Origin of the sequence: Capnocytophaga granulosa ATCC 51502 (assembly GCF_000411115.1) — a bacterium.
In the GTDB taxonomy this organism is placed as follows: Bacteria; Bacteroidota; Bacteroidia; order Flavobacteriales; family Flavobacteriaceae; genus Capnocytophaga; species Capnocytophaga granulosa.
Genome location: NZ_KE150253.1, coordinates 287,682 through 403,024, shown reverse-complemented (window position 1 = coordinate 403,024; position 115,343 = coordinate 287,682). Strand labels below are relative to the sequence as shown.

Sequence of the window (115,343 nt, the reverse complement as noted above, 5' to 3'; positions counted from 1 at the left end):
GCGCCTCGTCTTAAGAGACTTTACTTAGGACGTTCGCTCGATGGACATGATCTCCTACAAGCACTTACTCGTGTGAACCGCCCTTATAAGAGTTTCCGCTATGGCTATGTAGTAGATTTTGTGGATATCAAAGAGAACTTTGAGGCTACCAACGATCGTTATCTTAGAGAACTCAACCGCACCACCTCAGATACAGGACTTTCCGTAGTTGCCCCTATAGGAAATGTGATTATAGAAGACCCTAAGGTCATCCAAGCAAAAATATTGGAAATCAAGCGGGATCTTTTCTCCTTCTCTACCCATAATGCAGAAGAATTCCGAAGGGAAATAGACGAAATAGAAGACAAGGAACAGCTCTACCACCTTCGCAAACTCCTGGAGGAAGCCAGAGCTATTACCAACCAAGTAAGAGCCTTTGGAGGTGATGACCTAAAGGAAAAGATTAATATCATCACAAAAGCGGATAATTTCCCTACCCTTATAGGGGAAGTTACCCGCCGTATAGACCTGCTCAACCTTAAAGAAAATAGAGATCATAAGGCTGATGTGGCTGGAATTATCAACATAGTACTTTCTGAATTAGAATTTGAGTTCAGAAAAGGAGTACCCGAAGAATTACAAATCCTTGTAAATGATGTCAAAGAACGACACGAAAGCGTAAAAGCTGAATTTATGGCCAACTTTGACCAATACGATGACGAAGAATATCTCTCTCTTTCCGCTATCTTTAAAGAATATTTTGATAAAAAAGGATTCGTCTTAAAAGATACGCAGGATTTCAGAGAAAGTATCGCCTTCATGGAAGAGATTATGAAGAAAATAAAAGAAATCAACCGCAGAAACAATATACTTAAAAAGAAATATAACCAGGACGAGCGATTCACTCGCATACACAAGCGTATCAAGGAAGAAAATAAAGAAAGAGAAAAGCAAAAACAAGCCCCTATCATTGGCTTTGAGGATCCAGATATACTCAATAACTTAATCAAAATGAAAGAGGTCATTGATGACGAACTCTTCAGAAACATAAATCTACTTGAGAATAAGCCTATGTTCGAAAAAGATGTCTTATACAAAGTAGCTAATGTGCTAAGGGACAACAATATACAGCTTTCAAGTAATGATAGAAATTATATTAGCGATTTAATATTTAAAGAATATTTAGGACAACGATAACTACCAATAGAAATTATGGCACACGAGGAAATAACAAGACAGACCATTGCCCTGATAGATGCTCTAAAAGGCACTACAAGTGCTTTCGGCTTAGCAGGTACAGGAAGCGAATATAAGATTGTTGTAGAGATTTTCCTTTACAAATTTTTTAACGACAAGTTCGGCTATGAAGCCAAAAAAGACAAAACTTATGGCGAGCGACTAAGAAACGCCCAAAGTTGGGACAAGGAATATGATTCCTTTTCTGAGGAGGATATAGAAGAACTTTTTGTTTTCCTTCCTGCCTCTGTCCCTCGTATGAGACCAGAGCATACACTCTCTCACCTATACAACGCCTCAGGCAGAGGAGATTTATCTACCCTATTGGATAGCACCCTCTTGGATATTGCCCTTTTAAATGCTGATACTTTTTCAGTGGCTACCTCTGGAAGAAGCAAGGTAAATATCTTTAGCTCTGTAACAACCTATATTTATTACAGATATACAGAAGCGCGACGCTTTCGCTAAATCCCTGCTCAGTAATATCGCCTCTTTTAACTTTGAACACGTATTTACTGAAAAATATGATTTCTTTTCAGGTATATTTGAGCACTTACTCAAAGGCTTTAACAATGCCGGAGGGGGCAAATATGCCGAATATTACACCCCTCGTGGAATTGCACAAGTCATGGCCAAGCTATTGGTAGGCCGTCAAGAAGACCTCAGAAGTATAACCTGCTATGACCCCTCTGCAGGAACAGGTACCCTCCTGATGGCCTTAGCCCATGAGATTGGAGAAAGGAATTGTTCTATATATAGCCAAGATATATCCGAAAAATCAAGCGAGATGCTACGGCTAAATCTTATCTTAAACGATTTAGCCCCTTCTCTTCAAAATGTTATCCAAGGAAATACCCTGACCGAACCTTACCACAAAGACCCACATACGGAAGCGCTTCGTCAGTTTGACTTTGTCGTCTCCAATCCTCCCTTTAAGCTGGATTTTCCTGAGTATCGCGACCACTTAGCCGCCGATAGTATTCGCTTTTGGGCAGGTGTCCCCAATGCCGTGAAAAAAGCAGACCCTAACAAACCTAAAATGGCGATCTATACCTGCTTTATCCAACATGTGATCAACTCTTTAAATCCTAAGGGAAAGGGTGCCATTGTCATTCCTACAGGTTTTATTACCGCCAAAAGCGGAGTGGAACGAAAGATTCTACAACGCATCGTAGACGAACATTGGGTATATGGTTGTGTGTCCATGCCCAGCAATGTATTTGCTACCACAGGTACCAACGTATCAGTTCTCTTTTTTGACAAATCCGCTACCACGGACAAGGTTATCCTCATCGATGCCAGTAAGTTAGGCGAAGAATATCAAGAGGGTAACAACAAGAAAAAACGCCTACGCCCCTTTGAAGTAGATAAAATCGTAAATACCTTCCTTGATAAAAAAGCCGAAGACGACTTCTCCGTAGCAGTAACCTATGAAGAAATTAAGGAAAAGGGCTATAGCCTCTCTGCAGGACAGTATTTTGATATCAAAATAGCTTATGAAGATATTACCGAAGAAGAATTCAATACCCGAATGACTCAATACCAAACCGATTTAGAAGCACAATTCAAAGAAAGCCATCGCTTAGAAGAGGAAATACTAAAACAACTAAAGAGTTTAAGGTATAACACCGATAAATAAGCCTCTAAATAGAAATATTTTCCTTTGGAAAAAACACAAAAGTTTACAAAACAAACATAATAGATCTGTACAAAAAGAAATAGAATGAAAAAATATAAATTAGGAGATATAGCTGATATCATTGGGGGTGTTACGTATGACAAAAAAGATATTGTATCTGAAGGAATTCGTATTTTAAGAGGAGGGAATATTCAGAATAATACTATCATCTTAAAAAATGACGATGTTTTTCTTCCTGACAGCTACTATAATATATCAAATGCTTTGAAAGAATTTGATACTGTTATAGTTGCTTCCACAGGAAGTGTTGATGTATTAGGAAAGAGTGCTACAGTATTTTCTCCTTTAAATAATATCCAAATAGGGGCTTTTCTACGTATCATTCGCCCTAAAAAGAAGGAGTATGCTTCTCTGATTGCCTATTATTTAAGAAGCCGTTATTTTAGAAATTATATACAAAAACAAGCAAAAGGGACAAGCATAAATAATATTCGCAATGAATATTTAGAGAACTTTTATCTACATCTTCCTGATGATTCTATGATAGAAAATTTTTCTACTTTATATGAAAATATAGAAAAAAAATTAAACCTTAATAGAGCTATAAATCATAATTTAGCGGTGAGCCACTACTGGCATTTTACCCTACCGTCACCTGACCATTCATTAAAAGAGGGAGTAACTCGTCTCGTTGCTTAGTGAGGATTTTATTTTCACTGTTAGTTATAGATATTTGCAGGAATAAGTTAGTTACAATCTTTTGAAAAGATAATATTTTCTCTAAGTTATATAATATTGGTATTTTCCGCATAGCATCAAGAGACATAAATTTCTGAATGCTTCCTGAGATAACATTGCTTTCATATCTAATATAATCAATACTTGACAAATATAGCCATATATAATATACTATTTCGGTATATTGAGATGTTTTCAGCAAAGCCATATTTTTGATAGCATAATTAATTGTCCTTTCAGTAACTAAATATTTCTGTCCTATTGTTCCTATCATTGAAAATAGGATGTCTCTACTTTCCACTAGACTCCTCCTATTTATTTCCGTATAATCTTCAATACTAATTCTATAAGCAGAATTAAAATCTATACCATTTTCTGAAATGTGTTTAGATGTTATAAGGTAATACCCTTCATTTTGAGGCTTTGGAGATGTATGTGTTCCATCTTTTACTTTAATAATTTCGTTCAATTCTTTCACCTCCCATCCCTCAGGGATCTCTCTTTTTAGTTTCTCATTCCACACCATTTTACCGCCACTGCTTTTATAGGGTTTGCCGTCCCGGTTAGGGAAGTCAAACTGTACAAACCAATAGTCATAAAGTTGCTTGGCCATAGCCACTAAATTATGATTTATAGCTCTGTTAAAAGCTATTTTATGATCATAAGAGGAAAGAGTGGCTACTATTTGATTCTGTACCTCAAGAGAGATTTCCTCTATAGCTATAGCTTCAAGAGCACTATCAAGTTGTAAGTTCTTGATTCCTGAGGTTTTACTCTCAAAATTAAAGAATACACCCAAGTTGTAGATATACTGCCAATAGTAATACACATATAGCGGATTCCAACGAGATTTCACACGAATACCTATGCTAAAATTAGAGCAAACTAACTCTTTCTTAGCTTGTATCAAATCCTCTGAAATATAGGAGATACGCCCTGTAGATTGTATGGGACTACCCCCCGATTTTTCAATAACCAAATCACCTACTTTAAGTAGTTTGGTTTCTTTTGCTCTTTTTGAGATATAGCGCTTAGGAATATCTGTATATTTATGATCTCTTATAGACATAATATCAGCTCCCCTAATACAGAATACTGCATTAGGGGTATCGTTGGATAGACTCTCATTTCCCCAATCCCCTGCTATAAAAACATCTACAATATCAGCTAATTTCATCTTAACAACTTTGAAAATGCAAATGTACGAAATAAGCTGAAAAACGAAAATACTATGCTATGAATTTTCTATGAGCTATTTTGACATTCGTCTGATTGACCATTGCATAGTGGAGCGTAGTATCTATCTTGACATGCCCTAAGAGTTTCTGTACCTGTTCTATAGGCATTCCCTTATCTATAGCCATAGTCGCCAAGGTACGACGAAACTTATGTGGGTGCACCTTGTCTATACCTATCCTCTTGCCTAACTGCTGCAATCGCTTCTCTACACCACTGATAGTAAGCGGAGTATGAGGTGCTGTAAGTGAGACAAACAAGGCTGAAGAATTATCCTTCCGTTGCTCAAGGTATTTCATTAAGTGTATTTTGGTACGTGCATTGAAATAGACCTCCCTCTCTTTATTGCCTTTCCCAAAGACAATACATTGTCGCTCGTGGAAATCTATATGAGATCGGTTTATTTTTACTAATTCCCCTACACGTATTCCTGTGGAAGCCAATAGGTCTATCATGGCCAAGTCGCGCAATTCCGTACAATGATCACGCAGTGCTTCTATATGTTCATCAGTAAGTACTTCCTTGACTAAAGTATCTGTACGTACCTTATGGATACGTCTGACAGGACTTTTGGCTATATAATCTTCGTCCTCTAACCAAGAAAAAAAACTGGAGAAAATACGACGTAAGTTATCTATGGTTACCTTGCTAAGTGTATTTTCAGATTGTTTGCCTGATAAGTAACAGCGAATATCATTTGTAGTGATTTCTATAATATGTTTTTGCACATAAGCCAAGAGTTTCTCTATAGAAGTCTGGTAATAATGTAGTGTCTTATCTGAACAGCCCTCTATCTTCTTAGCTGACAAAAAATTAGAGAGGAGCTGTGCATTCTTCTGGGCACGTTTTTCCTCATCGGTACTTCTTTTGACCAACTCACACTTAGAGAGTTCTACAGTTAGCGAGGTTACTAATAGGTCTATCTGTTCCACCGATAGCATTCCTTGAATAGATACTAATACATTTTGGATAAATTCTTCTTTCATTTTAATCGTTTTAAAATACAAAGAAAACAAAAATACCCAAACCCTACGTCTATAAATCATAATTTAGAGGTGAGCGACTACTGGCATTTTACCCTATCGTCACCTGACCATTCATTAAAAGAGGTAGTAACTCGTCTCGTTGCTTAGTGAGAGAATATATTTCTCTCTGTTTGTTACAGATTAAAGAGAATAATAAGGATATATTATTATTAAAACTTTCTAATGTTTTAGTTGTAGGTATAACTACCACTAACTGTTTTAGAATATCCTGACTTATATTACTCAATATTGAACCATTACTTTGATTTTTAGTAGTAGATTCTAACATTTTGATATCAAAAAACAGTTTGTTTTTATAATAGATATTATTGACAGAGAAACAAATAATAAAACCACTATAGATGATGTTCTTTTCATAATCACGTAAAATCCTTGTTGCGCCAGGTATTCCGCTTCTTGCTATCAGAATATCATTATCTGAAATGATATAATTATCTGCTGCTTCTCCTAATAAAATCTCATCTAATTCATTATTGTCTATAAAAATAGATGAAGAGGATATATTTCTAACATTTACAATCTTGTATTTATTATTACCTATATCTTCTTTTGAATAATTAATACCATTCTTAAAATTTCCAATATTATCAAGATTAGAAATCTCCCATCCCTCAGGGATCTCTCTTTTTAGTTTTTCATTCCACACCATTTTACCGCCACTGCTTTTATAGGGTTTGCCTTCCTCGTTAGGAAAGTCAAACTGTACAAACCAATAGTCATAGAGTTGCTTTGCCATAGCCACTAAATTATGATTTATCGGAGAAATAAGGCCAAAGATCTTATAGTCAAACAGAAATGGTTTGCGAAAAATTAGCATGAGCAGGTGTAGGGGCTAATGGCAATTAGCCCTTGAAAAAGAGCGAATTAGGAATGAACCCCTTGCCTTATTTATTCTCATTTTATTCGCATTCTAAATATGATTGACTATAATACCTATCAATTGTAGATTTAAGTTTCGAAAGTTCTGTAATTTATTGATATTCAACACCTAACCCCCTACCCCCTCCAAAGGCAAAGCTGTTATAAAGTCTCATTATAAGTTGTTCTTCTGAGATTTATCTCTTTCAAAAGAGAAAAGACGCCCACGGATTTTCACGGATTTCATAGATTTTCTATGTTTGTGTAATCGGCTCCTACGATTCTCACGGATGATTATAAGGCCGAAGGCCTTATTTATCAGTGCAAATCTCAACGCAATACTCAAGAATAATAATCTCTTATCTGTGAAAATCCGTGGAATCTGTGGGAGAAAAATGTATTTTTGCTTACGTCGAACTCTCGTTAGTATAAGTCTAATTATCTGCCTTTTATAACATATATTCCAATTTTCACTCTCTTAGCCCCCCCTCTTTCGGAGGGGGGGGGGAGGAATTGAGGTTAGGAGCGAGGAATTGAAGTTAGTTGGGAGATTGCTACAAATAATTGATTATTAGTTATTTATAATTACAATAATAGCCTAAAAACGGCTTGTGAAACTTAAGTTATATAAATCCCCCTTATTTTTCGACACTTTTTTACTTTTGGTTATTTTTATATTATGTTTTAAATATTTTTAATCATATTTATCCGTTTTTTTCGTATCTTTGTCCTCCAAAAAACAAAAACTGGTATATATGCAAATGAGAACCGCTATTTGCTTACTATTTATGCTCTTGGGGTGCCTTCGGGGCTTTGCTCAAGAACGTACTATTCATGGAACTGTCAAAGATACACAAGGACGACCTTTACCCAATGTGGTTGTCTTTGTCAAAGATGTATCCCAGACGACCACACAGACCAATGCTGAGGGGTACTATTCCCTCAAGGTTAAGGAAGGAGCTACTTTGGTTTTCTCCTCTTTAGGATTCCGAGAGGTAGCCTACCCATTAGGGGCTTCCGACACCTTAAATGTAATTATGGAGAGCACACAAGCAAGTGCGCAGTCCTCCTCCCCCACTCAAGAGCGTACCGTGGCTCGTACCAATGTACGCGGGCCTTCGTCCATCTACGGGGAGAGCAAGCCTCTTTGGGTAGTGGATGGTGTAATCCTCGATGACGGAGTAGAACTCTCTCCCGACGCGCTCTCCTCCTCCGATGCCAAGCTACTCATTGCCTCGGCACTCGGCGGCCTCTCCTCCGATGATATCGCCTCCTTCAAGGTGCTCAAGGACGCTTCCGTTACCTCTATCTACGGCCCGCGTGCCGTGGCAGGAGTGGTTGTCGTTACCACTCGCAAGGGAACTAAAGGCACTAACAATATTACCTATACCAACGAATCTACCTTTAGAATGATCCCCTCCTATGACAACTTCAACATCATGAACTCACAGGAGCAAATGGATTTCTATATGGAAATGCTACGCCGTGGCAACTTCTCCTATGAGACTCTCACCAACCGTCGCTACAAAGGGGAAATCGCCCGTATGTACGAATTGCTCAATACCGCTGGCCCCGATGGAAACTTCGGCCTTGACAACACTGAAGCGGCCAAGACCGCTTACCTAAGAGCCGCCGAGTATCGCAATACCAACTGGTTTGCCAAGCTCTTCCAAACAGGGGTGATGCAGAACCATGCGGTGAGCCTCTCCACAGGAAGCGATAAGGCGTCTTACTATGCCTCCATCAGCGTACTCTCCGACCCAGGTTGGATGAAGTATAGCCACAGCGACCGCTATACAGCGAATCTCAACGCCAACTACAAGCTCAGCCAAAAGGTGAGTTTCAATGTGATTGTCAATGGTGCCTACCGCCAAGGACGTACCCCTGGCAGTGTGGATCCTCTCACTGGAAAAGTGTCTTCCGAACTGGAGCTTAACCCTTATTCCTATGCCCTAAACACCTCCCGTACCCTTGACCCTACCGTGGCTTACCGCTATAGGTATGCCCCTATGAACATCTTTGAGGAGCTGGAAAACAATTATACTGATAGCCATATAGGCGATATCAAGATACAGGGACGCCTCTCTTGGCTTATTACCCCAAAGATAGAGGCTACAGCTCTGGGGGCTATCAAGTATCAGAGTATCTCTCACGAGCTAAACCAAACCGAGCAATCCAATATTGCAAGGGCTTATCGTGCAGCTGATAACCTGAACATGATCAAAAACAACGAATACCTATACGAAGATCCTTATGATGACTTTGATGTAAGGCGTACCGTCCTACCCGAAGGGGGTATCCGCGAGAAGAGCGAAAGCCTCCTCTCTGGCAAAGACTTCCGTTCAACTCTTAGCTATAAGGACGCCTTTGACGGAGGCAAACATAAGCTCCAGTTCTTGACAGGTATGGAAACCAATGATACCTACCGCAGCAAGGACTGGGGTAAGAACTTCGGACTGATGTATGAGTTGGGCGAAATCTCTTATTTCTCTTATGAGGCTTTCAAGCAAATACAAGAGAGCAAATCCCCTAACTACTATACAGTAGCTCGTACCACTACGCGCAATGCGGCTTTCTTCTCCAATGCAGCCTATACTTTCCTTGATCGCTATACCTTGGAGGGGATCTTCCGCTACGATGGTACCAACAAGTTTGGCGCTTCCCGCCATATTCGCTGGATGCCTACTTGGAACCTTGCCTTCTCTTGGAATGTAACCAAAGAAACCTTCTTCCCTAAAAATGCTGTCCTCTCCCTGCTATCGTTCAAGACTTCTTTTGGGGTAATTCCTGAAAGTCCTTCCGCGCCTACTTCCTTGGTGAAGATCATGGGGGATATTCCTTGGCGTAGCAATGAGCGTACCCGCGAGACAGCTCTCAAAGTGGCCGATCCTGCCAGCTATGACCTTACCTATGAGAAAAAACAAGAGTTTAACATAGGAGTACAGATAGGCTTTTTTAAGAATCGCATCAGCTTAGCTGTTGATGGCTATACCCGCGAAAACTATGACCTTATAGGTCGTGTACCTACCCAAGGCCTTAGCGGCAGCATCCTCAGAGTGGGCAATGTGGCACAAATGCACTCCTATGGGGTAGATCTGAGCCTACAAACCCAAAATATCAAGCTCAAGGATTTTTCTTGGACAACAACTTTTATCTATGCCAAGAATGAGAACAAAATCACCAAGCTCTATGTGGATGCTTCTATATCCGACATGGTGCGTGGCAGTGGCTTCTCTAAGGAGGGATACCCCGTAAGCTCTATTTTCTCCATTCCTTTCCGTGGCCTTAACAGCGATGGGCTTCCTACCTTTGCCGACCCCAATGGCAATACAACTATTGACGGTATTCGTTTTGACCAGCGAGACAACCTTGATTTCCTCTCCTATTCAGGTACTACCAGACCTACCGATGTGGGGAGCTTGGGCAACCTATTTACTTACAAAGGATTATCGCTCAATGTGTTGCTTACTTATTCCTTTGGTAATGTATTGCGCCTGCCTACCGCCTTCAAGGCCAATTATGACAATGATGCCTTGGCCTTACCTAAGGAATTTACCAATCGCTGGATGCAACCTGGCGATGAACAACGCACCCAAGTACCTGCCATTGCTTCCTCTTATCAGAGAGACAACATGCCTAATTTGGAATATGCCTACACCGCTTACAATTACTCTGATGTCCGCATAGCCAAAGGGGACTTCATTCGCCTCAAAGAAATTTCCTTAGGGTATGAGTTTGACAAAGACCTACTCAAGGACATGAGAATCAAGCGATTGAGCATGAAACTACAAGCCACTAACCTCTTCTTGCTCTATGCTGACAAGAAGCTCAATGGGGCTGACCCTGAGTTCTCCACAGGGGACTCTTTTATTCCAAATCCTAAACAGCTGACTTTCAGCCTACGTGTAGGCCTATAACCCTTTAATACCGAATCCTATGAAAAGAAATCATATACCGCTACTTGCCCTACTGTTATGTTGCCTAGTAGGGTGCAACAAGTTCTTAGACAAGAATCCCGACAGCCGTGTGGAGCTGGATAGTGCTGATAAGATACAGAAATTCTTAGTCAGTGCCTATCCCAACCGTACTACAGCCGTAGTAACCGAGTTTTCCTCTGATAATATAGATGATATAGGTGCCAATAACCGCCGCACAATTCCTTTTATTAGCGAATTGGCCTATTGGGAACGCGATTTCCACGAATATAGCGCCCGCGATGGCTTGCGCAACCTCTGGAGTGATAACTATTCCATGATTTACCATGCCAATGTGGCTTTGGAGGCTATTGACCGCTTAGGCAATACCCCTGACCTACAAGCCGCACGCGCAGAAGCGCTCTTGGTTCGTGCATATGCGCACTTTGTCTTGGTCAATCTCTTTGGCAAACAATACAATAGTGTAACCAGTACCACTGATCTTGGTGTACCTTATATAAGCGAACCTATCAATGAGTTCCAAGCTGAGCGCCCACGCAATACCGTCGCTGAGGTGTATGAGCGTATAGAACAAGACCTTACTCAAGGACTGCCGCTGATCAACGATAGTTACTACAAAGTGCCCAAACTACACTTCAACAAAAAAGCAGCTCAGGCCTTTGCCGCTCGCTTCTTCCTCTATTACCAAAAGTGGGACAAAGCAGAGCAAATGGCCACCGCTGTACTGGGAGAGAGGCCTACCACCCTACGCAACTGGGAGGCTTTCCAAGCGCTCTCCAGCGAAGATGCACACGCTAAGGAATACACCCGTGACGATGTAGAAGCCAACCTCATGCTTGCGGCTGTTCACACCAGTGCCACTGCTTATATTGACGGAACTTCAGTGGCGCGCTTTACCCATGGTGCCGCCCTTTCAGTAAGGGAGACCTTCCGCGACGAACATAATTTGTGGCAAAACAACTATAAGGACAAGGCTTTTGAGCGTTATCGTACCGAAATTAGCAAATATATTTATACCAAATATCCCACTTACGTAAATAACCGTTCGCAAATCGTCCTTTTCTCCACCGATGAGACCCTTTTGGTTCGTGCTGAAGCACGTATCCTCCAAGGAAAATATGCCGAGGCTGTAGCTGACTTAGGCTATTTTACCAAGAACTACCTCACCTCTGGAGCACAATTTACCCAAGAGGAGATCATCTCTGCCTATGAGCGTATGGCCTACGATGCTTATGATACCACTACGCTGCTTAGCCATGCCACTCAAAAGAAAAGGCTCCACCCTGATTTTGCGATAGATAGCACCCAAGAGAACCTACTTCATTTCCTCTTGCAGTGTCGCCGTTTGCTCACCTTGGGCGAAGGCTTGCGCTGGTATGATATCCGTCGCTATGGTATAGAAATCCACCGCCACCAGCTCGACAACGAAGGTACCGCCTACATCAAGAGCGTACTCTCCAAAGATGATAAGCGCCGCACCCTCCCTCTCCCTGTAGATGTGGTAGCGGCTGGTATGCAACAAAATGACCGATAATTCAACTCCTATGAACCGATTAAGATTACTCCCCCTCCTACTTGCCCTCACCTATATAGGTTGTAGCAAGGACACCCCCGATACCTCTCAAAGCGTGGTGCAACTATCCTCCCCTGAGGAGGTTAAGAACCGCACAGAACTCGACCGATATATCATTGAGAAATTCACCCAGCCATACAATGTAAATATCGTATACCGATTCTCTGAAAACAATATCAGCCGTAATATGTTCCGCTATGTGGCACCGCCTTCTGCGGAGAAGGCCTTGCAAATGGCTAATTTCCTAAAGTATATGTACTATGAGCCTTATACAATGCTTACTCCTAAGGGCTTCCTACAAAACTATTCCCCTAAGGAACTGGTTTTCATAGGCTCTCGTGCTTTCTCCGATGTGGGTACCGCTTATAACGGCCTAGCTACCAATGCAGTAAAGATAGAGATGCTAGGGGTGAATGATATAAATCCCAATACCACTGACCCAACCGAGATAAAGAACATTGACAACCGTGTGCTACGCCTTATCTATCACGAGTCCTCTCACCTTTTGGAACAAGTCAAGATCGTTCCTAAGGAATTTGAGAAGCTCTCTATAGCTGATTATAAGGGGGGCGCTTGGACGCGCTCTTGGACAGGCGAGACCTACCTCAAGTCTGGCTTTATTAGCGCCTATGCCAGCGACAACATCCATGAGGATTTCGTGGAGACCATCGCTCGTTATATCATCTACTACCAGAAGAACCAATGTGGCTGCCCTGCCGCCGACACTGCCCATGATACCGATGGTGATGGCTTGGACGATACCGCTTACAATACTTGGAAGCGAAGTATCCTCCGTAAAGGATACATCTGGGAAGAGGAACTCGCCAAAGCTGATGGCAAAAACAACACCTCCGCTACCTATACAGGCAAGGAGATTTTGCTCAAGAAAATCACCATGGTTAAGAACTACCTCCGTGGAGAATGGAACATTGACCTTGATGCCCTCCGCACCGAGATCCATAGGCGACATGCCCTCTTACAAACTAAAGATTTCACCCAATACGAATGGTAACTTATGAAAAAACAATCCTATATACTCCTTTCATCCCTGCTTCTCTTGGCCGCTTGTAGCCAAAAAGAAGAAGCTGTCTACGGAGAAGGTGCCAGCTATGTACAGCGCACCAACCAGACCCTTTCCGACTATGCCGCCACTCTTGAGGGAACACCCCAATGGCTGCTCACCCTCTATGCTGGCGAGGAACAAGCCTATGGGGGGCACAATGTCTTAGTCTCCTTCGCCCATGGCAAGGTAACAGCAGCCTCAGAAGAACTCCCTACTGAAGAGACTTCCGACTACTCGCTCCTCTTCGGGGAGAAGGCGATCCTTTCCTTTGATACTTACAATAAGGTATTGCACTACTTTGTAGAACCCTCTTTCCTCTTTCCTCATGGTAAGGAGGGAGATAACCAGTTTGAAATCCAGTCCTATAAGGACGGGGTGTTTTCCCTACGTGGCAAGCGCTCCAACAACCTTATCACACTCTCTCCTTTCAAGGGAGATAAAACCACCTATCTGGAGAAAATACGCGAGAAAGCCGCCTTGTTAAAGAGCGTAGGTATCGCCCCTATAACCATCAACCAAAAGCAGGTAAGCCTTACCCTACACCCTACCCTACATCAGCTGACTTTCTCTTGGGAGGGTGACTCCCAGCGTGTAGCCTATGCCTATACCGAGAGCGGACTAAAGCTCTATGAGCCTACCTCCATAGAGGGATATACCTTTTCAGAGCTAAACCTTTCAGAGGACAACCAAGAGCTTTCCACTCCCGATGGCAATTATAAGGCGGCTCTAAGCTATACACTCCCCTACGACTTTGCAGCACGCTCGCTTTGGCTGAACCTCTCCGAAGAGGATTGTGCTGCTAATGCTGTCTTTACTCGACTCTATCAGCAGTATAAGAACTTTTCCTATAGTAGTACTCCTTATAGCACCACCCCTCTGGTACGCTTGGGCTTCAATACTGAGGAATCAGGCATTACCTTTAGTTTCTACCAGAATGCCACTACCCGCTATGTGTTAGACTTTCTTCCTGTTGTGGGCAAGCCTAACCAAGTCAATATAGTGGAGGGTGTCCGTAGCCTCAACTGGAACGTCTTTGCCCAACTTTACCCCTTGGTAGAAGCCCTTGTAAAGTACGCCCCCTATGAACTCACCGATGTGAATCAAGATGGTAAGCAATACCTATGGGTAAGTACCAAGAACAGCCAAGTGCGCTTTCTCTCCACCCCTCGCCTACCTCGCTTGCCGTACAACTTTGCCACCAAACGCACTACGATCAACTTTGCTACCAACTACGTTTGTGATGCTATGCTAACGGCCTATAACAGCGTAAAGCGTCGTACTCGTACAGTGAACAATGTTCGGGTAAGGGAAGTACTCAATCCTATGATTTACTTTGGCAAACAAGGCAGTGCCGCTGGTTTCCACTTCTATCTTACCCGCACTCCTACCGCGGGAGGTAGTAGCACCAATGTGAATGCCGTACTCAACATGGATTACCTCGGTGTAGCCTGTGATGCCAACCAATTCAATCTGGTAGAGAAAACAGACCTTAACGAAAACACGAATTGGAAATACTATTCCTACTTAGAACCCTTAGTGAAAATCTTTACCGACAATGCCCCCTACACCATGACCGACTACGGCCGTGGTACCTTAGGCTGGACTAGCGTCAAGAATCCTGATATTTGGTTCTATACACAAGAACAATAATAGTGATGAGTGACAAGTGACGAGTGACAAATACCCTCAATAGGGATAGTCACTCGTCACTTGTCATTTGTCACTCGTCATTTGTCACTCGTCATTTGTCATTTGTCACTCGTCATTTGTCATTTGTCACTAGTCACTCGTCATTAGTCACTCGTCACTATTACCATATTTTTACGCGGTCTTCTACTTTGCGATAGAGCTTATCACCTTCTTTTACATCAAAGGCTTTATACCAAGCATCTATGTTGGTTAGTGGAGCGAAGGCACGGAGATAATCTGGGGAGTGAGGGTCTACCTTTACTTGATTAATCAAGTATGGCTCAGAAGCAAGTGTACGCCATACGGTTGCCCAAGAGAGGAAAAAACGTTGGTTTTGGTTATACCCACTGATATCGGCTACTCTGCCATGATCTTTGAGATACATTTCAAGCGCATCAAAGGCGATATTTACCCCTCCGAGATCAGCAATATTCTCTACATTGGTCATGGTACCATTCACAAAAATACCCTTTACAGGCTCATATTTGTCATATTGTTTAGCCAAAGCGTCTGTTACTTTTTGGAAGCGCTCTTTATCGGCAGGTGCCCACCAATTCTGTAGATTCCCATCAGCATCAAACTCAGCTCCACTAATATCAAATCCATGGGTCATTTCATGGCCAATCACCCCGCCGATGCCTCCAAAGTTCACTGCTGGATCGGCCTCAAAACTAAAGAAAGGCGGTTGAAGAATACCCGCTGGGAAAACAATCTCATTATTAGTAGGGTCATAATAAGCATTCACTGTCTGAGGAGGAAGCACCCATTCGGTTTTATCTACCTCTTTTCCTACTTTTGCTATAGCCTTCTGAAAAGCCCACAGACTGACCTGTGTAATATTCTCAAAAAGAGAGACTTGAGCACTTATAGTAAGCTGAGAATAATCCTTCCACTTGTCAGGATACCCCACCTTTACAGAGAACTTATTGAGTTTTTCCATAGCTTTCTCCTTAGTAGCATCGCTCATCCAAGTTACTTCCTTGATGTGCTTGGCGAAACTTTTCTTTAGATAATCTATTAGGGTAAGCATTTCTTCCTTGGCTTTTTCAGGAAAGTATTTCTCTACATAGAGCTTACCGAAGGCCTCTCCTAAGATTCCATTGATCAGTTCCATAGCACGCTTGTCCATAGAGCGTTGCTCCTGCTGTCCCATAAGGTATTTGTTATAGAAATCAAAAGTAAGGTCATTAAGCTCTTGGGTGAGGTAGTTACTATTGATAGCCACCAGTTTATATCTAAGATAATCCTTAATCAGAGGTAGATTTTTCTCATTAATGAAAGTATCATATTGCCTATAGAGGCCTATTTCAGTGAGAATTACCTTATCGGTATGAACTCCCACTTTTTCAAGTAATTCAGGCAAACGAAGGTTTTTTACCATGTCCCCCAATTCTTCTATTGTTACAGGGTTATAGCTAAGATTTGGATTGTTCTCTTGTTCGTTTGTAAGCATATAGTGGGCTATATTTTTCTCAAAAGCCACAATTTGCTTTGCTTTCTGCTGTGGATTACTATCGTTAAGCATTCTAAAAATGGCCGCAACATAGTCTTGGTACTTTGCTAAGGCTTCCGTATTGCTAGGGTGTTCCTTTTGGTAGTAATCCTTGCCCAACCCCAGGTTAAAATTCCCCAAATATACAGCATTCATCTTAGAGTCCTTCATATCGGTATATACACCTACAGGACAGATATAATTGGCGCGCTTAGGGGTTATCTCTTCCAAATAGTTTTGTAAATCTGCTAAAGACGCTATGGCATCAATTTTTTGGAGATATGCCTCTAAGGGCTTCAACCCATCAGCATTACGCTTATCCCAAGAAATATATTCCCTATAGAGTGTTTGTATCTTCTCCCCTTCACTTCCCTTAGGATATTCTTTTTTAAGAAGGTCATCAAGGATAGAAAGGCACTGCTCATCGGTTTTGTCCATAAGCATATAGAAAGAACCCCAAGCAGGCTTATCGGCAGGGATTTTGGCTGTTTTCATCCAGTTCCCATTGACGTAGTTATAGAAATCATCTCCCGGACGCAGCTGTGTATCCATAGCGGAGAGTTCAAGTCCTTTTTCAGCAAACACTTTAGGGGCTTCTTCTTTGTTGGAATTACCACAAGCCATCACCATGGTGAGACAAGTGAGCCAACCCATTTTGAAGTTGATTTTTTTCATGGTAGAAAAATGATTTTTAATTACCCCGCAAAGTTACGAATTTAAAAGGTACTATGCAAAACAAAGTAGTATTATTTTTTCACTACTTGATAAATCCATTTAGGGATAAGATACACACCTATAAGACAAGTTACCATTACAGGAGAATAAGAATGAGTAAAATAGCTTATCAGAATATGCCATATCAGAAAGAAGCTAAGTTCTATAAGATATACTCCGAGAGCAATTCTCGTGGCTTTTTCGCTCCTTCGGCACAAAAAAGCAACAAGAGCGACTAACGCAAGTTGTCCTATGGAGGCTCCTATGAAATATTCAGGGTGAGCATTCGCCAAATGTGCATTCTCCGAGATTCTCGGAAGTTGTAGCCAAGAAGGTATTTTATCTACAAAGTCAATATACCATTGCCAAAAGGATATACTCTCTTCTACTTGATGCAAGGCATGTAGCCCCATCGTTGGAAACCATAGATGTAAGTGCTTATTTGTTTGCATATACTTTTACTTTTAACGCTGTAATATAGTTCTGTTGTATACGTTTCAAATTCCAAAAAAGAGGAGCCATAAGCCTCAAAAAGAAATTCTTGATATGTATCTTCTCTTGAAAACAGATTTTAGTACCTCCCTTATAAGATTCAAACTTCCCTTCCCATTCTCCAATGAATAGCTTATGCTGCATTGTAAAGGCATAATACTCGTTTTCTATCTTTCGAATATTACTAAAGAGTGTATACCCTCCTGCCTTGTAATATTCAATAAAACCTTCTTCCAACAGCTCTATATCTTTAACTTCCTCTCGCCACTGAAAATTACTATTATCTGTAACAATGTCATATACCAATGCAATAGGCGCATCAATAAAATCAGTTATCGTTGAAATAAGATAGGATTTCATTTCTTTTAAATTATTTGTTAGGTATTAATCCTTTTATAAATAAAAAAGTAAAAGGTTATAGTGTTTTACCTTTTACTTTTTATCTTTTGTTTTAAAAAGAGCCTACCATATTTTTACGCGGTCTTCTGGCTTGCGATAGAGCTTATCACCTTCTTTCACATCAAAGGCTTTGTACCAAGCATCTACATTAGTCAGAGGAGCAAAAGCACGGAAATAGCCTGGGGTATGAGGGTCTGTCTTTACCTGATTGGTCATAAACTGATCCGTAGAGAGCGTACGCCATACAGTTGCCCAAGAGAGGAAGAAACGTTGATTTTGGTTATACCCACTGATGTCTGCCACAGCACCATGATCTTTGAGATACATTTGGAGCGCATCAAAGGCTATATTCACCCCTCCAAGGTCAGCAATGTTCTCCCCATTGGTAAAAGTACCATTGACAAAGACACCCTTTACAGGTTCATATTTGTCAAACTGAGCCGCCAAGGCTTTGGTTACCTTTTCAAAATTTTCTTTATCGGCAGGGGTCCACCAGTTTTGTAAATTTCCATCTGCGTCAAATTGGGCTCCACTATCATCAAAACCATGAGTAATCTCGTGACCAATTACAGCTCCTATTCCCCCGAAGTTCACAGCAGGATCTGCTTCAAAACTAAAGAAAGGTGCTTGCAAAATAGCGGCAGGGAACACGATTTCGTTATAGAGAGGATTGTAGTACGCATTGACTGTCTGTGGAGTCATTTCCCACTTGGTTTTATCCACAGGCTTACCTACCTTATCCAACTCTTTTTGGTAAGCCCACTGGGTCACCTTAATCAAGTTTTCAAAAAGAGAAGCATCTGCAGAGAGAGACATCTTAGAATAGTCCTCCCACTTGTCAGGGTAACCTACTTTTACTTTGAAAGTGCTGAGTTTATGGAGTGCTTTTTCCTTGGTAGCATCGCTCATCCAAGTCACATTCTTGATATGCTCTGCGAAACTTTTCTTAAGATAATCCACCAAAGTAACCATTTCTTCTTTGGCCTTGGCTGGGAAATATTTCTCTACATAGAGTTTTCCGAAAGCCTCTCCTACTACCCCATTGATAAGAGAAAGTGCACGCTTGTTCATAGGGCGTTGCTCCTGCTGTCCGTTGAGGTATTTGCTATAGAAGTTAAAAGAAAGTTCGTCCAAAGCTCCATTTAGATTTCCCGCGTTGCTCGCCACTAAGTTGTAACGGAGATAATCCTTAAGTAGAGGGAGGTTCTTCTCATTGACAAACTTGTCATATTCTTTGTACAAACGTATTTCCCCTACAATCACCTTATCCGTATTCACCCCTACTTTTTTAAGAAAGGCAGGGATATTGAGGTTCTTTACCAACTTAGAAAGCTCACTCATCGTCTGAGGATTGTAACTAAGATTAGGATCACGGTCTTCCTCATTGGTAAGCATAAGCTTGGCAAGGTCTTTCTCAAAAGCCACCTGTTTTTGTGCCTTTTCATCGGCATTAGCATCACCAAGAAGCTTAAAGATGTCCGCTACAAATACCTGATATTTGTTAATAGCCTCCGTATTGCTTTCACTTTGTTTTTGGTAGTAGTCACGCCCCAATCCCAAACCAAAATTACTCAAATACACCGCATTCTGGTTAGAATCTTTCATATCGGCATACACACCCCAGCCACATACAGGATTTTCTCCCAGTGGAGTAGCCTCTTCCAAATAGGCTTGTAGATCAGCGAGGTTTTTGATAGCCTCTATTTTCTTCAAATAAGGCTCAAGAGGTTCCAACCCGGCCTTGTTACGGGCATCCATATCCATATAGGTCTTGTAGATAGCTTGGATCTTTTGTCCTTCAGAGCCGTCGGGGTAGGAGGTTTTCAGTAGGTTATCCAAGAGGGAAAGGCACTGCTCATCGGTTTCCTCTCTCAGCATATAGAAAGTACCCCAAGAGGGTTTGTCAGCAGGAATTTTGGCGGTTTTCATCCACCCCCCATTGACGTAGTTATAGAAATCATCTTGCGGGCGCACGGAAGTATCCATAGCCGAGAGATCAAGACCTTTGTCGGTTGTTTCTTCTTTCATGTTGTCTTTTTTAGTAGGGTTGCCACAGCCCACCATAAGGGCAAGGCAGGAATACAAGTAAAATTTGTTCATATTTTATTAAGTTTTGAGTTGTTAGTTTTGAATTTTAGAAAGATCAAGGAACATTTGTCTAATATTTTCATTTTTATCTTTTTCTGTGAAAGAAATAAAACCCAATTTCTCATAAAAAGAAACCGACTGCTTATAAGCATCAATAGTGATTAACCTACATGCCTGTCTTTCATTATGTTCTAAACAATCATTGATTATATTGTGAATTATAAGACTACCCAAGCCCTTCCCTTTGTATGTTTTATCAATAGCAAGTCTACCTATTTTGATAGCAGGGATTGCTCTTAAGTAACGTTTGGGATAAGGAATAAGCTCTCGTAAGAACTTTCTATATTGATTCTTAGAGACAAAGAAAGTCTCTTCCACCCGAAAGCTATCATTTAAGAGACTATAATAGCCCAATGTTCTTTCATTATTTTCTATGATAAAAGTGGTAGCAAGCAATTCTTTTTTGTAAGGAAGTGCTTCCTGAAGGAGAAACTCATTTAGCTGTTCATTTCCACAATCAAAAGGTTTTATTTTATGCTTTTCTGTGAGTAAACTAACAGAAATATTATCATCTATCTCTGTTTTTTCTTTTTTAAATAATGATTTGAAGAAAGCTGCATCTTTCTCTATCTTTTTCCGACTAAGGGAAATTCCTTTCTCTTTAAGGTAAGTTTCGTAATTTTCTATTTTTTTCCAAAACTCTTTAGCCTCTTTCCCTACCAAGGCAGGAGTCGGTTGAATGATTGTCGCCATAATTTCTTGTTTTAAAGAGCAAAAGTACAAATAAATAATTAAATGAAAAAGTTAAAATGCGATTATTTTTTCAATCTTTCTATCCAATCGTTGAAATGTTTCTTTTTTTGGTATATACTCGCCATTCATTAAAATTCGCCATCAATCATATGGTCAAATTCTTCTATATAAAAATCTTGAAAAAAGACCTCTCCAAAGTCTTTCGTGGTAAGTTGTACTTCCTTTTTAGCTCCTTGTTCTCCTCCGCTTAGGTCAATATACCCATAGCGATGGAGTAGGAAATCGTCTGCATGCTTGTTATACTTGAAGGTGATATAAGCCTCCGCCGGAAAATTGTTTCCTTTGAACTCCAAAGTGAAATATTCCCCTTTGCAGACAATTCGGTGAAGTGGCCAATCCATATAACAAAAATCAGGTGCTATCAGGAGCTTATACTTGTGTTCTTCTTGCTGGCTAAGAAGCAGTACCAACTTTCGGTGTGCATTAGGGCCTGCTTGTTGTTCGGCAAAGGAAAAAAGGATGTCCGCCTTTCCATCTCCATTGAGGTCGCAACTGTGGAGCTGCTGCTCTAAGTCATATGCTCCTATACGAACTACCCTTTCTGATAGCTCGTTGGGGGCCTTTACCTGACATTTTTTTTGGTAAGGAGTGATGATACTGCGCCAATAATCTCTTTGTTCATCTGTTACTCTCAAGTTCTCTTCTTCATTCTCTACAGTAAAGATTGCTCCCTTGCTCCATTGTCCATCCTTGAGCAAATAGCTAACAATCTTGTATGGATACATGTGGTAACTTTGTTTTTCCTTAGACTTTTCCAAGTATTTGTTATCAATAACAAATATAAGTACATCAAAATAACGACTAATTTCCTCTGGGGAAAGGCTATGAATGGTCTCTGTGAACTTATCGGATTCTAAAACAGAGGAACTACCAAAATAATCTAAGATATAGGGGTTAAACTCTACTGTCTTGGGTAGAAGGGAAACCTCCACTTCTCCAAAAGCATTATCCATACTTTCGGGTGTCATTATCTCACTTGCATAGAAATAATTATATTGAGGCTCACTATTGGTAACATAGGGTACTCTCTTGAGCAGCTCATAGAGCTTTGTCTCTATCTCAGGGCTTATGGGCTGTTCAGTGATAGGGGTTGTTTGCTTGCAGGCAAAAAGCCATAAGGATAAGAGGATAAGGGATAATCTTTTCATAGTAGTCAGGAATTAGGAAGTACCTTTTACTTTTTAGCTTTTATTTTTTATTTTCTTTATACGGGTTGGGGCGATAGCCGTCCATCAGGGAGTCGTTCTCCATGATAAAGGGAACCGCATTGGGCTGCTCCCATTCCACATCGTAACGGTTCATCAGGTAATCGCTTAGCTCGGTACGGTTGGCAAAGATAATGGCTTGGTAGGGTTCTTGGAAGGCAAGTTTCTCTATGAAAAGGAGTTTGCCCTCATAAGGTACCAACACTCCCACATGCCCCACAAAGAGCATATTCTCCTCTGGGGTGATTTGAGAATGGAAAACAGCCGAGATAAGCGATGCCTTGGTAGGGTCTCCCTTATAGCGGAAAGTGATACCCCGCTCTTTCCAAGCACGTTGCATGGTTTGCAAATGGGTATTGATATCCTTGGTATTGGTGGTAGGCACTTCGGTAAAAAGCGCAAAAAAGTCGTTTTCCTCTGCTGAGGTAAAGAGCTTTTTAGGGGCATTGCGCAAGGACTCACGATCTATAAAGAGTACTTCGTCCTCTCCCTTGCTGGCAAACTTCTTATCAGGAAAAGCAATCAAATCACGCAAAAGGGTAAAGGAAGTCAAGCGGCAGTTATACCCCTGAAAGGCAGGGTATTTGGCCATCCAGTCGGTTTGTATGGCTACCTCATCATACTTGGGCAGTAGGCTATCAATAGTTACAAAGCCCTCTGGGACAAGGTTTGCTTTCGCTCCAGCGGTTTGGTTAAAGAGAGCTACACTCTCTAAGAAAGCAGCGACATGCTGCGCTGATATCCCAGCTGCAGTAAGGGCTTGCTGTACTTTTTCTTGAGTAGGCGTATCTACTAAGTTAGAATAGGTCAGCGTTGGTGCGGCTTTTTCTTGAGCCTCTTGTGGCGTTCCCGCCGCTGCTGTAGTGGGGGCTTTCTTCTCTTGGCAGGCTATAGCCGCCAAAGAAAGTAGGGTCAATACAATTTTTCTCATTTTTATCATCTATTTTTTATACTTTTGGAGGCAATTTGCCTCACTTACCTAATATGCTACGACTCAACTAACTCTAAAAACTTTGGTGGTACCTTATCCGTAAGCCATACTCCATTGGCGGAGAGGTAGAAAGTAAAACCTTCCTTGTACATTGCCATTGTATTTACTTTAAAAATTATAGGGCTGCCATGTCGGCTTCCTACCTTAGTGGCTGTTTCTATATCAGTGCTAAGGTGTACATACTGGCGTGTTTGCTTTTGGAGTCCGCTTTTGAGAATGCTCTCTACAAATCTGCTGGCAGTACCGTGGTACAAACATTCGGGGGGTATTTGGGGCAATAATTCTAACTCTACAGTAATCGAATGTCCCTGATTGGCGCGTATTTTTGTGTTATCCTCGCTAAAAGCATACCGCTGTTTGCTATCGGTAGCGACGATTTCTTCCAACATTTTAAGGCTGAACACTGGGAATTTACGCTTCATATGCTTAATGAGCACATTTACCTCAGCCCAACCATGTGCATCGAGGGTAATACCAATTGCCTCAGGGTGGTGTCGCAATACCAAACTGAGGAATTTGCTCTCTTTTTTATACTTTTCTTCTTTAGACATTATTCTATGTTTTGCGCGCTTTGCGGGCTTTTTGCACGCTTTTTGCGCGCTTTTCAGGCTTTTTTGCACGCTTTTTTAGTTATATTTTAACATGTAAGATGTATTTACACTAACCCCTAATATCTTTTAAACAAGCACCAATCCTGTTTGCTGTAAGTAATAGTTCTTCCCTACTTGCTCCTTTGCCTTATCGGAAATCCAAAAATCGGGTTTAAGCAATTGTTCTGCTTGACTGTTACAAACTCATAATCATCTCTACTGAAAACCATTTTCAAACTCCTAAGGAGTGATTACAAAATTAAAACTTTTGTGCCAAGTGTTTGCAAAATACATAATGTTCAATGATTAATAACTCTAATATTTGTTGTATACGTCTCACTTTGTAGGGTAAATCACCACTGTTTGCTCTTTGCCATAGCTGTCAAACTCTTTTGAAATATAAAAAGCCTTTATCTTAGATACTGTTAATTGGTCATTCTTAGCTACCAAATAAACATCATAGCGATGAAATCCCCCTGCTGATGTCCATAAAAAATTCTCAAAGGTAAGCTTCATTAGGGTTTCTTTTTTCTTTTTCTGATATTTTACCTTGTAGGGAATCATCTTCTCTGTGCCCAGCTCTATAAAGGTAGTATCAATAATGATAGATTTCCCATTGAACTGAATTTCAATATTCTCTAAGGGCTTCAACTTCTTTTCTAAAGCCTTTGTAAAACTGCATTTGGGATCATTGTCAAAGATTATTTCGCAATCAGAATAACTGAAGATTTTCAGCTCATCATTCAAGAGCTTTTTCTCTGTCATTATAAACGCTTTATGATGTGCTTTATAGTCCTCAATACAATAATCTTTGTAGTTTTCATCAGGGATAAAAATAGCACAATAGTCTAATTTACTTTGTATAGTTTGAGATTTACCACACAAAGTTATAGCTGAAAAAATTAATAAAAGAACTGTTTTCATTATATCACCTTTAATCTAAAACTGGATTACTGCATATCTTTTTGAAGTGTATATACCAAGACCGTATGTCGCTCCCCTATTAGTGGGAACAAGAAATCTTCAAGGGTATGATGATAGCGAAAACCGCATTTTTCAATAACCCGCTGTGAGGCTATATTTTCCTTGTATATACCCGCCCACAACTGAGTAAGAGACAACTCCTCAAAGGCATAGCGTATAATTTGTAATGCAGCTTCTGTCATATACCCTTTGCCCCAAAAGTCTTCTCCTAACCAATAACCTATTTCGGCTTCATTTTCACCTACAGAGAGCCTACTTTCTCCTTGAAAAAGTAGGCTTTCTCCTTGAAAAAGCAAGCTGATACTCCCTATAAGGGTGTTATCAGATAGGCAAATAGCGAAAGAGTGAGGTTTGCGAAGTACTTTTTCAATGATCTCTCGGCTCTCTTCTACACTTTTGTGGGGCATCCAACCACACCTTTTGCCTATAATAGGGTTATGTGCTTGTATATATAGCGCCTGGGCATCGGAAACTTCCCAAGGACGAAGCAAAAGACGTGTAGTGTGAAGTGTTTTCATTTGTTTTATTATATTTGTTGACGGCTATTTTCCCCTTTTATTACTTGTTATTATATGCTTGATATCCTGATCCAATTGCTTAATGCTCTGAAAATGTTCTATCTCTCGTTGATGTTCCTTATAGCGTGTATATTCTTGAGTTGCTTTCTCTACGGCTAATTCGTGAGAGATAGTACCTGCATGTTCAAGAATATTCTTCTCGTTCATAGTAAGTACCAAGCGGAGTTTCTGTATCCAGTCTCGCATATACATGGGCTTCTCAGCCAGTGCCTGTGCCTCTGCATAGGCAAGGAACTGTTCTACAATGAGTTTCAGCATAGTAATTTCCTCTTCATTTAAGTAGTTTTTTCCGATAAGAGCATCAGATTTAGTTACTTTTCCTTCTTTTTCTGTAGAGGTTAGTCCCATCATAGGAAGTTGCGCATTGGCACGATAGAAAAGCAATTCAGCAGCTGTCTTACCACTTACTGCCCAAAGCAACTTGTTTTGTATCTCCTTATAAAATGCTATTGTCATTTTATCCGAAGGGTTATAATCAATACTGGTAGCATAAATGTCCTTTATTTGTTGATAAAAGAGCTTTTCTGACAGACGTATTTCACGGATACGCCCTAAGAGTTCTTTAAAGTAGTTATAAGACGATCCTGTCTTAAACCGCTCATCATTTAGGACAAATCCCTTGATAATATATTCTTTTAGTCGCTGGGTTGCCCAAATACGGAACTGGGTACCTTGCTGAGATTTTACTCGATAACCTACAGAAATAATGACATCAAGATTATAATAATCTACTTGGTAAACTTTCCCATCGGTGGCAGTTGTTGCATATTCTGCAACAACTGATGAGATATCCAACTCTCCCTCTTCGAATACGTTCTTTATATGTCTGGAAATTGTGGACTTATCTCGTCCAAAGAGCATACACATCTGAGCTTGGGTTAGCCAGACAGTGTCTTGTTCAAAACGAACATCTATTTTGATACTCCCATCTTCAGATTGATAGATGAGCATTTGGTCATTATTGGCTTTCATCATTACTTTATCTTACTCTTAAGCTCCTCCAGCATTTTGATTTGCTCCTTTATAGTAGCGGTATCAGGGAGTTTTTTCTTTTGAGCAATACCTTCGTCTATGACTTTCCAAAGGGCTTGTTTGGCCTTATCTCCGTTCTCTTCTTGGGTAAAATCCTTGTAGGCTTTTTGCATTTGTTCTACTAGATTCTTGTTATCCAAGCTCATTGCCCATAGGTAGGCTTTTTTGAAATCGGCAGCTATTTCAGGATTGTCCTCTTCAAGGAATGGGTAATTAACCAAATAAGGCATCAGGGTAGGGAGATACTGTGTCATCTTATTATCGGCAATCACTCCTGTAAGGCCTGCGAGTTGGTCTATCTCAAGTTCCTTTGGATCGGCCTTTTCCAAGAAATCCTTAGCGCGCTTAGGGTTGGTATGGGCTATGGCATTGAGCGCTGCATTCTTCACGGCTCCCGAAGGGGTGGTCAGTGCTTTCTCATAGAGTGCGGTATAGCGTTTGTTCTCTTTGGAGCTTGACAGAACCCATATAGCTGCTGATTTGACTATGTTGCTGGGATCGGAAGTAGCTATTTTTTCGACCTGTGCCAATTCTTTTTTGTTCAAAGAAAAGTCAGAGAGGCGCTCCAAGGCGATGTTACGCACCTTAAAGTAAGGATCACGGAGGGCTGCTAAAAGCACTTCCTTGCCTTCGTTCTCCCCAAGTGAGGTAATGGCCTGCATACGGCTCTTTAGCTCAGGGGCATGTTGCACTTGGTAGAGGAGTTCCTTGACACTCTTGAGATACTCTTCTTCCATGACAATTACCCCCTCTGGATTGATGTTGACCAACTCTGGGTCTTTATTCGCTGGGAAAGTAAAGGTATTTTCCCCTCTTGCACTCACCCATACGGTATGGCGAGTAGCTTTGCCACTAAGGTAAATATCTATATCCAAAGGAAATTGGAAATATAGTTTTTCCTCTTGTGTTTGGCGTATCTTAACTGTCAGTTGCTTTTGGGAGGCATCATATTGTTTTTCTACCTCTACTTTAGGATTTCCATTTCCAAAATACCACTGATTGAAAAACCAACTAAGGTCTTTTCCGCTTATCTTCTCAAAGGATAGGCGCAATTGGTGAGCTTCGCCAGTGCCATATTCATTGCTTTTGAGATAGTCGGTAATTCCTTGGAAAAATGCCTCATCACCAAGGTAGCGGCGGAGCATGTGTAGGATAGCGCCCCCCTTGTTATAGGAGACAAGGTCAAAGACATCATCACGGACATCGTAGCCAAAGCGCACTAAGTTCTTTAGAAAATCATCTTCGCGATGTAGGTACTGTAAGGTATTGTTGCTTAGGTGATAGTCTGCCTCATCCCTTCCATACTTATGGTCGAGCCAAAGGTATTCGCTATAGTTGGCAAAGGACTCATTGACCGTAATATTAGCCCAGCTTTCAGTGGTTACCAAATCACCAAACCAGTGGTGTGCTAGCTCATGGGCGATGATTGGTTCCCAATAATTTTGGTCATTGAGGGCATCAGCGCTTTGGTAAGCACTCTCGGCATGGCTTACGGCAGTGGTATTCTCCATAGCACCAGTGACAAAGTCACGGACAATCATCTGTGCGTATTTTGCCCATGGATAGTCATAGCCGAAACGCTCAGAGAAGAAAGTCAACATCTGGGAGGTATTACCGAAAATTCGCTTGGCAAGGGGTTCGTATTTCTTCTCTACATAGTATTCCACAGGCACTCTTCCACGCCAAGGTGTATCCTTCACAACGGCAAATTCGCCCGCTCCCATAAAGAAAAGATATGGGGCATGCGGCTTATCCATTACCCAATGGTCGGTACGTAGGTCGCCCTTTTTCTGGGAGCTTTTCAGTAGCCCGTTGGAGAGGGTCACGAAGCTATCGGGTACGGTCATCTCGATCTCTTGGGTAGTCTTTTGGTTGGGCTTATCTATTGTTGGGAACCAGCAGGAGGAGCTTTCGGACTCGCCTTGTGTCCATACTTGGCGCATAGGCCCTTGAGGATCGTTTTCGGGATTGACAAAGTAAAGCCCCTTGGTATCGGTAATAGCAAGGCTTCCCTTATCGGTTACCTTCTCAGGCTGAGCGGTATATTTTATATACACTGTATAGGTTTCTCCTTTTTTATATATTTTGGGGAGTTTGATACGCAGCACATCATTCTTATAGCTATAGGTAAGGGGTTGCTGCTTGCCTTGGTCGTCAAGGGCAACCTTGTGGATAAGCATAGCCTTGGCATCAAGGATAAGGCTATCAGAGGGATAGAAGAAAGGAGCGGCTGTGAGCCATTCTTCCCCGCCAAGGGTTTGATTAGAGAAATTGAAATCCACCTTGAGCTTGGTATGCTTTAGGGCGGTTTTCTTTTCAGGGGTAGCACGATAGAGGGTTCTACCAGAGGTATCGGTTTGCGCATGTGTATAGCCTGTAGCCATGAGGCCCAGTGCTAATAGAAGTATTTTCTTCATATAAGAATATTAAATGCGCAAATATACGACTTTTTTAATTGTTAATTGTCAATTGTCAATTACTCAGTTTATTAAAAAGTCGGAGGGGTTAAGTAAGCTGGCGCAAACTGTAAGTCCTTAATTTAAGTTTCGCAAGTTGTTTTTAGGTTGCTATTGAAATTACAAGTAACTGATAAACAATTATTTGTAAAAACCTCCCCCCAACCCCCCTCCAAAGGGGGAGCTTTAAGGGCGTTGAAATGGTCTAATTTGTTTATTAAATTAGAAAATTTCCCTTCTATAACTTATTGAACCTCTACTACTTACTAACTCCCCCCTTGAGGGGGGGGTAGGGGGGATGTTTTGAGAATCAGTTGATTACAGAGCTTGCGAAACTTAAGTCCTTAATATATTGGTACGAGCTGCAAGCTCGCACCAGCATAGGAATAGTGAATAACGAATAGTGAAAAGTGTCACTCACTATTCGTTATTCACTTTTCATTTTTCATTTCTTTACTTAATTGAGAAATTTAGTCCTTTGTGTTCACCTATGCCATAATAGTGTTTGAAGTTATAGATAAGCGGTTCCCAGTTGAGTGGGTTGATCTTATTGCCGTCCAAGACTAAGTTATCCTCGGCATGTACTTGTACAATTTCCAGTTCTATGAGGGCATAGCCGTTGCGATCATTGACATTGACCACTTTGGCTTCGGCCTGGATAGGACACTGGGCAACACGAGGAGGGCGTACCTTCACGGAAGCAAGAGGGGTGAAGCCTCCGAGGGCAAACTTGTCATCAGTATGAGTATATTTGGCAGCCTTCTGTGAAGGTACGGGGTCTTTGGCGGTATAAGGAGCAATGGCCTCTACCTTTTCCCACATGGAGGCTGTAGGTAGGTTGAAAACCACTTCGGGCACTGCCATGACATTATCATAGGCTTGGTTGAGCTTCACTAAGGCAATCACAGCATTGGTACCTATGTTAAAGGTACAAGTAATAGGAGTGACGTCGGCCTTTCCGTTGGCATCCACAGTACTGAGTAATACTACAGGAAACCCATAGTAAAACATGTTGGGTAAAAATGATTGCATATGATTAAAATTTTAAATTAGGACACAAAGGTACGAAATTAAAAACAAGTGACAAGTGACAAGTGACAAGTGATAATTTTTTTTTCCACAATTTGTTATTGGTCACTGGTCACTTGTCCTTGGTCACTATTACCATATTTTCACTCTTTCTTCGGGTTTCTTATAGAGTTTGTCTCCTTCTTTCACGTCAAAGGCTTTATACCAAGCGTCTATATTGAGCAGTGGTGCATAAGCACGGATATACTGAGGTGTGTGTGGGTCAGTTTTTACCTGATTGATAAGGTGTTTTTCTTTGGCTACAGAACGCCATACAGTTGCCCAAGAGAGGAAAAAGCGTTGGTTTTGGGTATATCCGCTGATTTTTCCTACTTTCCCATGCTCCTTAAGGTATAACTGCAAGGCATCATAGGCGATATTGACACCTCCAAGGTCAGCAATATTCTCTCCACTGGTGAAAGTACCATTGACAAAGTGTCCTTTTACAGGCTCATACTTATCAAACTGAGCAGCCAAGGCCTTGGTTACCTTCTTGAAGTTCTCCTTATCCTTGTCACTCCACCAGTTTTTCAGGTTGCCATCGCCATCGTATTCTGCTCCGCTATCGTCAAAGCCGTGGCTCATCTCATGGCCAATTACTGCCCCTATACCCCCGAAGTTCACCGCAGGATCGGCATCAAAACTAAAGAAAGGAGGCTGGAGAATGGCCGCAGGGAATACGATCTCATTATTCATCGGATTGTAATACGCATTGACTGTCTGAGGGGTCATTCTCCAGCGAGATTTATCCACTTTTTGGCCGACCTCTTCCAATTGTTTTTGGTAACGCCAAGCACGTATTTGGCTGATATTCTCATAATAAGACGCCTGGGAAGCTGGTTTTATCACAAGGCGTGAGTAGTCCTGCCACTTATCGGGATAGCCTACCTTTACACCAAACTTACTGAGCTTTACCAAGGCCTTTTCTTTAGTCTCTTGAGACATCCAAGAGAGGTCTTTGATATGCTGGGCAAAACTACGCTTGAGGTAGTCGATGAGTACCAACATCTCCTCTTTTGCCTTAGCTGGGAAATATTTTTCTACATATAGCTTACCGAAAGCCTCTCCCAAGAGTCCGTTGATCACCCCTAAGGCACGCTTGTCCATAGGACGCTGCTGTTGCTGACCGCGAAGATATTTGCTAAAGAAATCAAAAGCAAGCTCATCCAAATTCTGGTCTAACACATGGGTATTCTGTGAGAGCAGTTGTATCTTGAGGTAATCCTTGAGCAAAGGAAGGTTCTCAGTACTTACCAAGCGATCATACTGCTCATAGAGGCGCATCTCCCCTATGATTACCTTGTCGGTATGCACTCCTACGCGTTGCAAATAGGCAGGCAAGTCAAGGTTCTTGACCAAAGTCTTAAGCTCTGCCAAAGTCTTGGGGTTGTAGCTGCTATTGGGGTTGCGTTTCTCCTCATTGGTAAGCATGAGCTTGGCCACACGACGCTCAAAATCCACTAACTGCTTGGCTTTCTCTTGGGGTTGCTCGTCTTTCAAGAGGGAAAAGAGTGTAGCTATATATTCTTGGTACTTAGCGAGGGCTTCGTTGTTACTTTGGCTTTCTTTCTGATAGTAATCACGTCCCATCCCTAAAGTGAATGCTCCTAAATAGACGGCATTCATCTGAGAATTCTTCTTATCGGCATAGATGCCCCAATCACAGATTGGGTTTCCCCCCAGTGGAGTGGTCTTCTCCAAGTATTGCTGTAGGTCGGCAAGGCTTGCTATTTTGTCTATAGACTGTAATTCCGCTTGTAGGGGAGAGAGTCCCTCACGGTTACGCCTATCCCAATCAAGGAAGGACTCATATAGGTCTTTTATCTTTTGTCCTTCTGAGCCTTGGGGGTAGGTTTCTTTTAACAGTTGTGCTAAGAGTACCAAGCAATCCTCATCAGTTTTTTCGCGGAGCATATTGAAAGACCCCCAAGAGGATTTGTCTGCTGGAATCTGGGCGGTTTTCATCCAGCCCCCATTGGCAAAGGTATAGAAATCGTCCTGTGGGCGTACGGAGGTATCCATAGCCGAGAGATCAAGTCCCCGCTCTATGGGGTCATTCTTCTTCTGCGTGTGTGAACCACAAGCAGCCGCCAAGGCTACCGAGGCTAACAAATAGATTTTTTTCATTTTCTGATATTTTAGGTGCAAAAATACGAAATTTAATAATTAATGCCAACAATGATTAATGGTTAATGCCAATAGTGATAGATTGTTTATTCCAATTCATTAAGACGCAATAAATTGCGTCTCTACGGGAGACTACGCTCATCAGGAGTTGTCTTAGCCTGCGCATGTGTAGAGACGCAATTTATTGCGTCTTAGAAAGTTAGCAAAGAACACCTAATTAGTGACAAGTACAATAGGATTAGTCACTTGTCGTTAGTCATTAATCATTAATCATTAAACATTAATCATTACCTTACTCCAAACATCTCCGCCACACTGACTCTCTTGGGAGGTTGGCGGCATTCTATGGAGCCAGTGAGCGCATCAGGCGCATCGTCATGGGCGTTAGTACCTACGCGGAGGTAACCCGTCAGGTCGCGAGCAAACTTAGGGAAACGCTTTTTCCAGTCCAAAGGCATTTTAATCAGCTTTTGTACCGAGGCGGAAGCGGCAAAAATCCTTGCGGTCTTATTCTGATTCTGGTGAAACGGATTAAAGCGCGTCAGTCGGTTGCCTGTGTCCCACGAACGTTGTTGTAGGTTGCTGACAAACAAATTTCCGCCGTTGTTGCTCTCAATATGACAGCGCTCCACTTGGTGTTGCTGGAGCATATAGGTCAAAGTGGTTTCCGTAACCTCCATAGGGTCTTTGGTGTAGAGTACATCGGTGATATAGTTGCCGTCCTCTGCCTCTTTATAAAATAAAGCACATAGGTAATCCGCCCCACTATCGGCTGCATCTATATATGCTACCGAGTAGGAACGAGAAGGCAAGTCGGTATAACAGCTGAACTCTTCGTACATCAACCCTTGCGAAGGTTGCGGATTTTGTTGGTATAGACTCTCAAAGACAGTTGGGGAGCGACCTTTGATTTCGAGTAACTTACTTAGGCTATGTCGTTCAGGCCATAAAGGTTCACCTTCTGCTCTGGGGTCTTGCTCGCTTGGCGGCCTGTTCTGTATAGCAGGAAAACTAACGAGTAGCCAACCTTGCGGGTTTTCAATAGGGTCATATACGCCCTCTTGTTCGAGCAAGCGCCCAGCCAAGTCCTCCATGTGCCAACGAGTAAAGACCAACAGCTGCTGGCTATCGTTATGTAAGCGGGTAGAGGCTACTGTATCGTACCAGTCGGCCACATTCTGTCTGATGACAGGTGACCAAGCAGATGAAGCATCTTTGTATAAGTCGTCCATAATCAGCATATCCACAGGTTCGCCAGTTAAGGAACCTCCTACACCAATCGTCTTAAAGCTACCTTGGTAGCCTACAATTTCGCACTCATCGGAGTTGCGGGCGTAGTTGCGACTGCGTCGGCCTTGTTCTTGGTAGCTTGCCTGACCAGCAAGGAGCGTTTGTGGAAACAGTTCGTAATAGCGGTCATCGTCCATGATACGTTGCAATTCCCTATTAAATTTGCGTGCTTTGATAGCATTGTAAGAGACAATAGCAATGCGCTTGTCAGGGTCTTGTCCTAAGACAAAAGCAGGTAGGCGGCGAGTGGCGCCTTCGCTCTTGCCATGTTGGGGCGGCATGGTAATCATCAGTTTTTTGATTTCTCCCATGGCAAAGCGTGTCAGCACCTCGTAATAAGCGATATGGAAAGGGGCGGGAGCAAAAGCAGGGAGTGTATGGCGGGTGAAGGAGAGGAGGTTTTCCTGTGGCACGAGCTGCAAGCTCGCGCCAGCAGTGGAGTTCCTCTCCCCCAACCCCCTCTCCGAAGGCGAGGGGGCTACTAAGCAGGCGAAGGCTTCGGAGGGGTAATTGTTGTAAGCTGTATTGGGTAGGGGATATTGGTGTTGGGCAGGTGTAGGGGCAAAGTCCGCGAGAGCGGAGTATGTGAGCAATTCGCCCATGTTGGGATTATGATTGTTCGTGTTATTATCCGTGTTGTATTGGGCGAATTTTGATTGGGTATTTTGTGATTGGGCATTTTGTGATTGGGCGAATTGCCATTCGCCCCTACAACCGCGTGCTGGCTTATTATGCGTTGCCCGCTTTTCACTATTAACTTTTCTCTTTTCACTTCCCATCGCCCATCCTTCCAAACGCATAATGATACGGATAGCGGCAATACTATTATTAACGGTAGGGACTATGGTCTCTCCATTGTTATCTAAAGGCTCACGACGAGCGTATGTCCAAAGAATTTCTAAGGCCTCTTCCATAAGTTAAGTGAATAGTGAAAAACGAAAAGTGAATAGTGAAAAGTAAAGTCGCATAAGCGAGTATGTAATTCGTACAATTTTACAAGATGCCATGAATTGCGTCTTACAAAGTGTCTCATCCATTAACATGAGTTCTATATAACGAAAACTCGCACAAAGTCAGCTGTAGCGTCTGACAACTGACTTCTGATCGCTGAATACTGATAACCGAACAGAGTGCAAAATTACAAAAATGCAAGGGGCAAAGTCAAGGAAAAGAGGAATGAGAAGTAAGAATTTATACAATAAAAAATGGTGTTAAGTATTTAAGAAAAACATCAAGGGTTATAAAAATCAAGGGCTTAAGCCGACTTAAGCCCTTGATTCCTATAACTCTTTTTTCAATCTTCATCCACATACCCAGCTCCAAGTATTCGCTGGCTTTACCTTTCATTTCTAAAACTTGCTGATGATTCTCAGTGCCTTATCTATGGTGGTGATTTGGTCAAAGGTGATGATGAGTCTCAGTCCGTTGCGGGTCTCCTTTTCCGTAAGGCGACACTTGTCCGAGTTACGCTGGACAAAATCTAGTACGCGCTGGAAAGTACCACTTTGGTAAAATTTGCTTTGCTGGTCTGCAATGAAGTAACCAAGCATTTTACCCTGCTTCATCACTAAGCGTTCTATACCCATCTGGGTAGCTAACCACTTGATACGAACCGAGTTGAGTAGGTCTTTGGCCTGAGGGGGTAAGGGGCCAAAACGGTCAGTTAAGCGGTACTCATACTGGGCAAGTTCTGTCTCATTCTTCAGTTGGCTCAGCTCATTGTATAGGTTCAGGCGTTCGGTGATATTGTTGATATAGTTATCAGGGAAGAGTAGCTCAAAATCACTATCTATCTGCGTATCGGTCAGATAGACAGGCTCATGGCTTGTATCGGTATAGAGGTCAGCAAACTCGTTTTCTTTCAGCTCCGTAACGGCCTCTTGGAGTATCTTCTGGTAAGCATCAAAGCCAATATCATTGATAAAGCCACTCTGTTCGCCGCCGAGCAAGTCCCCTGCCCCGCGTATCTCCAAGTCCTTCATAGCGATATGGATACCGCTGCCGAGGTCTGTAAACTGGGCGATGGCCTGCATACGTTTGCGGGAATCCTCCGGTAGCTCCGAGAGGTTAGGCGTGATGAAGTAGCAAAAAGCCTTCTTGTTACTACGCCCTACCCTACCGCGCATCTGGTGGAGGTCGGAAAGACCAAAGTGCTGGGCATTGTGGATAAAAATCGTATTGGCATTAGGCACATCCAATCCGCTCTCTATGATCGTGGTGGAGACCAAGATGTCGTAATCCCCATTGATAAAGGCAAGCATCACCTCCTCCAAGTCCTTACCATCCATCTGCCCATGGCCAATACCAATACGGGCATCGGGTACTAGGCGCTGGATCATACCTGCGACTTCCTTGATATTCTCCACTCGGTTATGAATGAAAAACACCTGTCCGCCACGCTGAAGCTCATAGGCGATACCATCGCGTATCACCTCCTCGTTGAAGGTGATAATCTGGCTCTCAATAGGATAGCGGTTAGGCGGCGGGGTAGTAATCACCGAAAGATCACGTGCAGCCATTAGGCTAAACTGCAAGGTACGCGGGATAGGGGTTGCTGTAAGGGTCAGCACATCTATATTCTCACGCAGGGTCTTGAGCTTGTCCTTCACTGCCACACCGAATTTCTGTTCCTCGTCTATGATGAGCAGGCCTAAGTTCTTGTATTTCACCTTCTCATTGACAATTTGGTGGGTACCGATAAGAATATCTACCTTGCCCTGCTCAAGGTCGGCCAATACTTGGTTTTTCTCCTTGGCAGTACGAAAGCGGTTAAGGTACTCCACTCGCACAGGCAAGCCCTTAAGGCGCTCGGAGAAAGTCTGATAATGCTGAAAAGCCAAGATTGTGGTAGGCACCAGTACAGCTACCTGCTTGCTGTTGTCCACTGCTTTGAAGGCGGCACGGATAGCCACTTCCGTCTTTCCGAAGCCCACATCGCCACAGACAAGCCTATCCATAGGGCGCGCACTCTCCATATCCTGCTTTACCTCAAGAGTGGCCTTGCTCTGATCTGGAGTATCTTCATAAATGAATGAGGCTTCCAGCTCCTTTTGCAAGAAGGAATCAGGGGCAAAGGCATAGCCCACTGCCTCTCGGCGCTTGGCATAGAGCTGAATGAGGTTGAAGGCGATTTGCTTGACCCGCGCCTTGGTCTTCTGTTTGAGGGCTTTCCATGCTGCACTGCCCAGCTTATAGAGCTTAGGGGGCGCCCCATCCTTGCCATTGTATTTGCTAATCTTATGCAGGGAGTGGATGCTTACATAAAGCACATCTCTGTCCCCATAGATGAGCTTAATGGCCTCCTGCTGTTTGCCATCTATATCTATTTTCTGTAGACCAGCAAACTTGCCTATACCATGGTCAATATGAGTGACATAGTCCCCTATGGTAAGCTGCTGTAACTCCTTGAGGGTGATGGCTTGTTTCTTGGCATAACCATTGCGGATATTGAACTTATGATAACGCTCCAATATCTGGTGATCGGTATAGCAGTTAATTTTGCTCGATGTATCTGAAAAACCTTCGGAGAGGGAGTACTCAATCAGGCTACAAGGCACCTCTTGGTGCAGCTCCTCAAAGATATCCAAGAAGCGCTGTGCTTGCTGAGCACTCACACAGCAAATATAGTTGGTATACCCCTCTTGGTATTTCTCCTTGAAGTGTTCGATGAGTAGCTCAAAACGCTTATTGAACGAGGGTTGAGGACGCAGTGAAAAATCTACCCCTTCGCCCGCTTCTTCTTGGGGGGCATAGGGATTGATTTTTACTAAATAACGGCTACCAAGCTCCTCTATAGTCTCCTGTGCGGTAGCAAAAAGGGCTGCTGGGGGCAGGTGAGCCACCTCTCCCTTAAGAGACTCGAAGGCCTCCTGTGCTTTCTGGTACATACGCTCCCACTTAGAGGCAAAGAGTTCAAAGTCTTGAGCAAAAATAACTGTATCTTCAGGCAAGAGTGAAAGAAAGGAAGTACGCTGTTCCCCTGCCAATTTGTTTTCTATATTAGGAATAATCACCACTGAAGGCACCTGAAGCAGAGAGAGTTGGCTTTCCACATCAAAGGTACGGATGCTCTCAATAGTATCGGAGAAAAACTCAATACGGTAGGGTGTGTCATTAGAGAAAGAAAAGACATCCACTATCCCCCCACGTACGGAGAACTCCCCTGGCTCACTTACAAAATCCACCCTTTGGAATTGGTACTCAAAGAGGGTTTCGTTGAGCGTATCCAAAGAAAGATGTTCGCCCCGCTTGAGCGAGAGGGTATTCTTGTCCAACTGCTGGCGGGTGAGCACCTTTTCAAAAAGCGCTTCGCTATAGGAGACCACCACCTTTACTCCCTGCTCAAGGCGAGAGAGCACCTCCGCTCTGAGCAGCACATTGGCATTGTCCGTCTCCTCTGTTTGGTAAGGACGGCGGTAGCTACTGGGGAAGAAAAGCACCTGCTCCTGCCCCAAGAGCAATTCCAAGTCATTGAGCAAATAAGCCGCCTGCTCCTTGTCATCACCCACGAAAAGCAGCGTACGCCCTATCTGCTTAAAAATATCAGAGAGGACAAAGCCCTTAGCCGAGCCTACAAGCTCCCTTACATAGCAGGGTGTTTTTGCCTTAATATATTGTAACAATTGTTGATAAGGTTTTCCTCCTAAGAAGGAGGAAAGCAGTTGTTCTTTACTCATTTTTTGTGTCTTTTACCCTAAAGGTTTAGCGCAAATATCTACACAAATTTGGTTCCCAAAACCTCCCCTCACATACCCAGCTGTGAGCACTCGCTGGCTTTCCCCTCCAAAGGGGGAATAAATACATTAAAATCTCTTAAATCCCTTGTATAAGCCTGAATATCTGTCTTTTATAACATATATTCTAATTTTTAACGCCCTTATTCCCCCTCTCTGAGGGGGTAGGGGGAGGTCTCCAACATTTGCGTAAATAGCTACTATGTTTAGCGCAGGGGCAAAAGTACGACTTTTTGAGCGAATAGTGAAGTGTGAAAAGTGAAAAGTTGCTCACCACATGTTTTTCACTATTCACTTTTCATTATTCACTATTCACTTTTACCTAATTTAAACTAACTATAAATTACAATATTTTTCTACTTTTAGTTGTGAAAAAAATCAAATTATTGTATCTTTGTGGCACTAAAGTATTTCAGCTAATACTATCATTTTTAGGAACTTATTTTTTAAGGATATGCAAATATTTAAAACTTCCGTAGCGAGAAAAGTGGCGATGGCTCTCTCGGCATTTTTTCTCATCATTTTCTTAGTAATACACTTGGCAGTAAACTTCATGTCAGTGTTAAGTCCGAGCACTTTCAACATGCTCTCCCACTTCATGGGTACTAATCCCTTGATCCAGTTTGCCATGCAACCTGTACTATTGGCAGGGGTTGTGTTTCACTTTGTGATGGGCTTCGTTTTGGAGCTACAGAACAAGAGAGCACGAGGCAACGAACCTTATTACAGTTATAATGGTGCGGCCAACTCCTCTTGGATGTCCCGCAACATGCCCATTACAGGGATCGTGATTCTGCTCTTTTTAGGGCTTCACTTGTATGACTTTTGGGTAGGAGAGATGAATTACAAGTACATAGAAGGGCTTCCTGAGGATCCTAATCGTTATTACCCCGAATTAGTAGAGAAGTTCCATGATTTTTGGCGAGTGGCTCTTTATGTATTGGCCTTCGTATTCTTGTGCTTGCACCTACTTCACGGATTCCAATCCGCTTTCCAATCCATGGGCTGGAAAGATGACAAACGCAAGAAATTTATCAGCTGCTTAGGCAATTGGTACTCCTACGTTATCTGTGGAGGCTTTATCTTCGTAGCTCTTTTCCATTTTGTAAAACATTTAACAGCTTAATACCATGAGTACATTAGATTCTAAAATACCAGATGGACCAATTGCGGACAAATGGACAAAATATAAAGACCATATCAACCTTGTAAACCCTGCCAACAAACGTAATATTGACATTATTGTGGTAGGAACAGGACTGGCAGGAGGCTCTGCCGCTGCTACCCTTGCCGAGCTTGGGTACAATGTAAAGGCTTTTGCTTACCAAGACTCTCCTCGTCGTGCGCACTCTATCGCTGCTCAAGGGGGGATCAATGCCGCCAAAAACTATATGGGAGATGGTGACTCTACCTATCGCCTCTTCTACGACACTGTAAAAGGAGGGGACTACCGCGCCCGTGAAGCCAACGTATACCGCTTGGCTGAAGTCTCTGGAAATATCATAGACCAGTGTGTAGCACAAGGAGTACCTTTCGCACGTGATTATGGTGGACTCTTGGACAACCGTTCTTTCGGTGGGGTGCTCGTATCTCGTACTTTCTATGCCAAAGGACAAACAGGACAACAGCTCCTCTTGGGTGCTTATGCCGCCATGAACCGACAAATCGCTCGTGGTAAGATAGATATGTACAACCGTCATGAGATGATGGACGTGGTAATCGTAGATGGCAAGGCTCGTGGAATCATCGCTCGTAACCTTGTAACTGGAGAAATCGAACGCCACTCGGCTCACGCTGTGGTTATCGCCTCTGGAGGTTATGGTAACGTATATTTCCTTTCTACCAATGCCATGGGCTGTAATGCCTCTGCTGCTTGGAAAGTGCATAAAAAAGGTGCTTTCTTCGCTAACCCTTGCTTTACTCAGATTCACCCTACTTGTATTCCTCGTTCTGGAGACTATCAATCCAAACTAACCTTGATGTCCGAGTCCTTGCGTAACGACGGACGTATCTGGGTACCTAAGAAAATGGAGGATGCAATAGCTATCCGCGAAAAACGCAAAAAACCTACCGAAATACCTGAAGAAGACCGCGATTACTACTTGGAACGCCGCTACCCTGCCTTCGGTAACTTGGTGCCTCGTGATGTGGCCTCTCGTGCTGCTAAAGAACGTTGCGATGCGGGTTACGGAGTAAATGAAACAGGTGAGGCTGTATACCTCGACTTTGCCTCTGCTATTGAGCGTTATGGTAAAGAACAATGTAAGATCCACGGGGTAGAACCTACCAAAGAAGAAGTAACCAAACGCGGAGAACAGATCGTTGCCGCTAAGTATGGTAACCTCTTCCAAATGTATGAAAAGATTGTAGCGGAAAACCCCTACAAGACCCCAATGATGATCTACCCTGCTACTCACTACACCATGGGAGGTATTTGGGTGGATTATAACCTAATGACTACTGTACCTGGCCTTTATGCCATCGGGGAAGCCAACTTCTCCGACCACGGAGCTAACCGCTTGGGAGCTTCTGCCCTTATGCAAGGCTTGGCCGACGGATACTTCGTATTGCCTTACACCATAGGTGATTACCTCTCTGCTGATATTCGTACAGGTAAAATCCCTACCAATACCCCTGAGTTTGACGAAGCTGAGAGAGTAGTGAAAGAACGCTTAGCTCACTTTATCAACAACAAAGGAACCCACTCTGTAGATTACTTCCACAAGAAGCTCGGTAAGGTGATGTGGGACAAAGTAGGTATGGCACGTAATGCAGAAGGTCTTAAACAAGCGATCAAGGAAATACGCGAAATCCGTGAAGAGTTCTGGCGCGATGTAAAAGTACCTGGAGAACTCACTGGTATGAACGTAGAGCTTGAAAAAGCCAACCGTGTGGCTGACTTCTTAGAGCTTGGAGAACTATTCGCCAAAGACGCTCTCGAACGCAATGAGTCTTGTGGTGGCCACTTCCGCGAAGAGTACCAAACTCCTGAAGGAGAAGCCCTCCGTGACGACGTGAATTACGCTTATGTAGCGGCTTGGCAATACACAGGTGATCCTAAAGAGGTTGTCAATACTTATAACCCAAGCGAGGAAATCCTTCACAAGGAAAAACTCGAATTCAAAGATATTGAACTTAAACAACGTAGCTATAAATAGTAGTCATATGTCAACAATGAATCTTACCCTCAAAATATGGCGACAAAAAGACGCCAAATCAAAAGGCCAAATGGTAGAATATAAAGTCAATAATATTTCTGACCATATGTCCTTCTTGGAAATGTTAGATATTCTCAATGAACAACTCATAGAAAAAGGAGAAGAACCTGTAGCCTTTGACCACGATTGCCGCGAAGGTATCTGTGGTATGTGTTCGCTCTTTATCAACGGAGAAGCACACGGTCCTGACCGAGGTATTACCACTTGCCAATTGCATATGCGTATGTTCAAGGACGGTGATACCATTACCATTGAGCCTTGGCGTGCCACTGCTTTCCCTGTAATCAAAGACCTTATGGTGGATAGAAGCGCTTTTGAGCGTATCCAACAGGCAGGAGGTTATATCTCTGTCAATACCTCTGGTAATACCCAAGATGCCAACGCTATTCCTATTCCTAAGCGCGATGCTGACCGCTCTATGGACGCTGCCGCTTGTATAGGCTGTGGCGCTTGTGTGGCCACTTGTAAGAACTCTTCTGCTATGCTCTTCGTAGCGGCTAAAGTATCCCAATTTGCCCTCCTACCACAAGGTAGAGTAGAAGCCACAGAACGTGTGCTTAACATGGTCAATCAAATGGAACACGAAGGCTTTGGTAACTGTACCAATACAGGAGCTTGCGAAGTAGAATGTCCTAAGGGTATTTCCTTGGAAAACATCGCTCGCCTAAACCGCGAATACCTCAAAGCAAGTATCCAATAATTGCCAACAAGTCAATTTGCTAATTTGTTAATCAAACTGTCTCAAGTCCTATGGCTTGAGGCAGTTTTTTTAAGGCCATAAACCGCCAAAAAGGAGGCTAACTCTTGGGAGTTAGCCCCTTTGTTCTTTTATTAAATATAATGGATAAAAAACACCTTTTCTTAGTGAATTAGTATCTGAGCCAAACCAATACCTACCAAGCACGATACTGATACAGCAATAAGCCCTGGTACCATAAAGCTGTGGTTGAAGTAATATTTCCCTATCTTGGTAGTTCCTGTAGGGTCAAAATTTACCGTTGCAATATCAGAAGGATAGTTAGGGATAAAGAAGTAAGCATACGTAGCTGGCATAATTCCTATTAGTAGAGGCACAGGAAGTCCCATCGTAATGGCTACAGGAAGCATCATCTTAGCGGTCGCCGCCTGGCTATTGATCACTACAGATACAGCAAAGAGCGCAAAAACGAATGTCCAAGGATAGGCTTGTACCATGGAGGTAATTCCTTCTTTGAAATAAGGCATGGCATAACTGAAGTATGTATCACTCATCCAAGCAATCCCAAAAATGGCCACACAAGCTACCATTCCTGACTTGAAGACTACGCCTTCAGGCACCAATTTCACAGGGGTTTTACAAGTAGTTAGAATTATCCCCCCGAAACAGAGCATAACCATTTGGATGATCACTCCCATAGGCACAGCTGTAGCTTTGGCTACACCATCTTTGACTACATCAAAAGTACGAATCTCAGGATAAAGCGCCAATATAACAATCACTACGATAGAAGAAAGGAAGATGTATACCGCATTCTTAGAATGTTGAGGAATCACATCGTTGAGTGTTGTTTTGGTACTATTGAGGATTTGATCGCGGTAAGTAGGATCTTGCAAACGACGTTGGTACTCAGGGTCGTCTTCAAGGTTTTTCCCTCGGCGAAGACTGTAGAGTGACATGGCCAGCATCCCCAAGAAAGTAGCGGGGAAGGTCACTGAAAGAATGTTCACCAGGGTAAGATTGGCACCGCCCTGCATATGGAAGAGATCCAAGAGCTCTTTGCCCAAATAGACCGTTACCACAGCGGAGATAGGACTGGCCGTCAAGGCCAATTGAGAGGCAACGGAAGCTGCCGCCATAGGCCGTTCGGGGCGAATCTTGTTCTTCAGAGCTATATCCCCGATAATTGGCATGATAGAATACACCGCATGCCCTGTACCCAACATAAAGGTAAGCATATAAGTGGCAATAGGGCCAAGGAAAGTGATTTGTTTAGGATTTTTCCTTAAAATCCGCTCTGCCACTTGCAGCATAAACTTAAGCCCTCCTGCCGCCTCCAAGATAGAGGCGCAAGTAACCACGGCCAAGATGATGAGCATCACCTCAATAGGAGCAGAGGCTGGAGGCATTCTAAAAACGAAAACCTCTATCACAAGCCCTATCCCTGAGACTACACCCAGTCCTATCCCTCCGTAGCGGCTCCCTGCATAGAGCATTCCTAAAAGGAAAAGGAATTCTAAAACTAATACATAAGTGTTCATAGTAATATAAATTATATATTTTCTAAGATTTTTTTAAGCCACTTTCCCTTATTTAGGCTCAAAAAGAGTCTATTTTCCTATCAAACGACTTATGTGGCTGTCTTTTTATTCGTGCAAAGATATTCTATTTTGAGAAAACCACAAAAAAAAACAGCACTTTTTTTATAGTTACATAATTTTTTTTATTAACAAAGAAAATGACATGATTCTCTCTTTTTCAACAATTATAGTAGGAGATATTTTAACTTATTCTTACTATATACAACTCTTTAGAAAATAAGTTTGGAATAGCAAATTGCTATTCAGTAGCGAGTATCTAGTACATTTTGTGCATAAAAAAAGAGTGATTGGCTAGTGCAATCACTCTTTTCCATGTATTAATTCTCGTAGCGGGAACTGGACTCGAACCAGTGACCTTCGGGTTATGAGCCCGACGAGCTACCTACTGCTCTATCCCGCGATTTACAGGTGCAAAGGTACAACCTTTTTTTTAATTACCAAAACAAAAATGATTTTTTTATTTTATTTCTTACAACTTACTGAAAAACAAAACATTGCCAAGAGATTTCCCCTTGGCAATGCTGCTGTATATCATCAAAAGTATTATTCCACGGTTACTGATTTAGCCAAATTTCGCGGCTGATCTACGTTACAACCACGCATAGTGGCGATATAGTAGGAGAGTAATTGTAACGGAATCACACTCAGGATTGGAGAGAATAACTCTTCTACTTCTGGGATTTCTAAAACATGGTCGGCCAAAGCACTCATCTGGGTATCATGCTCGGTTACTACCGCTATGATTTTCCCTTTGCGAGCCTTTATCTCCTGTGCATTGGAAACCACTTTTTCATAATGCCCTCTAGAAGGAGCCAAGAAAACCACTGGCATATTCTCATCTATCAGGGCGATAGGGCCATGCTTCATCTCAGCTGCTGGATAGCCTTCGGCATGTATATAGGAGATTTCTTTGAGCTTTAAAGCACCTTCTAAGGCTACAGGATAGTTATATCCACGACCTAAGTAAATACAATTAGAAACATCCTTATAAGCACGTGCTATCTCTATAACCTTATCTTTGTTCATCTCTAAGGTCTTGGCTACCAAATCAGGAATATGAGCCAGTTCTTTACAAAGTCTCTTATAAGTATCGTGATCTATAGTCCCTTTCTTATGACCTAGGTGCAAAGCCAAGAGTGTCAGTACGGTAAGCTGGGTAGTGAAAGCCTTGGTAGAAGCCACCCCTATCTCTGGTCCCGCATGGGTATAAGTACCAGAGTCTGTAAGGCGTGCTATGGAAGAGCCTACCACGTTGCATATCCCATAGATGAAAGCACCACGCTCCTTGGCCAATTTTAGGGCAGCTAACGTATCGGCTGTTTCTCCTGATTGGGAAATGGCCATCACTATATCCGAGGAGTTGATTACAGGATTGCGATAGCGGAACTCAGAGGCATATTCCACCTCTACTGGAATACGGGTAAGTTCCTCAAAAAGGTACTCCCCTACCAAGCCCGCATGCCAAGAGGTACCACAAGCGGCAATGATAATACGATCAGCACTAAGGAATTGCTTGAGGTTGTTGTTGATTCCTGATATTTTGGTAGTCCCATCCTCTAACAGACGACCACGCATGGTATCCTGAATAGAGTCAGGTTGCTCGAAGATTTCTTTAAGCATAAAATGCTCATAACCACCCTTTTCTATTGCATCTATACTGAGTTTCAACTCTTGTATGGTAGGATCCACCTCTTCGTTGTTGTATATCTTACGTACCTGTAAGTCCTTATTAAGCTCAATGGTTGCCATTTCCCCATCTTCAAGATAGAGGGCGTTCTTGGTATATTCTATAAAAGGAGATGCATCGGAAGCAATATAGAACTCATTCTCTCCTATACCTATCACCAAAGGACTTCCCAAGCGTGCTACTACCATTTTGGATGGATTGGCTTCCTCCATCACCGCAATAGCATAGGCACCCACTACTTCATTAAGGGCATAGCGTACAGCCTCTTCTAAGGGGAGTTGCTTCTTGTTCTTGATGTATTCTATGAAATTAATAAGTACCTCTGTATCAGTATCAGAATGAAATACATAGCCTTCTTGTAAAAGGCGTTGCTTAATCGATTGATAGTTCTCAATGATTCCATTATGCACTATGGCCAAATTGCCTGAATTGGACAAATGTGGGTGTGAGTTCCTATCACTGGGCACCCCATGAGTTGCCCAACGGGTATGCCCCATACCGAAAGTAGCAGTAGGAATGGTATCTTTAGCGGCTTTTGCTTCTAGGTCAGAGACCTTTCCTTTGGTCTTTTCACTGACAAATTTTTCAGCATTGACAATAAAGCCTGCACTGTCATAGCCTCTGTATTCCAAGCGTTTCAGCCCATTGATGATAATGGGATACGCTTCTTTATTTCCTATATATCCTACAATTCCACACATGTTCTATATGTTATAATTGGTTACAAAATTTGGTGCAAAAATACAGCTTTTTCCTCAAAAAACAAACCTATATAGTGACTAACGACTAATGACTAATCCTATTTTTGTCACTAATCATTGGTCATTCGCTGTGCGTATACCGCATAATATCTGGGGACAAAGTACCGAAGCAAAGGGCGAAAGCCTAACTTGCCTACGGGGTGTGTCCATTTTTCACGATATTGGATTTGCCAGCCTGCTTTCTTTAAGAGCATATCCAATTGCCAGTCTTCAAACTCATGGTAATGACAATCTCGCGGGTCTTTGTCATTGCGGTAGGCCTTGGCAAACCATAGGCGCAGAGGTACTGTAATGAGGAGCTTTTTTGCAGGAAGCTGTTGTAGTACCCCAAATGGATTGACCAAGTGCTCTAGTATCTCCAAAGCGGTTACCATTTCCCCTTGGTAGTCCTTTAGTGTCTCTGGATGGAGGTCTAAATCCTCTCCTTCTGTGTTGCTCACCACATAGCCTTCTTTTTCCATGACCTCAGAGAAGGGATTGCGTACTCCTAAGTCCAGTATGGAGGTTCCCTTAGGGGTAAAGCGCTGTAAGATAGCCAAGGTTTTCCTATAACGTTTTTCTGGGTAGATACGGTACATCGAGTTCATATTATACGACTTTTAGCAGGGCATAACTATAAGAGAAACGACCACTCTCTGGTACCGAAAGCAGTAGGGTATCTCCCTTTTGGAGCTTTTGCGAGTTGAACAGTTCCTCCAGCATCAAATAAGGGGAAGCGCTCCCTACATTACCTACTTGGGGAAGGTTCAAAAACCAGCGTTCCAAGGGAATATCTATCCCGACCTTCTTAAGCTCTTCATATAAGCGGTCTTTGAAATAAAGGGAAGAGATATGAGGGAGGAAATAGGTAATCTCATCGGGAGAAAGGGCATGTTTGTTGAGTGCGGTCTGCATACTCTCCGCCCCTTTTACCAATATATTCTCATTGAGAAGCTTTACATCTTGCTTAATGGAAAAGATAGATTGCTCCAACCACTGCGCTGGGCTATAATCACTCCAAGCCTTAAGAGAACCATCGGATTGTTTCTCACACCCTGCATACATACAAGCCTCCAGCTGGTGAGCATACGAATGTGCTTCCATCCAAAGTATTTGTAAGGAGCGATCTGTGGGATGTGGTTTGGACTCCAAGCGCAAGGCTCCTGCCCCATCGGAGAGCATAAATCGCAAGAAATCTTTCTTGAAAGCCAAAATAGGCTGCTCCTGCAAAAGGGTGAGCGATTGTATTTCATTTTCGTACTTATTGGCTCTAAGCCAAGAGGAAACTCGCTCGGAGCCTGTACAAACAGCATTGGTACTATTGCCTGACTTTACGGAAAGATAGGCAAACTTTAGGGCATTCATACCTGAGTTGCAGACTCCTGCGGAGGAGTTTAGCTCTACAGCTCCACTGCCTTTCAGCAGGCCATGCACCATAGCTGCATGCGAGGGCAATAGGCAATCGGGTGTAGAGGTACCACAAGAGAGTACTTGTATATCCGCTGCCTTGAAGTGTGTATCCAGTAGCCCCTTTATCGCCAAGCAAGTAAGGTCGGCATTGGTATGAGTAGGATTGCCTTGTGTATCAAGTGCATAGTAACGCGTGGTTATTCCATTGTTTCTCAATACAATACGCTTTGCCTTAGAGGCCGTTTCATTAATCTCCCCTAAAAACGCCTCCATCTGATCATTATCAATAGGGGTATTAGGAAGATATTTGCTTGCTTTGGTGATATATACGGGATTCATTGATTTTTAAGTGATTTGACAAAAATATATTTAGCATCTGCAAAGATACAATTTTTCTTTTAATTAGCTATACAGTTTTTCAAAGTTGTCATCATAGTAAGTGCTTGCTGGTAGCCATATTCGAAGGCCGCATCTATCTGTTTGGTATCCAAGACACCTATATTACTCAATTCTTGTAGGAAGACAAAATCACATTTCTTAAACTTCTTCTCATAGGAACCGTCCATAATCACATTGTAGATGCGCTGGAAGAACTTAATCGGATTGCTCAGGTCTTTTTCTTCTACCGATTCCAGTGGATTTATAAAACTACCTATGAGTACATCGCACTTTCCTCTGAGAGGTTCTATAGGAAAATTGTTCAGCAAGCCACCATCACAATAGACCCCCTCCCCTATTTTTATAGGGGAAAAATAAGGCGGTAGTGCCGAAGAAGCTACCATAGGAGCGATTAAGTCTCCTTTAGAAAAATACGTTATCTTCCCACTGAGCAGATCGGTAGCAGCCACATATAGGGGAATGGAGAGTTCTTCAAAAGTTGTACAAGAGAGATTTTTCTCGAACAAAGCCGGGTACTTGTTGCTATTTATAAGCCCCATTTTCCCAAGGGAAAGCATGGAAAACTTAAACAGCGGGGTTTGCTTGAAGAAGTCTAAGAGCTGTTCTGGGGTCTTCCCAGAAGCATAGAGTGCTCCCACCAAAGCCCCTCCACTGGTGCCTGAGATCGCTGCAGGGCGAAGATGGTGTTCGTCCAAGGCCTTGAGCATACCTGCATGTGCTAAGGCACGTACACCCCCCCTGAGAGGACAAGTCCGAAAGTCTTCATAGGCAATAGCTTATAACAAGTTGATATGATGTTGTTCGCATAAGGCGAGTATTTCCTCCGTCCAGATAGAGGCTTGTACCTCCCCTATATGTGCTTTCTGGAGGAAAAACATACAGATACGAGACTGACCAATCCCTCCACCTATGGTAAGAGGCAGGTCGCCCTGTAGGAGCATCTGATGGTAGTCCAAGTGCTTGCGCTCTTCTAAGTTGGCCTTCTTGAGCTGCTGCATAAGAGAGACTTCATCTACACGGATGCCCATGGAGGAGAGTTCCAAAGCGCTGTCCAAGACTGGATTCCAAAGAATAAGGTCTCCATTGAGCTGCCAATCATCATAATCAGGGGCACGACCATCGTGTTTTTCACCAGAGAGAAGTGCATCACCTATCTGCATAATGAAAATAGCCCCTTTCTCCTTAGCAAAATGTTGTTCGCGCTGGCTCGCAGATAAGTTCGGATATTTATGTTCCAGCTCTTGGGAGGTGATAAAAGTGATTTCCTTAGGCAAAAAAGGCGTCAGTAGCGGATATTCTAGGGTGATGACCGCCTCTGTGGCCAAAAACACCTTGTATATCTTCCTTACAGTTTCCTCCAAATAGGCTAACGTACGTTGTTCCTTCGTAATGATTTTTTCCCAATCCCACTGATCCACATAGATAGAATGGGTGTTGTCCAAGGTCTCATCTCGGCGGATTGCATTCATATCGGTATAGATGCCTTCCCCTACACCGATTGCATAGCGCTTGAGTGCCAAGCGTTTCCACTTAGCCAAAGAATGTACTATCTCTATAGTATCCTCTGGTGCCTCTTTCATTTGGAAAGAAACAGGGCGTTCTACCCCATTGAGGTTATCGTTAAGTCCTGTGGTATTCTTGACAAACAAAGGGGCAGAGATACGGGAGAGGTTCAGTGCCTTGGATAGCTCCGTTTCAAAGAAGTCTTTGATACGCTTAATAGCTCTTTCGGTATCCATGATACCATATTTGGGATCATACCCTCGGGGAATTTTGCATGCTGACATAAATGGGTTATATTAAGTTTTCAATAAAGTCAATATTCATCTTGGCTGAGAGGGAGGCAGCTTGAGTGACAAATGTATCATAAGAAATCGTATCTCCCTCGCCTGCATTGTCCGAAACGGCGCGAAGAATCAGAAAAGGGGTACCTAACAGATAGCAGGTTTGGGCTATGGCTGCCGCTTCCATTTCCACGGCTACTGCCTTGGGGAAATTAGCCTCTATCCATTGGCGTGTTTCGGGCTTGCTTATAAAAGTATCCCCACTGACAATGGGAGCGCAATGGAGTTGGTTGGTGTAACGTGCTACCGACGCTTTGGCTTTGTCAAACCATTGTTCCGATGGCAGATAGCTTTCGGGCATCTGTGCTTGCTGGCCTAAGGCATAGCCAAAGGCGGTTACATCTACATCGTAATAGGCAACCTCTGTGGCCAATACCATATCTAATACCTTGCTGTGTTGCAGTCCGCCTGCGGTACCTGTGTTAATCACCAGGTCAGGGGCAAAGTGATCTATAAGCAAAGCTGTACCCACGGCAGCACTCACCTTGCCAATACCAGAGAGGAGTACTACCACTTGGTGAGAGCCTATCTGCCCCTGATAGAAAGCATAACGTTGCAAATGAGTGGGGGCTGGATTGCCCAAATATTCTCTAAGGAGCTGTATCTCACTCTCCATAGCTCCAATGATTCCAATTTTCATAGTTTTGAGTTTTTAATTTCGAGTTCTAAATTAGGATTCTTCACTTTTTACCACTCTCTTTTCACTTCTTACCCCTACGGTTCCTCCACTTACGGCAAACTCCATGGCTTGCTTGGCAGAGAATCCTTCGGCGGGTTTTATCTGATCCTTATGAACCACTATCACCCAGCCCGATATAGCGTAAGAGTGTGGCAGATAGACACTGACCATATCCGTAAAGGTCGCAAAGGACATATCTTCTTGGGTCAAGAAACCTATACGCCATAGCTCAGGCGCCTCTTGTACCCGTACCCATACAGGGTGGGAAAACTTCTGTTTGTCCCCTACGAAGGAACCTATTACATCGCGTATGGTCTTGTAAATAAACTTGATTCCAGGGGTGTGTTCCAAGATATAGTTCAGTCCCTCCACGACAAATTTGCCTACTAAAAAGCGACTTCCCAAATAGCCGATCAGGGTCGTGCCTACCAAGATGATGACAAAGACCAAGCCTGGAAAACGCTCCGAAAGATGCGGAATTAGGTTATCTACACTATAGAAAATAGACCAAAGAATCCAAATGGTGGTACTCAAGGGGCCTATGATAACGACCCCTTGTAGGAAATATTTTAATAATGGACGTATGTAGTTATTCATTTTTACTTTCATTTTTCACTTCTTCCTCTTGGTCTTCGTCTTCACCTAGCACATCTATATGAGGTTCTATAAGTGTTTTCTTATTGGCGATACTCTTCTCTAAGGCAATGAGCAAGGAAGGCAGCAGAATCAGGTTGCTGCACATAGCAAAGAACAGGGTGGTAGAGATCAGTCCTCCCAAGGCCTTAGTCCCTCCAAAGCTGGATAAGGTAAAGATAGAGAAGCCAAAGAGCAGCACTACCGAGGTATAGAACATACTAATGCCCGTCTCCCGCAAAGCTGCATAGACCGAACGCTTCACCTTCCACTGGTTGACCATCAGCTCCTGACGATATTTGGCTAAGAAGTGAATAGTATCATCTATAGAAATACCAAAGGCTATCCCAAAGACCAATATAGTGGAAGGCTTGAGCGGTATACCGGCGTATCCCATCACTGCTGCGGTAATAGCCAAAGGCAACAAGTTGGGTATCAGAGAGATAATTACCATTTTGAACGAACGGAACATATAGAACATCATCACTGCAATGATCGCTATAGTCAGTAGCAATGATTGTATGAGATTGCCTACCAAATAGTCTGTTCCTTTGGTGAACATATAGGCCTTGCCTGTGAGACGCACCTTGTATTGGTCAGTAGGGAAAAGTTTATCGGTTTGTTTGGCGATAGCCTCCTCTATATGGTGCATTTTTTCGGTACCTATATCTTTCATAAAGACCGTAATACGAGCAATTTGCCCTGTACTATCCACTATACTGCGCAGCATATCGGCTTTTCCATCGGAATTTTTTACATAAGAAAGCACAAAAGCACGCTCTTGGGCTGTAGGTAAGTCAAAATACTCCGCTTTGCCATTATAAAAAGCTTGTCGGGCATACTTCACGAGCCTTACCACCGAGATAGGCTGGGATATTTCAGGTATATCGGCCAAGTATTCCTCTAGCTTTGCCATACTCTGCAAAGTAGCAGGGCGCATCACTCCGTTTTTCTTACCTGTATTGATGGTAATTTCCAAAGGCATAATCCCGCCAAACTTCTTTTCAAAGTAGAGGATATCGTCATAGAACTTCTCCCCCTTAGGCATATCCTCTATGACACTTCCTGAGATATGGATTCGGTAAATTCCTATAATACTGGCTACCAAAAGGGCTACTGCTATCGAGAAGGTAGCAAAGCGATGTTTCTTAACAATACGCTCAATCCCCTCCAAGAGTCCTCCTATCCACTGCTTGCTCAAGTGCTTGAGGTGGCGCGGCTTAGGAGAAGACATAAAGCTATATATGATAGGAATCAAACAGAGAGAAATCACATATAAGCACATAATACTGATTGAGGAGACAATCCCAAACTCCTTGAGAATACTACTCTCGGTGATGATAAAGGTGGCAAAGCCCGCCGCAGTAGTCAAGTTGGTCAGTAGAGTAACATTGCCCACCTTGGTAATGACCCGCTGGAGTGCCATGGCCTTGTAACCATGTTTTTGTATTTCCTGTTGGTAACGGTTGATAAGGAACACACAGTTGGGTACCCCTATGACAATGACCAGTGGCGGAATCACCGCCGTGAGTATGGTAATCTCATAACGGAAAAGCCCTAAGAAACCAAAAGCCCACATCACCCCAATAAGTACGGTACAGATGGAAATAAGCATAGCCCTGAACGAACGGAAGAAAAAGAGCAACACCAAGCAGGTAGCCAGGAGCGCTCCGACAATAAAAAAGCCTATTTCCCCAGTGATAATCTCGGTGCTAAGTGTACGTATATAAGGCATGCCCGATACATGTATAGGCACTCCTAAGTCGGTCTGGCATTGCTCTATCAGCGGTTTTAGATCCTTGAGGATAAAATCCTTACGTATAGCAGTGTTGACAATATCCTTGCGCAAGGAAACAGCCATACGCAGGGTCGTATGATCCTTGTTATACAGCAGTCCCTCATATACAGGCGTTTGGTTAAACAATTTAGGGAAAAGGCTGTCCAATTCCCCTTGAGTAGCCACCTCCTCAGGAAAGAAGTTACGCGTTGCGAAGCGCTCATGAATTGTATCCTTGCACAACTCTTTAATGGTATTGAGAGAGAGTACCCCCTCCACCTGTGGGAACTTTTGCAAATCTCTGGCCAGCATATTCCAGCGGTTAAAACCACCTGCCTTGGTAATCTTATCAGCTTCTACTCCTATGACGATCAGGTTGCCCTCCTCGCCGAATATGCTTAAGAACTTATCATACTCCTTGCTAATAGGGCTATCCTTAGGGAGCATATTGGCCTCGGAATAAGTCATGCGGATATACTTCCATTGCATGGCCAAAAGCACTGTGATTCCTAAGAATACCCCTAAGAATACATAACGATTGCGCAGCACCATACGTGCCACAAATACCCAGAAATTATTTAATAACTTTCTCACTTTTTCCTCTTTCAGTTATAGGCTTAACTGGCTGCAAAGATACACATTTTTCAGTGTAGCGGACAAAATTAATACTACTTTATTTAAGTTTTGCAAATTGTTCTAAGCCACTTTAGATAAGGGATTCAAATTAATCCATTTCATAAGTTGCTTATTTTCAGATATTATTTTCATTATTAACTAGTATATTGTAAACAGGAAAAAAAGCCTTTTCATTTGTAGTAAAAAAGTTTTTTAGTTCTGATAAATTTTTCGTACCTTTGTTCGGTAGTATATTAGTATGGATTTTGTTTTTTAGTACCAAAAAGTTACTGATTATCAGTGACTTTACCAAATAATATACTACTTTTTTCTACCTTTTTTCACTAAATCAAGCTCCGAAAGAGCTTGCGAAACTTGAACATTTAATTTTAGAAGCCTATGAAAAAGAAAATATTCACATCTGCCAAGCTATTGCTGATGGGAGTTATCCTATCATGCTACCTTGTTCTTAGCGCCTGTTCAGCTCTCGCCCTTGAGTTTGAAGAGAAGGACTTGAGCATTACAAATCTTGACGGCAAGACGATTCCCATAAGGGTTGAGCTTGCTCGCTCCATACGAGAGCTGTCAAAAGGCTATATGGGGCGTGAGCATATCCCCGAAGGGACGGGTATGCTTTTTATCTTTAAAAGAGACGAAAAGTTAAGTTTTTGGATGAAAAATACACCTACCCCTCTTTCAATTGCGTTCATTAACTCGAATGGCGAAATTCGTGAAATACGCAATATGACACCCTTCAGTCGCGAAAGTGTGAACTCATCGGAATCTGTACGTTATGCTCTTGAAGTACCTCAAGGATGGTTCGAAAGGAACAACATAGGAACGGGCTGTATTATCAAACTGCCATAACCGATGAAGCTGAACGATCTCCTATACGCAAAAAACAACTTGTGAAACTTAAATTAACATGAGTTCGACATAAGCAAAATTATATTTTTCTCCCACGGATTCCACGGATTTTCACAGAGAAAATAACACAACAACTATGATAACTCTTTAATTTCCACGGATAAATAAGGCCTTTGGCCTTATAAAAATCTGTGTAAATCGCAACTGCACAATTACACAAACATAGAAAATCTGTGAAATCCGTGAAAATCTGTGGGAGCTTTCGTTATATCGAACTCACGTTAAATTAATGATTAATGCACGAGTTATAGGAAATACGCCAGTGGAGTCTCTCATCACTCTATAACAACTAAAGACTAAATAAATGATTATGAAACATATCGCAATATTCTTGTTACTATGCGTGCCTTCTATGTATGCTCAAAATCCCTTAGAAGGCGAATGGATAACCAACTCTCTGTTGATTAACTTCAAAGTGGAAGATCACAACTTATTTGTGCTTACACAAAGGAAATATGAAAGTTTTGGGTATAATACTGTTTTTGGAAAGAACAACAAAAATCAGTATACCTCATATTACTTTGCCCCTTGTGGCAACGACTGTTTCCCCTCTATAACAGGTACGTTTGAGCCTATTGCCCCTTCGTATGTGCGCTTAAACGCCTTAAAATTTGAACAAAGTGGTGATTGTAAACACAGAAACGAAAAGTTACACAATGATACAGCCGACTATTACATATATAAAGTCTCAGATAAGAAAATATTCTTGGTAAAAAGCACTTCAAAAAATGAAAAAGAAGATCAAGAAAAAGCTAAAAACTATCTACTGGTAACCTGTATAAAGGATAATGTAGTGTATAACCGAAAAACAAAAATGGAAATAGAGGTTAAGGGCATGGAACCATTACCTGCACAAATAGAGAAATACGCTACTGATATACTTCAGCTGAAAAACTTCAAGATACTTGTTTACAACGGATTAGAAGATAGAGCAGCTTGGATATTCGCTGTAAAAGACCTCACTACAGGAGTTATAACCTATGTAATACAAGAAAATTATATAGATGAAAAAGGCAAAGAAGCTGTTGGCTTTTTTGACTGTACTGAAGACGAAGTAGAGAAGTTCAGGCAATAACTTCTGATGAGAAATCAGATATATTTTTAAAGAACGTATGACCTGCCTTATTATATAGAACCACTGCTTGAAGGTGCTACCCTTATAGACTTGCTCAAAGCTTATCTAAATGATGCTATTACCCATAAAAATGCCAGCCGTATAGAGTGTGCTATCATTCTTGCGGGAGGATTGGGTGAGGATAAAAAGCTGTTGTCTCAGTACGAAAGTTTGCTTTTGGAAACTTGGCAGCTTATAAATATGATGCTACCTTATAAGAACTGTGTTAAGACTATAACCTGTGATAATGGAACAGAGTTCTCAGATTTTAAGAGAGTTGAAAAGAAATTAGATTTACAATTTTTCTTTGCTCATCCTTATTGTTCTTGTGAGCGTGGACTTAGTGAGCATACCAATGGTCTTGTAAGGCAATATATACCTAAAGAAACTGATTTTAAAGATGTTACAGATCAAGATATAAAGACATATCAATATAAAATTAATGATAGACCAAGAAAAGTATTAAACTTTAAAAAACCTAAAGATTTGTTCTACCAAAAGGCAAGCTAAAAAATTTCACTTGGGGGTGGAATTGGCGTTACACTTTTTTTTGTTTTATATTTTGTACTATTATAAAAAATAGTAATTTTGCACCCCGATTTTATAAATTTTACACATGAAAAAAGTATTGCTTTTTGTAGCCCTTTTCTGTGGGATAGCCTCTTATGCTCAGGACTATACCCAACATAACAAAGGGAAAATCTTCGTCTTCTGGGGAGGAAACCGCGGGTATTATACTAACTCCGATATTACCTTCCGAGGCAATGATTACAACTTCACCCTCTCCGATGTAGAGGCGGTGGATAAGCCCAAAGGTTGGCATATTGACTATATCAACCCGCTTAGAATGACTATCCCTCAGACCAACTTCCGCTTGGGGTACTATTTAGCAGACAAATGGACGCTCTCGGCTGGAGTAGATCATATGAAATATGTGATGGTACAAGACCAAACTGTTCCCATAGAGGGTTATGTAAGTGCAGGCACCTCCCATGACAAGGTCTATCATAATGAGAGTAAGAAACTTACCGAAGACTTCCTTACCTTTGAGCATACTGATGGACTCAACTATGTACTGGTAGAAGGTGCCCGTGTAGATGATATTTCTTCCCTATTTGGAATCCGCAACACTGATATATTCCAAGTGAACCTTACCGAAGGAGCTGGGTTCGGGGTGGTATATCCCAGAACAAACACTAAGATTCTCAATCGCGAACGTTATGATGAGTTCCATGTAGCGGGTGTGGGTATGCATGCTAAGGCAGGCTTACATATGTTCCTCCTTAAGCACTTTATGATCGTGGGCGAACTCCGTGGAGGTTACCTCAATATGTACGATGTGCGTACCACTATGAGCAAAAGCGATAGAGCCCATCATGATTTCTTCTTTTTTGAGACTATGATTTCAGTAGGTTGTATTTTCCGCTTATAATTTTGCTTATTAATTAAAAAATTAGTACTTTTGCCCCCATAATATAAAAAAGATTACGATATGAAAAAAATGATCTTAAGTATAGCAATAGCCTTAGTATCTTTTGGCGCTTTTGCACAGACTTACAAAAATGAGGTTAAACTCAACATTCTCAATGTAATAGTACGTCCTTCCATAGAGTTAGGATACGAGTATTACTTAGATGACAACCAATCCGTAGAAGGGGAGCTTATGTTCTTAGACAAATTCTCTTATTGGCCTAAAGGGGATGGTAAATTCTCTGCTACCAGTATCAAGGTAGGGTACAATTACTACTTTGACTCTTCTGATGCAGTAGGTTTCTACATTAATCCTTTCTTAAAAACTCGTTTTGGGAAATACACTGAAGAAAAAACAAAAGAGGAAAACAATGTAAAGTCAACATATAAAGAAGAGACTGATATGGCTGCCTTCATCATTGGGGTAGGTGTAGGATACACTTGGGTGTTCAACAGCAAGTTCGTAGTGGCTCCTTATGCAAATCTTGGACGTAACTTCAGTTCTGAGGTTAATAAAAGATTCTGGGCTGTAGAACCTAACGCTGGTGTTCGCTTAGGTTTCCGTTTCTAAGCATTCATAGTTTTATTTTTTCATAATTGAATAAGCTATATCCCCAAGGGGACATAGCTTATTTGTTTATATTAACCTCTTAATACTTACATTCTTTCGGGCACTTCTATTCCCAATAGGTCAAAACCAGTGGCGATGACTTCCCCTACCTTGCGGGAGAGATGGATTCTTAGGGCACGCTTTATAGGGTCTTCTTCTCCAAGTATGGACACATTCTGGTAGAAAGAGTTGAATTCCTTAACCAATTCATATACATAATTGGCAATAAGGGCTGGGCTATAAGTATCTGCTGCTTGTTGTACTACACTGGCAAAAAGAGATAGTTGCTTGATAAGCTCTCTTTCCTTGGCGTGCAATTCTCCTGTGGTAGGTAGAGCTGGCAACTCGCCTGCCTTGCGCAATATAGACTGAATACGAGCATAGGTATATTGGATAAAAGGCCCTGTATTTCCCTGGAAGTCAATAGACTCTTGTGGGTTGAAAGCGATTTTCTTCTTAGGATCTACCTTGAGTATATAGTACTTAAGGGCACCTAAGCCTATCACTCTATAGAGCTGTTGTTTCTGCTGTTGGTCATACCCGTCGAGCTTGCCCAGCTCCTGGGAGAGTTCCTCGGCTACTTGTACCATTTCCTCCATAAGGTCATCAGCATCTACCACGGTACCCTCACGACTCTTCATTTTTCCATTGGGCAGCTCTACCATACCATAGCTTAGATGATAGAGGTTTTTAGCCCAAGCAAAGCCAAGTTTCTGTAAGATAAGGAAAAGCACCTTGAAGTGGTAATCCTGTTCGTTGCCCACGGTATAGATCATGCCCTCTACCTTAGGAAAGTCTTCTTCTATACGCTTGATTGCCGTACCAAAGTCTTGGGTGATATATACCGAAGTGCCATCGGAACGGAGTACGAGCTTTTCGTCCAAGCCGTCCGCTGTAAGGTCTATCCATACGGAGCCATCTTCCTTGCGATAGAATACACCCTGCTCCAGTCCACGTTGTACAATATCCTTGCCCAAGAGGTAGGTTTCACTTTCGTAATAGTTGCGATCAAAGCTCACCCCTAAGTTGCGGTAAGTGACCTCAAAGCCGTCATACACCCATTGGTTCATCTGTTTCCAAAGTGCCAAGGTATCCGCATCACCCTGTTCCCATAGGCGGAGCATCTGCTGTGCTTGATGCATAATAGGAGTGTTTTCACGTGCTATTTTATTGATTTCTAACAATATATTAGCTATTTTATCTTGAACAGTAACTAATGGCTTTATATATCTTTCTACTTCCTTAAATTTTTTTGATTTAAGAAACTCTTCTGTTTGTTTCTTTTTAAAATCTAATAAAGGCTTATTTATATAATGTTCATTCTCTACCTCTACTGCCTTCCTAAAGATATTCCCTAATTCTTTATCTATTTTATCTATTCCTTCTATATCTATATTTTGAGATACTAAATTATTCCTTTCTTCTTTTAATATTATTTCTAGCTCTCTAAGTTCTTCTATCATTTCTTTCAATCTAACCTCTTTTTTTGTTTTATCTAAAGAAAAATTAGATTTATAAAATTCATTACGGATAATTTCTGTCTGTTTTTTTAATTCTTTTTCAAAAAGTACATAATACTTACCCACGAGCTTATCTCCTTTCATGCCTGTACTCTCTGGGGTTTCTCCCTTGCCAAAGCGTTGCCAAGCTACCATAGACTTACAGATGTGAATACCTCGGTCGTTGATAATCTGGGTTTTATACACACGCTTACCGGTACCCTCCAAGATCTTAGCCATTGCAAAGCCTAAGAGGTTGTTACGGATATGTCCCAAGTGTAGAGGCTTGTTGGTATTCGGTGAAGAATATTCGACAATCATCGCAGGCGATTCGCTCGTAACAGGGGTAGTACCATAGCGCTCTTGGGCGGCTATTTCACCGAAGAAAGACAGGAAGTAGTTATCGGCAATACTCAGGTTTAGAAAGCCTTTGACCACATTGTAAGCGGTAACCTCCGCTACATGTTCAGTAAGATAGCTACCCAACACCTCCCCTATCTGTTCGGGTTTGGCCTTGATGAGCTTTAGCAAAGGAAAGAGCACAAGGGTATAATCCCCCTCAAACTCCTTACGAGTAAGCTGGATTTCTATATTTTCTATGTGTTGGCCATAGTGCTCGGCTATGGCTTTTTGGGTGTTTTCTAAGAGAATTTGTTGTAATGACATGAGGTACATTATTTTTTGCAAAGGTAAGAATAATTTGTCAAATTGCCAATGAGTCAATTTGTCAATTTACCTCCTGCCTATTCCAACCCTCTTTTAGAACTGGAATAGGACGTTCTTCTATTTGTAATTGGTGAGCATCGCCTGCTTTGTAAATAACGATAGCTTTCATATATTGTATATTAATTGACTAATTGCTTTACAAACTCATTGGCAGGGTGTTGTTTAATCATCTCTGGGGTATCATATTGCTGAATGGTACCTTTGTCTAAAACTAATACTTTGGTGCCGAGGGTAAGAGCTTCGGCTATATCGTGGGTAACGAATACGAGAGTGGCGCCTGAAAGCAGATGTAAGGCTTTGAGTTCGCGCTGTAGCTGCTTACGGGTAATACTGTCTAATGACCCAAAAGGCTCGTCCATCAATACGATATCAGGATTGGCCGCTAAGGCACGGGCAATACCTACCCGCTGTTGCTGTCCGCCTGAAAGCTGATGCGGAAATCGGTTAGCGAGTTCTGGGTTGAGATTTACCTGTTGTAGTTTTCCTGTTACAATGCGCTCTATATCGGCCTTGGAATAGCTTTTTAGGTGGAGTACATAAGCTATATTCTCGGCAACAGTGAGGTGAGGAAAAAGGATATTCCCCTGAATGACATAGCCTATATTGCGACGCAGCTCAATGAGGTCTTCCGCCAGAATATTCCTGCCGTCAATATGTATTTCACCCTTATCGGGCAAAATAAGTCCGTTAATCATCTTCAGCAGGGTGGTTTTTCCCGAACCTGAAGTACCTATGATGGTGAGAAAAGTGCCGCTTTCAATGGTTAAGTTGAAGTCGGAGATCAACTCTTTGCCATTATAGCTTTTGTATATATGGGAAAATGTAATCATGGTTGTGAGTGTAAAAGTCCTTTTTGTAATAGAAACTCCTTGGCAACTTCTTCTGGTCGTTTCCTTTGGGCTTCTACCAAGAAATTAAGGTGCGCCATGGTGGCATCGTCTATCAGATCGTTGAACTTTGCCAAGGTAATGCGCAGGGCAGGATAAGTTGTCAGCACCTCGCTACGTACCACAGTTCCTGCCTTGTAGGAGGGATACAGATTGTGGTCATCTTGGAGTACTACCACTTCGCTTACAGAAAGCTGCCCGTCGGTGGTGAATACTACCATTGCATCAATCTTTTTGTCGTGCATAGCTTGGTATTTGAGCCCGATGTCCATATCTATCACCTTTCTAAAGTGTATATTATAGGTCTTTTGCAGTTGTTTGTAGCCGTCTTCACGCTCAAAGAAGTCGTATTCAGCTCCAAAAATAAGCTGGTCACTCACCTTTGCCAAATCGGAAAAAGTTTTGAGCTGGTACCGCTGGGCTATCTCTTTGCTTACGGCCAAGCCATAAGTATTGTTAAACCCATATAAGTTTACCCACTGCAAGCCATATTGCTTTTTGTAGGCTTCTTCTAAGGCAGCAAACTTATCTTCGCGGTAAGGCTCTTTGCGCTTGAGCACCGCCTCCCACGCAGTAGCGGTGTATTCGGGATACATATCAAAGCCTCCACGGAGCATTGCAGGGTGAATGTTGGAGGTACCGCCTCCTACCCCATTGGTCAGGCGTACCGAAAGCCCTGTGTCTTGCTCGATAAGCAAGGCAAGCATTTGCCCCAATAGGTAGCTTTCGGTCATTGGCTTGGTCGCGATGTGTATATCCTTTGTCCTTTTAGGAGAAAGCACAAAGAAGAGAGTGATAAGCAGTGCCAATACCCCCATTCCTACCAGCTTTAGCGGGTTGCGCTTCGAGGCTACTTCCCTGTTGGTCAGGCGTTTTTCTATTTTTGCCAAGAGAAAATCAAAACCCAAAGCCAAGAAGGCAATCAGTACACTACCTAGCAAAGTCATTGTACTATTGTTGGTTGTGATACCGCGATAGATAGCCACGCCCAAGCCACCTGCCCCTACAAACGAAGCTATACCTGCCAGTGCAATGGTCATGGTAACCATATTACGAACTCCCGACATGAGTACAGGGAGAGCTAAGGGGAGTTTTATCCGCCAGAGCAACTGCCAGCGGGTGCTACCCATGGCCTCGGCAGCCTCGATAATAAGTGGGTTAATCTGGGTAATACCCGTATAAGTACTACGGATAATAGGCAGCAAGGCGTAGAGTATCAGGGCTATAAGAGCCGTGAGGTTACCCACCCCTGTAATGGTGATAAAGAAACCCAACAAGGCTATGGAGGGAATCGTATAGAGCACATTGACCGCTGCCAAGAGCCAAGCGGCATACTTGCGATACTCGCTTATAAAAACACCCAATACCACCCCTATAAGCGTCGCTATGACAATGGCCAAGAGCGAGAGCAAGAGGTGTTCAGTAGTGAGATGCAGGAAGAAGGGTGCTTCTTCCTTTAGAAAAGTGAAGATGTTTGTCAAGGTGTTGTGTGTTAATGAGCTATTTGTTTGATTATTCCAGTAGCCACGATTCGTCGGTATCCCCTTTGCGGTAGGCCTTGCCATGCATATCAATCACTGCGTGCCATTCCTGACAAGTCTCTAAGGGAATATCAGCTACTAAAGGCATACACTCTTCGCGTAAGGCTTTATAAGTCTGTGCTGAAGAGAGATTCAGGCGGTTCAAAAGTCGTATAGCATACTGGTCGGCTATAAATACATTGCGCTTAAAGATGTAGAGCAGCATAGCATCGGCAGTTTCTTCGCCTACGCCTTTGATAGAGAGCAGTTCTTGGCGAAGCTCCTCAGTAGGTATGGCTTTAAACTTTTCCAGAGAAGCCCCATGTGACCTATACCATGCGATCAGGGCTTTGATATAAGTACTCTTCTGCTTGTAGAAGCCTGCCGGACGTATATATTCTTGCAAAGTGGCCAGCTCCATAGTGTGCAAAGCCTCTACCGTGAGCTTACCCTCTAAGTTAGCAAGGGCTTTTTCGGTATTCTCTTGAGTGGTTTGCTGAATGAGGATCATGGACACCCAGTCGGTTATGCGATTGGGGTTATTCCACCAATATTGCCTACCATAATGAGCTAATAGCTTGTTGAATACGCTGATTTTTTGGGACATAAGAGGTAATACCTATGATATTTTATGGGTTACTATGATTACAGAAAGAGGTGCCTTTGTGTTCTGTCCTTGCTTTGGAGCTTTATTTATCTCGCCACACATCCGTATTGAAGTAATATACAATTCCTACTTGATACACTACATTTTTAGGATCATATCGGAAAGGATATTCATTGGTATTGGCCTTGGTAACACTCCAAAAACCTCCCTTGATACGTCCTTCCAAAGAAAGTTGCTCTGTAATTCGCAGTTCTAGCCCCATAAAGCCTGTTAGGTCTATCATCTGTTGATCAGGAATATGGCGGTCTTTGCTTAAAACAAAGTCAAGGGAACCTCCACAGTCTAAGCGTGTGGCAGAGAGGAAACGAAAACTCATCACATAACCCAATGATAGGTAAGGAATCGAATAGACCGCATCTATATTCTTTTCAGCATATTCGTATTTGCCCCCCTGTCCTGAATAGGTAAGTTCAAACTTGGCTGCAAGGAAATTATAAACATAATCTGTATATACGAAACCAGCATAAGGCCTTTGGGTAGGATTATATTCGCCATCTCCTCTAACGGATAAGTTGGCAAAGTTTATACCTCCCTTGAATCCTAAGCTACTACTGCGTACCCATTGTTCTTCTTGGGCGAAAACTGGGACAGCTACAAGAGATAAGATCAGATAAATAAGTTTTCTCATAAGTCAGAAGATTATCAAGTGCAAAAGTAGTAAATAATCAGCCAACTAACAAATGTGCTCATTCGCTCACTGTTTTTTGAAGATATAAGTCATTGCCTCGGGGTCGAGGGCATCCATTTCTATCAGCTTAAGCGATTTTACCATTTTAAGCGTACTGCTCTTATACTCCAAGAAATGAGGCGTCTGTAAGTGTGCTTGGTAGGCTGCTTCGTCTCGGTAAATCTCCACAATACGCACCTGCGAAAGGTCTTCTTGCATCACCATAGGGAAGACACACAAAATTCTCTCCATTTTTTAGGCCTTCGTGTGTATAGTATCATTATTTTACCATATAGAAATCATCTTTTATTTTCAGTAATTGGTAGTGTAGGTGCTTATTGGTATATAGACTAATTGAATCAAAAGATTCTATCGTTTCAGAGTTGCTTTTATAATAAGTTGTAGGAATTTTTGAAAGTTCTTCTTGATTTTTGATATAAGAGAATTTAGTTTTTAATCGAAAGATATAGAGGTGAGTTTTTACCTCAAAATACAAGATAGTTTCATATTTGTCTCCTTTAGCTTTATAGCTTTCTACATACATAGGTTTAATATCCTTGCGCTCAAGAGTTTCTTTTTTGAGAAGATATTGTGAATTTCTATCAAAAATATTAGGGATGCCTTGCTGTACTCCTATCGTGTCACTCTCTTGCATACACTCTCCCAAGGAATTGTATTTCTTCATATAGTTGATAACAGATGGTTCATTGCGATCAAAAGATATTGATTTATCATAGACAACCAGCTCGTTTTGAGGGTTGAGGTAGATGCCTTTTGCAAAGTGATGAATATCTTCGGGAAGTCTCACAAGGTGTTTGGCTCCTTCTATGTGTAATATTTTATAGTCTGAAGAGAAATAATAACTTTTATAGATCTTGGGGAGTGTCATTCTTTCATACACTCTAGAGAAAGTAACTCCCAAAATACCCATCATAAACTTAAAGAAAACGATGGTACAGATTATGGCAAGGACACCTATTATCTTTTGATTATAAGCAAAGGAACTAAATATCCATACTCCTAATAAAAAAGGAATAGGGAAAAGGAGCATAGCTATATCCCTATCATAACTACTGGTAAACTTTCTAACAAGGAAGAGGTATAGGGCAGCTAAGGTAATTCCTGCCAGCAGAGAGATAGGAATAAGAAAAATTATTTTTTTAATATTGTTATTCATAATTTTAAACTTCTATATGAGTATGAGGGTTGTACTTTCGGATTTGGCTTATAAAATGGGTGTATATATGCTCCGACATCTCGATAGTAATGGTATAGGCAGATTCGATATCTACCATTTTGGTTCCTCTCTTTGTATAATGCCAACGTATTTCTGTTATTTCTTTAGGGGCTATATCCTTGATCCTAAAAGCTGAAAATAAATAAAAGTGATCACAACAAAGTACAAATGCTGGGGTATATTTGTAAGAGGTAGAAGATTGAACTTGTAAGAAAAATTGAAAATCTTCTTCGCTCATCTGTCCTATAAGTGTCCGTAACTTTCGGTTCCTCCGTTTTTGATAGACAAAGACAAGATAAAACAGCAACAATATAAAAACAATCAGAGGAACAGAAGCATTATAGAGCTTTTGAGTAAGTCCTCTGTCGGTTGTAGTGTTGTAAATAACTATAAAAATGATGAGTATCACCATGGAGAAGACTATCGTTAGGATACCTCTGCTTTCCTCGTACTTCTGTAGATCATCTATGTATTTTTGTTTGTCAGTAGGATGCATATTGAAGGAAAAAATATTTTATTGAGGTGTCTATTTAGCTACATACTAATTGACTTTGGGAAACGGGAGAATGCTCTACAACTCTTTTCATTAATTTGTTAAAGATAGTATCTTTATTTTGTGAGCGATTAATTCTAAAACTGTATTCCGCTAAATATCGGTCTATGTTAAATTCTGATACCCAAGAATATATATCTCATAGCTTCTACCTTGTTTTCCTTCCTCTTTTCCTCCTATGGTAAATTCATCAACCTGCACTCTCCCCAAGCTGTTGTGGCTAATAGGAAGAGTTACTGATCAACAGAGGTCTCTAACATGGTCTTAGCAAGGTCGCGCTTCTCTATCAGTGCCTTGAAGTCTATGGGAGTTTTGTAGTAAGTGCCTTTCATTTATCTTATAACTTCTAATTCTTTTTTACCTTTTGGGCGATATAAATATATAGGGAAAATTCTTACTTTTTTTCTATTTTCCTCTTCATATCTTCCTACTAGTACAGGCTCTCCTTTACAACGAGGACATTTCATTGCTGTAAATAATAATGTGACTACTCTATCTTCACAATAATAAACCAACTCTTCATTATCAATTGAAGTCATATTAAAATTCTGTAGAGTTCCATCAAATGCAGCTGTATAAAATTTTGCAATATCCTTACTTTCTTTTTCTGTCATAAATAAAGCTTGAGCTACTTCTTTTTCTTTATATAAAATACTCTCTTCAAACTTATTTTCTTCTTTATTGATAATCATATTTCTAAGTTCATTAAACTTGTTTAGAACTTCTTTTTTTAGATTTAAGCTATCAGATAAATCAAATTTTTCTCCATCTTGCCATCCTTTTAATTGATATGGGACATTAGCCTGAAATGTTCCACAATATTCTACATAAGGTTTTCCCATATCTACAAATATATTTTTTCCTGTTTCTTTTTCTTTTTTTAGTGGAACTTCGAAATCTATCACAGGTGTAGAAATCTTTTCAATATCTCCATTATCTTTAAAACGAATAGCTTGTATTTTTAATTGGACTCTTGCCCCTCCTTCTATCATTTTTTGTGGAATTCCATTGATGTGTATAGGAAAAATTCTAATTTTCCAAGATTGTAAACCACTCTTTAAAATTTCTGTATTTATGGGGACACTTGCGCTTAAGGCACCATTTCCCAATCCATAATATCTCTCAATAGGGAAGCCATTAATTAGTATTTCAAAATTACAACCTTCTATAAAATACTCTGCTTGATAACTAATAGCTTGCTCATGATATTTAACTTCTTTATATAAATTTGCTATTTTTTCCATTTTTATTCTTTCTTTACAATTTAAAAATGTTAAAATAATTATAGCTAATAAATATACTTTTTTCATAAGTTAAATATTTTTACCTACGTATAATTACAAATTCATCACTACCTTGGGGTAAATATAATAAAATAGGGTAGGGAGCTGCTCCATAAGTTGTTCCTTTACTTATTAAAGGACTCCATCCTTTAATGTCTAATGGTGAATAATTATTAAACTCTCGGGTATGTGTTTTTCGTTCTAAGGTTACTAACTTCCCCTCTGCATAAAGTTTTAACTCATAATCCTCCAAGGGTATCATTGTTCCTTTACTATATTCTTCTACATCTTCCTTTATTTCCTCTAAATCTTTTTCTATTCGTTTTTCTGAAAGATAATCAAAAATACAAACTTCATCAAATCTTTTTTGAATCAGTTTCATCCACTCTTCTGAATTCCCGTCATTAAGTATCTTTCTGATCTTTTGATGAAATGCTACTACTTTTTTCTCCAATTCTTTTTTGTCCCATTTACGAAGGTCTTGACCTTTGCTCCAACCTTCTAACTCATAAGGCAATTCTGTAAGCTCTACATCCCACTCTTGCTCAAAATAAGGTACATCCTCCTTAGGGGCTACAATAGGAAGGGCTACATCTGCTTTGTAATTTAGTATCTCATCGGTCTCTTTATTTCTGATGTAGCTGCCAAAAAAAAGTCTTGCATTCTCTATATCTGATTTAGATACTGTAGTTTCATTCAAATGCCAATAAGGCAATAGCCTTAACTTTATCTTGTATTTCCCATTTTTTAATACATAAGGATTTATATCTATGGCGGCGTTTGAACCTCGTGAGCGACTCACTGCCAATATATCATTGATATAAAGCTCGTGGGGGGTCTTTAATGTTAAATCAATCATATAAGTGATCTGTTTTTCCAAGGGTATTTGTTGTATTTTCATTTCCCCTGTATTTTGTGCATTATGACAATTAAACAATAAAATTGTAAATATAAAAAGTATTTTTTTCATAAACTAATCTAATCTAAATTCATACGAAAATCCTTCGTGGATTAAATATTTTTTTCAGAGCGCAAATATATGAAATTATTTTGACACCTCAATTTCTTTAATTCTCTTATCTATGTAGTTCTTGGGAGCGAGGTTTGAATGAAAACACAAATGGACCCATAAGGCAATACCATCATAAAGGCGGCTTTGAGACTTGACTATAAGTTTTATTTGTGTTAGGATATACGGACTTATTCATTGAAAAAAATGTTAATAATTTTATCATCTATTTGTATTTCTATAGGATATAACTCTTTTGTCTTTCCGCCCTGTTTGTATAAAATCAATGTCCAAGGATTGTCTTTGGATACCTGAATTATTTTTTTCCCTATTTTTAGGATTTCGCCTATTTTTATGTTTATTGTATCTATTCTTTTTTCTAATGCAAGATCGCTTGCCATTGTCATATAAAAAGTAGCATCGTCTACCGTTGTATAGAAATCATCATCTTTTGATACATTCTTTAGGCTATCAAGGTAAAATAAGGTTGGTTCCACAAAGATAACATAATTCTTATCCTTTATTTCCCTTGTAATCCTCTTATCGGTTATTTCTTGTACATAATCTGCTTCCTCAATGGTATCTGTATCATTTTCAATATAGTTGTTTTCTTGGGTGTTGTTATTGTTACAAGCAAACAACAATAAATACACTGAAATAAAATAATAAATCTTTACCATCTGAATATTTTAAAATATAATGTCATCAATGATGTACCTGCCTTTCTTTTTAGCAACTTTTAATTGTATGCTATCATATCTGTTAAGATACACATTATATCTTTTTGAATTTATCTTCTTTACCTTAATAGAGTCCAACCATTCTATGAAAATATCTTGGGCATTTACAATAAGATCCATATCTATATCTTCAGAGGGCTCTATTTTTTTTATTAATTTATTTGATAAATATCTTTTCTTAATTCTTATCAATTCATCTTCACATTTTTTCTCTTCTTCATATAAATCAGAGCACGGTATTTTATCTTGCTGCCTGATGTACTTATCATAAAATTCCAAAATCATTTTTGTAGCTTCATCAGTTTCTTCTTTAGGCACTTGAATTGGTGCAATTGTATCTTTTTCTACTATGGTATCTCTTTTGATAGAGGCAATAGTATCTCTAATATCATCAGAAGATGACACTTGGGTGTTGTTATTGTTACAAGAAAATAACAATAAACACGCTGAAATAAAATAATAAATCTTTACCATCTGAATATTTTAAAATATAATATCATCAATAATATACTTATCCTTCTTCTTAGCTACTTTTAATTGTACGCTATCATATCTATTAAAATAAAAGTCAAAAAGATACACATTATATCTTTTTGAATTTATCTTCTTTACCTTAATAGAGTCCAACCATTCTATGAAGATATCTTGGGCTTTTACAATAGGATCTGCACTTAATTCATCTGAATTTACTTTCCGTATTAATTTACTTGATAGAAACTCCCTTTCTATTTCCCTTAATTCTTCTTCGCAGAACTCCCTGTTATCAAGACAAGGCATTTTATCTTGCTGTCTGATGTACTTATCATAAAATTCTAAAATCATTTTTGTAGCTTCATCAGTTTCTTCTTTAGGAGCTTGAATTGGTGTAATTGTATCCTTATCTACTATGGTATCTCTTTTGATAGAGGAAATAGTATCTGTAGTATCATTAGAAGATGACACTTGGGTATTGTTATTATTGCAAGAAAACAACAATAAACACGCTGAAATAAAATAATAAATCTTTACCATCTGAATATTTTAAAATTGAGGTGTCTTTTTAGCTACATACTAATTGACTTTGGGAAACGGGAGAACCCTCTACAATTCTTTTCATTAATTTGTTAAAGATAGTCTCTTTGCTCTGTGAGATTAATTCTAAAACTATACTCAGCTAAATAGTGGTCTATATTAAACTCTGAAACCCAAGAATATATACCTCGTAATTTGCGACAGCAATATCCATCTTCCCACTTTAAAGAAGCTAGATATTCTTCGCAATCTAAGTCTGTTTTAAAGCGTTCAGTAAACTCTAAGAGGCTTTGTCCCTTAAATAATTCCATAATACATTCATTTTCAGAATGCAAATATATGAAAATACTTTGACACCTTAATAATTATATTTTCTTCAAAGAAAGTTGCTCTGTAATTCGCAGTTCCAGCCCCATAAAGCCCGTTAGGTCTATCATTTGTTGATCAGGAATATGGCGGTCTTTGCTTAAAACAAAATCAACGGAACCTCCACAGTCTAAGCGTGTGGCAGGGAAGAAACGAAAACTCATCACATAGCCCAATGATAGGTAAGGAATCGAATAGACCGCATCTATATTCTTTTCAGCATATTCGTATTTGCCCCCCTGTCCTGAATAGGTAAGTTCAAACTTGGCTGCAAGGAAATTATAAACATAATCTGTATATACGAATCCAGCATAAGGCCTTTGGGTAGGATTATATTCGCCATCTCCTCTAATGGATAAGTTAGCAAAGTTTATACCTCCCTTGAATCCTAAGCTACTACTGCGTACCCATTGTTCTTCTTGGGCGAAAACTGGGACAGCTACAAGAGATAAAATCAGATAAATAAGTTCTCTCATAAGTCAGAAGATTATCAAGTGCAAAAGTAGTAAATAATCAGCCAACTAACAAATGTGCTGCTCATTCGCTCACTGTTTTTTGAAGATATAAGTCATTGCTTCGGGGGTGAGGGCATCCATTTCTATCAGCTTAAGCGATTTTACCATTTTAAGCGTACTGCTTTTATACTCCAAGAAATGAGGCGTCTGTAAGTGTGCTTGGTAGGCTGCTTCGTCTCGGTAAATCTCCACAATACGCACTTGCGAAAGATCTTCTTGCATCACCATCGGGAAGATACAAATCACTCCCTCTTCTTTCTCTACCGAGATAGCTCCTACTTTTTTTGCTTTTTTGAGGTATTCCTCACGGTACTGAGGTTCTATGGTAATTTCTGCTAATCGTATTTTCATCTTTTCTTGGTTTTGTGCCTGCATTGTGAGACAACTTATCATCACAATAAGGATTAGGAATATTCTTTTCATCTTGTTACTTTATTTGTAAGAGTTTTTCTATTTTTTCGTAATGTGAGTTCGATATGACGAAAGCTCCCACAAAGCCAGCGAGAGCCTATAGCTTATATCACCATCACTAAAGTTCCAATGGCAATAAGTGCGATACCTATTAGCGATTTGAGGGTAAAGGCTTCATGTAAGAAGCAAACAGCTAAAATAAAGGTAAGAACAATACTAATCTTATCTACCGCCACTACCTTAGAGGTGACTCCCATTTGTAAGGCTTTGTAATAGCATAACCACGAAAGCCCCGTGGCAAGTCCTGAGAGGATTAGAAAGAGCCAACTCTTCTTGCTGATCTCTGCCAAACCACAGCCCTGCTGAGTAATGAAAACCATTACCCACGCCAGAGCAACTACCACTAAGGTTCTAATAGCAGTAGCGAGATTAGAATTGACGCCCTCAATCCCTATTTTGGCAAGAATAGAAGTAAGGGCAGCAAATATAGCTGATAATAGTGCGTAAACAAGCCACATAATGTTGATTTATCAATTATTCAATTTACTAATTTGCCAATAACCTCATAAGCTCTGCCTATAGGAATCTCTGTTTCCCCTATATACACAAACTGGTGAGTGTAGGAAGTGATGTGCTGCAAGTTCACCACATAGCTCTTATTGACACGTACAAATACTGACGCGGGGAGTTGGCTATGTATGTTTTTGAGGTTAATCCACGTGATGTAGCGGTCGGTAAAAGTGTGGATAATCACATAGTCCTTTAGCGCTTCTATATAGAGGATATCGCTATGAGGGATACGGTAATTGCGCCTATTGGCACGGATACTGATGTACTGCGTATCGGTAGCTTCAAAGTCAGTTTTCTGCTGAGAAAGTAGTTGGTGATAACTCTCGGCTTTGGCGACAGCTTTCTTAAACCGTTCGGGAGTAATAGGCTTTACCAAATAGTCTAGGGCATCCACCTCATAGCTCTCTAAGGCATATTGGCTATAGGCAGTAGTAAATATCACCAAAGTATGTTCGGGTAAGGTTCTGGCCAGCTCCAAGCCGTTCACCCCAGGCATCTCTATATCCAAGAAAAGCAAATCTACCTCATTATCTTTCAGAAAGTCAGCAACACCTATCGCATTCCTGAAAGTGCCTACTACCTTCAAATGGCTGTATTGCCTGATGAGACGCTCCATACCTATACGCGCCAAAGGTTCATCGTCTATTATCAAGCAATTCATAAGGGCAAAGCTAAGGTTACTATATATTCTTGGGGCAAACGCTCTTGTGAGAGACTAAAACGCTCCCCATAGAGCAGTTCCAATCGGCGGCTTAGGTTGGGCAAGCCTATGCCACTACATTTGTGTTTTGGATTGGGTTGCAAAGGTACGGAATTTCGAACAGAAAAGTACAACCTCCCTTCTTTTTGTTCACATTTTATATAGATATAGGTAGAGGCAAGGGCGTCGGCACTGTGTTTTACGGCGTTTTCGGCTAAAATAAGCAGCATATTAGGGGGGATTTGTATGCCTTGTACATTCTTTTGGTCATAGATAAGTTCGTACGTAAAATCATCTCGCCGCATGGCCTCCAAAGAAAGGTAATCCGAGAGGAAACGCAATTCCGAAGAGAGAAATACCCGCTGCTCATGTGACTGGTAGAGCAGATGTCTTAAGAAATCGGATAGTTTTGAGAGAGTATAAGAGGCTTTCTCGGGATCTATATGCACCAATACATTGATACTATTGAGCATATTGAACAAAAAGTGCGGTTGTATCTGGCTACGGAGGGCTTGTAGTTCGCTTTCAGTGGCTTGTCGCTCCAGTTCTTGCATTTTTTCGCTATTCTTTACCCATACTTGGAATATCTTGATAAGGGTAGAGAGCATTATAAAAGGTATCAAACTCAATAATGAAAAAAGAAACAAGGTAGGAATGGGCAAATCCATTGCTTTTTTTAGGGCTTCACTGATCATATACGCTCTCCATATAACAGCATTCAGGTAGTAGGTAATCACTTGACAGACAAAGAGTATCCCTATAAGGCTAAAGGTGTAACTCATCAGTTTTCCTCTAAACAAAAAGTGAGGAATAAGCACGTAGAGATTTAGGTAAAAAGCTACTGTAATAATCAAATACCTCTCTATCCAATCCAGATGGTCAAAAACGCCCTCGTATGCCCCCCATTCTTTGGTAATTAGAAAGAATAGCAACAATGATACACAAGCGGTTATATGCCGATAAATACGGTATCTATCGGCAATGAGAAACTGTAAAAGGAGATTATTTTTTAGAAATATATAAGGATTTTCGTCCATACTAACTTCTTATTTAATCGTAATTCCTGTGGCAAAATACAAGGCAGGGAGGAATACACTGGAGCGTGCAGTACCGTCTTCATTCTTGGCTTCGGACTGGAACATAGCCGCAAGGGTACGCTCCCTATACCGTCCCGAACGAATAAAACTACCTCCTATAGTAAGGGGAATGCTCACATGTTTGCCTATTTTAAATTCAGGCTCTGCCCCTACAAAGAAGGTTTGTGAAGAGAACATTTCCTTTTGTTCATTACGCCTCAGGTAAGCAGCATACCCGCCTATATTGGCCACTAACTTTAAGCTGAGGTTTTCATGGTAGTTATACCCAAAAGCTACTTTTCCTCCGTCAAGCAGACTGACATCTATAGTGAATTTGTCAGAGAAACCGCCTTTGTATTTGAAATAAAGGGCTGGGAATAACATAGGATAACCAAAAGTATTATTCAGTGCGGCTCCTGCTCCTATCTCAAGGTTTGCGCTCCAATGCCATACAAAGAGTAATGCCCCATTGGCCACTACATTTTCACCTATATGGATAGAAGAGAGACGGTTTTCGGGGGTATAGCTCCCTGCACCCACTGCCATAAGCATAGACCAACGTTTCTTTAACGGACGTAAGTGGAGCGCGCTTACCCCAAGGTTCATCACCTGAGAAGGGAGTTCTTTCCCTATAGGGAAATTATGGTTGTCCATCTGTACAAAGGTGCCATTGAGCGATACACCCCATACAGTAGGCCGCTGATAGGGATCGTCTTCCTTAGGGGCTTGCATAGAGAGGGGTACCAAGGCCCCCACTGAATAGATCATCGCCGAGCCATCGCCCGTATTGGTATTGGCTACAGCATCGTAGAACTTGGAGTTGCTAATATACTCAGTCTTAACACTGATTTGTGCAAAGGTCTTCGCTGCAAAACACAGCATTATAAGAGTTATGACCTTTTTCATGAGAGATTGTTTTTGTATTACAGGACAAAAGTAGTCAAAAACGAATCACCAAATCCAAAAGTCAAACTTTTCTATACCAAAAACGGAATTTACTCGATAAAATAAGTCAATTTGCCACTATGTCAATTAATGAAATATCTCATCAAGAGTAAAAGTATGTACCTCTTTAGCGGCTGTAGCAACTTCTTTCCATATTTTTTGGGCAAGTACCACTGTAGGCATAGGGCGGTAACGCTTGAAGAGACCTAATTTGTTGAGGAAAACAATCATCTTCAGTCCAAATTGTTCTCCCTTTCTATCCGACCCTTTACGCACTAATACAGAGGGTTGGAAAATAAGCAATCGAGCGAAACCAAGTGCTTTGATAGCGTCTTCTAACTGTCCTTTCATACGATTATAGAATAGCTTGGACTGTGCCTTAGCTCCTGCAGCCGAGACGAGTACAAAGGTAGATACTCCATTGTTGCGACAGTGCTTAGCAAAGTTGTACTGATAGTCGTAATCCACACGCCATTGGGCTTCTTTGCTACCAGCAACGGCTAAGGTAGTACCCAAGCAAGAGAAAGCTACCTCACCCCGAAGCAAGTCAGCCCATGCCTCTGGAGTCTCAAAATCAACCACATGAGCGTGTAGCTTGGGGTGAGTGAAGGTTAAGGGTTTGCGTACGAAGCAATGCACCTCTCTGTAAGTATCGTCGGCTAAAAGCTGTGTTACTAAGTCTTTTCCTGTGGCACCTGTAGCGCCGATAATGAGTGCTTTCATAATGTTCAATAATTAGCTAAATATAGAAAGCCATTCTTTGATATCTTCAGGCTTGTTGAAAGACAAGGCTCTTTCTATATCGGTATCGTCGGAGGGCATTAGTTCTACGTTGATATACACTTGTTCTCGTGGTTGGTTCAGGGAAAAAATACCCGCAGCATCAAGTTTTTTCATCGCATATACCATAGCAGCAAAGCGGAAGTTGTATTCTTTCTCCCATTGTTCCTCATCGTTGTAATCCATCTCAGGGCGCTCGTAGAACAAGGTTTTTACCTGCTGAAAATATTCCTCATAACCAAAAGCATAATAAGGACTATCGGCAAATGAGTATTTGTAGTATGGTATTTCCTCTTGGGGGATAGAATTTTCATTTACGAATCGCTCTAAAGCTTCTTCTGACCACGCCGCAATACAAGGAGGAAGAGCCTCACCCGTAGTGAGTAACACACAATAGTAATAATGCTCTCCGTTTTCAAAGAGTTTTAAAAATGCTTTTTGAGTAGCCTTAAAAATAGCTTCGCCTAATAGTTGTAGTTCAGGGGGCATTTTGTCTAATTTTGTTTTTTATACATTATGAAATCTATTCTCTAAGATATGTATTCTCTCTAAGAGTTTATCAAAAGGCAAGGAATCTCTATATATCATTGACTCTCGCATCTCTTGATAGTCTTTTGCCCATATATCTACTATATTAGCGGGAGGTGTTAATTGTATTCTTTTTCGTATATCAGGCGTGTAATCTACTCCTAAAACACTTGTAAAGAGTTTTCTATGGTGTGCAATAGTCTCCCACAATTCATTGTTACTGATAGCTTCTATCGCAAAAGATTCGTCCATCATTTTTTCTAAATCATACAAGTGTCGTGATTTTCTCTCTGCCTTATCCCCTTTGTGAGTTGTGAATAATTCGTGTAATAGGAAGGCTTTTTCTAAAAAGGTCTTAGCAGGAGAGGCTGTTGTAATAATCACAGAAACCATATCTGTTTCAATTTGTTGGAAAGTAGAGGTTACTAAGCTCTTAACTTGTGTAGGCTCTGTTGGTTCAAAAAGCGAACGAGTACCCACTTCTAAAACAACCTTTGGTTGTAGATAGTCAATACTGCTAAATAATGACTGATAAAAGACTTCTATTTTTCTGGGTTCAGGATAGGTGTTGTCTCCTTCACCATTGGGTTGTGCGATGATAGTACAAAACTTTTGTAATCCAAAATTTTCTATAACTTGTTTGAGTGCTATAGTAAATTCTTTTTCAACAAACAAAGATGATTGCTTCCTAAGTTGTTTGATTTGTTTTTTTGTTAAATCTCCTTCATAACCAAAGTGATTTCTGTCAATAACTAAATCTATGTCTTCTGAAAAACGATGAATCAACCCATAAGATTTACTAAGAGAAGTACCTCCTTTGAAAAGGAGTTGGCTTGCAAAAGGCAATGTAAATAAAAGCTGTAAAAGAGTTGTGACCCATAAATCTTTTTCTACAGCTTGTATAGGGAGTCCTACACGTGCAGCAGTTTGGGTAATTACCGTTTTTTGTTGTTCTGGTGTGAGGTTAAAGTAATTCATACAGCTGTTTTATAAGGGTTCTTATCCAAGAGGGCATCAGTTTATAATCTACAGAGATTTTACTTTCTGGAATATTCAAGAGTATTTTTCTTAGTGCTTCATTATGTTCTTGTGTAATATGCGGTGCTCCTATCTCTTTCAAGGCAAAAACTATTAGTTGGGCTGTTTTATTCTGAAAAGAAAGGTTTTTAGGGGTGGTGTGTTTAAAGCAGAGTTGATGTCCGTCAAACAACTGAATTTTGCGAGCAGTACCATCGGTCATAAACACTATATTCATTGGTACTTGTGTGGTTAGCCCCAGTATATTCATCGCATAAGCACCTGCAGGAGCAATACGAATCTTATCACGCTTGGCAATACTTTGAGCGATTTGTTCGTAAGAAGGATAGAGTACCCCCAAACCTAAAGTTTTATCGTACTTAGGATAATAATAAATACCGCGAGCTATACGAATGAGTTTGCCTATATGGGTAAGCCGTTCTAATGATTTGAGTATGGTTTTTATTTCAGCTAAGGCTACAAAATCATTAGGGAAAAATACATTTCCCTTCCCGCATTTTGATAACCTTTTAAGTATTTTATCATCAGTACTTTCCATACGATATAAGCTATTATTTTGTCGCAAAAATACGCTTTTTTTGCGACAAAACAAGCGTGTTTTTATTATACTTTCTTCAAAAAAGAATCTTCTATATCGCTTACCACTACCACAAAATCATCGGTAGAAGGAATGCCAAGAGATACCCAGTCTTCTTTGAGGCGTTTGGCACAAGCGACTAATAGTTTTGTGGCAGCACTGCTCTTTTCTTGCATCTCGGTTTCTTGGTTGAAAAGGTCAAAGAGGGCAGTATCTTCATTGTCTGTTTCTATCTCTACGGTATGGGCATAGTCGGCAGTGTTCCAAAGTAAGCCATCGGCTCTTTTTCCATAGCTTTCCTTCCATTCGAGCCTTTCGCTTTCTGTGCCAAAACCTATTGTTGGGGGCATTATATATTGGTAATCAAAGGCTATATTCAGACAATACAAAGGCTCTGGGATAGGATAGGCTTTGATTGCAGGAATTAACAACGCATAGAAGCGCTCGGCTACACGCTCCGAGAGCTTTTTATAACTCACTTTCTTATCTTTCTTCTGATACCATACACCCCCATCTTTCCCTGTAATACTATTGAGTTCACCCAGCATATCATAAGTATAAACAAAACCACGTTCAAAGCCTTTTTCAGCCGAATTATCATCTTTCCCTATCCAATCACAGCTTATAAGTTTATCATTTTCATAGAACATTGTCTTCTGTGACCATTTATTGCCTTTAAAAGCTGCATAGATGGCCTGCAATAGCCCATTTTTATAGACAAATATCTTTGTGTTGATACATTTTTTTTCCTTAAAATACTCAAAATGATAACTGATAATTTGGCTGTCTTCTCGGAAGTAGAAAGTTTCATAACACTGTCCTTTAAACTCTGTATAACTGCGTTCCACGATAATCTCATCATTGGCATTCAAGCCATATTGATATTTATCCTCTGCATTTTCGGGAGCTTCTTTAAGGATTTTACTCTTGGGAAAGCGATTTTGCTCGAAATAAAAAGGCTCTAAGGAGAAGAGTCCTACGCCTCCTGCTGCCCAAAACCAACGCACTACCTGCGCCTCTATTTGGGCTTTCAACTTTGGATAATCCGCTTGGGCTTGTTCGTAAAGTTTTATTGCTTGTTCTCTCATAGGATTTATATTAGTAGAAAAAAGCTAAGGCAGGTTTATCTTCTTGAGTTCGCCAGCAGGGGTTAGCAATAGTGCCTCTTTGGCCTTATATTTATCAGGGTGATTGACACTCATTTTCATCTCATAGACCACTTGTATCATCGGCTCTACGATAATAGGATTGAGTACCACATCAAAATCTCGGTTAGCAATAGGTTGGTAATACTGGGTAACAGACTTGCTGGCTTGCATGACATTGCCTGCACGCTTGCTCGGTATAGGGGTACTGCTATAGGCCTCGTAGGTGTTATATAGCTCTGATGGTGAGGTCAAGGAAAAGCCATCGGTTATCTTCTTTTCAGCAGCGGCAAAGCTCTCACCTAGGGTCGCCTCATAGAGTTTTTGTTTTTCAGCAAAAGCGGCTTTGACCTTCTCTTTAAGTTCCTTCTTTATGGTCTCTAACTCAGTACTGTAGTAGTCCATACGCACAAGGTCATAGATCTCACTATTGGCCAAGAGGGTAATTAGCTCATTGAGACGAGTAGCCTCATGGAGCTTGATATGCAGGTTCTGCTTGAGTTCGAAGCCTGTAGGCACTTCATTGTAGGTACGTTTGCTAAATACTTTCTTCTCGGTCTCAAATTCGTACATAGGAACAAAGGAGATCATATCCACAAAAGCCTCCATGTTCTTAGCCTTTAGGGCAGAGAGCACAGGGGAAAGGCGCTGACTCATCAGGGAGGTAGCCTCTTCGGCGGTCTTTCCTGTCTGTGTTATGCTAAAGATAGCCACAAAGGCATCGGCCTTGATATTGGCCAGTCCCTTGGCTGAGACTACCATATCATAATTGGAGGGGAAATCAACCGAGAAGTCGCTGTTACTGATGCTATTTCGGCTTCTGTTTTGGTAATTGAGGTTTCCTGAGGCCTGCCCAAAACCGAGCATTGTGCTCACAAGGGCTACGGAGAAAAAGAAATTTTTCATATTATTTTCTGTTTTTATATTTTTAATGGTATTGAAACCCCTGCCGAGAAGCGGAATTTGCCTGTCTCAAAAGGATAGTTTTCGCTTATTTTACCCCACGGGAATGCATATCCTGCTTTTACATAGAAAATAAGAATTTGAATACCTGCTTCAGGGGCAAAGTAATAGGGGGAAAAATTCAACTGAGGGCGCAACATAAGCACAGGAATATCTATTAAACCTCCGTGAGACTCATCAGCTCTGATCCAAGCGGAAACTTGAGCTTCAGCAATAGCGATGAGTTTTTTGTCTTCCGAACGGAAGTTGCCCGCAAGCCCTGCCAATAGTACAAATCTTTCGCTATCATAACAGCTGAAATGTAGCCCCAACTGTCCATAGCTACTGCCTTGCTTGAGGTAACTTGCATCTATGACGGGGATTCTGCTGTCAGAGGTTTGGGCTACAGCAGGCAGGGCTATCCACATACATAGCAGTAAAAGGAGTTTTTTCATTAGATTCCGATTTTATTTTTTCAGCATAAGCATATTGACCTCTTGGATAAAGAAGTTGAGATTTTGATTGAGCGAATGTATCACTGATTGCATTTGGTCAAACATCTCGGCACGGGTATGCAAATCACCCGCATTATAGACGCCTCCATCGCTAAAAACAACTGCTTTTAGTGCCTTTTCTTTGTCATTGTCAAAAAGATGTTTGATCCATCTCTTTTGTGTGTTTCGCAAAACAGAGCTTTCTCCTGAATTGGTAAAACGAGGTTCATTAATCATATACCACACAAAGGGCGGAAATTCAATATCATTTTTCTCGGTCATAAAACAACGCAACAGATTGCGAGGGTGTTGTAGTATTATCTTTTTCCCTTTGGGATTAAGCGTAAGGAAGCTCAAGCCCGCACCGAGTATCCCGCTACCTACAGCAACTCCCTTATTCCAACCATCATCGGCTATATAAGCGCCCGCCACGGCGGAGGCCGCTCCCACAAGTATGGAGGCTACCGTAAGGCGGGTAACATTCTTGTCGTTGATGTCACTTAGCGTGGTAGCTATTTGGTCTATACGCTCTTCTTCACAATCCAGTTCCGCAGTTACCGAATTCATCTGTGAGAAAATAGCGTTAATCTTGCTATGGATTTCTATTTGTAAGGTATTGCGCTTTAGTTGTGCTTGCTCAGAAGAATCATCGGCCAAAGCGATTAATGATAATAAAGCCTCATCGGTATCGGAGGCATAAGCGATCAGGATATTTCTGGAGGATAGTTTCCCTTCAAAAAGTTTTTTGCCCAACGCAAGCTTTGCTTCATCAATTACTATAGGAGCTTCTTTCTCCTTTGTCACTGTATAGGGCGGAGGGACACAATAGTCATCAGGAGCTTTTATTTTCTTGGAAGATGCACAACCTATACAGAGTAAAAGGATAGGTAAAAAAAGGTGTTTATAACTTATATTCATAAAATTAATTTCTTATTTTTCGGTAAAATGGACAACCACAAGAGCAGCCGAAACAGCTATACACAAGCAGAAGTCGCCCACGATGGCTAAAGGGAATAGGAGGGCGGTTCTGAGGGTACTGCCAAACGTTTTTTGGCGTTTTTCCAAAAGGTGTGGGGTAATGAATATTTTTAGGTTCAAAAATGGGCTATTTAGTGCGGCAAATATACAAAAAATAATGATTAATTTTGTATATTTGTAGCTTTGTAGTATATACTAATCTTCGATTATGTATCAAATAAAAACAAGTGATTTTTTCAATCATACCCTAGATAAGGAATTAAGGGATATTGATTATTGTCAGGAATCTCTCAGATGATTCTTTTGCAACGGGAAGTAGTATTTTATACGCTATATATTCATCGAAATACAAGATAGAGTTCTGCTTTAAAGAAAATAGAAAGCTCCACTATATTATGATAGAGGAACTCTCTGAGCAGGGAGATAACAAGAATATAGCCCTTGAGTATATAGATGACCTGCACCTATTTGATATGAAGAGAGAAGAATTAGAAACTCTTCTAGGACAGCCTATTACGGATAATACACTTAGACAGAATCATATAGAACTCTATCTGTCAGAAGCGCAAGTAGATAGTTTGTATTATTTTGACATCAGTTCAGTATAAAAATTCTTTGCAAATTCGTCTGAGGTCATAATGTTATTGAATAAATTTATCAAAATCTGATTGAAAAAGTAAAGACGCCCTTACTATAAAAAATGAGTGATTACTCCACTGGATACTTTATTTCATAGGACAAAACACATACATTATTCTTCTTTTTAAAGCAGATTGAAACTATACCTAAGGGGACTTCCTTTTCAATTGTAATACTATTTTTCTGTACTATGTAATTTATATAGTAGTTGTTATCATAGAAACTTTTTAGAGGTATTTTTTGCAATAAGTTTTCAGATCCGTAAGGGAAATCAGTTAGGAAGGAATTATATGCCTGTTGGAGGTTGCTAAAGTTATATTCGCCTTGTACTTTCCAATAATTTCTATCATCGCCAGGTATTCCTACTATATGAAAGTTTTTACTTGCAGAATCATCTTTGTATTTCTTTTTAAAATAGAAAAAATAACCTCTGTCACGGAAGATAATAGTTGTATCGTTTAAATACAATCTATCAAAAATATTATCACACTCCCCTTCATCTTCAATTCCTTTGATAAAACTAATGCTATCCTGTTGAGGTTTTAAGAATATTGTGTAGCTACTTTCCTCATTAGGTTGTTTTAATTTTGTGGGGAATTTGTACTGAAAAACATATTTAGAACATACGTTAGGAGCTATCAAAGAATCTTTTTTTAGGTAAAATTGTGCAAAACGAGAAAATTGATTAGCATATTTTTCACTAAATGTTTCAATTCCATTATCTCTAATATATTTAAAACATTGCCATTCTCCGTGATATCTTTTATCTACAAGATTTTTCTTTATGTCAACATCGTTAGTGCTTTCCGTTTCTGATATACTTTTTATTTCACTACTTTCCTCTCTTCCCACACATATTTTTTCTATATTATCTACATCAAGTAATTTTTTATCAAAACTTAAAGCTGTAGGATTCTCTATATCGAGAGTTATATCGTACAATTTTTTTTCTTTCACACAAAGTAATAACCAAGCAATGGTATTTTCAACGACTTGTTTGGTATTGGGTTCATGCTCATCAGTGATATCCATATCAAAAAACACTTTGATAAATATACTATCTCGCTCAATGCGATCTATTCTTGTGAAAGCTTCAGGGTAATGTTGCCAATCTAAAGAGCTTGATTGTACGATTTTTGATATGATTTCTTCACAGTCCAATTCATCCTCTTGTTTATTTTGATTGTTACTACTTTGATTATTAATAAAATCACAAGAGACAAGTATTCCTATAAGGAAGAAAAGATAAATTATTTTTCTAATCATTTTGATTGTTTTTAATTATCATTTAAACGATTCCTTTTTCAATGTGTCACAAAGTTTGCCTTGTACTGCCTTGCGTATTTGGGCAAATTGCTCAGGGGCTAACTTTAAGATGGCGTAGAGTAGCTTGCGGTGAAAAGAATAATGATGGTTATACTCCATATAAGGCAGGTCATACGTTCGTATTTCCTCGCCTATAAGGCGATTAGTAAGGTTGTCAAGTTCGTTAAAGTTATACATGGTTATTAGTTTTTTAAATCAATTAGTAGATTAGTAAATTTGGAAATCAACAAATGGGCGTATTGTTCTTTCATTTCATTAGAAAGAAAACTACGCTCAATCCACTGTCGCCAAGTAGGTAACGCTTACTGCTTGTTTCATTCCTCAATAATACTTATGACCCCTACTTCGGCACCGAAGAGAGCCAATACTTGATTTACTTTATCTAAACGCAAGGTGCTTTTACCCTGCTCCAATTCGCGTACAAAGCGCAATCCAACGCCCGCTCGCATGGCCAATTCAGGCTGCGTAAGGCGTAACTGCTTGCGCCTTTGCTTTACAAAAGAAGCGATACTCATAATTAGCAAATTAGATTATACCTTTTCGGGTATAAATAATTTATCAATTAGCACATTGGCTAATCTGCTAATTCGTTTGGTTCTCCCATTTCTCTTCTTCTAAGTCTATCTGCCTTTCAAAGGAGCGCAGGAGCTGTTCGTTTAGGCGTGGGTTGCGATTGAGCTGCTGTAGGTACTCCCGCTGGCAGTGTAAGATAGCGATGTATTTCTCCCGCACTTCAGGGGTGATACTACACTGGGGAGTGTCGAGCTGAAACTGCCAGATGTCTTTTTGGTTTTGCAGCAGGAAGCTGTTGGTCTCATCCTTATAATGGGTGTCCATATATGCTAAGGCCACTCGTGCCAGTTCCTTGCGAACATAAGTCTCTGCTTCGGCCTCTGGGATATGGTCGTCATAGTTGGGAAAAGTAACCCGCTTGATGAGGAAAGGAAGGGTAAGTCCCTGCACAACCAAGGTGACCAAGATAACAATAAAAGTCATATAGAGAATCAGATGGCGATGGGGAAAAGGACTGCCGTCGTCCAAGGTCAGTGGTATGGACAGCGCCACCGCCAAGGAGAGCACCCCTCGCATACCCGCCCAGCCGAGAATCAGTGGAATACGTACATTGTTATACCTACGTCCATCGGCTACAGGGATAAAGCGCTTCATGATTTGAGTGATGAGTACAGCCCCATAAGCACAGAGGATACGTACTCCTATGATGACCCCTGCCATAAGTAGCCCATAATAGGTAGCGGTAGTCAGTTCCATGCCTCCCTGCTCAATGCTTGAGAGAATTTCAGGCAGACTTAGCCCAATGAGGGAGAACGCCAAACCGTTGAGAATAAACACGATATTATCCCATACCGCCATAGCCTTGTTGAGAGTAGCGGCAGGGAATATCTCATAGCGGAAATGGCTTAGGTAGGCACCCCCTGCTACTACGGCCAAAACCCCTGAAGCTTCCAAAGCATTGGCTATCATATAAATTATGTAAGGGGAAATGAATGTCAGAATAATATCCATATTAGCATCGGTAGGAAAGACCTTATGAACCAAGCGTATCAGATAAGCCACAGCCAAGCCTATCGCTACACCTCCTATGACTACCCATAGAAAACTGCCAGCCATTTGATACCAAACAAACTGTCCTGTGGTAACCACCAAAGCAGCAAAGCGAAAGACAATAAGCGAAGAAGCATCGTTGAGCAGACTCTCGTTCTCCAAGATAGTAGAAAGGCGGTGAGGTACCTTGACAAATTTCAGAATAGCCAAGACACTCACCACGTCGGTAGATCCTACCACTCCACCAAAGAGAAAACCCAAGGCCAAGGAAAACCCAGGCAGTACCATATTGGCCACCCAAGCCACTGTTGCAGAGGTGATAAAGACTACGATGAAAGCAAAGCTGAAGATAATACGTCTCCATTTCCATAGTTCCTTGAGCGACAATGCCCATGAGTCAGCATAGAGTAGTGGGGGCAAGAAAATCAGTAGTACCCAGTTGGGATCTATCGCTATATGCGGTAGCTTAGGCATAAGGCTCAAGCCTAAGCCTCCGAAGACCAATAAGATGGGGTAGGCTATTCTAAGCCGATTGGCCAGCATAGTAAGGCCGACAATAGTGATAAGGAGTAACAGAAGGAAGGGAAAATAAGCAACCATAAAAACGGATTTGTTTGTATTCTATAATTGGGCAAAGGTACAAAAAAATAAGGAAAAAAGTATGGTTGTATAAGAAAAAAAACGTAACTTAGCACCACTTTTTTAGATAGTATAAATACATTATATATGAAAGAGTTTAGAATAGAATCTGACCTTTTAGGGGAATTGCAAGTACCTAAAGAGGCTTACTATGGGGTACAAACACAACGTGCCTTAGAGAACTTCCACATTTCTAACAGCAAGATGAGTGACTATCCAGAGTTCATTCGTGCTTTTGCGTTTGTAAAATTAGCTGCTGCTCAAGCCAATGCTGCCCTTGGGGTAATCCCTAAAGAAATCGGTGCTGCTATAGAAAAGGCTGCCCATGAGGTGATTGACGGAAAGTTCCATGACCAATTTCCTGTGGATATGTTCCAAGGAGGAGCGGGTACTTCAGTGAATATGAATACCAATGAGGTAATCGCCAACCGTGCTTTGGAAATCTTGGGTTATGAAAAAGGGGATTATGTACACTGCTACCCCAATGACCATGTCAATGGCTCACAATCTACCAATGACTCTTATCCTACTGCCATTAAGCTCGCTGTATTCAATATGAATAAAAAGCTCGTAAAGCATGTACAAGCCTTAGCCGATGCTTTCCGTAAGAAAGGAAAAGAGTTCGCTGATGTAATTAAAATGGGACGTACCCAGCTCCAAGATGCGGTGCCTATGACCCTAGGTCAAGAGTTCGAAGCCTATGCAGTGAGCCTTGAGGCAGAAATCGCTACCTTGAACAAAACCGCCAATTCACTACTTGAAATCAATATGGGTGGTACCGCCATCGGTACAGGACTCAATGCCCCTCATGGTTACGCTAAGCTATGTACAGAGAACTTAGCTAAAGCCACTGGAGAGGCATTTGTTCTTTCTCACGACTTGGTAGAGGCAACACCCGATACGAGTGCTTATGTCTTCTACTCCTCAGGCTTGAAGAAATTCGCTGTGAAGCTCTCTAAGATCTGTAATGACTTACGCCTTTTGGCCTCTGGTCCTCGTGCAGGCTTGAGCGAAATCAATCTTCCTGCTATGCAGCCAGGTTCTTCTATCATGCCAGGAAAGGTGAATCCTGTAATCCCTGAAGTGGTTAATCAGGTTTGTTTCAAGGTAATTGGTAACGACCTTACTGTAACCTTTGCTGCTGAAGCTGGTCAGTTGGAACTCAACGTGATGGAACCTGTAATCTGCCAGGCTATCATGGAATCCATCACCCTCTTCCAAAATGCGGCTGATACGCTCAAAGATAAGTGCGTGGTGGGTATTACTGCTAACCGCGAAGTTTGCCTCAATATGGTAAAGAATAGCATCGGTATCGTAACAGCACTTAACCCACATATCGGTTACAAGAATAGTACTAAGATAGCCAAAGAAGCGCTACAAACAGGCAAAGCAGTATACGACTTAGTACTTGATCATGGCTTGCTTTCTAAAGAAAAATTGGACGAAATCCTAGATCCTAAGAATATGATCGTGGCCAAATAACGCTGGATATATATGTACTTTGTTTAATAATGACGAAAAGACTGCCCAAAGAGCAGTCTTTTTTTATTTTAATGTGAGTTCGATATAACAAAAGCTCCCACAGATTTTCACGGATTTTACAGATTTTCTATGTTTGTGTAATTGTGCTGTTGCGATTTACACAGATTTTTATAAGGCCTTTGGCCTTATTTATCCGTGGAAATTAAGGAGTTATACTTAGTTGTTGTATCATTCTCTCCGTGAAAATCCGTGGAATCTGTGGGAGAAAAATATAATTTTGCTTACGTCGAACTCACGTTATTTTATTAAATACATATAAACATTTTCAAAGTTAAATAGAAATAAGCGAATGTTAAATATATAATGCTGCCAAAAAAATATCAATTTAAAAAAATATTGCAATATCTTTATTTTAAAAGAAACTAATTTCCTGACTATCAGCATCTATAAAAAATGAAATTGAAATATAATTAATAAAAGACACTATATAATGATTTTTATTTAAAAATATATCTTTGTTTAATGAAATAAAAACAGCTTTTAACCCGCAAAAATAAATTTTTCGTTTTGCAGGTTATATTTTTTTTACTACTTTTGCCCTTGTATTTCTTAAAACAATATCTGATGAGATTAAACAGACTTTTGTATGCATTGTTGTTGGTGATAACAATGCAGAGCTTTTCGCTCGCACAGGAGCGGGAGGTATCGGGCAGCGTCAAGGACGCTAGTGGAGAGCCACTCTTTGGAGCGGCCGTAATGGTAGAAGGGGGCGGTAAGAGTACCGGAACCGATATAGATGGTAAATTTACCATTAAGGTAGCCCCAGGGAAGAACTTAGAGATTAGTTTCTTAGGGATGAAAACTAAGGTAGTCAAAGTAGGCTCTTCCAAGCGTATTGATGTAGTCTTGGAAATAGAGTCTCAGGACTTGGATGAGTTCGAAATGGTGGGCTATGCGACCGTGAAGAAAGACCAGTATGTAGGTTCTGCCTCCTCTGTGGATAAGGAGTCCCTCAAGCGTAAGAGTGTCTCCGATGTATCCCAGGCATTGGCTGGGGAAGCCGCTGGGGTGCGTGTGATCAACACCTCTGGCCAACCTGGTTCTTCGGCTACAGTGCGTGTACGTGGCTTTGGTTCGGTCAATGGAAACCGCAGTCCACTCTATGTGCTTGACGGAGTGCCTTTTGATGGTAACCTCTCTTCCATTAATCCAGATGATATTGAATCGATGACAGTGCTCAAGGATGCGACTTCTACCTCAGTATATGGTTCACGTGGCGCCAATGGGGTGGTACTGATCACTACCAAGAAAGGTCGTGCCAATCAGTCCAACATACAAGTAGAATCCAAGATAGGTTTTAACTCTCGCTTGTTACCTCGCTATCAGGTAATCAGCAGCCCAGAGGAATACGCCGAAATAGGCTGGAGTGCTATGCGCCAGCGCGGGGTCTTGGAACAACAAAGAAATCCATCAGGCTTCAATGCTACTTATTCCAGCGTGGAGGACTATGCCAATAAAAACCTTTTTGGCCGTCTTGGCTTTGCTACCAAATACAATATGTGGAATGGCGATGCTACAGAGCTGATAGACCCTTCCACAGGCAAAATGCGCCCTGGGGTTACTCGTAAGTACAGCCCTGAAAACTGGGCAGACTATGCTTATCAGGCATCTGTACGTACCGAATACAACCTTAATATAAGCGGTGGAAACGATAAGACTACTTACTACACCAGCTTGGGTTACTTGGACGATGTGGGGTATGCTATCAATACCAATTTCAAGCGTTATTCAGGCCGTGTAAATGTCTCTCACCAGGCCAAACCTTGGCTTAAAGGCGAATTTAACTTAGGTTATGCTCACTCCAAGAGTAGAGAAAACGGACAAACCGAAGACGTGGATAACCTCTTCTGGGTAACGGACAACATGCCGCCTATCTACCCCTTGTTCTTGCGCGATGCTCAAGGAAACAAGGTACCCGATAAGTACTTCCCTGGTAATTACCAATATGATTTTGGGAACGGACGTGGTTTCTCTGGAACAACCAACGCCATCGCTCAAGGGATGCTTGATAGAAAGGATAGAACACGTAATGAGCTTAATGCCAATGTGTTCTTCAAGGTGGATTTCCTCAAAGAACTTTCCTTCGAGACCCGCTTGGGAGGACAATACTATAATAAGAGTATAGACAATGTAATCAACCCTTACTATGGTGCAGAACAAGGCGAGAAAGGACGTATCACCAAGCACAAACAAGAACTCTTGAACTATACCTTCCTACAACTCTTGCGCTATAATCAATCCTTTGGCAATCACAATGTGCAGGCTTTCGTAGCTCATGAAAGCACTACCTATGACAAGACCTTTATGTATGGTAACAAGAGCGGATTGGTAGATCCTAAGAGCAATGAGCTTAATAGTGCTATCAAGCTCGCAGGTCTTAACTCCTATACCAATAGCTACCGCTTGGAGAGTTATTTCGGTCAGGTGATGTATGACTATGACAGCCGCTACTTGCTTTCTGCCTCTTTGCGTCGTGATGGTTCTTCTCGTTTCCTTAATGAGAAATGGGGTAACTTCGCCTCCGCAGGTATAGGCTGGGTAGTGAGCCGTGAGAAATTCTTGGAGAACAAGAAATACTTGCCTTACCTTAAGCTCAAGGCCAGCTATGGTACTGTGGGCGACCAAAATATAGGTTATTATTCAGGCTATGATGTGTATGATATAGACAACTTTATGAACCTGCCTGCTGCTACCTTCTATCGTATAGGTTACCCTGACCTTACTTGGGAAAAGTCCAAAATATTCCAAGTAGGTACCGAATTTACCTTACTTGAAAGCAGAGCGATAGATGTACAATTGGATTACTATCACAAGACTACCGACAACCTGATCTTTGCCAGCACCTTGGCGCCTTCTTCAGGAAACAACGTCTATACAGTCAATGATGGACTCTTGACCAACAGCGGATTGGAGTTCAGTGTGACAGGTCATGTGGTGAATCAGGAAGATTTCAAGTTGGATCTATCTCTTAACGGAGAGGTACTCTCCAACAAGCTTACCCGTATGCCTATAGACAATACCACTCAGAAACCCAAGGTGTTGGATAACATAGGAGGATATGCACGTGCCAAAGACCACTCTATCTATGATTTCTATATGCGTGAGTATAGAGGGGTAAATCCAAACACAGGGGCTGCTCAATATACTATGTACTATCAAGATCGCAATAATAACCAGCGGTATGACAACGGAGAAGAAATCACTTCTTTGTATGAGTTCGAGGCAGCGAACCCTGGTGCAGCGGTACAACAGACCCTCACCGAAACCTATACCAAGGCTACCCAGATGTTTGTAGGCAAATCAGCTATACCCGATGTACGTGGAGCCATCACCCTAAAGGCAGCTTACAAAGGCTTCTCTTTTACTACCCAGTGGCTCTACGGATTAGGAGGTTACTCTTATGACAATATCTATGCCAATATGATGACCAACCGAAAGATAGGGGGCAATATGTGGCATGCCGATGTGCGTAATCGTTGGCAACGCCCTGGCGACCAGACCGATGTACCTCGCCTCTCCTCTGGCTTTAATGCCAATGAGCAGAATGTCAATTCTACCTCTACTCGCTTCTTGACCAAATCCGACTATTTGGCCTTGAACAACATCACCTTAGGCTACGACTTGCCCAAGGAAGTATGTGAGAGTGTAGGTTTCACCTCATTGACTTTTACCCTTTCAGGAGATAATCTTTGGATACTTACTCACCGCAAAGGGTTTAACCCAACCGCTTCAGAAGTAGGAAGTTCCAATCGTTACCAATATGCGCCACTTTCTACCTTTACCTTAGGAGTAAGAGCTAATTTCTAAAAACAACAACCATGAAAAAGAAGATATATATAGGACTATTGGCAGTGAGTATGGCACTTACTGCCTGTCAAAAGGATTTTTTGGAGACCAAACCTTCCGAAACACTCTCAGGAGCTGAGCCACAGGAGAAGCTCAATGGTCTCTATGTGATGCTGGCCAAACCACGTTCGGCTAACACACGCCCAGGACAAGACTATCCCCGTGCGGAGGACTTCGGACAGAAGAGTTATGATATCTATATGGATATGCTCTCTGGCGATATGGCGTTCTCTCAATCCTATTACGGCTGGTTTTCCAATGTAGCCAACCTGCAAGCCACTCAGGACTTTAGTGCCGCAGAGAACTATACCCCTTGGCGCTATTACTATAAGGTAGTATATACCGTCAATGACCTTTTGGCACAGGTAGGTACCCCCAAGAATGATGATGAGAAATATATCGTAGCCCAAGCACATGCCCTCAGGGGATACGCTTATTTCTATCTGCTACAGCTCTTTACCACCGAATATGACCCCAATGCGCTTTCTATCCCGCTCTATACCGAGGCCAACAAGGTAGGAAAAGGCAAGGCACGCCAGTCTGAGGTGTATAGCCTAATCGTAAGTGACCTTACCAAGGCGGTAGCTGACCTCAACGGCTTTACCCGCAGCAATAAGGGTATGATAGACAAGTATGTAGCCGAGGGACTCTTAGCCTATGTATATGGAGCTATGGGCAATAATGATGAGATGACCCGCTTAGCTTTAGATATAGTAGAGCATAGTGGTTACCCCCTTACCACTCGTAAGGAGACTTACTATGATGCAGCTACCAAGCAAGGAGGGGGCTTCAATGACCTGAATACACCCAGCTGGATGTGGGGACTTGACATCTTGGCCGAGAACAACATCACCGAAGTATCTTGGTGGTCACAAGTGGATATCTTCACCTATGGCTATGCCGATGCCGATGAGATCAAGGCGATAGATGACCGACTTTATGGACAGATAAGAGCAAATGACCTACGCAAAAAGCAGTTTGATGACAACGATGTAGATCCCGATCCATCGCTCAACAATCGTCATCGCCCTGTCAATAAATTCTTTGCCCCTGGACGTACCCGCAAAGGGCAGATGGTCGTTACTACCGACTACCTCTATATGCGTGTAGATGAGTTCTACCTCTTGGCTGCCGAAGGTTTGGCCAAGCAAGGCAATGAAGACAGAGCGAAGGAACTCTATAAGGAGCTCCTTACCCTACGCTATCCAGAGGCTACCGCTGCTGCTGATGTCGCCTATGTAGATAGTCTTACTGATACCGCGCTGCTAGATGATATCTACCTTAACACCCGTATAGAGCTATGGGGAGAGGGAAAGAGTTATCTCTCGCTTAAGCGCAACAAAAGGAGTGTAACCCGTGGTAATAACCATATACAATACAATGGGGAGACCTTCCAGTACAATGATCCTAAGATCACCCTACTGATCCCCGAAGACGAAGTTAATAACAACCCTAATATTAGATAACCCAAGAAGATGATGAGGCTGCCTTTTGGCAGCCTTGTTTTTTTGTACTTTTTTCTGTTAAAAAATTTGCTTTTTATTTTCTCAAAACGTAATTTTGTGGTGCTCTTTAGAGATGAGGAATTTTCCAATTTTTTATAATGAAAATTACAATTATCTTGTTATGAAAAAAATATATTTACTTTTGGTTGCTGTGGCAACTGTTATGACTTTTATGGCTTGCCATAAAGAAAAAGAGGTAGAAGAAAAAGATGATGGTTATTGTTGTCTTGTTCCTCCATTTGAGTATTTTTATTTCTATATAGATAAAGAAGATGTTTCTTTAGCGAACTTCAAAAGAGAACTATCTATATACAAGCTTACTGATCAAGGGAAAAAAAGGGTTGATAATATTCCAGAAGAAGAAGGCACTCTTGAATCTGTTGAAGGAGATAAAAATAGTGATTATATAAGCTTCGTTGCTGTAAGGACTGGGCTTAATAATTTTGGAAAAAGAGAAATAAATTATTCTTTGGAAGGTGCTGGTATAGCTATAAAGCTAACTATCAGGGCAGAACTTACCGATATGGGGCGTTGTGGTACAGCCATTCATATATATGAAGTTCTTCTCAATGATAAGAAATGGAAACCTACTATAGGTAAAAATAAAGCTCCTATTTATACCCTCAAAAGCAGTATGATTACTGTAAAATAACGTGTGTTCGAGGTAAGCAAAATTATATTTTTCTCCCACAATCTCATAAAAATCTATGGAATCTGTGTTTCACATACCCAGCTGTGAGCACTCGCTGGCTTTGTGGGAGCTTTCGTTATATTGAACTCATGTCTATTTAAAATGCCATTGATATTAAATAAATCTTGTTATGAAAAAAATATATTTACTTTTGGTTGCTGTAGCAACTGTTATGACTTTTATGGCTTGCCATAAAGAAAAAGAGGTAGAAGAAAAAGATGATGGTTATCGTTGTCTTATTCCTCCACTTGAGTATTTTTATTTCTATATAGATAAAGAAGATGTTTCTTTAGCAAACTTCAAAAAAGAACTATCTATATACAAGCTTACTGATCAAGGGAAAAAAAGGGTTGATAATATTCCAGAAGAAGAAGGCACTCTTGAATCTGTTGAAGGAGATAAAAATAGTGATTATATAAGCTTCGTTGCTGTAAGGACTGGGCTTAATAATTTTGGAAAAAGAGAAATAAATTATTCTTTGGAAGGTGCTGGTATAGCTATAAAGCTAACTATCAGGGCAGAACTTACCGATATGGGGCGTTGTGGTACAGCCATTCATATATATGAAGTTCTTCTCAATGATAAGAAATGGAAACCTACTATAGGTAAAAATAAAGCTCTTATTTATACTCTCAAAAGCAGTATGCTTACTGTAAAATAGCAGTGCAAAGTAAGCGGTGAATAGTGTTTTTTTACTATTCACCGCTTTTTTAATTTCTCCGCTTAGCTGTTGAAATATTTTGCAACTACAACAAAGACTCCTTGCAAAAATTATTCACTTTTAATTGTTCACTATTCATTTATTTTGTATTTTTGCCTGCAAGAAAAGATTCTATGGAAGTAGCTATTATAGCAGCAGGATGCTTCTGGTGTACGGAGGCTATTTTTAAACGACTCATTGGCGTAGAACAGGTAGAGGTAGGTTTTGCTGGAGGCCATCAGCCTAATCCCTCTTACCGAGAGGTGTGCAAGGGCACCACAGGCCATGCCGAGGCTATACGTATCACCTATGACTCCAAGCAGCTTTCTTATATGGATATATTGGAAGTCTTCTGGCAAGCACACGACCCTACCTCTCTAAACAAGCAGGGGGATGATGTGGGCGAGCAGTACCGCTCGGCAATCTTTTACCTCAATGAAAGCCAACACCAAGCGGCCTTACTTAGCCGAGAGCTGATAGCACAGGCTTTTGATACTCCTATAGTAACCGAAATCGTCCCCGCGGGCACCTTCTATCCCGCCCAAGAGGAATACCTGATGAACTATTACGAGAATAATACCGACAGGGGTTATTGTATCTTCACCATCGCACCGAAAATCAACAAGATACACGACCTCTTTCAAAAGAGAATAAAACCAACCTATCAAGCATTAGAACATGAAAACAGAACTCAAAAAACTCTTTGAAGGGGATATGCCTACGGTAACCCTTCTCAAGGCTGCGCTACAGGAAGTGGATATTACTCCTATTATCAAAGACCCAATGGCCTCAGCAACTATTGCGGGCTATGGAGCCTTGGGGGGCAACCAGCAAGTCTATGTATTCCAAGACCAATGGGAAAAAGCCACTGAAGTACTCAAAGAACTTAACCTTAGTCAAGGATGATCAAACTCATTATTTCCGATATGGATGGGACACTCCTGAACAGTCGTCACGAGTTGCCCAAGGATTTTATGTGCGTATTCAAGCAGCTTCGCCAGCGCGGCATCTACTTCTGTGCGGCCAGTGGACGGCAGTATCTGAGCCTGTTACAATTCTTTGACCCTATCAAAGATGATATGGCTTTTATCTCTGAAAATGGCGCCTTTGTCAATGTAAATGGCAAGGAGGTCTATCAGAATGCCATCGCACCCTACTATATCCAGCAGGTGCTAGAGCGCTATAGGCAATTTACAGGTATGGCCGTAGGACTCTGCGGGAAGAAGGCTACCTACCTATTTCCCACTACCCCCTATGCCGAGGAGCAGGTACGTATATATCACCATACCGTGGTGAAGGTCACAGACCTGTCTGAAATCGAGGATGATATCTTCCAAATCACGCTGCTTGACCCTAGGGGCGCTCGCGAACATTCCTTTCCTGCCTTCTCTTCTTTCTCACAAGAAGGACTAAAGGTAACCATCTCTGGTGCCTATTGGATAGATATCACCAATGCAGGGGTCAACAAAGGGGTAGCCGTGACAGCCCTACAAGAATCCTTAGGCGTCACCCCCAATGAGACTATGGCCTTCGGAGACTATCTCAATGATTTAGAGCTACTTGCAAGAGCTACCTATAGCTATGCCATGAAGAATGCCCAAGAAGAAGTAAAGCAGGTAGCTACCTATCAAACAGAGGAAGACAACGACCATGACGGAGTGTTAAAAACTATTGTGAGAGAGTTAAAAATCAACCTTAATTCTTAATAACACAAAAGGTTTTCCTTTTTGGAAATTCTTGTTTTTATTAATAAATTCCTTTTTCCAAACAAAATTAAGGAATTAACTAAACTTTAATCAGGTATATTGCTTTGTTGCTGAAAAAACGTACTTTTGCCCTGTGAAATTTTAAGCACCCTTTCCTAACAGTTTTTAGCAAAGGGGTCAGTCTTAAAGAAATAACAGAAAATGCTTAAGAACAAGAAAAAGTACCTTTCTATGACCAAGGATTTTCTCTTTCCTATGGGAATTTCTGCTGTAGTGGCTACTGTTTTGACGCCTTCTTTAGGCACTCAAAAAGACCTTCATGCCAGTCTAAGAGTACAAGCCCCACGTGAGGTGAGTGTAAGCCAAGTGACCGAGAACACTCCGCGCCTCTCTCTTATGAATCACCAAAATGATTTCATAGGGTTCAAAGAAAAAATGGGCTACCGTGAGTCCCGCAACAACTACTTTATTACCAATCCGTATGGACATGTAGGCAAATACCAGTTTGGCAAATCGGCCTTAAAGTTCTACGGTGTCTCCCAATCAGAATTTCTTAGTAGCCCCGCCCTACAAGAAAGCGTGTTTTACGCTAGCTTAGCTCACAATAAGTGGAAGCTCCAGCATGAGATTACCACTTTTGCAGGCAAGAACTTTGCGGGAGTACCTATTACTGAATCAGGCATCTTGGCTGCTGCTCACTTGCTAGGCGCTAGCAGCGTGAAGACCTTCTTTAAGTCCGAAGGAAAAGCCTCCCTTGCCGATGCCAATGGCACCTCTATCATCAATTATATGAAGAGCTTCCAGCACTTTGACCTCTCCAATATCAAAGCTAGCAAATACGACGGACGCAAACTCATATAGATAATGACTAGTGACTAGTGACGAATGACCAATGACTAGTGACTAACGACTAATGACTAATAACAAACGCCAGTAATGATGTATCATTATTGGCGTTTTTCTTTTATTACAATTTAAATAACGTGAGTTCGATATAACGAAAGCTCCCACAGATTTTCACGGATTTCACAGATTTTCTATGTTTGTATAATTGTACTGTTGCGATTTACACAGATTTTTATAAGGCCAAAGGCCTTATTTATCCGTGGAAATTAAAGAGTTATACTTAGTTGTTGTGTTATTCTCTCTGTGAAAATCCGTGGAATCTGTGGGAGAAGAAATATAATTTTGCTTATGTCGAACTCATGTTAAATAATTGATAATCAATTTGTTGTAAAAAATATCAATTGTCAACAAAAAATAATTTGAAAAATATTTGGTTTATAAAATAAACTTATTTATCTTTGCATCGTATTTAAAACCCTAAATTTATATCATCATGGAACTACAACCTGCCGATAGCTTGAAACTCATTCAGGATATCATTCGTCAAAGAAAGCAAAAGTATGAAGAAAATGGTTTCTTCTTGATCTTTTGGAGTGTATTGATTTGCCTTTCTGGAATCATACAATTTGTGATGCTTGCCACGGATTACTATCCCCGTTACTCATGGATAGGCTGGGGCGTACTGATGCCCTTGGGATTCTTTATCTCCTTCTTCTCAAAAATGAAAGAGGGCGCGAGAAACCGAAAAGAGAAAAAGCGTACCGACCCGCTTGACTGGCTTTGGCTCGTAGCAGGACTGGGGGCTATTTCTTGCTTTTGCTTGCCTTTTAGCAATTGGAAAAATTACGAGATTGCTATGCTGGTAATCTATCTGCCTTTCTCGTTTGTTTCCTTGGCGATCGCCCTACACCTAAGGGTTTCCTTGTGGGTAGTGACCTCTATCATGGGAATTGTACTCACCTATAGTGTGTTGTTCTTCCACTATGGAATCGCCTTGCCGCTACTCTGTGCCGTATTGGCCTGCTTATTGTTCCTTATTCCAGGAATACAGTTCTATACTAACTACAAAAAGCAAAGAGATGTTCAGTGATTTAGACCCCATCTTGCACTCCCAACTCAGATTGGCCATAGTTTCTTTGCTTATAGCAGAGGAAAAGGCTGATTTTGCTCGGATAAAGCAGGCTACCAAGGCCACTTCGGGGAATATTTCGGTACAAATACAAAAACTAGAAACCGCAGGATATATCTCGGTTACCAAGTCCTTCAAGGATAACTATCCCAATACCGAAATCACCCTTACCCATAAGGGACTATTGGCTTTTGAGAGCTATGTGGAGGCGCTAAAGAGTTATTTGGTTATTGATACGAATCATAGTTGAAAGGCTATTTGCCCATTTGCCAATGAGTTTCTTTTTGCTAAGGAACTCATTGGCAAATGGATGTTTTGAGAAATAACACAACCTCTTATATAGATAAAGGTTTTAATAGCAAAAATTCTCTTTTATAGCAGTTAATTTACATAAATATCCTTACTTTTTCCCCCTGAAAAAACCCGACTTTTATACAAAATCTACTATCTCTCAACAACTTACAAAAAACAAAGAAACCTTTAGGATATTTGCTAATTTTTCCTTAACTTTGTAGTACAAATACACTAAATCGTTATGATTATGAAGAGGGTTCTCTTTTTTATCAGTGCCCTAATAGGGCTTTGGATAGTTATCAGTTGTCAAAAGGAAACGGTTGTTGAACGTGTTGAAGTACAGAAAGGTAATATCATTCATTCGGGAATGGGAGCGCCTGATGCAGCTTTGGGGAATATTGGCGACTATTATATAGACCTTGCAAACGCTCAGCTCTATGGTAGCAAAACCGCTGATGGCTGGGGTAATCCCATTAGCCTAAAAGGTATCCCTGGCGACAAAGGGGATAAGGGCGAGAAAGGAGACAAAGGGGATAAGGGAGACAAGGGTGAGAGGGGCGACCAAGGTCTGAAGGGAGATAAAGGGGATAAAGGCCTCAAAGGAGAGCAGGGTGACAAGGGCGACCAAGGCGAACGTGGAGAGCAAGGTATCCCTGGTAACAAGGGCGAGAAAGGAGACAAGGGCGAACGAGGTCTTAAAGGTGAGCGGGGTCTCAAAGGCCTCAAAGGCGAACGGGGAGAGAAAGGAGAAGACGGCAGGGACGGGTTGCCTGGCCCTAAAGGTGCTGATGGGAAAAATGGCAAAGACGGCGCGCAAGGCCCTAAAGGAGCAGACGGCAGGGACGGAGCGCAAGGACCCAAGGGAGCCGATGGTAAAGATGGTGCCCCAGGTCCCAAGGGAGCCGATGGTAAAGATGGTGCCCCAGGTCCCAAGGGGGCTGATGGCAAAGACGGACTGCCAGGGCCGCAAGGACCACAAGGCCCTAAAGGGGCAGATGGTAAGGAGGGCGCGCAAGGCCCCAAGGGAGCTGACGGAGAGAAGGGCAAAGATGGACATTCCGCCCCTTCTGATACAAAGAAAAACAGCCTTTTCTCTGGCTCTGGCGCCCCAAACAATAGCTTAGGGAGTGAAGGTGATTTCTATATAGACCTACTCAACAAGAGGCTTTATGGGCCTAAAACTAATAGAGGTTGGTCTGATCAGTTTATTAGCTTAGGGGCTTCTCCTTCACAGAATTATGATTATGAGTTGGTTTATGAGAAAAACGAAGGAGATCGGTTTGAGGGAGAGGTACTTAAACAATGGCTCTCCATTCGCATCAGACATATTAATATGAATGAAGATGAAGACCTGAGAAAAGTAAAGAAAATCGCAACAGATGTCTTCAAGAATTGTAGCCGATTGGAATCCATTGTCATAGGAGAGAATGTAGAAATCATAGAAGCACGTGCTTTCCAGAATCTAAAAAGTTTAAAAAGGGTTATCCTAAGCCAAAAGATAAAAGGAATACACCCACACACCTTCAGCAATACAGGATTAGTAAGTATCACCCTACCTGAGAGCATCACGCAGATAGATCAAGGAGCCTTTGCCGATTGTGAGGACTTAGAGACTGTCATCATAGAGGCAAAAACCCCTCCTAAAATAACTTCTGTAAAGGGAGTTGATCGCGCTATTTTTGAAAATGATAGGAAGCTCAAGCATATCTATGTTCCTGCCAGTAGTATATGGGAATACAAAGGCACCAAAGGATGGGAGGCATACGAACACCTTATAGAAGGGAAATAATCTTTTGAGTTTATCTGCCATATAGGCAGTCTCAAGTATTTTGGCCTTACTTTTCAGCTAGAAAATTGGTAAGACCTGTAAAGGCACGTTGCAGAGCAACTGAGCCATGCTCTACAAAGACATCGGCTATAGCTACGATTCTGATCGGGAGGCTGTAGCCTTTTTCTTTGGCAAAGACCACAATACTCTCACCAAAACCGCCCGCCTTGCACCCCTCCTCTACCGTAATCACTGCCTGATATTTTTTTAGGACATGATGCAAAAGCTCCTCATCTAAGGGTTTAATCCATCGCATATCGTAATGGGCAAATGTCTCAGCCTCAGGGTGCTGGTCTATCTCTTGGGCAACCTCATCGGCTATGGTACCTACCGAAAGCACCGCATAGCGTGTGCCTTCGCGGAGTTGTACCCCTTTCTTCTCTATTTTCTCAAAAGGTAGCTGCCACACCGTTAGCTGTCCATAACCACGAGGGTAGCGTATGGCCAGCGCCTTATCTTGCTCAGGGAGTTGGGCGGTATAGAGGATATTACGTAATTCTACCTCATTGCGAGGGGCAAAGATTTCTATATGAGGAATACAGCGCAAGTAAGCTATATCAAATACGCCCTGATGGGTAGCACCGTCCTCCCCCACTAGGCCTGCCCTATCTATACAGAAAATCACTTTGAGCTGTTGCAAAGCTACATCGTGAATGAGTTGGTCATAGCCTCTTTGCAGAAAAGTAGAATAAATGACCAAGAAAGGCAGCAGCCCTTGGGTAGCCAATCCTGCGGCAAAGGTAACTGCGTGTTCTTCGGCTATGCCTACATCAAAGGTGCGAGCGGGGAATTGTTGCTGCATATAGTGGAGCGAACTACCTGTTACCATGGCTGGAGTAATGCCCACAATAGCCTTGTTCTCGGCGGCCAACTCACAGAGGGTATGGCCAAAAACGTCCTGAAACTTCGTTTGTTGCCTCTGCTGAGGTAGAAGCATACCCGTAGCGGGGTCAAACTTGCCTGGGGCATGAAAAAGTGTCTGTCGCTCTTCTGCCCTTTGGTAGCCCTTGCCTTTGGTAGTACGGATATGCACTAGCTGTACCCCAAAGAAATCTCTTGCCTGGCTTAGTACAGGAATTAGCTCTTCAAAGGAATGCCCATCATAGCTACCTAAATACTCTATTTGCAAATCAGCAAAGAAACTGCCCTTATCGGCTCCCTTGGCCAAGCGTTCCAAGTAATAGCGAAAAGCGCCTGTAGAGGGGTCTATGCCTATTTGGTTGTCATTGAGCACCACCAGCATATTGACCTTGCTATCCCCCATTTGGTTGAGTGCCTCCAAGGCCATGCCATTGACAAAAGAAGCGTCCCCGATGACAGCCACATGCTTGCGTGAAAAATTCTCCTGAAGCACTGCTGCGGTAGCCATGCCCAATACGGCCGAGAGGGAAGTACCCGCATGGCCTGTACCGAAGGGGTCGTATTCGCTCTCCTTGCGCCTTGGAAAACCTGAAAGGCCTCCCCATTGGCGATTGGTAGCAAAGCGTTCGCGCCTGCCTGTAAGGAGCTTATGTGGATAGGCCTGGTGTCCTACATCAAAGACCAATATATCCTCAGGGGTATTGAACACATAGTGCAGGGCAATAGTCAGTTCTACCACGCCCAGACCAGCCCCCAAATGACCTTCCTTGGTGGCTACTTCATTAATGATAAAATGGCGCAACTCCCCCGCCAGCTGCCTAAGCTCGGCGAGAGAGAAATGGCGGATATCCGCAGGGGTATATACTTGTTCGAGTAAAGTCATTTTCTTATGATAAAGAACTCAAATAATCTTGTAGGATAAGGGTCGCACTGATCCTATCCAAGAGTGCTTTGTCCTGTCTTTTTTTCTTCTTAGTACCACTCTCCACGAGGATATGTGAGGCTATTTTCGAAGTAAAGCGCTCGTCATAGCGAGAGACGGGAATCTCAGGGAGTTTTTCTTGGAGCTTTTCAATAAAAGTAGCTATGGCCATTTCACTCTCTGAGAGTTCGCCAGAGACCTGCTTGGGCAGGCCTACAATAATACGTTCTACCTGTTCCGCTTGGCAGTACTTCTGTAAGAAATCCAGTAGCTCAGTTGTTTCTACCGTCGCCAGTGCCGAGGCAATGAGTTTGAGTTCGTCGGTTACCGCGATACCACAACGCTTGGTACCATAGTCTATTGCAAGAATACGCATTTTTGAGTTTTGAGTTGTTAATTTTGAGTTGTTCTATTCACTTTTCATTCTTCACTTACCACCGTCCAAATATACTCCTCCCAAAAGAAACTCTGTACCTCGTAGGCCTTATCGCCTTCGGGATGGGTGATGAGGGCTTGTTGGCAAGGAACGAGGGCTTGGAAATGAGGTGTTTGCAAATCCTCATAGAAGCGAACCGAGGGAAAGTCGGCAATCTTATAGAGTGCTTCCTTGATCGTCCATAGTTGGGTATAGGCTTGTATTTGGGTAAACTCGTCCATATCGGGAGGGGCTTGCCACGGGGTAAAGCGGGGAGCAAGGCGAAGGATACGGGGGGTACAGCGCTCTATGTCTATCCCTATGGCGTGCGAGCCTAGGGCAATCATTACAAAATCTTGGCTGTGGGTGATAGAGATATTTCGCCCTTCAAGCTGTGGCTTGCCCTCAGGGGTATAGTAAAGAGCTGTGGTAGGTAGTTGTGCCTGTTGCAACAAATGACGAATGGCCAAGAACTCCCGCTGCTTCTTCTGGCTGTGGATGGTCGTCAGCCGCTCTTCCTCCCCCTGGGAGAGGGTGAGGCCAGCGCTAAGCTGCGCCACCGTCTCGGTGAGTTGCCATGTATAAACATGGGTATCGGCTATATGGAGTTGCTGAAAAAAAGGCATCTATTTTGTAATTAGGGCGGTGATAAACTGGTAATCGTCTTGGTTATTTACAAAATCCATATAGGAGACATCTATAAAAAGAGTATTTAGCGAGGGATTATGCTGCAAAAAAGACAGATAACTCTGCTCGATACGTTCCAAATAGGTTTTAGAGATAGGCGTCTCGAAACTTCGCCCTCTTTTTTGTATATTCTTTAGTAACGTATCAGTATGTTGATGGAGGTAAATATACAAATCTGGCTTTATCATCCGCTCAAAAAGCAAATAGAACAGCTCTTCATAGAGGGTATATTCCTTGTTAGGAAGCGTCTCTTGAGCAAAGATAAGGGATTTGGAAAAGGCATAGTCAGCTACCAAGAGGGGATGTTCGTTCAGGGTGAGGGTATGCTGGAGTTGCTTATAGCGGTCTTTGAGAAAGCTCAGTTCAGTGGCCAAGGCATAGCGCTGTGGCTGCTTGTAGAAGTCCTCCAAAAAAGGGTTAGTGGCAAATTCCTCCAAGAGTAACTGTCCTGAAAAGTCTTCCGCCAAGCGAGTGGCCAAGGAAGTTTTACCTGCGCCTATATTCCCTTCTATGGTGATATAGCGATAGGGAATGGTGCCTTTGTTCACAGGTAGGGCGAAGTCCTGTTTTACTAAGGTAAGAGCGGCTGTATCAGGGCAGACTTCAAGGAGCTGGCTTATCGTTTGCCCTTTGGCAGGGTCTATAAAGTTGAGAGCTATATCGGCTAAAGGCTGTAAGACAAAGCGCCTTAAGGCCAACTGTGGGTGAGGTATGCAAAGTGTATCGGTTTGTACGACCTTATCATCATAGTAGAGGATGTCAATATCCAAGGTACGTGCCTTGTAACCCTCCGAAGGCTGAGAGGTACGCACACGCCCCAAGCGAGCTTCTATAGCATGGAGTCTGGGCAGGAGCGCCTCCAAAGGTAGGTCGGTATGTAGCTCTGCGCAGATATTATAGAAAGGCTCCGAGCTAAACCCCCAAGCAGGGGATTCGTATAAGGGCGATACCTTCACAACTTTGCCTACCTCACGATGCAGGAGGAAGAGTGCATGCTGGAGGTACTGTGCCCTATTACCAAGATTACTACCTAATGAGAGAAAAAACATAGTTAGTTTTGAGTTTTGAATTTTGAGTTGCCAAGGATTGTTAGGATTGTTATTTGTCAATTGTTATGACAAACTCTTGTATTTCTTTAAAAAAAGGAAGAAACTCGGCTTCAAAGAGAGGTTCTTCGGTTTGCAGAGAGGTAATCGCATACTGCATGTGGGAGCGAAACTCGGTTCGTCTATCCATCTGATAGAGGATTCGTGCCAATCCCGTATAAGTCTGATAGGCTTTAAGCCAATTATCTCGCATCATATAGCCAGCAATAGACTGCATTTGGGGGTTTAGCACCTCCTTTTTCTCCTGCAAAAGTGCATAAAAGCGCTCAATATAGCCATCGAAATCCTCCGAAGAGAATGTATGCCAGTGCTTGGCCAAGAAATAATCATAGAAAATATCTGTAATCACTCCCGCATAATGGCCATAGAGAGGCACCAACCGCCTTTTGCTTTCTCGAAAAAGAGGATGGGCATCGGTAAAAGTATCTATTTGCCTATGCAGGAGAATACCACGCTGTACTTCTTCTGGATAGTCCAGATACTGCTTACCTCGTATGGTATCTCCCATAAAATTCCCCAACTTTAGCAGGTCATTCTCTTCTCCTGATAAAAAAATATGTGCTAAAAAATTCATTTTTAACGATTAATGATTAATGATTAACGAATTAAGAATAATCATTATCAGCGTTAATCATTAATCATTATTATTTGTCTTTAACAATCACAAAGCGGGCTTTGTAGCCAGTGAGCAGCGCCCATGTCTGGTTGATAAGCGTTTGGTTTTGGTCATCTATCACAAGGAACTCAGCCGTGTTGGGACCATAGAGTCCTTGGTTGAGTGCCTTGATTTCTATTTTGTTAAAACCTACTTTCAGGGGAATATGTAGGCGCTGGAAGTCACCACGTAAGTATACATTGCTTATCACCAACTCATCATTGAGGTATATATCCACTATATCCCCATCTACATCGGCATAGTCGCGGCAAAAGATACCTACCCCATCGGCAGTGCTATTGAACTCGCCATAGGACTTATCACCCCTAAGGGCAGAGAGGTCTTGCTCCTTTTCCAGTTTCAGATCAGTTTGGTACTTAGGCAGGGTAATCTCCTTTTGGGCATATTGCTTGCGGTACTGACCAGTGAAATCCACGCCCTTGTCTTCTGAGGAAAAGGAGGGCGTAGGGTTTTGCTTTTGGTAGTTCTTCATCCAAGAGGACACCTCGGAGCTCTTCTGCTCTGCTCCCTTGGGTTGTAGGGGTGCCTCTTTCTTAGGAGTGAGTAGGAGTGACCCCGAAGAAAACTTCTCTGGTTGAGCATAGAGACAAGCCGTAGCTAATAGAAATAGGGTAAGAAATAACGTTTTCATACCCTAAGAAAAGCAAAAATCATACCAAAATAGTGACTAATGACTAACGACTAGTGACTAATCATTTGTTACTTGTCACTAGTTTTTCTGACAAGTTTTACTTTAGAGACTATTTTTTGTCCTTGGATCTCAGCGGCATCGGTAATGATGAGTGTATCTCCTTTGATTTGGTAGAGGCTACGCTCTATACGCTTGAGTTCGTTGGTTACCTTGATACTGTCAGGTGTTGCCGTATAAGGAAGGCGGGAGATATTTTCCTTACAATTATCAAATGGGACAAAGGCGTGATAAGTAATCGAATCCTTGCCAAAGGAAAGATAGGTCTTCTTGGTACAATCGTCCAAGGGTTGTGTCCTATCATTTACAGCGATACTTGCGATTTGCCAATCTCCTTGAAGAGACGGCTTTTTAGAACAGGCACTAAGGAGTGCCAAAAGGGCGGCAAAGCCTACGAGTTTTCTCATGAATGTAATTTTAAGTGCAAAAGTACGGTTTTTCTCTGAGCTGACCTAAAAAAATAAGACAAATCTTTTGAGGTGTCATAAAAATATAGTACTTTTGGCATTTGTTTGCTATCTATGAAGAAAGTAGTCCTTTTGGGCGGGGGCAATGTGGCCTATCACTTAGCCCAACGACTTACGGAAAACCCTCAATACCAGCTCGTACAGCTATACAATCGCAGTCCACTAAGTACTGCCTTTGACGCAATTGCGGTAGAGAAAACCACACAGTTGGAGGCTTTGCTCCCTGCTGATATTTATATCCTTTCAGTCAAGGACGATACCATAGCCGCGCTCTCTGAGCAGCTCCCTTTCGAAGGGCGCTTGGTGGTACATACCTCAGGCAGTGTGCCTATGCAGGCGCTTAGTGCCCGCCAAAGGCGTGGGGTATTCTACCCCTTGCAGTCTTTTTCCATAGCGCAAGCGGTGGATTTCTCAAAGGTTCCTTTCTGTTTGGAGACGGAAGAAGTCGCTGATTATGCACTTTTGGAGGGCTTGGCCAAGGTATTTTCCCCTAAGTGCTATGCCATAGATAGTTTGCAGCGACAATACCTACATGTGGCGGCTGTTTTTCTAAACAATTTCACCAATCACCTATGGTATCTGAGCCAGCAACTCTGCGCTCGTGAGGGGATTCCTTTTGAGCTGTTGCAACCGCTACTGGAGGAAACCTACCTCAAGGGGCAACAATTGTCTTTCTTTGAAGGACAAACAGGCCCTGCCAAAAGGGGGGATCGTGCTGTGATAGAGAAACATTTAGCCCTGCTACAAGGCATAGAGAAAGAGATTTACCGAGATATATCAACTTCTATATTAACAACCTATGGAAAATAAAAATTACAAGGAATTATTAGGTGACATCACCACTTTTATCTTTGACATAGATGGGGTGCTTACCCAGTGCCAAGTTTTGGTGCAAAACGATGGCGACCTCTTACGTTCGTTCAATGTAAAAGATGGTTATGCCATTAAGCAGGCAATCAATCAGGGCTACCGCATTGCCATTATCACTGGAGGGAATAACATAGGCACTCGCCGAAGATTTGAGCAATTGGGTGTTACCGACATCTATATGGCCAATCACCTGAAGATAGAGCCTCTAAAAGAGTATATGGATAAGTATGGCCTGCGCCCTGAGGAGATTCTCTATATGGGGGATGACATTCCCGATGTAGCCCCGATGAAGCGTGTCGGCCTGCCTACCTGTCCACAAGATGCCGTACCAGAAGTGAAGGCCGTAGCCCGATATATCTCCCATCTGGGCGGTGGACAGGGTTGTGTGAGAGAGGTCATAGAACAGGTGATGAAGGTACAAGGCAAGTGGCTGACCGAGCTTACACAAAGACTATAGGAGAACCCGAAAATAATCCGTAACTTTGCCCCCCTTAATGTAACTGTAACGAATGATCAACTATAACGGAGAAATACAACAGACCTCCCCTGCCCTTTCGGCTAAGAATCGCGGTTTCCTCTACGGAGATGGCGTCTTTGACATTGTAAAATATGTAGAGGGTAGTCTCTTTTTTTGGGAAGAACACTACCTACGCCTGATGGCTACCATGCGTATTGCACGTATGGAAATCCCAGCCAACTTTACCATGGAGTTCTTAGAGGCTGAAATCAAAAAAACAATACAGGCCAATGCCCTTTCGGCCAAGCCCGTACTGGTGCGTACTACCATTACCCGCCGAGAAGGAGGTGGCTATACGCCCCAAAGTGCTGAGGTGAATTATTGCATGGATATAGAGGGAATCACCACACCCTTCTACCAAAACCTGCGCATTGGTTATGAAGTGGAGCTATTCAAGGATTATTACACCCAGGCCGACTTGCTTGCTACGCTGCTAACGACCAACCAATTGCTTAAGATCATCGGAAGCGTATTTGCCCAAGAGAATGATTACCAGAACTGTATCCTGATGAATACGCAGAAGAATGTGGTGAGCTTCTTGGACGGAAACCTGTTTTTAGTCTTTGGCAATCAGGTAGTTACCCCTCCTCTATCGGAAGGAGCGCCCAATGGAATTACCCGTAAAAAACTCATAGAAGCCATAGGAAAGGCCGATGGCTTCACCATAGAGGAACGCCCTGTCTCACCTTTCGAATTACAAAAGGCTGATGAGCTATTTCTGACCAACACCCGACAAGGCATACAGTCCGTGAGTAAATACCGCAAAAAGGAATATGCCAATGTGGTAGCTACCCAGCTATTGGGCAAACTCAATACCGCTGTACACTTGGGATAAATAGGACAAACTATTATGAAAAAAACATACCTTTATCTGCTCGGTGGTGCGCTGCTGCTGTGGGTAGCTTGTGCTCGCGTAGGCTCTCCTACGGGGGGCGCACAGGACAAGACCCCTCCGAAGGTAGTGAAAACCATCCCCCCTAACGAATCGGTGAACTTTACAGGCAACCGCATTCGCATCTATTTCGATGAGTTTGTTACCCTTAAGGACATACGCAAACAGCTCATCGTCTCCCCTCCCTTGGCCTATTTCCCTGAGATTACCCCTTCGGGAAATGCTTCCAAGTATATCAATATCAAGATATTGGACACCCTAAGAGCCAATACTACCTATACCCTTAACTTTGGTAAGAGCATACAGGACAACAACGAAGGCAATCCCTTGAGCTTCTATACTTATACCTTTTCCACTGGCAACACCATTGATTCACTGACCCTTAAGGGGCGTATCAAGGACGCACTGCTCCCCAAAGCGGACAATTTTGTCAATGTGATGCTCTACGAAATGGGAGAGAAGTATTCCGACTCGGTAGTGTATAAGGAGCGACCTCTCTATGTTGTCAATACCTTAGATAGCCTCACCTCATTTGAGCTTACGCACCTGAAAGCCGGCAAGTATAGGTTGGTGGCGATGAAGGACAAGGACAACAACTATCTTTTTGATCCTAAGAGTGATAAGATAGCTTTCTACCCAACCCCTATTACGATACCTACCGATAGTACTTACACCCTTTCCCTTTTCAAGGAGGTGCCCCAGACACAAACCTCTCGCCCCTTCCAGTCGGGTGAGCAACGTATCAGCATAGGGTATCAGGGAGAAAAGGACAGTATCCAAGTAAAGCCTCTCTCTCCCCTGCCTGCCGATTGGAAATGGGTTATGGAAAAAGAGCCTGCCAAAGACACCCTATGGCTGTGGTATCACCCGAAGGTGGAGGATTCGCTCAAGCTCTTGGTAAAGAGCAACCGAACTGATACCATCAAGGTCAATCTGCGTAAGATGAAACCCGAAAAATGGAAAATCACCCCTGAGTTTAAAGGTATCTCCCCCACTGAAGAAGAGATTGTGCTCTCTTCCAATACGCCTATCCACACCTTCAATAAGGAAGCCATAAAGATAATGGTTGCTAAGGATAGTATCGAAGTGGGATTTGAACCTATTTTCACCCCCAACACCTCCCAAATCACCCTCAAGGTAAAGGTAAAAGAAGGGGAAAAATACCAGTTCAAGGCTTTTAGTGCCTTTGAAAACTTCTTCGGTCAGAAGAGTGATACCTTACAGGACTCCTTCACTGCCAAGAAAGTAGAAGATTTTGGCTCCCTTAAGCTCACCTTTAAGGATGATGTACCTTTGCCTTTTATCATTGAACTTACTGATAAGGAGGCCAAGAAGGTACTCTATGAGCAATATGTGGAACAGACCAGCCCTTCCTATAGCTTTCCTTTTCTCAAAGCGGGCAACTACCGCCTGCGAGTGATAGAGGATCACAACCGAAACAAAAAATGGGATACAGGTAGCTACCTTAAGCACCTGCAAGCCGAACCTGTGCACTACTTTGCCAAAGAGATAGAACTGCGTGCCAACTGGGAGATAGAACAAGAAATCTCCCTTGCAGAACAAGCTGAAGAGAAACCTAAACCGACTAAAGAAAATACCACTACTGCTGAAGAAAAACCTACTAAGACAGAAGAAAAACGAGTGAAAAAATGAAACAATACATCAACGAATTTGGCTATAACCTCCGCTTAGCGCTTCCTATCATACTCTCCATGCTGGGGCATACCTTGGTTGGAGTGATTGATACAGCCATGGTAGGAAAGGTAGGTACTCTGGAGCTTGCTGCGGCCTCCTTGGGCAACAGTTATGTCTTCCTACTGATGTCCTTTGGTATCGGTTTCTCCACTGTGATTACTACCCTTACCGCCGAATCGGTCAAGAAGAATGATACAGCCCAGACCAAGTCCATACTCACCCATGGCCTACTCACTCATACGATCTTGGGAGTCCTTATCTTTGCAGGGCTTTTCCTTTCCGAACCCCTGATGCGCTACACCCAACAGAAGGAAGAGGTGATCGCCTTGGCGGTACCTTATGTACATCTGGTAGCTGTCTCTATCATTCCTATGATGTTCTTTCAAGCACTCAAGCAATTCGCCGATGGCTTTTCTATTACTCAATATTCACTCTATGTAACTATAGCGGCCAACCTGCTGAATATCTTTCTAAACTACCTCTTTATCTATGGTAGTTGGGGTTGTCCACGTATGGGCGTACTGGGGGCTGCTGTAGGTACTTTGGCCTCCCGTGTGGTGATGCCTATCCTGCTTTGGCTGATCCTCTACAAGGATACCCGCTTGACCCAATATATGACAAGGCTTATGCCCAAGATAGATGGTGCCATGATTCGCAAGTTCCTCCATATAGGCGTTCCCTCTGGTCTTCAAGTGGTCTTTGAAGCAGGTGTCTTTATTGCTGCCACTTGGCTCAGCGGCGTACTGGGAGAAATCTATCAGGCAGCCAACCAAATTGCCTTGAGTATAGCTACCCTGACCTTTATGATTGCCAATGGCATGAGCGTGGTGGCCATGATACGTGTGGGTAACTACAAGGGCTTGGAGGATTATGTCTCTTTGCGCCGTGTGGCTATCTCCATATTTCTTTTTATCCTTCTGTCACAAGTCGTCTTAGGTGGACTCATGGGGCTATTGCGCTACCAGTTGCCTGAACTATTCTTGGACACCGATAAGCTCAGCTCATCCACTAACATAGGTTTAGTGATAGAGGAATCGGCACATCTGCTACTGATCGCTGCCCTCTTCCAAATCGTAGACGGAATCCAAACAGTTGCTCTAGGGGCACTACGTGGCTTGCAAGATGCCAAAGTGCCTATGATACTCTCTTTTATATCCTATTGGATCATCGCCTTTCCTATTTGTTATTACTTAGGGCTACACACTCCACTGAAGACCACAGGTATCTGGATAGGGCTCCTTATAGGCCTGGCTTTTTCGGCATTGCTACAAACTGCCCGCTTTCTGCTCCTCTCTGGCAGACTTATAAAGAATCATCCAACTGAAAACTAAAAACTAAAAACTGATTATGGCATCATTTCCTAAATTTTTGCTCGGTGATAATACCGATTATCCCGACGCTATTTTCATCATTCATACGGAATTTCCTCGCTTTATCCTCAACCTTGCCGACGATGAGGTCGAATGGTTGGAGGAGTTTGACCAAGAGGACGAAGAAGAGTTAGCCGCCTCCGCCGAGGGGCTTATCCAAGAGGCTACCGCTTTCTATGACCGAGAAATAAGCCGTTATGAATAGTTTTATAGAAACCCTCAATAGCCTTGACCAAGAGATGATCCTCTTTCTCAATGGCTTAGGTACGCCCCTATGGGACGGATTTTGGCTGGTGATAACTAACAAATGGACAGCTATTCCCCTCTATGCATGGTTGTGTTGGTCTTGTTATAGGCAGTATTCGCTCAAGCAATTTCTCTGTATACTGCTGTGTGTAGGGGTAATGATTGCCTTGACTGACCAGCTCTCCAACCTCTTCAAGGTACAGTTTCACCGATTACGCCCCTGTCATAACCCATTGATCAACGGTCAGTTGCGATTCACCCATTGTGGAGGACAATTCGGTTATTTCTCTGCTCATGCGGCCAATACCTTTGCCTTAGCTATGTTCTTAGGCCAAGTACTGAAGCCTCGCTATCCAAAACTGCTGTTATGGCTATTGTTATGGGCGGCAGTAGTCTCTTATAGCCGCATCTACTTAGGTGTACATTATCCCTTTGATGTGCTTACTGGCCTATGTATAGGACTCCTCTTTGGCTACGGCATGTATCTTTTATTTAAGAAACTAATTATCAAACGAGTGAAATAAAAACTTCCTGCTTGTAACAAGCATGAAGTCTTCTTGTTAATTGCTAATTATTTATTACTTTTGCAGTCCATCAATAGCAAACAACGTGTTATCACTTCGCCCCTACTATCACCCTATGCAATCGGTTATTCCTGCGGAAGAAAAAGAGGTTACCTATACCGAGTTTCTTCCGTGTGAGGCTTTGTGTTCGTTTATATATTGCTATTGGGAACTGAAATCACCTCCACGTAACACACCTTTTTGCTACCGAGTAGTTGCCGATGGTTGTATAGACCTATTTTTTGACTGCAACGCCCCGCAGATGAGTTCCGTTATGGGCTATTGCAACACATATATTGAGTTTCCTATAATAGGGGCATTTCACTATGTGGGGGTGCGCTTTCTGCCCAGTGCCTTTCCGCTACTTTTTGGTCAGGATGCTTTTGAAATCAGCGCACAAGAAATCCCCTTGCGTGAGGTAGTGCCCGCACTGGCTACTTTTATCACTCAGCAGTTAGAAATTCCCCTTTCGTTAGCTATCATAACACAACGCTTGGACAACTATTTTCTCCGTCACCTATCACAACGCTCTTTGCAGATAGACAAGCGCTTTTTCTGGGCACTTTCACAGATATTGCAAAGCAAAGGTAGCATACACATCAGTGAGTTAGATACAGGTATCAGCCCCCGACAGTTGCGTCGTCTTTTCGACTACTACATAGGCGACAGTCCTAAGACTTTTAGCAATATTGTGCGCTTCCAACATATACTAAGTGCAAAAGCCTATCACAACCATTCTTTTTTAGACACTTATTACGACCAAGCTCATTTTATCAAATCGTTTAAAACATTTTATGGCGATACCCCAAGTAAGGTGTTCGGCTGAAGAATGTCCGTTTTTTACAATTGTATTCCCTGCGCTTGCAGTACTTTTGCCTCCGAATAACAAATACATTATCACAATGAAATTAAACGCAGGTATTATCACCGAGAAATTAGCCGAGAGCAAGGCTTTCTACACCCAAGTACTGGAATTTGACGTTACTTTTGAAAACGACTTTTATTTGCTGTTGCACACCCTGAATCACGAGGCTGAAATCAGCTTTTTGTTGCCTAATCACCCTTCGCAACAACCTCTCTTCCAAAAACCTTTTACTCAACAGGGCGTATACCTCACCATTGAAGTAGAGAATGTAGATGAGTATTACCAAAAGCTAAAAGAGCAGGGCGTACCCATTGCCATAGACTTACGCGAAGAGCCTTGGGGCGACCGCCATTTTGCCATTATAGACCCCAACGGTATCGGTATTGATATAGTAACCTATTCAGCACCAGAGTAAGATATTGAAAATAAAATACCCCCCCCTCCCCACTGGTAGGAAATACTACGAGTGGGGATTTTTTATATCCCTAACTCATAGTAATACCTATAGCTCAAAAAAATATTTATAAAATAATATATAGTAAGTTTGCTTATTATATAAAAACATATTATCTTTGCGCCCGAATAAAGAAGTAAATTTAAATTATATATGAAAGTTTTAATTATCAACGGGCATCCTACAATGGAGACGTCTACCGCCAATAAGGCTATTTTAGAAGAAGTAAAACGCTTGCTCCCTGAGGCTGAAGTAAGTAACTTGCAAGCTCTCTACCCTAACTATCAAATTGACGTAACTGCCGAACAAGCTAAACTTGTAAAAGCAGATGTAATTGTATGGCAATTCCCTGTGAATTGGTATTCGCTTCCTGCCTTGCTGAAAAAATGGTTAGACAACGTGTTTTCACACGGCTTTGCTTATGGCGACAACAAGCTGATGGGCAAGAAACTCATCCTTTCTTTCACTACCGGAGCACCTGAAGAGGCTTACCAACACGGTGGCGCACAGAACTATCCGTTTACCGATTTTCTCAATATTCACCGCCAAACTGCCAATCACTGCAAACTGCTATTCCAAGAGCCTGTAATCTCTTATGGAATGAAGTACATTCCAGAGGTAATGCCCAAAGAAGCACTTACAACTCTACAACAAAGAGCCAAAGATCACGCTGCTCGATTGGTTGCGAAAATCAAAGAATTAAACTAATTTTGCAATTGATAAAAATCGCCGTGTGGCAGTGTGTCACACGGTTTTTATTCCATTTATAAATGAAAAACAGACCTATCAAATATTGGATTATCGTGGCGAGCAGAGACCACGTACAAATGGGCGTTGCGGGAGGATTTGCCCAAGCCTGCCACGGCAAGGCACAGCCTTTGAAGCGTATGCAGGAGGGTGACGGTATTCTCTATTACTCTTCCAAACGCTATTTTGGAAAGGAAGACAAATGCCAAGCCTTCACGGCTATTGGCAAAGTGAAAGACGAGGAAGTCTATGCCTTTCAGATGAGTGAAAATTTCTGTCCGTTTAGGAGAAATATTACTTTTGTAGACTGCGAAGAAACGCCCATAGCCGACCTTATCGAGCTATTGGACTTTATCCCCAATAAAAAAGCGTGGGGATATCCTTTTCGCTTTGGTATTTTGGAAATATCCGAAAACGATTTTAAACTTATAGCCTCTAAAATGTTACACAATGACCTCTCAGCCCTCAATTTTTAATTTGAAAGCCGAAGAAAGCTCAGGACTTTTACTTTGGCAAGTAAGTATGTTATGGCAACGCGGAATCAAAAAAGTGTTGCAACCATTTGACCTCACACACCCCCAGTTTGTACTCTTGGCGAGTGCCCAGTGGTTCGCCCAACAAGGAAAAGAAATCACGCAGGTATCTTTGGCAAATTTCACCAAGATAGACCCAATGACTACCTCGCAAGTGGTGCGCACTTTGCAGAGCAAAGACCTTATCACAAGAGAAGAACACAAGACCGACACCCGCGCCAAAGTAGTTGCTATCACCGATAAAGGTGCCGAACTCATCGCGCAAGCTGTCGCTAAGGTCGAGGCTTTCGACGTTGAATTTTTCAGTATTTTGGCAACCGAACAGCCCTCGTTCAACGCTCAACTGCACAAACTTTTGACGAATTAGCAGAATCGTTTTGCTCCTTGCTATCCTTATATATGGTTTTTTTGGGGGGTATTAATGGAGTGAATATTTTGAAAAAAGGAGCGGAGAATAATTGAGCAATTAGCAAATTAGAAAATTTGGAAATTAATAATTGTGTTTTATTCTGTTAGGAAAGTTCCTTTTTCAAGCACAATTTTATTTCCCCATTGGGTAAGGGCATCGAGTATAGGCAAAAAAGATTTTCCTAAGTCGGTGAGTGAATAGATAGCCACCAAAGGAGGTTTCTTGCCATAGACAACTTTAGAAATAAGCTCATCGTTTTCCAATTGTTTTAGTTGGATACTCAGCGTAGTTTCGGTTACCGAATAGAGGTCTTTTTTCAGTTCGCTAAATCGCTTTTCACCTTCTTTAAGGTGATACAAAATCACGGCTTTCCATTTTCCTCCTATCAAATCCATCGCTACGGCAATGGTGCAAGGATAGGTTTTTTCTCCTAAGCGAACGCTGGGGGCAGTACACTCTATTTTTGTTTCCATAATAGTTGAAATTATAAAGTATCTATTTAGATAGTTATTGCCAGATTGAAAGTTGTACTATAATTTTGCGACAAAATTAAAAAATAATTTCGATATGGCATTAGTAATTTTAGCACACCCCCATTTTGACCAATCGATAGCCAATAAGGCTATCATAGAGGAGCTTTCTCGTAGTGATATAGATTTTGAAATCAGAAATTTATCAGCGCTATACCCTACCTTTCAAATAGATGTAAAAGCAGAGCAAGAAGCCTTACTCAAGCATCAAGAGGTTATCTTTCAATATCCTTTTTATTGGTATAATATGCCAGCGATACTCAAGCATTGGTTTGATGAGGTTTTCACGTATCAGTTTGCTTATGGTTCACAAGGAGATAAGCTCAAAGGAAAATATTTTATCCCAAGTTTTACCGTTGGGGCACCCGAAAGTGAATATCACACTTTGGGAGAACACCATTTCAAAGTATACGAGTTTTGCAAGAACTTAGCGCAAACGGCTTATTATGCGCAGATGAAGTATGTAGAGCCTATATATTTTCACGGGACATCAGTAAATGCAGGTTATACCAAAGAGGATATAGAAGCAAAAGCCAAAGTGCAAGCCCAGCGATTGTTAGCATTTCTTTCTTCGCTGAAATAACACGCAAATTAGGATAAAAAAATACCCTCCCCAGTGGTAAAAAATACTATGAGCGGGGAGGGTTTTTATTAGTTACGCTTCAAGTGGTCATTTCCAAAACGGATAATCGCTTCTATGATAGGTAAGGCTTCTCTACCTAAATCGGTAAGGGAATACTCCACTCGTGGAGGCACTTCTGGATAACTTACTTTTGCCACTAATTGATGAGTGCAGAGCGTTTTTAGTTCCTCATTGAGTACTTTTTCACTCACTTGTGGAATGGCACGCTTTAGTTCCCCATAACGATGTGTACGCTGACTGAGATGAAACAGTATAAGCATTGCCCATTTGCTCCCCATTATTTGCATTGTTCGCCATACAGGACAGTCATTGTTGATATTTTTTTCGTTCATCACAATATTTTTTCTATTTGATACTAAGTAATTCTAACTTCTTTGTAAGGTGCTTACTTTCTCGTAAGTACTTGTGTGCTTGGATACAAAGGTATAATTTTGCGATGAAATAACAAAGAAAAATTCATACAAAAATGACAAAAACAGAAATTGTACATCAGTTTTATGTCTCCTTAGCTAAAGGAGATTTTGAGAAAGTAGGCAGTTTATTAGCCGATGACTTAGTATGGCATCAACCAGGGAGGGGAGCTCTTTCAGGTAGCTACAAAGGT

Annotated in this window: 110 protein-coding genes, 1 tRNA gene and 4 pseudogenes (2 of these 115 cut by a window edge); 43 read left to right on the top strand and 72 right to left on the bottom strand. The window is 41.7% G+C overall.

What is annotated here, in order from left to right; genetic code table 11:
• The 4 genes from HMPREF9331_RS06875 to HMPREF9331_RS06865 form a co-directional block, all read left to right on the top strand.
• Positions 1 to 1,176 carry the final stretch of an HsdR family type I site-specific deoxyribonuclease gene (locus HMPREF9331_RS06875; protein ID WP_016420278.1) on the top strand. 2,001 nt of this gene lie to the left of the window's left edge, so 1,176 of the gene's 3,177 nt are visible here — the last part of the coding sequence; its start codon lies beyond the left edge, outside the window; it ends in the stop codon at positions 1,174 to 1,176.
• A 15-nt stretch (positions 1,177 to 1,191) separates the two neighbouring features.
• On the top strand, positions 1,192 to 1,683 hold the full coding sequence (locus HMPREF9331_RS13325) for a hypothetical protein (RefSeq protein ID WP_016420277.1): 492 nt from the start codon (positions 1,192 to 1,194) through the stop codon (positions 1,681 to 1,683).
• Positions 1,643 to 2,854: an HsdM family class I SAM-dependent methyltransferase gene (locus HMPREF9331_RS06870; protein ID WP_345908518.1), complete on the top strand. Its 1,212-nt coding sequence runs from the start codon at positions 1,643 to 1,645 to the stop codon at positions 2,852 to 2,854. The genes HMPREF9331_RS13325 and HMPREF9331_RS06870 overlap by 41 nt, the downstream gene beginning before the upstream one ends.
• 84 nt (positions 2,855 to 2,938) lie before the next feature.
• Positions 2,939 to 3,553 (top strand): restriction endonuclease subunit S, encoded by a 615-nt coding sequence (locus tag HMPREF9331_RS06865; protein WP_016420275.1) that lies wholly within the window; start codon positions 2,939 to 2,941, stop codon positions 3,551 to 3,553.
• On the opposite strand, the gene HMPREF9331_RS06860 is transcribed toward HMPREF9331_RS06865, so the two are convergent.
• The 3 genes from HMPREF9331_RS06860 to HMPREF9331_RS06850 form a co-directional block, all read right to left on the bottom strand.
• Positions 3,495 to 4,769: a restriction endonuclease subunit S gene (locus HMPREF9331_RS06860; RefSeq protein ID WP_016420274.1), complete on the bottom strand. Its 1,275-nt coding sequence runs from the start codon at positions 4,767 to 4,769 to the stop codon at positions 3,495 to 3,497. The two genes, HMPREF9331_RS06865 and HMPREF9331_RS06860, sit on opposite strands and share 59 nt — an antisense overlap.
• 52 nt (positions 4,770 to 4,821) lie before the next feature.
• Positions 4,822 to 5,814, bottom strand: a complete 993-nt coding sequence (gene xerA / locus HMPREF9331_RS06855; RefSeq protein WP_016420273.1) for a site-specific tyrosine recombinase/integron integrase — start codon at positions 5,812 to 5,814, stop codon at positions 4,822 to 4,824.
• An 88-nt stretch (positions 5,815 to 5,902) separates the two neighbouring features.
• A complete protein-coding gene (locus tag HMPREF9331_RS06850) occupies positions 5,903 to 6,610 on the bottom strand; it encodes a restriction endonuclease subunit S (RefSeq protein ID WP_016420272.1) in 708 nt (235 codons plus the stop codon).
• 877 nt (positions 6,611 to 7,487) lie between these two features.
• Between HMPREF9331_RS06850 and HMPREF9331_RS06845 the strand changes: the two genes are divergently transcribed.
• From HMPREF9331_RS06845 to HMPREF9331_RS06830, 4 genes are read left to right on the top strand one after another with little or no spacing between them, the layout of a single operon-like run.
• The gene (locus HMPREF9331_RS06845) at positions 7,488 to 10,649 is read left to right on the top strand and encodes a SusC/RagA family TonB-linked outer membrane protein (protein WP_016420271.1); all 3,162 of its coding nucleotides are present in this window, start codon (positions 7,488 to 7,490) and stop codon (positions 10,647 to 10,649) included.
• 19 nt (positions 10,650 to 10,668) lie between these two features.
• Entirely contained in the window at positions 10,669 to 12,201 is a 1,533-nt protein-coding gene (locus HMPREF9331_RS06840) for a RagB/SusD family nutrient uptake outer membrane protein (protein ID WP_016420270.1), read from the top strand.
• Positions 12,191 to 13,252 carry a substrate import-associated zinc metallohydrolase lipoprotein gene (locus HMPREF9331_RS06835; RefSeq protein WP_234945852.1) on the top strand — a complete coding sequence of 354 codons (1,062 nt, stop codon included), beginning with the start codon at positions 12,191 to 12,193 and terminating at the stop codon, positions 13,250 to 13,252. Before HMPREF9331_RS06840 ends, HMPREF9331_RS06835 begins: the two co-directional genes overlap by 11 nt.
• A gap of 3 nt (positions 13,253 to 13,255) precedes the next feature.
• The gene (locus tag HMPREF9331_RS06830; protein WP_016420268.1) at positions 13,256 to 14,953 is read left to right on the top strand and encodes a DUF4302 domain-containing protein; all 1,698 of its coding nucleotides are present in this window, start codon (positions 13,256 to 13,258) and stop codon (positions 14,951 to 14,953) included.
• A 160-nt stretch (positions 14,954 to 15,113) separates the two neighbouring features.
• On the opposite strand, the gene HMPREF9331_RS06825 is transcribed toward HMPREF9331_RS06830, so the two are convergent.
• From HMPREF9331_RS06825 to mfd, 16 genes are all read right to left on the bottom strand, one after another.
• On the bottom strand, positions 15,114 to 17,159 hold the full coding sequence (locus tag HMPREF9331_RS06825) for a M13 family metallopeptidase (RefSeq protein ID WP_016420267.1): 2,046 nt from the start codon (positions 17,157 to 17,159) through the stop codon (positions 15,114 to 15,116).
• A 71-nt stretch (positions 17,160 to 17,230) separates the two neighbouring features.
• On the bottom strand, positions 17,231 to 17,650 hold the full coding sequence (locus HMPREF9331_RS06820; RefSeq protein WP_016420266.1) for an HXXEE domain-containing protein: 420 nt from the start codon (positions 17,648 to 17,650) through the stop codon (positions 17,231 to 17,233).
• On the bottom strand, positions 17,637 to 18,050 hold the full coding sequence (locus HMPREF9331_RS06815) for an SRPBCC family protein (protein WP_016420265.1): 414 nt from the start codon (positions 18,048 to 18,050) through the stop codon (positions 17,637 to 17,639). The genes HMPREF9331_RS06820 and HMPREF9331_RS06815 overlap by 14 nt, the downstream gene beginning before the upstream one ends.
• A gap of 102 nt (positions 18,051 to 18,152) precedes the next feature.
• Complete coding sequence (locus tag HMPREF9331_RS06810) at positions 18,153 to 20,189, bottom strand: M13 family metallopeptidase (protein WP_016420264.1); 2,037 nt, start codon at positions 20,187 to 20,189, stop codon at positions 18,153 to 18,155.
• A 21-nt stretch (positions 20,190 to 20,210) separates the two neighbouring features.
• On the bottom strand, positions 20,211 to 20,930 hold the full coding sequence (locus tag HMPREF9331_RS06805; protein WP_016420263.1) for a GNAT family N-acetyltransferase: 720 nt from the start codon (positions 20,928 to 20,930) through the stop codon (positions 20,211 to 20,213).
• Between the two features lie 128 nt (positions 20,931 to 21,058).
• Positions 21,059 to 22,138: a hypothetical protein gene (locus tag HMPREF9331_RS06800; protein WP_016420262.1), complete on the bottom strand. Its 1,080-nt coding sequence runs from the start codon at positions 22,136 to 22,138 to the stop codon at positions 21,059 to 21,061.
• A gap of 40 nt (positions 22,139 to 22,178) precedes the next feature.
• A complete protein-coding gene (locus tag HMPREF9331_RS06795; RefSeq protein ID WP_016420261.1) occupies positions 22,179 to 23,126 on the bottom strand; it encodes a DUF4300 family protein in 948 nt (315 codons plus the stop codon).
• Between the two features lie 56 nt (positions 23,127 to 23,182).
• Entirely contained in the window at positions 23,183 to 23,737 is a 555-nt protein-coding gene (locus HMPREF9331_RS06790; protein ID WP_016420260.1) for an RNA 2'-phosphotransferase, read from the bottom strand.
• A 375-nt stretch (positions 23,738 to 24,112) separates the two neighbouring features.
• Positions 24,113 to 24,700: a hypothetical protein gene (locus HMPREF9331_RS13120; protein ID WP_016420259.1), complete on the bottom strand. Its 588-nt coding sequence runs from the start codon at positions 24,698 to 24,700 to the stop codon at positions 24,113 to 24,115.
• Positions 24,701 to 24,726: 26 nt separating this feature from the next.
• A complete protein-coding gene (locus tag HMPREF9331_RS06780) occupies positions 24,727 to 25,278 on the bottom strand; it encodes a GNAT family N-acetyltransferase (protein WP_016420258.1) in 552 nt (183 codons plus the stop codon).
• A 24-nt stretch (positions 25,279 to 25,302) separates the two neighbouring features.
• A complete protein-coding gene (locus tag HMPREF9331_RS06775) occupies positions 25,303 to 26,313 on the bottom strand; it encodes a virulence RhuM family protein (protein WP_040357151.1) in 1,011 nt (336 codons plus the stop codon).
• Complete coding sequence (locus HMPREF9331_RS06770) at positions 26,313 to 28,787, bottom strand: M1 family aminopeptidase (RefSeq protein WP_016420256.1); 2,475 nt, start codon at positions 28,785 to 28,787, stop codon at positions 26,313 to 26,315. Before HMPREF9331_RS06770 ends, HMPREF9331_RS06775 begins: the two co-directional genes overlap by 1 nt.
• Positions 28,788 to 29,279: 492 nt before the next feature.
• Positions 29,280 to 29,858 (bottom strand): flavin reductase family protein, encoded by a 579-nt coding sequence (locus HMPREF9331_RS06765; RefSeq protein ID WP_016420255.1) that lies wholly within the window; start codon positions 29,856 to 29,858, stop codon positions 29,280 to 29,282.
• Between the two features lie 129 nt (positions 29,859 to 29,987).
• Entirely contained in the window at positions 29,988 to 32,021 is a 2,034-nt protein-coding gene (locus HMPREF9331_RS06760) for a M13 family metallopeptidase (RefSeq protein ID WP_016420254.1), read from the bottom strand.
• A 287-nt stretch (positions 32,022 to 32,308) separates the two neighbouring features.
• The gene (gene terL, locus HMPREF9331_RS06755; RefSeq protein ID WP_016420253.1) at positions 32,309 to 34,225 is read right to left on the bottom strand and encodes a phage terminase large subunit; all 1,917 of its coding nucleotides are present in this window, start codon (positions 34,223 to 34,225) and stop codon (positions 32,309 to 32,311) included.
• 435 nt (positions 34,226 to 34,660) lie between these two features.
• Positions 34,661 to 37,987 (bottom strand): transcription-repair coupling factor, encoded by a 3,327-nt coding sequence (mfd, locus tag HMPREF9331_RS06750; RefSeq protein WP_016420252.1) that lies wholly within the window; start codon positions 37,985 to 37,987, stop codon positions 34,661 to 34,663.
• Positions 37,988 to 38,498: 511 nt separating this feature from the next.
• On the opposite strand from mfd, the gene HMPREF9331_RS06745 reads away from it, so the two are divergent.
• From HMPREF9331_RS06745 to HMPREF9331_RS06735, 3 genes are read left to right on the top strand one after another with little or no spacing between them, the layout of a single operon-like run.
• Positions 38,499 to 39,170, top strand: a complete 672-nt coding sequence (locus HMPREF9331_RS06745; RefSeq protein ID WP_016420251.1) for a succinate dehydrogenase cytochrome b subunit — start codon at positions 38,499 to 38,501, stop codon at positions 39,168 to 39,170.
• A 4-nt stretch (positions 39,171 to 39,174) separates the two neighbouring features.
• Complete coding sequence (locus HMPREF9331_RS06740) at positions 39,175 to 41,202, top strand: fumarate reductase/succinate dehydrogenase flavoprotein subunit (RefSeq protein ID WP_016420250.1); 2,028 nt, start codon at positions 39,175 to 39,177, stop codon at positions 41,200 to 41,202.
• Positions 41,203 to 41,209: 7 nt separating this feature from the next.
• A complete protein-coding gene (locus HMPREF9331_RS06735; RefSeq protein WP_016420249.1) occupies positions 41,210 to 41,962 on the top strand; it encodes a succinate dehydrogenase/fumarate reductase iron-sulfur subunit in 753 nt (250 codons plus the stop codon).
• A gap of 161 nt (positions 41,963 to 42,123) precedes the next feature.
• Here HMPREF9331_RS06735 and HMPREF9331_RS06730 read toward each other — a convergent pair whose 3' ends face one another.
• From HMPREF9331_RS06730 to HMPREF9331_RS06685, 10 genes and pseudogenes are all read right to left on the bottom strand, one after another.
• Positions 42,124 to 43,500 (bottom strand): anaerobic C4-dicarboxylate transporter, encoded by a 1,377-nt coding sequence (locus HMPREF9331_RS06730; protein WP_009642236.1) that lies wholly within the window; start codon positions 43,498 to 43,500, stop codon positions 42,124 to 42,126.
• 387 nt (positions 43,501 to 43,887) lie between these two features.
• Positions 43,888 to 43,960 (bottom strand) — tRNA-Met (locus HMPREF9331_RS06725).
• A gap of 143 nt (positions 43,961 to 44,103) precedes the next feature.
• Positions 44,104 to 45,948: a glutamine--fructose-6-phosphate transaminase (isomerizing) gene (gene glmS / locus HMPREF9331_RS06720; RefSeq protein ID WP_016420247.1), complete on the bottom strand. Its 1,845-nt coding sequence runs from the start codon at positions 45,946 to 45,948 to the stop codon at positions 44,104 to 44,106.
• Between the two features lie 110 nt (positions 45,949 to 46,058).
• Positions 46,059 to 46,586 carry a class I SAM-dependent methyltransferase gene (locus tag HMPREF9331_RS06715; RefSeq protein WP_040357197.1) on the bottom strand — a complete coding sequence of 176 codons (528 nt, stop codon included), beginning with the start codon at positions 46,584 to 46,586 and terminating at the stop codon, positions 46,059 to 46,061.
• Positions 46,587 to 46,596: 10 nt separating this feature from the next.
• Positions 46,597 to 47,736, bottom strand: coding sequence for a dialkylresorcinol biosynthesis protein DarB (gene darB, locus HMPREF9331_RS06710; protein WP_016420245.1), 1,140 nt, complete (start codon positions 47,734 to 47,736; stop codon positions 46,597 to 46,599).
• Positions 47,737 to 47,795: 59 nt separating this feature from the next.
• A pseudogene (locus HMPREF9331_RS06705) lies at positions 47,796 to 48,562 on the bottom strand (patatin-like phospholipase family protein).
• Between the two features lie 10 nt (positions 48,563 to 48,572).
• A complete protein-coding gene (gene asnA, locus HMPREF9331_RS06700; RefSeq protein WP_016420243.1) occupies positions 48,573 to 49,583 on the bottom strand; it encodes an aspartate--ammonia ligase in 1,011 nt (336 codons plus the stop codon).
• A 7-nt stretch (positions 49,584 to 49,590) separates the two neighbouring features.
• Positions 49,591 to 50,280 (bottom strand): 5'-methylthioadenosine/adenosylhomocysteine nucleosidase, encoded by a 690-nt coding sequence (locus HMPREF9331_RS06695; protein ID WP_009642404.1) that lies wholly within the window; start codon positions 50,278 to 50,280, stop codon positions 49,591 to 49,593.
• A 30-nt stretch (positions 50,281 to 50,310) separates the two neighbouring features.
• A complete protein-coding gene (locus HMPREF9331_RS06690) occupies positions 50,311 to 50,916 on the bottom strand; it encodes a DUF502 domain-containing protein (protein WP_016420242.1) in 606 nt (201 codons plus the stop codon).
• Complete coding sequence (locus HMPREF9331_RS06685) at positions 50,909 to 53,281, bottom strand: efflux RND transporter permease subunit (protein ID WP_016420241.1); 2,373 nt, start codon at positions 53,279 to 53,281, stop codon at positions 50,909 to 50,911. The genes HMPREF9331_RS06690 and HMPREF9331_RS06685 overlap by 8 nt, the downstream gene beginning before the upstream one ends.
• Positions 53,282 to 53,743: 462 nt before the next feature.
• On the opposite strand from HMPREF9331_RS06685, the gene HMPREF9331_RS06680 reads away from it, so the two are divergent.
• From HMPREF9331_RS06680 to HMPREF9331_RS06660, 5 genes are all read left to right on the top strand, one after another.
• A complete protein-coding gene (locus HMPREF9331_RS06680; RefSeq protein WP_016420240.1) occupies positions 53,744 to 54,211 on the top strand; it encodes a DUF192 domain-containing protein in 468 nt (155 codons plus the stop codon).
• A gap of 370 nt (positions 54,212 to 54,581) precedes the next feature.
• The gene (locus HMPREF9331_RS06675) at positions 54,582 to 55,346 is read left to right on the top strand and encodes a hypothetical protein (protein WP_232212001.1); all 765 of its coding nucleotides are present in this window, start codon (positions 54,582 to 54,584) and stop codon (positions 55,344 to 55,346) included.
• Positions 55,347 to 55,436: 90 nt separating this feature from the next.
• Positions 55,437 to 55,895 carry an IS30 family transposase gene (locus HMPREF9331_RS12930; RefSeq protein WP_016420239.1) on the top strand — a complete coding sequence of 153 codons (459 nt, stop codon included), beginning with the start codon at positions 55,437 to 55,439 and terminating at the stop codon, positions 55,893 to 55,895.
• Between the two features lie 106 nt (positions 55,896 to 56,001).
• The gene (locus tag HMPREF9331_RS06665) at positions 56,002 to 56,817 is read left to right on the top strand and encodes a hypothetical protein (protein ID WP_016420238.1); all 816 of its coding nucleotides are present in this window, start codon (positions 56,002 to 56,004) and stop codon (positions 56,815 to 56,817) included.
• 60 nt (positions 56,818 to 56,877) lie between these two features.
• Positions 56,878 to 57,426 carry a DUF3575 domain-containing protein gene (locus HMPREF9331_RS06660; protein WP_016420237.1) on the top strand — a complete coding sequence of 183 codons (549 nt, stop codon included), beginning with the start codon at positions 56,878 to 56,880 and terminating at the stop codon, positions 57,424 to 57,426.
• 86 nt (positions 57,427 to 57,512) lie between these two features.
• On the opposite strand, the gene argS is transcribed toward HMPREF9331_RS06660, so the two are convergent.
• From argS to HMPREF9331_RS13115, 30 genes and pseudogenes are all read right to left on the bottom strand, one after another.
• On the bottom strand, positions 57,513 to 59,630 hold the full coding sequence (gene argS / locus HMPREF9331_RS06655) for an arginine--tRNA ligase (protein ID WP_016420236.1): 2,118 nt from the start codon (positions 59,628 to 59,630) through the stop codon (positions 57,513 to 57,515).
• Between the two features lie 179 nt (positions 59,631 to 59,809).
• A complete protein-coding gene (locus HMPREF9331_RS06650; RefSeq protein WP_016420234.1) occupies positions 59,810 to 60,520 on the bottom strand; it encodes an ATP-binding cassette domain-containing protein in 711 nt (236 codons plus the stop codon).
• Positions 60,517 to 62,058, bottom strand: coding sequence for an ABC transporter permease/substrate-binding protein (locus tag HMPREF9331_RS06645; protein ID WP_016420233.1), 1,542 nt, complete (start codon positions 62,056 to 62,058; stop codon positions 60,517 to 60,519). The genes HMPREF9331_RS06650 and HMPREF9331_RS06645 overlap by 4 nt, the downstream gene beginning before the upstream one ends.
• A gap of 31 nt (positions 62,059 to 62,089) precedes the next feature.
• Positions 62,090 to 62,704 carry an endonuclease III domain-containing protein gene (locus tag HMPREF9331_RS06640; RefSeq protein WP_016420232.1) on the bottom strand — a complete coding sequence of 205 codons (615 nt, stop codon included), beginning with the start codon at positions 62,702 to 62,704 and terminating at the stop codon, positions 62,090 to 62,092.
• A gap of 82 nt (positions 62,705 to 62,786) precedes the next feature.
• Positions 62,787 to 63,392 (bottom strand): hypothetical protein, encoded by a 606-nt coding sequence (locus HMPREF9331_RS06635; protein ID WP_016420231.1) that lies wholly within the window; start codon positions 63,390 to 63,392, stop codon positions 62,787 to 62,789.
• 66 nt (positions 63,393 to 63,458) lie between these two features.
• The gene (locus HMPREF9331_RS06630; protein ID WP_016420230.1) at positions 63,459 to 63,683 is read right to left on the bottom strand and encodes a putative quinol monooxygenase; all 225 of its coding nucleotides are present in this window, start codon (positions 63,681 to 63,683) and stop codon (positions 63,459 to 63,461) included.
• Between the two features lie 28 nt (positions 63,684 to 63,711).
• Positions 63,712 to 64,608 (bottom strand): hypothetical protein, encoded by an 897-nt coding sequence (locus HMPREF9331_RS06625; protein WP_016420229.1) that lies wholly within the window; start codon positions 64,606 to 64,608, stop codon positions 63,712 to 63,714.
• A gap of 4 nt (positions 64,609 to 64,612) precedes the next feature.
• A complete protein-coding gene (locus HMPREF9331_RS06620) occupies positions 64,613 to 65,164 on the bottom strand; it encodes a hypothetical protein (protein ID WP_016420228.1) in 552 nt (183 codons plus the stop codon).
• 34 nt (positions 65,165 to 65,198) lie between these two features.
• Positions 65,199 to 65,357 (bottom strand): annotated as a pseudogene (locus HMPREF9331_RS12790) (IS1595 family transposase); the annotation flags it as partial.
• A 196-nt stretch (positions 65,358 to 65,553) separates the two neighbouring features.
• Positions 65,554 to 66,531: a hypothetical protein gene (locus HMPREF9331_RS06615; protein WP_234945853.1), complete on the bottom strand. Its 978-nt coding sequence runs from the start codon at positions 66,529 to 66,531 to the stop codon at positions 65,554 to 65,556.
• 13 nt (positions 66,532 to 66,544) lie between these two features.
• A complete protein-coding gene (locus HMPREF9331_RS06610) occupies positions 66,545 to 67,474 on the bottom strand; it encodes a hypothetical protein (RefSeq protein WP_234945854.1) in 930 nt (309 codons plus the stop codon).
• 230 nt (positions 67,475 to 67,704) lie between these two features.
• Entirely contained in the window at positions 67,705 to 68,193 is a 489-nt protein-coding gene (locus tag HMPREF9331_RS06605) for a hypothetical protein (RefSeq protein ID WP_016420224.1), read from the bottom strand.
• A gap of 9 nt (positions 68,194 to 68,202) precedes the next feature.
• Positions 68,203 to 68,727: a YqhG/Tai3 family protein gene (locus HMPREF9331_RS06600; RefSeq protein ID WP_016420223.1), complete on the bottom strand. Its 525-nt coding sequence runs from the start codon at positions 68,725 to 68,727 to the stop codon at positions 68,203 to 68,205.
• Positions 68,728 to 68,736: 9 nt separating this feature from the next.
• Entirely contained in the window at positions 68,737 to 69,264 is a 528-nt protein-coding gene (locus HMPREF9331_RS06595) for a helix-turn-helix domain-containing protein (RefSeq protein ID WP_016420222.1), read from the bottom strand.
• Between the two features lie 194 nt (positions 69,265 to 69,458).
• Positions 69,459 to 69,575: pseudogene (locus HMPREF9331_RS13320) on the bottom strand (IS1595 family transposase); the annotation flags it as partial.
• Positions 69,576 to 69,638: 63 nt separating this feature from the next.
• Positions 69,639 to 70,106 (bottom strand): annotated as a pseudogene (locus HMPREF9331_RS06585) (hypothetical protein); the annotation flags it as partial.
• Positions 70,107 to 70,175: 69 nt separating this feature from the next.
• Positions 70,176 to 70,568, bottom strand: coding sequence for a putative quinol monooxygenase (locus tag HMPREF9331_RS06580; RefSeq protein ID WP_234945855.1), 393 nt, complete (start codon positions 70,566 to 70,568; stop codon positions 70,176 to 70,178).
• Positions 70,569 to 70,660: 92 nt separating this feature from the next.
• Complete coding sequence (locus tag HMPREF9331_RS06575; RefSeq protein ID WP_016420218.1) at positions 70,661 to 71,074, bottom strand: EamA family transporter; 414 nt, start codon at positions 71,072 to 71,074, stop codon at positions 70,661 to 70,663.
• A 20-nt stretch (positions 71,075 to 71,094) separates the two neighbouring features.
• Positions 71,095 to 71,787 (bottom strand): LytR/AlgR family response regulator transcription factor, encoded by a 693-nt coding sequence (locus HMPREF9331_RS06570; protein WP_016420217.1) that lies wholly within the window; start codon positions 71,785 to 71,787, stop codon positions 71,095 to 71,097.
• Positions 71,784 to 72,863 carry a sensor histidine kinase gene (locus HMPREF9331_RS06565; RefSeq protein WP_016420216.1) on the bottom strand — a complete coding sequence of 360 codons (1,080 nt, stop codon included), beginning with the start codon at positions 72,861 to 72,863 and terminating at the stop codon, positions 71,784 to 71,786. The genes HMPREF9331_RS06570 and HMPREF9331_RS06565 overlap by 4 nt, the downstream gene beginning before the upstream one ends.
• A gap of 9 nt (positions 72,864 to 72,872) precedes the next feature.
• Positions 72,873 to 73,808, bottom strand: a complete 936-nt coding sequence (locus tag HMPREF9331_RS06560; RefSeq protein ID WP_016420215.1) for a DUF6268 family outer membrane beta-barrel protein — start codon at positions 73,806 to 73,808, stop codon at positions 72,873 to 72,875.
• Between the two features lie 126 nt (positions 73,809 to 73,934).
• Complete coding sequence (locus HMPREF9331_RS06555; RefSeq protein ID WP_016420214.1) at positions 73,935 to 74,570, bottom strand: NAD(P)H-binding protein; 636 nt, start codon at positions 74,568 to 74,570, stop codon at positions 73,935 to 73,937.
• 12 nt (positions 74,571 to 74,582) lie between these two features.
• On the bottom strand, positions 74,583 to 75,116 hold the full coding sequence (locus HMPREF9331_RS06550; protein WP_016420213.1) for a DUF4303 domain-containing protein: 534 nt from the start codon (positions 75,114 to 75,116) through the stop codon (positions 74,583 to 74,585).
• An 18-nt stretch (positions 75,117 to 75,134) separates the two neighbouring features.
• A complete protein-coding gene (locus HMPREF9331_RS06545; RefSeq protein ID WP_016420212.1) occupies positions 75,135 to 76,133 on the bottom strand; it encodes a nucleotidyl transferase AbiEii/AbiGii toxin family protein in 999 nt (332 codons plus the stop codon).
• Positions 76,120 to 76,731 (bottom strand): DUF6088 family protein, encoded by a 612-nt coding sequence (locus tag HMPREF9331_RS06540; RefSeq protein ID WP_016420211.1) that lies wholly within the window; start codon positions 76,729 to 76,731, stop codon positions 76,120 to 76,122. Before HMPREF9331_RS06540 ends, HMPREF9331_RS06545 begins: the two co-directional genes overlap by 14 nt.
• A 65-nt stretch (positions 76,732 to 76,796) precedes the next feature.
• The gene (locus tag HMPREF9331_RS06535; RefSeq protein WP_016420210.1) at positions 76,797 to 77,858 is read right to left on the bottom strand and encodes a hypothetical protein; all 1,062 of its coding nucleotides are present in this window, start codon (positions 77,856 to 77,858) and stop codon (positions 76,797 to 76,799) included.
• A gap of 24 nt (positions 77,859 to 77,882) precedes the next feature.
• Positions 77,883 to 78,821: an SIMPL domain-containing protein gene (locus HMPREF9331_RS06530; RefSeq protein WP_016420209.1), complete on the bottom strand. Its 939-nt coding sequence runs from the start codon at positions 78,819 to 78,821 to the stop codon at positions 77,883 to 77,885.
• A 14-nt stretch (positions 78,822 to 78,835) separates the two neighbouring features.
• Complete coding sequence (locus HMPREF9331_RS06525; RefSeq protein ID WP_016420208.1) at positions 78,836 to 79,312, bottom strand: hypothetical protein; 477 nt, start codon at positions 79,310 to 79,312, stop codon at positions 78,836 to 78,838.
• A gap of 12 nt (positions 79,313 to 79,324) precedes the next feature.
• Complete coding sequence (locus tag HMPREF9331_RS06520) at positions 79,325 to 80,269, bottom strand: hypothetical protein (protein ID WP_016420207.1); 945 nt, start codon at positions 80,267 to 80,269, stop codon at positions 79,325 to 79,327.
• A gap of 12 nt (positions 80,270 to 80,281) precedes the next feature.
• Positions 80,282 to 80,449, bottom strand: coding sequence for a hypothetical protein (locus HMPREF9331_RS13115; protein WP_169450070.1), 168 nt, complete (start codon positions 80,447 to 80,449; stop codon positions 80,282 to 80,284).
• A gap of 275 nt (positions 80,450 to 80,724) precedes the next feature.
• Here HMPREF9331_RS13115 and HMPREF9331_RS13315 point away from each other — a divergent pair, with 275 nt between their 5' ends.
• Positions 80,725 to 80,937, top strand: coding sequence for a hypothetical protein (locus HMPREF9331_RS13315; protein WP_016420206.1), 213 nt, complete (start codon positions 80,725 to 80,727; stop codon positions 80,935 to 80,937).
• Between the two features lie 100 nt (positions 80,938 to 81,037).
• Here HMPREF9331_RS13315 and HMPREF9331_RS06510 read toward each other — a convergent pair whose 3' ends face one another.
• From HMPREF9331_RS06510 to HMPREF9331_RS06495, 4 genes are all read right to left on the bottom strand, one after another.
• Positions 81,038 to 82,234 carry a hypothetical protein gene (locus tag HMPREF9331_RS06510; RefSeq protein ID WP_016420205.1) on the bottom strand — a complete coding sequence of 399 codons (1,197 nt, stop codon included), beginning with the start codon at positions 82,232 to 82,234 and terminating at the stop codon, positions 81,038 to 81,040.
• A gap of 18 nt (positions 82,235 to 82,252) precedes the next feature.
• Positions 82,253 to 82,471, bottom strand: a complete 219-nt coding sequence (locus tag HMPREF9331_RS06505; RefSeq protein WP_016420204.1) for a hypothetical protein — start codon at positions 82,469 to 82,471, stop codon at positions 82,253 to 82,255.
• A 137-nt stretch (positions 82,472 to 82,608) separates the two neighbouring features.
• The gene (locus HMPREF9331_RS06500) at positions 82,609 to 82,809 is read right to left on the bottom strand and encodes a helix-turn-helix transcriptional regulator (protein WP_016420203.1); all 201 of its coding nucleotides are present in this window, start codon (positions 82,807 to 82,809) and stop codon (positions 82,609 to 82,611) included.
• 67 nt (positions 82,810 to 82,876) lie between these two features.
• A complete protein-coding gene (locus HMPREF9331_RS06495; protein ID WP_016420202.1) occupies positions 82,877 to 84,457 on the bottom strand; it encodes a Na+/H+ antiporter in 1,581 nt (526 codons plus the stop codon).
• Between the two features lie 126 nt (positions 84,458 to 84,583).
• Here HMPREF9331_RS06495 and aspA point away from each other — a divergent pair, with 126 nt between their 5' ends.
• The 12 genes from aspA to HMPREF9331_RS06435 all read left to right on the top strand — a co-directional run bounded on the left by aspA (position 84,584) and on the right by HMPREF9331_RS06435 (position 98,544).
• Positions 84,584 to 85,978, top strand: a complete 1,395-nt coding sequence (gene aspA / locus HMPREF9331_RS06490; protein ID WP_016420201.1) for an aspartate ammonia-lyase — start codon at positions 84,584 to 84,586, stop codon at positions 85,976 to 85,978.
• 624 nt (positions 85,979 to 86,602) lie between these two features.
• The gene (locus tag HMPREF9331_RS06485; RefSeq protein WP_016420200.1) at positions 86,603 to 89,845 is read left to right on the top strand and encodes a SusC/RagA family TonB-linked outer membrane protein; all 3,243 of its coding nucleotides are present in this window, start codon (positions 86,603 to 86,605) and stop codon (positions 89,843 to 89,845) included.
• Positions 89,846 to 89,856: 11 nt separating this feature from the next.
• Positions 89,857 to 91,350 (top strand): RagB/SusD family nutrient uptake outer membrane protein, encoded by a 1,494-nt coding sequence (locus HMPREF9331_RS06480; protein WP_016420199.1) that lies wholly within the window; start codon positions 89,857 to 89,859, stop codon positions 91,348 to 91,350.
• Positions 91,351 to 91,510: 160 nt separating this feature from the next.
• The gene (locus HMPREF9331_RS06475) at positions 91,511 to 92,041 is read left to right on the top strand and encodes a hypothetical protein (protein WP_016420198.1); all 531 of its coding nucleotides are present in this window, start codon (positions 91,511 to 91,513) and stop codon (positions 92,039 to 92,041) included.
• Between the two features lie 169 nt (positions 92,042 to 92,210).
• A complete protein-coding gene (locus HMPREF9331_RS06470) occupies positions 92,211 to 92,741 on the top strand; it encodes a hypothetical protein (protein ID WP_016420197.1) in 531 nt (176 codons plus the stop codon).
• Positions 92,742 to 92,914: 173 nt separating this feature from the next.
• A complete protein-coding gene (msrA, locus tag HMPREF9331_RS06465) occupies positions 92,915 to 93,487 on the top strand; it encodes a peptide-methionine (S)-S-oxide reductase MsrA (RefSeq protein WP_016420196.1) in 573 nt (190 codons plus the stop codon).
• A complete protein-coding gene (locus HMPREF9331_RS06460) occupies positions 93,459 to 93,686 on the top strand; it encodes a putative signal transducing protein (protein WP_009640841.1) in 228 nt (75 codons plus the stop codon). Before msrA ends, HMPREF9331_RS06460 begins: the two co-directional genes overlap by 29 nt.
• Positions 93,683 to 94,486, top strand: a complete 804-nt coding sequence (locus HMPREF9331_RS06455) for an HAD family hydrolase (RefSeq protein WP_016420195.1) — start codon at positions 93,683 to 93,685, stop codon at positions 94,484 to 94,486. Before HMPREF9331_RS06460 ends, HMPREF9331_RS06455 begins: the two co-directional genes overlap by 4 nt.
• A 201-nt stretch (positions 94,487 to 94,687) precedes the next feature.
• Positions 94,688 to 95,347 (top strand): hypothetical protein, encoded by a 660-nt coding sequence (locus tag HMPREF9331_RS06450; RefSeq protein WP_040357146.1) that lies wholly within the window; start codon positions 94,688 to 94,690, stop codon positions 95,345 to 95,347.
• 478 nt (positions 95,348 to 95,825) lie between these two features.
• Entirely contained in the window at positions 95,826 to 96,422 is a 597-nt protein-coding gene (locus HMPREF9331_RS06445) for a hypothetical protein (RefSeq protein WP_016420193.1), read from the top strand.
• Positions 96,412 to 96,711, top strand: a complete 300-nt coding sequence (locus HMPREF9331_RS06440) for a winged helix-turn-helix domain-containing protein (protein ID WP_009640773.1) — start codon at positions 96,412 to 96,414, stop codon at positions 96,709 to 96,711. The genes HMPREF9331_RS06445 and HMPREF9331_RS06440 overlap by 11 nt, the downstream gene beginning before the upstream one ends.
• 291 nt (positions 96,712 to 97,002) lie before the next feature.
• Positions 97,003 to 98,544, top strand: a complete 1,542-nt coding sequence (locus HMPREF9331_RS06435; RefSeq protein ID WP_016420192.1) for a collagen-like protein — start codon at positions 97,003 to 97,005, stop codon at positions 98,542 to 98,544.
• Positions 98,545 to 98,590: 46 nt separating this feature from the next.
• Here HMPREF9331_RS06435 and HMPREF9331_RS06430 read toward each other — a convergent pair whose 3' ends face one another.
• The 7 genes from HMPREF9331_RS06430 to HMPREF9331_RS06400 all read right to left on the bottom strand — a co-directional run bounded on the left by HMPREF9331_RS06430 (position 98,591) and on the right by HMPREF9331_RS06400 (position 104,345).
• Positions 98,591 to 100,327 carry a 1-deoxy-D-xylulose-5-phosphate synthase gene (locus HMPREF9331_RS06430; RefSeq protein ID WP_016420191.1) on the bottom strand — a complete coding sequence of 579 codons (1,737 nt, stop codon included), beginning with the start codon at positions 100,325 to 100,327 and terminating at the stop codon, positions 98,591 to 98,593.
• A 4-nt stretch (positions 100,328 to 100,331) separates the two neighbouring features.
• Positions 100,332 to 100,742, bottom strand: coding sequence for a Holliday junction resolvase RuvX (gene ruvX / locus HMPREF9331_RS06425; RefSeq protein WP_016420190.1), 411 nt, complete (start codon positions 100,740 to 100,742; stop codon positions 100,332 to 100,334).
• Positions 100,743 to 100,786: 44 nt separating this feature from the next.
• Entirely contained in the window at positions 100,787 to 101,407 is a 621-nt protein-coding gene (locus tag HMPREF9331_RS06420; protein ID WP_016420189.1) for a 4'-phosphopantetheinyl transferase superfamily protein, read from the bottom strand.
• On the bottom strand, positions 101,408 to 102,517 hold the full coding sequence (gene folK / locus HMPREF9331_RS06415; RefSeq protein ID WP_016420188.1) for a 2-amino-4-hydroxy-6-hydroxymethyldihydropteridine diphosphokinase: 1,110 nt from the start codon (positions 102,515 to 102,517) through the stop codon (positions 101,408 to 101,410).
• A 49-nt stretch (positions 102,518 to 102,566) separates the two neighbouring features.
• Entirely contained in the window at positions 102,567 to 103,148 is a 582-nt protein-coding gene (locus tag HMPREF9331_RS06410) for an acyl carrier protein phosphodiesterase (RefSeq protein WP_016420187.1), read from the bottom strand.
• Positions 103,149 to 103,218: 70 nt separating this feature from the next.
• Positions 103,219 to 103,881: a hypothetical protein gene (locus HMPREF9331_RS06405; RefSeq protein WP_016420186.1), complete on the bottom strand. Its 663-nt coding sequence runs from the start codon at positions 103,879 to 103,881 to the stop codon at positions 103,219 to 103,221.
• 68 nt (positions 103,882 to 103,949) lie between these two features.
• Positions 103,950 to 104,345 (bottom strand): lipocalin-like domain-containing protein, encoded by a 396-nt coding sequence (locus tag HMPREF9331_RS06400; RefSeq protein WP_016420185.1) that lies wholly within the window; start codon positions 104,343 to 104,345, stop codon positions 103,950 to 103,952.
• A 114-nt stretch (positions 104,346 to 104,459) separates the two neighbouring features.
• Here HMPREF9331_RS06400 and HMPREF9331_RS06395 point away from each other — a divergent pair, with 114 nt between their 5' ends.
• The 12 genes from HMPREF9331_RS06395 to HMPREF9331_RS06340 all read left to right on the top strand — a co-directional run bounded on the left by HMPREF9331_RS06395 (position 104,460) and on the right by HMPREF9331_RS06340 (position 113,524).
• Positions 104,460 to 105,215: a Rossmann-like and DUF2520 domain-containing protein gene (locus HMPREF9331_RS06395; protein ID WP_016420184.1), complete on the top strand. Its 756-nt coding sequence runs from the start codon at positions 104,460 to 104,462 to the stop codon at positions 105,213 to 105,215.
• Entirely contained in the window at positions 105,205 to 105,732 is a 528-nt protein-coding gene (locus HMPREF9331_RS06390) for a KdsC family phosphatase (RefSeq protein ID WP_016420183.1), read from the top strand. Before HMPREF9331_RS06395 ends, HMPREF9331_RS06390 begins: the two co-directional genes overlap by 11 nt.
• A 52-nt stretch (positions 105,733 to 105,784) precedes the next feature.
• A complete protein-coding gene (locus HMPREF9331_RS06385) occupies positions 105,785 to 106,627 on the top strand; it encodes an aminotransferase class IV (protein ID WP_016420182.1) in 843 nt (280 codons plus the stop codon).
• A gap of 15 nt (positions 106,628 to 106,642) precedes the next feature.
• A complete protein-coding gene (locus HMPREF9331_RS06380; RefSeq protein ID WP_016420181.1) occupies positions 106,643 to 108,337 on the top strand; it encodes an Ig-like domain-containing domain in 1,695 nt (564 codons plus the stop codon).
• Positions 108,334 to 109,710, top strand: coding sequence for an MATE family efflux transporter (locus HMPREF9331_RS06375; protein ID WP_016420180.1), 1,377 nt, complete (start codon positions 108,334 to 108,336; stop codon positions 109,708 to 109,710). Before HMPREF9331_RS06380 ends, HMPREF9331_RS06375 begins: the two co-directional genes overlap by 4 nt.
• A gap of 16 nt (positions 109,711 to 109,726) precedes the next feature.
• Positions 109,727 to 109,954: a hypothetical protein gene (locus HMPREF9331_RS06370; RefSeq protein ID WP_009640748.1), complete on the top strand. Its 228-nt coding sequence runs from the start codon at positions 109,727 to 109,729 to the stop codon at positions 109,952 to 109,954.
• Positions 109,947 to 110,519 carry a phosphatase PAP2 family protein gene (locus HMPREF9331_RS06365; RefSeq protein WP_016420179.1) on the top strand — a complete coding sequence of 191 codons (573 nt, stop codon included), beginning with the start codon at positions 109,947 to 109,949 and terminating at the stop codon, positions 110,517 to 110,519. The genes HMPREF9331_RS06370 and HMPREF9331_RS06365 overlap by 8 nt, the downstream gene beginning before the upstream one ends.
• Before the next feature lie 115 nt (positions 110,520 to 110,634).
• The gene (locus HMPREF9331_RS06360) at positions 110,635 to 111,384 is read left to right on the top strand and encodes a helix-turn-helix domain-containing protein (protein WP_016420178.1); all 750 of its coding nucleotides are present in this window, start codon (positions 110,635 to 110,637) and stop codon (positions 111,382 to 111,384) included.
• A 76-nt stretch (positions 111,385 to 111,460) separates the two neighbouring features.
• Complete coding sequence (locus HMPREF9331_RS06355; RefSeq protein WP_040357144.1) at positions 111,461 to 111,838, top strand: VOC family protein; 378 nt, start codon at positions 111,461 to 111,463, stop codon at positions 111,836 to 111,838.
• A gap of 192 nt (positions 111,839 to 112,030) precedes the next feature.
• Positions 112,031 to 112,585: an NAD(P)H-dependent oxidoreductase gene (locus HMPREF9331_RS06350; RefSeq protein ID WP_016420176.1), complete on the top strand. Its 555-nt coding sequence runs from the start codon at positions 112,031 to 112,033 to the stop codon at positions 112,583 to 112,585.
• Positions 112,586 to 112,647: 62 nt separating this feature from the next.
• Positions 112,648 to 113,100 (top strand): EVE domain-containing protein, encoded by a 453-nt coding sequence (locus HMPREF9331_RS06345; protein WP_016420175.1) that lies wholly within the window; start codon positions 112,648 to 112,650, stop codon positions 113,098 to 113,100.
• The gene (locus HMPREF9331_RS06340) at positions 113,075 to 113,524 is read left to right on the top strand and encodes a MarR family winged helix-turn-helix transcriptional regulator (protein ID WP_016420174.1); all 450 of its coding nucleotides are present in this window, start codon (positions 113,075 to 113,077) and stop codon (positions 113,522 to 113,524) included. Before HMPREF9331_RS06345 ends, HMPREF9331_RS06340 begins: the two co-directional genes overlap by 26 nt.
• Before the next feature lie 137 nt (positions 113,525 to 113,661).
• Here HMPREF9331_RS06340 and HMPREF9331_RS06335 read toward each other — a convergent pair whose 3' ends face one another.
• Positions 113,662 to 114,039, bottom strand: coding sequence for a winged helix-turn-helix transcriptional regulator (locus HMPREF9331_RS06335; protein ID WP_016420173.1), 378 nt, complete (start codon positions 114,037 to 114,039; stop codon positions 113,662 to 113,664).
• A gap of 94 nt (positions 114,040 to 114,133) precedes the next feature.
• Between HMPREF9331_RS06335 and HMPREF9331_RS06330 the strand changes: the two genes are divergently transcribed.
• Positions 114,134 to 114,679, top strand: coding sequence for an NAD(P)H-dependent oxidoreductase (locus HMPREF9331_RS06330; RefSeq protein WP_016420172.1), 546 nt, complete (start codon positions 114,134 to 114,136; stop codon positions 114,677 to 114,679).
• A gap of 68 nt (positions 114,680 to 114,747) precedes the next feature.
• Here HMPREF9331_RS06330 and HMPREF9331_RS06325 read toward each other — a convergent pair whose 3' ends face one another.
• Positions 114,748 to 115,071, bottom strand: coding sequence for a winged helix-turn-helix transcriptional regulator (locus tag HMPREF9331_RS06325; RefSeq protein WP_016420171.1), 324 nt, complete (start codon positions 115,069 to 115,071; stop codon positions 114,748 to 114,750).
• Between the two features lie 134 nt (positions 115,072 to 115,205).
• Between HMPREF9331_RS06325 and HMPREF9331_RS06320 the strand changes: the two genes are divergently transcribed.
• Positions 115,206 to 115,343, top strand: partial view of a nuclear transport factor 2 family protein gene (locus HMPREF9331_RS06320; RefSeq protein ID WP_016420170.1) — the beginning only. The gene runs 279 nt beyond the window's last position; only the first 138 of its 417 coding nucleotides appear in the window; it begins with the start codon at positions 115,206 to 115,208; the stop codon falls past the right edge of the window.

Excerpts from the sequence above, each read along its gene's own strand:
- HMPREF9331_RS06480 (WP_016420199.1), top strand. The coding sequence starts at position 89,857 with ATGAAAAAGAAGATATATATAGGACTATTGGCAGTGAGTATGGCACTT.
- HMPREF9331_RS06550 (WP_016420213.1), bottom strand. The coding sequence starts at position 75,116 with ATGCCCCCTGAACTACAACTATTAGGCGAAGCTATTTTTAAGGCTACT.
- HMPREF9331_RS06555 (WP_016420214.1), bottom strand. The coding sequence starts at position 74,570 with ATGAAAGCACTCATTATCGGCGCTACAGGTGCCACAGGAAAAGACTTA.
- HMPREF9331_RS06460 (WP_009640841.1), top strand. The coding sequence starts at position 93,459 with ATGAAAACAGAACTCAAAAAACTCTTTGAAGGGGATATGCCTACGGTA.
- HMPREF9331_RS06375 (WP_016420180.1), top strand. The coding sequence starts at position 108,334 with ATGAAACAATACATCAACGAATTTGGCTATAACCTCCGCTTAGCGCTT.
- HMPREF9331_RS06390 (WP_016420183.1), top strand. The coding sequence starts at position 105,205 with ATGGAAAATAAAAATTACAAGGAATTATTAGGTGACATCACCACTTTT.
- glmS (WP_016420247.1), bottom strand. The coding sequence starts at position 45,948 with ATGTGTGGAATTGTAGGATATATAGGAAATAAAGAAGCGTATCCCATT.
- HMPREF9331_RS06350 (WP_016420176.1), top strand. The coding sequence starts at position 112,031 with ATGAAAGTTTTAATTATCAACGGGCATCCTACAATGGAGACGTCTACC.
- HMPREF9331_RS06580 (WP_234945855.1), bottom strand. The coding sequence starts at position 70,568 with ATGAAAAGAATATTCCTAATCCTTATTGTGATGATAAGTTGTCTCACA.
- HMPREF9331_RS06570 (WP_016420217.1), bottom strand. The coding sequence starts at position 71,787 with ATGAATTGCTTGATAATAGACGATGAACCTTTGGCGCGTATAGGTATG.
- HMPREF9331_RS06730 (WP_009642236.1), bottom strand. The coding sequence starts at position 43,500 with ATGAACACTTATGTATTAGTTTTAGAATTCCTTTTCCTTTTAGGAATG.
- HMPREF9331_RS06470 (WP_016420197.1), top strand. The coding sequence starts at position 92,211 with ATGAAAAAAATATATTTACTTTTGGTTGCTGTAGCAACTGTTATGACT.
- terL (WP_016420253.1), bottom strand. The coding sequence starts at position 34,225 with ATGGAAGAGGCCTTAGAAATTCTTTGGACATACGCTCGTCGTGAGCCT.
- darB (WP_016420245.1), bottom strand. The coding sequence starts at position 47,736 with ATGAATCCCGTATATATCACCAAAGCAAGCAAATATCTTCCTAATACC.
- xerA (WP_016420273.1), bottom strand. The coding sequence starts at position 5,814 with ATGAAAGAAGAATTTATCCAAAATGTATTAGTATCTATTCAAGGAATG.
- ruvX (WP_016420190.1), bottom strand. The coding sequence starts at position 100,742 with ATGCGTATTCTTGCAATAGACTATGGTACCAAGCGTTGTGGTATCGCG.
- HMPREF9331_RS06740 (WP_016420250.1), top strand. The coding sequence starts at position 39,175 with ATGAGTACATTAGATTCTAAAATACCAGATGGACCAATTGCGGACAAA.
- HMPREF9331_RS06610 (WP_234945854.1), bottom strand. The coding sequence starts at position 67,474 with ATGAAAAAAATACTTTTTATATTTACAATTTTATTGTTTAATTGTCAT.
- HMPREF9331_RS06860 (WP_016420274.1), bottom strand. The coding sequence starts at position 4,769 with ATGAAATTAGCTGATATTGTAGATGTTTTTATAGCAGGGGATTGGGGA.
- HMPREF9331_RS06685 (WP_016420241.1), bottom strand. The coding sequence starts at position 53,281 with ATGGTGCTGCGCAATCGTTATGTATTCTTAGGGGTATTCTTAGGAATC.
- HMPREF9331_RS06675 (WP_232212001.1), top strand. The coding sequence starts at position 54,582 with ATGAAACATATCGCAATATTCTTGTTACTATGCGTGCCTTCTATGTAT.
- HMPREF9331_RS06795 (WP_016420261.1), bottom strand. The coding sequence starts at position 23,126 with ATGAGAAAAATTGTATTGACCCTACTTTCTTTGGCGGCTATAGCCTGC.
- HMPREF9331_RS06505 (WP_016420204.1), bottom strand. The coding sequence starts at position 82,471 with ATGTATAACTTTAACGAACTTGACAACCTTACTAATCGCCTTATAGGC.
- HMPREF9331_RS06640 (WP_016420232.1), bottom strand. The coding sequence starts at position 62,704 with ATGTCCCAAAAAATCAGCGTATTCAACAAGCTATTAGCTCATTATGGT.
- HMPREF9331_RS06690 (WP_016420242.1), bottom strand. The coding sequence starts at position 50,916 with ATGAATAACTACATACGTCCATTATTAAAATATTTCCTACAAGGGGTC.
- HMPREF9331_RS06695 (WP_009642404.1), bottom strand. The coding sequence starts at position 50,280 with ATGAAAATTGGAATCATTGGAGCTATGGAGAGTGAGATACAGCTCCTT.
- HMPREF9331_RS06800 (WP_016420262.1), bottom strand. The coding sequence starts at position 22,138 with ATGAAAAGATTATCCCTTATCCTCTTATCCTTATGGCTTTTTGCCTGC.
- HMPREF9331_RS06560 (WP_016420215.1), bottom strand. The coding sequence starts at position 73,808 with ATGAAAAAGGTCATAACTCTTATAATGCTGTGTTTTGCAGCGAAGACC.
- HMPREF9331_RS06660 (WP_016420237.1), top strand. The coding sequence starts at position 56,878 with ATGAAAAAAATGATCTTAAGTATAGCAATAGCCTTAGTATCTTTTGGC.
- HMPREF9331_RS06400 (WP_016420185.1), bottom strand. The coding sequence starts at position 104,345 with ATGAGAAAACTCGTAGGCTTTGCCGCCCTTTTGGCACTCCTTAGTGCC.
- HMPREF9331_RS06405 (WP_016420186.1), bottom strand. The coding sequence starts at position 103,881 with ATGAAAACGTTATTTCTTACCCTATTTCTATTAGCTACGGCTTGTCTC.
- HMPREF9331_RS06435 (WP_016420192.1), top strand. The coding sequence starts at position 97,003 with ATGAAGAGGGTTCTCTTTTTTATCAGTGCCCTAATAGGGCTTTGGATA.
- HMPREF9331_RS06370 (WP_009640748.1), top strand. The coding sequence starts at position 109,727 with ATGGCATCATTTCCTAAATTTTTGCTCGGTGATAATACCGATTATCCC.
- HMPREF9331_RS06630 (WP_016420230.1), bottom strand. The coding sequence starts at position 63,683 with ATGGAGAGAATTTTGTGTGTCTTCCCTATGGTGATGCAAGAAGACCTT.
- HMPREF9331_RS06500 (WP_016420203.1), bottom strand. The coding sequence starts at position 82,809 with ATGAGTATCGCTTCTTTTGTAAAGCAAAGGCGCAAGCAGTTACGCCTT.
- HMPREF9331_RS06450 (WP_040357146.1), top strand. The coding sequence starts at position 94,688 with ATGCTTAAGAACAAGAAAAAGTACCTTTCTATGACCAAGGATTTTCTC.
- HMPREF9331_RS06495 (WP_016420202.1), bottom strand. The coding sequence starts at position 84,457 with ATGGTTGCTTATTTTCCCTTCCTTCTGTTACTCCTTATCACTATTGTC.
- HMPREF9331_RS06815 (WP_016420265.1), bottom strand. The coding sequence starts at position 18,050 with ATGAAATCCTATCTTATTTCAACGATAACTGATTTTATTGATGCGCCT.
- mfd (WP_016420252.1), bottom strand. The coding sequence starts at position 37,987 with ATGAGTAAAGAACAACTGCTTTCCTCCTTCTTAGGAGGAAAACCTTAT.
- msrA (WP_016420196.1), top strand. The coding sequence starts at position 92,915 with ATGGAAGTAGCTATTATAGCAGCAGGATGCTTCTGGTGTACGGAGGCT.
- HMPREF9331_RS06440 (WP_009640773.1), top strand. The coding sequence starts at position 96,412 with ATGTTCAGTGATTTAGACCCCATCTTGCACTCCCAACTCAGATTGGCC.
- HMPREF9331_RS06430 (WP_016420191.1), bottom strand. The coding sequence starts at position 100,327 with ATGACTTTACTCGAACAAGTATATACCCCTGCGGATATCCGCCATTTC.
- HMPREF9331_RS06770 (WP_016420256.1), bottom strand. The coding sequence starts at position 28,787 with ATGAAGAAAATACTTCTATTAGCACTGGGCCTCATGGCTACAGGCTAT.
- HMPREF9331_RS06455 (WP_016420195.1), top strand. The coding sequence starts at position 93,683 with ATGATCAAACTCATTATTTCCGATATGGATGGGACACTCCTGAACAGT.
- HMPREF9331_RS06330 (WP_016420172.1), top strand. The coding sequence starts at position 114,134 with ATGGCATTAGTAATTTTAGCACACCCCCATTTTGACCAATCGATAGCC.
- HMPREF9331_RS06595 (WP_016420222.1), bottom strand. The coding sequence starts at position 69,264 with ATGGTAAAGATTTATTATTTTATTTCAGCGTGTTTATTGTTGTTTTCT.
- HMPREF9331_RS06355 (WP_040357144.1), top strand. The coding sequence starts at position 111,461 with ATGAAATTAAACGCAGGTATTATCACCGAGAAATTAGCCGAGAGCAAG.
- HMPREF9331_RS06825 (WP_016420267.1), bottom strand. The coding sequence starts at position 17,159 with ATGAAAAAAATCAACTTCAAAATGGGTTGGCTCACTTGTCTCACCATG.
- HMPREF9331_RS06620 (WP_016420228.1), bottom strand. The coding sequence starts at position 65,164 with ATGCATCCTACTGACAAACAAAAATACATAGATGATCTACAGAAGTAC.
- HMPREF9331_RS06445 (WP_016420193.1), top strand. The coding sequence starts at position 95,826 with ATGGAACTACAACCTGCCGATAGCTTGAAACTCATTCAGGATATCATT.
- HMPREF9331_RS06540 (WP_016420211.1), bottom strand. The coding sequence starts at position 76,731 with ATGGAAAGTACTGATGATAAAATACTTAAAAGGTTATCAAAATGCGGG.
- HMPREF9331_RS13120 (WP_016420259.1), bottom strand. The coding sequence starts at position 24,700 with ATGAAAACAGTTCTTTTATTAATTTTTTCAGCTATAACTTTGTGTGGT.
- HMPREF9331_RS06735 (WP_016420249.1), top strand. The coding sequence starts at position 41,210 with ATGTCAACAATGAATCTTACCCTCAAAATATGGCGACAAAAAGACGCC.
- HMPREF9331_RS06665 (WP_016420238.1), top strand. The coding sequence starts at position 56,002 with ATGAAAAAAGTATTGCTTTTTGTAGCCCTTTTCTGTGGGATAGCCTCT.
- HMPREF9331_RS06420 (WP_016420189.1), bottom strand. The coding sequence starts at position 101,407 with ATGCCTTTTTTTCAGCAACTCCATATAGCCGATACCCATGTTTATACA.
- HMPREF9331_RS06810 (WP_016420264.1), bottom strand. The coding sequence starts at position 20,189 with ATGAACAAATTTTACTTGTATTCCTGCCTTGCCCTTATGGTGGGCTGT.
- HMPREF9331_RS06625 (WP_016420229.1), bottom strand. The coding sequence starts at position 64,608 with ATGAATAACAATATTAAAAAAATAATTTTTCTTATTCCTATCTCTCTG.
- HMPREF9331_RS06845 (WP_016420271.1), top strand. The coding sequence starts at position 7,488 with ATGCAAATGAGAACCGCTATTTGCTTACTATTTATGCTCTTGGGGTGC.
- HMPREF9331_RS13315 (WP_016420206.1), top strand. The coding sequence starts at position 80,725 with ATGATAGAGGAACTCTCTGAGCAGGGAGATAACAAGAATATAGCCCTT.
- HMPREF9331_RS06605 (WP_016420224.1), bottom strand. The coding sequence starts at position 68,193 with ATGGTAAAGATTTATTATTTTATTTCAGTGTATTTATTGTTGTTTGCT.
- HMPREF9331_RS06835 (WP_234945852.1), top strand. The coding sequence starts at position 12,191 with ATGACCGATAATTCAACTCCTATGAACCGATTAAGATTACTCCCCCTC.
- HMPREF9331_RS06745 (WP_016420251.1), top strand. The coding sequence starts at position 38,499 with ATGCAAATATTTAAAACTTCCGTAGCGAGAAAAGTGGCGATGGCTCTC.
- HMPREF9331_RS06510 (WP_016420205.1), bottom strand. The coding sequence starts at position 82,234 with ATGATTAGAAAAATAATTTATCTTTTCTTCCTTATAGGAATACTTGTC.
- HMPREF9331_RS06385 (WP_016420182.1), top strand. The coding sequence starts at position 105,785 with ATGATCAACTATAACGGAGAAATACAACAGACCTCCCCTGCCCTTTCG.
- HMPREF9331_RS06545 (WP_016420212.1), bottom strand. The coding sequence starts at position 76,133 with ATGAATTACTTTAACCTCACACCAGAACAACAAAAAACGGTAATTACC.
- aspA (WP_016420201.1), top strand. The coding sequence starts at position 84,584 with ATGAAAGAGTTTAGAATAGAATCTGACCTTTTAGGGGAATTGCAAGTA.
- HMPREF9331_RS06760 (WP_016420254.1), bottom strand. The coding sequence starts at position 32,021 with ATGAAAAAAATCTATTTGTTAGCCTCGGTAGCCTTGGCGGCTGCTTGT.
- HMPREF9331_RS06535 (WP_016420210.1), bottom strand. The coding sequence starts at position 77,858 with ATGAGAGAACAAGCAATAAAACTTTACGAACAAGCCCAAGCGGATTAT.
- HMPREF9331_RS06395 (WP_016420184.1), top strand. The coding sequence starts at position 104,460 with ATGAAGAAAGTAGTCCTTTTGGGCGGGGGCAATGTGGCCTATCACTTA.
- HMPREF9331_RS06380 (WP_016420181.1), top strand. The coding sequence starts at position 106,643 with ATGAAAAAAACATACCTTTATCTGCTCGGTGGTGCGCTGCTGCTGTGG.
- folK (WP_016420188.1), bottom strand. The coding sequence starts at position 102,517 with ATGTTTTTTCTCTCATTAGGTAGTAATCTTGGTAATAGGGCACAGTAC.
- HMPREF9331_RS06865 (WP_016420275.1), top strand. The coding sequence starts at position 2,939 with ATGAAAAAATATAAATTAGGAGATATAGCTGATATCATTGGGGGTGTT.
- HMPREF9331_RS06525 (WP_016420208.1), bottom strand. The coding sequence starts at position 79,312 with ATGAAAAAACTCCTTTTACTGCTATGTATGTGGATAGCCCTGCCTGCT.
- HMPREF9331_RS06830 (WP_016420268.1), top strand. The coding sequence starts at position 13,256 with ATGAAAAAACAATCCTATATACTCCTTTCATCCCTGCTTCTCTTGGCC.
- HMPREF9331_RS06780 (WP_016420258.1), bottom strand. The coding sequence starts at position 25,278 with ATGAAAACACTTCACACTACACGTCTTTTGCTTCGTCCTTGGGAAGTT.
- HMPREF9331_RS06715 (WP_040357197.1), bottom strand. The coding sequence starts at position 46,586 with ATGTACCGTATCTACCCAGAAAAACGTTATAGGAAAACCTTGGCTATC.
- HMPREF9331_RS06410 (WP_016420187.1), bottom strand. The coding sequence starts at position 103,148 with ATGAATTTTTTAGCACATATTTTTTTATCAGGAGAAGAGAATGACCTG.
- HMPREF9331_RS06820 (WP_016420266.1), bottom strand. The coding sequence starts at position 17,650 with ATGCAAACAAATAAGCACTTACATCTATGGTTTCCAACGATGGGGCTA.
- HMPREF9331_RS06850 (WP_016420272.1), bottom strand. The coding sequence starts at position 6,610 with ATGGCAAAGCAACTCTATGACTATTGGTTTGTACAGTTTGACTTTCCT.
- HMPREF9331_RS06325 (WP_016420171.1), bottom strand. The coding sequence starts at position 115,071 with ATGAACGAAAAAAATATCAACAATGACTGTCCTGTATGGCGAACAATG.
- HMPREF9331_RS06615 (WP_234945853.1), bottom strand. The coding sequence starts at position 66,531 with ATGAAAAAAGTATATTTATTAGCTATAATTATTTTAACATTTTTAAAT.
- HMPREF9331_RS06790 (WP_016420260.1), bottom strand. The coding sequence starts at position 23,737 with ATGTCTAAAGAAGAAAAGTATAAAAAAGAGAGCAAATTCCTCAGTTTG.
- HMPREF9331_RS06840 (WP_016420270.1), top strand. The coding sequence starts at position 10,669 with ATGAAAAGAAATCATATACCGCTACTTGCCCTACTGTTATGTTGCCTA.
- HMPREF9331_RS06520 (WP_016420207.1), bottom strand. The coding sequence starts at position 80,269 with ATGAATATAAGTTATAAACACCTTTTTTTACCTATCCTTTTACTCTGT.
- asnA (WP_016420243.1), bottom strand. The coding sequence starts at position 49,583 with ATGTCAGCATGCAAAATTCCCCGAGGGTATGATCCCAAATATGGTATC.
- HMPREF9331_RS06530 (WP_016420209.1), bottom strand. The coding sequence starts at position 78,821 with ATGAAAAATTTCTTTTTCTCCGTAGCCCTTGTGAGCACAATGCTCGGT.
- HMPREF9331_RS06485 (WP_016420200.1), top strand. The coding sequence starts at position 86,603 with ATGAGATTAAACAGACTTTTGTATGCATTGTTGTTGGTGATAACAATG.
- HMPREF9331_RS06600 (WP_016420223.1), bottom strand. The coding sequence starts at position 68,727 with ATGGTAAAGATTTATTATTTTATTTCAGCGTGTTTATTGTTATTTTCT.
- HMPREF9331_RS06360 (WP_016420178.1), top strand. The coding sequence starts at position 110,635 with ATGCAATCGGTTATTCCTGCGGAAGAAAAAGAGGTTACCTATACCGAG.
- HMPREF9331_RS06775 (WP_040357151.1), bottom strand. The coding sequence starts at position 26,313 with ATGATGAAAGCCAATAATGACCAAATGCTCATCTATCAATCTGAAGAT.
- HMPREF9331_RS06650 (WP_016420234.1), bottom strand. The coding sequence starts at position 60,520 with ATGATTACATTTTCCCATATATACAAAAGCTATAATGGCAAAGAGTTG.
- HMPREF9331_RS13325 (WP_016420277.1), top strand. The coding sequence starts at position 1,192 with ATGGCACACGAGGAAATAACAAGACAGACCATTGCCCTGATAGATGCT.
- HMPREF9331_RS06635 (WP_016420231.1), bottom strand. The coding sequence starts at position 63,392 with ATGAGAAAACTTATTTATCTGATCTTATCTCTTGTAGCTGTCCCAGTT.
- HMPREF9331_RS06680 (WP_016420240.1), top strand. The coding sequence starts at position 53,744 with ATGAAAAAGAAAATATTCACATCTGCCAAGCTATTGCTGATGGGAGTT.
- HMPREF9331_RS06765 (WP_016420255.1), bottom strand. The coding sequence starts at position 29,858 with ATGCAATCATTTTTACCCAACATGTTTTACTATGGGTTTCCTGTAGTA.
- HMPREF9331_RS06805 (WP_016420263.1), bottom strand. The coding sequence starts at position 20,930 with ATGGCGACAATCATTCAACCGACTCCTGCCTTGGTAGGGAAAGAGGCT.
- HMPREF9331_RS06340 (WP_016420174.1), top strand. The coding sequence starts at position 113,075 with ATGACCTCTCAGCCCTCAATTTTTAATTTGAAAGCCGAAGAAAGCTCA.
- HMPREF9331_RS06365 (WP_016420179.1), top strand. The coding sequence starts at position 109,947 with ATGAATAGTTTTATAGAAACCCTCAATAGCCTTGACCAAGAGATGATC.
- HMPREF9331_RS06335 (WP_016420173.1), bottom strand. The coding sequence starts at position 114,039 with ATGGAAACAAAAATAGAGTGTACTGCCCCCAGCGTTCGCTTAGGAGAA.
- HMPREF9331_RS06575 (WP_016420218.1), bottom strand. The coding sequence starts at position 71,074 with ATGTGGCTTGTTTACGCACTATTATCAGCTATATTTGCTGCCCTTACT.
- argS (WP_016420236.1), bottom strand. The coding sequence starts at position 59,630 with ATGTCATTACAACAAATTCTCTTAGAAAACACCCAAAAAGCCATAGCC.
- HMPREF9331_RS06565 (WP_016420216.1), bottom strand. The coding sequence starts at position 72,863 with ATGGACGAAAATCCTTATATATTTCTAAAAAATAATCTCCTTTTACAG.
- HMPREF9331_RS06345 (WP_016420175.1), top strand. The coding sequence starts at position 112,648 with ATGAAAAACAGACCTATCAAATATTGGATTATCGTGGCGAGCAGAGAC.
- HMPREF9331_RS06475 (WP_016420198.1), top strand. The coding sequence starts at position 91,511 with ATGAAAAAAATATATTTACTTTTGGTTGCTGTGGCAACTGTTATGACT.